This is a genomic window from Pseudomonas sp. 7-41 (assembly GCF_021233075.1).
GTDB classification, from domain to species: domain Bacteria; phylum Pseudomonadota; class Gammaproteobacteria; order Pseudomonadales; family Pseudomonadaceae; genus Aquipseudomonas; species Aquipseudomonas veronii.
This window is the reverse complement of the sequence record NZ_CP089551.1, coordinates 517,646-632,988: the sequence shown is the minus strand read 5'-3', so window position 1 is coordinate 632,988 and position 115,343 is coordinate 517,646. Positions and strand designations below refer to the sequence as shown.

Annotated in this window: 86 protein-coding genes, 2 tRNA genes and 1 pseudogene (2 of these 89 running past the window's edge); 46 read left to right on the top strand and 43 right to left on the bottom strand. The window is 60.5% G+C overall.

Annotation, left to right across the window (positions count from 1 at the left end; genetic code table 11):
- The 7 genes from LQ249_RS02715 to hutC all read right to left on the bottom strand — a co-directional run.
- On the bottom strand, positions 1-250 hold the 5' end (the start) of the coding sequence (locus tag LQ249_RS02715; protein WP_046385362.1) for a quaternary amine ABC transporter ATP-binding protein. 575 nt of this gene lie to the left of the window's left edge; only the first 250 of its 825 coding nucleotides appear in the window; it begins with the start codon at positions 248-250; its stop codon lies off the left edge, out of view.
- The gene (locus LQ249_RS02710) at positions 247-1,098 is read right to left on the bottom strand and encodes an ABC transporter permease (protein WP_046384990.1); all 852 of its coding nucleotides are present in this window, start codon (positions 1,096-1,098) and stop codon (positions 247-249) included. Before LQ249_RS02710 ends, LQ249_RS02715 begins: the two co-directional genes overlap by 4 nt.
- A gap of 71 nt (positions 1,099-1,169) precedes the next feature.
- On the bottom strand, positions 1,170-2,135 hold the full coding sequence (locus LQ249_RS02705; RefSeq protein ID WP_046384991.1) for an ABC transporter substrate-binding protein: 966 nt from the start codon (positions 2,133-2,135) through the stop codon (positions 1,170-1,172).
- A gap of 68 nt (positions 2,136-2,203) precedes the next feature.
- Complete coding sequence (locus LQ249_RS02700) at positions 2,204-3,676, bottom strand: purine-cytosine permease family protein (protein WP_108526624.1); 1,473 nt, start codon at positions 3,674-3,676, stop codon at positions 2,204-2,206.
- Between the two features lie 149 nt (positions 3,677-3,825).
- The gene (hutU, locus tag LQ249_RS02695) at positions 3,826-5,511 is read right to left on the bottom strand and encodes a urocanate hydratase (protein ID WP_057003614.1); all 1,686 of its coding nucleotides are present in this window, start codon (positions 5,509-5,511) and stop codon (positions 3,826-3,828) included.
- A 422-nt stretch (positions 5,512-5,933) separates the two neighbouring features.
- Positions 5,934-6,494 (bottom strand): HutD/Ves family protein, encoded by a 561-nt coding sequence (locus LQ249_RS02690; RefSeq protein WP_232566174.1) that lies wholly within the window; start codon positions 6,492-6,494, stop codon positions 5,934-5,936.
- Positions 6,491-7,270: a histidine utilization repressor gene (gene hutC / locus LQ249_RS02685; protein ID WP_169850562.1), complete on the bottom strand. Its 780-nt coding sequence runs from the start codon at positions 7,268-7,270 to the stop codon at positions 6,491-6,493. The genes LQ249_RS02690 and hutC overlap by 4 nt, the downstream gene beginning before the upstream one ends.
- Before the next feature lie 78 nt (positions 7,271-7,348).
- Here hutC and LQ249_RS02680 point away from each other — a divergent pair, with 78 nt between their 5' ends.
- Positions 7,349-8,713, top strand: a complete 1,365-nt coding sequence (locus LQ249_RS02680) for a formimidoylglutamate deiminase (protein WP_017849912.1) — start codon at positions 7,349-7,351, stop codon at positions 8,711-8,713.
- Positions 8,714-8,797: 84 nt separating this feature from the next.
- On the opposite strand, the gene LQ249_RS02675 is transcribed toward LQ249_RS02680, so the two are convergent.
- The 6 genes from LQ249_RS02675 to LQ249_RS02650 form a co-directional block, all read right to left on the bottom strand.
- Complete coding sequence (locus LQ249_RS02675) at positions 8,798-9,367, bottom strand: lipocalin family protein (protein ID WP_017849913.1); 570 nt, start codon at positions 9,365-9,367, stop codon at positions 8,798-8,800.
- Positions 9,368-9,397: 30 nt separating this feature from the next.
- A complete protein-coding gene (locus LQ249_RS02670) occupies positions 9,398-9,652 on the bottom strand; it encodes a hypothetical protein (protein WP_017849914.1) in 255 nt (84 codons plus the stop codon).
- Positions 9,653-9,837: 185 nt separating this feature from the next.
- Positions 9,838-10,848 carry a class 1 fructose-bisphosphatase gene (locus LQ249_RS02665; protein ID WP_079442666.1) on the bottom strand — a complete coding sequence of 337 codons (1,011 nt, stop codon included), beginning with the start codon at positions 10,846-10,848 and terminating at the stop codon, positions 9,838-9,840.
- Between the two features lie 109 nt (positions 10,849-10,957).
- The gene (locus LQ249_RS02660) at positions 10,958-12,310 is read right to left on the bottom strand and encodes a DUF3999 domain-containing protein (protein WP_057003779.1); all 1,353 of its coding nucleotides are present in this window, start codon (positions 12,308-12,310) and stop codon (positions 10,958-10,960) included.
- Positions 12,310-15,849: a DUF2339 domain-containing protein gene (locus LQ249_RS02655; RefSeq protein ID WP_232566173.1), complete on the bottom strand. Its 3,540-nt coding sequence runs from the start codon at positions 15,847-15,849 to the stop codon at positions 12,310-12,312. The genes LQ249_RS02660 and LQ249_RS02655 overlap by 1 nt, the downstream gene beginning before the upstream one ends.
- A gap of 159 nt (positions 15,850-16,008) precedes the next feature.
- Positions 16,009-18,459 carry a glycogen/starch/alpha-glucan phosphorylase gene (locus LQ249_RS02650; RefSeq protein WP_079442664.1) on the bottom strand — a complete coding sequence of 817 codons (2,451 nt, stop codon included), beginning with the start codon at positions 18,457-18,459 and terminating at the stop codon, positions 16,009-16,011.
- 236 nt (positions 18,460-18,695) lie between these two features.
- Here LQ249_RS02650 and LQ249_RS02645 point away from each other — a divergent pair, with 236 nt between their 5' ends.
- Positions 18,696-19,130 carry a YkgJ family cysteine cluster protein gene (locus LQ249_RS02645; protein ID WP_017849920.1) on the top strand — a complete coding sequence of 145 codons (435 nt, stop codon included), beginning with the start codon at positions 18,696-18,698 and terminating at the stop codon, positions 19,128-19,130.
- A 142-nt stretch (positions 19,131-19,272) separates the two neighbouring features.
- Here the strand turns inward: LQ249_RS02645 and typA are convergent, their stop codons facing one another.
- Both typA and thiI read right to left on the bottom strand, forming a co-directional pair.
- The gene (gene typA, locus LQ249_RS02640) at positions 19,273-21,093 is read right to left on the bottom strand and encodes a translational GTPase TypA (RefSeq protein WP_017849921.1); all 1,821 of its coding nucleotides are present in this window, start codon (positions 21,091-21,093) and stop codon (positions 19,273-19,275) included.
- Between the two features lie 139 nt (positions 21,094-21,232).
- The gene (gene thiI / locus LQ249_RS02635; RefSeq protein ID WP_046384997.1) at positions 21,233-22,687 is read right to left on the bottom strand and encodes a tRNA uracil 4-sulfurtransferase ThiI; all 1,455 of its coding nucleotides are present in this window, start codon (positions 22,685-22,687) and stop codon (positions 21,233-21,235) included.
- A gap of 334 nt (positions 22,688-23,021) precedes the next feature.
- On the opposite strand from thiI, the gene glnA reads away from it, so the two are divergent.
- From glnA to ntrC, 4 genes are all read left to right on the top strand, one after another.
- Positions 23,022-24,428 carry a glutamate--ammonia ligase gene (gene glnA / locus LQ249_RS02630; RefSeq protein WP_017849923.1) on the top strand — a complete coding sequence of 469 codons (1,407 nt, stop codon included), beginning with the start codon at positions 23,022-23,024 and terminating at the stop codon, positions 24,426-24,428.
- A 145-nt stretch (positions 24,429-24,573) separates the two neighbouring features.
- Positions 24,574-25,110 (top strand): chorismate mutase, encoded by a 537-nt coding sequence (locus tag LQ249_RS02625; RefSeq protein ID WP_057003611.1) that lies wholly within the window; start codon positions 24,574-24,576, stop codon positions 25,108-25,110.
- Positions 25,111-25,421: 311 nt separating this feature from the next.
- Positions 25,422-26,507, top strand: coding sequence for a nitrogen regulation protein NR(II) (glnL, locus tag LQ249_RS02620; protein WP_017849925.1), 1,086 nt, complete (start codon positions 25,422-25,424; stop codon positions 26,505-26,507).
- Positions 26,504-27,940, top strand: a complete 1,437-nt coding sequence (gene ntrC / locus LQ249_RS02615) for a nitrogen regulation protein NR(I) (protein WP_017849926.1) — start codon at positions 26,504-26,506, stop codon at positions 27,938-27,940. Before glnL ends, ntrC begins: the two co-directional genes overlap by 4 nt.
- A gap of 531 nt (positions 27,941-28,471) precedes the next feature.
- Here ntrC and LQ249_RS02610 read toward each other — a convergent pair.
- Positions 28,472-28,912: a hypothetical protein gene (locus LQ249_RS02610; protein ID WP_079442662.1), complete on the bottom strand. Its 441-nt coding sequence runs from the start codon at positions 28,910-28,912 to the stop codon at positions 28,472-28,474.
- Here LQ249_RS02610 and LQ249_RS02605 point away from each other — a divergent pair.
- Complete coding sequence (locus LQ249_RS02605; protein ID WP_017849928.1) at positions 28,911-29,366, top strand: tRNA (cytidine(34)-2'-O)-methyltransferase; 456 nt, start codon at positions 28,911-28,913, stop codon at positions 29,364-29,366. The genes LQ249_RS02610 and LQ249_RS02605 overlap by 2 nt on opposite strands.
- Before the next feature lie 118 nt (positions 29,367-29,484).
- Here LQ249_RS02605 and secB read toward each other — a convergent pair whose 3' ends face one another.
- Genes secB through LQ249_RS02590 form a run of 3 tightly spaced genes read right to left on the bottom strand, consistent with a single transcriptional unit; the run spans position 29,485 to position 30,675 of the window.
- Positions 29,485-29,964 (bottom strand): protein-export chaperone SecB, encoded by a 480-nt coding sequence (secB, locus tag LQ249_RS02600; RefSeq protein ID WP_017849929.1) that lies wholly within the window; start codon positions 29,962-29,964, stop codon positions 29,485-29,487.
- Positions 29,965-30,005: 41 nt separating this feature from the next.
- Entirely contained in the window at positions 30,006-30,260 is a 255-nt protein-coding gene (grxC, locus tag LQ249_RS02595; RefSeq protein ID WP_046384999.1) for a glutaredoxin 3, read from the bottom strand.
- Position 30,261: 1 nt separating this feature from the next.
- Positions 30,262-30,675, bottom strand: coding sequence for a rhodanese-like domain-containing protein (locus LQ249_RS02590; protein WP_017849931.1), 414 nt, complete (start codon positions 30,673-30,675; stop codon positions 30,262-30,264).
- A 151-nt stretch (positions 30,676-30,826) separates the two neighbouring features.
- On the opposite strand from LQ249_RS02590, the gene gpmI reads away from it, so the two are divergent.
- The 4 genes from gpmI to LQ249_RS02570 all read left to right on the top strand — a co-directional run bounded on the left by gpmI (position 30,827) and on the right by LQ249_RS02570 (position 36,035).
- Positions 30,827-32,353, top strand: a complete 1,527-nt coding sequence (gpmI, locus tag LQ249_RS02585) for a 2,3-bisphosphoglycerate-independent phosphoglycerate mutase (RefSeq protein ID WP_079442661.1) — start codon at positions 30,827-30,829, stop codon at positions 32,351-32,353.
- Between the two features lie 258 nt (positions 32,354-32,611).
- The gene (locus tag LQ249_RS02580; protein WP_046385001.1) at positions 32,612-33,907 is read left to right on the top strand and encodes a murein hydrolase activator EnvC family protein; all 1,296 of its coding nucleotides are present in this window, start codon (positions 32,612-32,614) and stop codon (positions 33,905-33,907) included.
- A gap of 30 nt (positions 33,908-33,937) precedes the next feature.
- Complete coding sequence (locus LQ249_RS02575; RefSeq protein ID WP_046385002.1) at positions 33,938-35,254, top strand: S41 family peptidase; 1,317 nt, start codon at positions 33,938-33,940, stop codon at positions 35,252-35,254.
- A 1-nt stretch (position 35,255) separates the two neighbouring features.
- Positions 35,256-36,035 carry a divergent polysaccharide deacetylase family protein gene (locus LQ249_RS02570; protein ID WP_017849935.1) on the top strand — a complete coding sequence of 260 codons (780 nt, stop codon included), beginning with the start codon at positions 35,256-35,258 and terminating at the stop codon, positions 36,033-36,035.
- Here the strand turns inward: LQ249_RS02570 and LQ249_RS02565 are convergent.
- The 7 genes from LQ249_RS02565 to LQ249_RS02535 all read right to left on the bottom strand — a co-directional run bounded on the left by LQ249_RS02565 (position 36,026) and on the right by LQ249_RS02535 (position 41,725).
- Positions 36,026-36,781, bottom strand: coding sequence for a substrate-binding periplasmic protein (locus LQ249_RS02565; RefSeq protein WP_057003610.1), 756 nt, complete (start codon positions 36,779-36,781; stop codon positions 36,026-36,028). The two genes, LQ249_RS02570 and LQ249_RS02565, sit on opposite strands and share 10 nt — an antisense overlap.
- A 66-nt stretch (positions 36,782-36,847) precedes the next feature.
- Positions 36,848-37,618: an imidazole glycerol phosphate synthase subunit HisF gene (hisF, locus tag LQ249_RS02560; protein ID WP_010563131.1), complete on the bottom strand. Its 771-nt coding sequence runs from the start codon at positions 37,616-37,618 to the stop codon at positions 36,848-36,850.
- Positions 37,619-37,627: 9 nt separating this feature from the next.
- Positions 37,628-38,365 carry a 1-(5-phosphoribosyl)-5-[(5-phosphoribosylamino)methylideneamino]imidazole-4-carboxamide isomerase gene (hisA, locus tag LQ249_RS02555; RefSeq protein ID WP_017849937.1) on the bottom strand — a complete coding sequence of 246 codons (738 nt, stop codon included), beginning with the start codon at positions 38,363-38,365 and terminating at the stop codon, positions 37,628-37,630.
- Between the two features lie 39 nt (positions 38,366-38,404).
- The gene (locus LQ249_RS02550; protein WP_017849938.1) at positions 38,405-38,662 is read right to left on the bottom strand and encodes a DUF2164 domain-containing protein; all 258 of its coding nucleotides are present in this window, start codon (positions 38,660-38,662) and stop codon (positions 38,405-38,407) included.
- Complete coding sequence (gene hisH / locus LQ249_RS02545) at positions 38,663-39,301, bottom strand: imidazole glycerol phosphate synthase subunit HisH (protein ID WP_017849939.1); 639 nt, start codon at positions 39,299-39,301, stop codon at positions 38,663-38,665.
- On the bottom strand, positions 39,301-39,894 hold the full coding sequence (gene hisB / locus LQ249_RS02540; RefSeq protein WP_017849940.1) for an imidazoleglycerol-phosphate dehydratase HisB: 594 nt from the start codon (positions 39,892-39,894) through the stop codon (positions 39,301-39,303). Before hisB ends, hisH begins: the two co-directional genes overlap by 1 nt.
- Before the next feature lie 169 nt (positions 39,895-40,063).
- Positions 40,064-41,725, bottom strand: a complete 1,662-nt coding sequence (locus tag LQ249_RS02535) for an OFA family MFS transporter (protein WP_046385006.1) — start codon at positions 41,723-41,725, stop codon at positions 40,064-40,066.
- 323 nt (positions 41,726-42,048) lie between these two features.
- Between LQ249_RS02535 and LQ249_RS02530 the strand changes: the two genes are divergently transcribed.
- From LQ249_RS02530 to LQ249_RS02515, 4 genes are all read left to right on the top strand, one after another.
- Entirely contained in the window at positions 42,049-44,268 is a 2,220-nt protein-coding gene (locus LQ249_RS02530) for an AsmA family protein (protein WP_046385007.1), read from the top strand.
- The gene (gene mutY / locus LQ249_RS02525) at positions 44,265-45,332 is read left to right on the top strand and encodes an A/G-specific adenine glycosylase (protein WP_232566172.1); all 1,068 of its coding nucleotides are present in this window, start codon (positions 44,265-44,267) and stop codon (positions 45,330-45,332) included. The genes LQ249_RS02530 and mutY overlap by 4 nt, the downstream gene beginning before the upstream one ends.
- The gene (locus LQ249_RS02520) at positions 45,329-45,601 is read left to right on the top strand and encodes an oxidative damage protection protein (RefSeq protein ID WP_017849944.1); all 273 of its coding nucleotides are present in this window, start codon (positions 45,329-45,331) and stop codon (positions 45,599-45,601) included. Before mutY ends, LQ249_RS02520 begins: the two co-directional genes overlap by 4 nt.
- Positions 45,602-45,704: 103 nt before the next feature.
- A tRNA-Phe gene (locus tag LQ249_RS02515) sits at positions 45,705-45,780 on the top strand.
- 143 nt (positions 45,781-45,923) lie between these two features.
- Here the strand turns inward: LQ249_RS02515 and LQ249_RS02510 are convergent.
- The 4 genes from LQ249_RS02510 to relB form a co-directional block, all read right to left on the bottom strand.
- Positions 45,924-47,531, bottom strand: a complete 1,608-nt coding sequence (locus tag LQ249_RS02510; RefSeq protein WP_057003607.1) for an ArnT family glycosyltransferase — start codon at positions 47,529-47,531, stop codon at positions 45,924-45,926.
- Between the two features lie 78 nt (positions 47,532-47,609).
- Entirely contained in the window at positions 47,610-48,584 is a 975-nt protein-coding gene (locus tag LQ249_RS02505) for an arsenic resistance protein (RefSeq protein ID WP_128192059.1), read from the bottom strand.
- 89 nt (positions 48,585-48,673) lie between these two features.
- A complete protein-coding gene (locus LQ249_RS02500) occupies positions 48,674-48,937 on the bottom strand; it encodes a type II toxin-antitoxin system RelE/ParE family toxin (RefSeq protein ID WP_232566171.1) in 264 nt (87 codons plus the stop codon).
- Entirely contained in the window at positions 48,924-49,115 is a 192-nt protein-coding gene (gene relB / locus LQ249_RS02495; RefSeq protein ID WP_081610227.1) for a type II toxin-antitoxin system RelB family antitoxin, read from the bottom strand. Before relB ends, LQ249_RS02500 begins: the two co-directional genes overlap by 14 nt.
- Before the next feature lie 213 nt (positions 49,116-49,328).
- On the opposite strand from relB, the gene LQ249_RS02490 reads away from it, so the two are divergent.
- A complete protein-coding gene (locus LQ249_RS02490) occupies positions 49,329-50,276 on the top strand; it encodes an alpha/beta hydrolase family protein (protein ID WP_057003605.1) in 948 nt (315 codons plus the stop codon).
- A gap of 69 nt (positions 50,277-50,345) precedes the next feature.
- On the top strand, positions 50,346-50,759 hold the full coding sequence (locus LQ249_RS02485; RefSeq protein ID WP_046385011.1) for a hypothetical protein: 414 nt from the start codon (positions 50,346-50,348) through the stop codon (positions 50,757-50,759).
- A gap of 140 nt (positions 50,760-50,899) precedes the next feature.
- Here the strand turns inward: LQ249_RS02485 and gabP are convergent, their stop codons facing one another.
- Positions 50,900-52,291 (bottom strand): GABA permease, encoded by a 1,392-nt coding sequence (gabP, locus tag LQ249_RS02480; RefSeq protein ID WP_017849950.1) that lies wholly within the window; start codon positions 52,289-52,291, stop codon positions 50,900-50,902.
- A 555-nt stretch (positions 52,292-52,846) separates the two neighbouring features.
- Here gabP and LQ249_RS02475 point away from each other — a divergent pair.
- From LQ249_RS02475 to LQ249_RS02455, 5 genes are all read left to right on the top strand, one after another.
- A complete protein-coding gene (locus LQ249_RS02475) occupies positions 52,847-53,620 on the top strand; it encodes an ABC transporter ATP-binding protein (protein ID WP_017849951.1) in 774 nt (257 codons plus the stop codon).
- Positions 53,621-53,633: 13 nt separating this feature from the next.
- Positions 53,634-54,386 carry an ABC transporter substrate-binding protein gene (locus LQ249_RS02470; RefSeq protein ID WP_046385012.1) on the top strand — a complete coding sequence of 251 codons (753 nt, stop codon included), beginning with the start codon at positions 53,634-53,636 and terminating at the stop codon, positions 54,384-54,386.
- 74 nt (positions 54,387-54,460) lie between these two features.
- On the top strand, positions 54,461-55,156 hold the full coding sequence (locus LQ249_RS02465) for an ABC transporter permease (protein ID WP_046385013.1): 696 nt from the start codon (positions 54,461-54,463) through the stop codon (positions 55,154-55,156).
- A gap of 38 nt (positions 55,157-55,194) precedes the next feature.
- Positions 55,195-55,884, top strand: a complete 690-nt coding sequence (locus tag LQ249_RS02460; RefSeq protein ID WP_046385364.1) for an ABC transporter permease — start codon at positions 55,195-55,197, stop codon at positions 55,882-55,884.
- Positions 55,865-57,052, top strand: coding sequence for a methyltransferase (locus LQ249_RS02455; RefSeq protein ID WP_126587821.1), 1,188 nt, complete (start codon positions 55,865-55,867; stop codon positions 57,050-57,052). Before LQ249_RS02460 ends, LQ249_RS02455 begins: the two co-directional genes overlap by 20 nt.
- A gap of 241 nt (positions 57,053-57,293) precedes the next feature.
- Here LQ249_RS02455 and bcsQ read toward each other — a convergent pair whose 3' ends face one another.
- A complete protein-coding gene (bcsQ, locus tag LQ249_RS02450; RefSeq protein ID WP_201021731.1) occupies positions 57,294-58,253 on the bottom strand; it encodes a cellulose biosynthesis protein BcsQ in 960 nt (319 codons plus the stop codon).
- Positions 58,254-58,518: 265 nt separating this feature from the next.
- Here bcsQ and lapG point away from each other — a divergent pair, with 265 nt between their 5' ends.
- Both lapG and lapD read left to right on the top strand, forming a co-directional pair.
- Complete coding sequence (gene lapG, locus LQ249_RS02445; protein ID WP_017849958.1) at positions 58,519-59,235, top strand: cysteine protease LapG; 717 nt, start codon at positions 58,519-58,521, stop codon at positions 59,233-59,235.
- Between the two features lie 11 nt (positions 59,236-59,246).
- The gene (gene lapD, locus LQ249_RS02440) at positions 59,247-61,205 is read left to right on the top strand and encodes a cyclic di-GMP receptor LapD (protein ID WP_169881404.1); all 1,959 of its coding nucleotides are present in this window, start codon (positions 59,247-59,249) and stop codon (positions 61,203-61,205) included.
- A 44-nt stretch (positions 61,206-61,249) separates the two neighbouring features.
- Here the strand turns inward: lapD and LQ249_RS02435 are convergent, their stop codons facing one another.
- Together LQ249_RS02435 and LQ249_RS02430 are read right to left on the bottom strand one after the other, a co-directional pair.
- Positions 61,250-61,588: a hypothetical protein gene (locus tag LQ249_RS02435; RefSeq protein WP_057003600.1), complete on the bottom strand. Its 339-nt coding sequence runs from the start codon at positions 61,586-61,588 to the stop codon at positions 61,250-61,252.
- Positions 61,589-61,711: 123 nt separating this feature from the next.
- Positions 61,712-79,411 carry a tandem-95 repeat protein gene (locus LQ249_RS02430; RefSeq protein ID WP_232566170.1) on the bottom strand — a complete coding sequence of 5,900 codons (17,700 nt, stop codon included), beginning with the start codon at positions 79,409-79,411 and terminating at the stop codon, positions 61,712-61,714.
- A gap of 347 nt (positions 79,412-79,758) precedes the next feature.
- Here LQ249_RS02430 and LQ249_RS02425 point away from each other — a divergent pair, with 347 nt between their 5' ends.
- The 7 genes and pseudogenes from LQ249_RS02425 to LQ249_RS02395 all read left to right on the top strand — a co-directional run bounded on the left by LQ249_RS02425 (position 79,759) and on the right by LQ249_RS02395 (position 86,491).
- Entirely contained in the window at positions 79,759-81,111 is a 1,353-nt protein-coding gene (locus tag LQ249_RS02425; protein WP_046385019.1) for a TolC family outer membrane protein, read from the top strand.
- A gap of 46 nt (positions 81,112-81,157) precedes the next feature.
- Entirely contained in the window at positions 81,158-83,311 is a 2,154-nt protein-coding gene (locus tag LQ249_RS02420; RefSeq protein ID WP_046385020.1) for a type I secretion system permease/ATPase, read from the top strand.
- Positions 83,301-84,677: an HlyD family type I secretion periplasmic adaptor subunit gene (locus LQ249_RS02415; protein WP_046385021.1), complete on the top strand. Its 1,377-nt coding sequence runs from the start codon at positions 83,301-83,303 to the stop codon at positions 84,675-84,677. Before LQ249_RS02420 ends, LQ249_RS02415 begins: the two co-directional genes overlap by 11 nt.
- 130 nt (positions 84,678-84,807) lie before the next feature.
- A tRNA-Thr gene (locus LQ249_RS02410) sits at positions 84,808-84,883 on the top strand.
- A gap of 168 nt (positions 84,884-85,051) precedes the next feature.
- Entirely contained in the window at positions 85,052-85,219 is a 168-nt protein-coding gene (locus tag LQ249_RS02405; protein ID WP_090234743.1) for a YhfG family protein, read from the top strand.
- Positions 85,216-85,840: pseudogene (locus LQ249_RS02400) on the top strand (Fic/DOC family protein). The gene LQ249_RS02405 and the pseudogene LQ249_RS02400 overlap by 4 nt, the downstream one beginning before the upstream one ends.
- A gap of 375 nt (positions 85,841-86,215) precedes the next feature.
- The gene (locus LQ249_RS02395; RefSeq protein ID WP_232566169.1) at positions 86,216-86,491 is read left to right on the top strand and encodes a hypothetical protein; all 276 of its coding nucleotides are present in this window, start codon (positions 86,216-86,218) and stop codon (positions 86,489-86,491) included.
- A gap of 180 nt (positions 86,492-86,671) precedes the next feature.
- On the opposite strand, the gene LQ249_RS02390 is transcribed toward LQ249_RS02395, so the two are convergent.
- The 5 genes from LQ249_RS02390 to LQ249_RS02370 form a co-directional block, all read right to left on the bottom strand.
- A complete protein-coding gene (locus tag LQ249_RS02390) occupies positions 86,672-87,670 on the bottom strand; it encodes a HEPN domain-containing protein (RefSeq protein WP_232566168.1) in 999 nt (332 codons plus the stop codon).
- A 707-nt stretch (positions 87,671-88,377) separates the two neighbouring features.
- Entirely contained in the window at positions 88,378-89,286 is a 909-nt protein-coding gene (locus LQ249_RS02385; protein WP_232566167.1) for a hypothetical protein, read from the bottom strand.
- A 37-nt stretch (positions 89,287-89,323) separates the two neighbouring features.
- On the bottom strand, positions 89,324-90,676 hold the full coding sequence (locus LQ249_RS02380) for a hypothetical protein (RefSeq protein WP_232566166.1): 1,353 nt from the start codon (positions 90,674-90,676) through the stop codon (positions 89,324-89,326).
- A 405-nt stretch (positions 90,677-91,081) separates the two neighbouring features.
- On the bottom strand, positions 91,082-91,855 hold the full coding sequence (locus tag LQ249_RS02375; RefSeq protein ID WP_232566165.1) for a HEPN domain-containing protein: 774 nt from the start codon (positions 91,853-91,855) through the stop codon (positions 91,082-91,084).
- 395 nt (positions 91,856-92,250) lie between these two features.
- Positions 92,251-92,820, bottom strand: a complete 570-nt coding sequence (locus LQ249_RS02370) for a TetR/AcrR family transcriptional regulator (protein ID WP_046488718.1) — start codon at positions 92,818-92,820, stop codon at positions 92,251-92,253.
- Between the two features lie 146 nt (positions 92,821-92,966).
- On the opposite strand from LQ249_RS02370, the gene LQ249_RS02365 reads away from it, so the two are divergent.
- From LQ249_RS02365 to LQ249_RS02320, 10 genes are all read left to right on the top strand, one after another.
- The gene (locus LQ249_RS02365; protein ID WP_232566597.1) at positions 92,967-94,067 is read left to right on the top strand and encodes an alkene reductase; all 1,101 of its coding nucleotides are present in this window, start codon (positions 92,967-92,969) and stop codon (positions 94,065-94,067) included.
- Between the two features lie 66 nt (positions 94,068-94,133).
- Positions 94,134-94,922, top strand: coding sequence for an SDR family NAD(P)-dependent oxidoreductase (locus LQ249_RS02360; protein WP_046488723.1), 789 nt, complete (start codon positions 94,134-94,136; stop codon positions 94,920-94,922).
- 47 nt (positions 94,923-94,969) lie between these two features.
- On the top strand, positions 94,970-95,839 hold the full coding sequence (locus LQ249_RS02355; protein ID WP_128192232.1) for an alpha/beta fold hydrolase: 870 nt from the start codon (positions 94,970-94,972) through the stop codon (positions 95,837-95,839).
- A gap of 68 nt (positions 95,840-95,907) precedes the next feature.
- Positions 95,908-96,906, top strand: coding sequence for an NADP-dependent oxidoreductase (locus tag LQ249_RS02350; RefSeq protein ID WP_128192233.1), 999 nt, complete (start codon positions 95,908-95,910; stop codon positions 96,904-96,906).
- 331 nt (positions 96,907-97,237) lie between these two features.
- Entirely contained in the window at positions 97,238-98,224 is a 987-nt protein-coding gene (locus LQ249_RS02345) for an AraC family transcriptional regulator (protein ID WP_057005783.1), read from the top strand.
- Between the two features lie 161 nt (positions 98,225-98,385).
- Entirely contained in the window at positions 98,386-99,420 is a 1,035-nt protein-coding gene (locus tag LQ249_RS02340; RefSeq protein WP_232566164.1) for a DUF1254 domain-containing protein, read from the top strand.
- A 72-nt stretch (positions 99,421-99,492) separates the two neighbouring features.
- A complete protein-coding gene (locus tag LQ249_RS02335; protein ID WP_057005781.1) occupies positions 99,493-100,335 on the top strand; it encodes a MipA/OmpV family protein in 843 nt (280 codons plus the stop codon).
- Positions 100,336-100,372: 37 nt separating this feature from the next.
- Complete coding sequence (locus LQ249_RS02330; protein ID WP_057005780.1) at positions 100,373-101,188, top strand: acid phosphatase; 816 nt, start codon at positions 100,373-100,375, stop codon at positions 101,186-101,188.
- A 13-nt stretch (positions 101,189-101,201) separates the two neighbouring features.
- Positions 101,202-101,996, top strand: coding sequence for a hypothetical protein (locus LQ249_RS02325; RefSeq protein ID WP_057005779.1), 795 nt, complete (start codon positions 101,202-101,204; stop codon positions 101,994-101,996).
- 216 nt (positions 101,997-102,212) lie between these two features.
- On the top strand, positions 102,213-104,342 hold the full coding sequence (locus tag LQ249_RS02320; RefSeq protein ID WP_232566163.1) for a M48 family metallopeptidase: 2,130 nt from the start codon (positions 102,213-102,215) through the stop codon (positions 104,340-104,342).
- Between the two features lie 73 nt (positions 104,343-104,415).
- On the opposite strand, the gene LQ249_RS02315 is transcribed toward LQ249_RS02320, so the two are convergent.
- The 4 genes from LQ249_RS02315 to LQ249_RS02300 form a co-directional block, all read right to left on the bottom strand.
- Positions 104,416-105,702: an OprD family porin gene (locus LQ249_RS02315; RefSeq protein WP_046385033.1), complete on the bottom strand. Its 1,287-nt coding sequence runs from the start codon at positions 105,700-105,702 to the stop codon at positions 104,416-104,418.
- A 587-nt stretch (positions 105,703-106,289) separates the two neighbouring features.
- Entirely contained in the window at positions 106,290-106,505 is a 216-nt protein-coding gene (locus LQ249_RS02310) for a hypothetical protein (protein WP_017848546.1), read from the bottom strand.
- Between the two features lie 234 nt (positions 106,506-106,739).
- Positions 106,740-107,846 (bottom strand): agmatine deiminase, encoded by a 1,107-nt coding sequence (gene aguA, locus LQ249_RS02305; RefSeq protein WP_057005777.1) that lies wholly within the window; start codon positions 107,844-107,846, stop codon positions 106,740-106,742.
- A gap of 120 nt (positions 107,847-107,966) precedes the next feature.
- Positions 107,967-110,876 (bottom strand): aminotransferase, encoded by a 2,910-nt coding sequence (locus tag LQ249_RS02300; RefSeq protein WP_232566162.1) that lies wholly within the window; start codon positions 110,874-110,876, stop codon positions 107,967-107,969.
- A gap of 154 nt (positions 110,877-111,030) precedes the next feature.
- Here LQ249_RS02300 and rfbB point away from each other — a divergent pair, with 154 nt between their 5' ends.
- The 5 genes in view from rfbB to LQ249_RS02275 are tightly spaced (at most 36 nt apart) and all read left to right on the top strand, a layout consistent with a single transcriptional unit that may run on beyond the window.
- On the top strand, positions 111,031-112,113 hold the full coding sequence (gene rfbB, locus LQ249_RS02295; RefSeq protein WP_046488737.1) for a dTDP-glucose 4,6-dehydratase: 1,083 nt from the start codon (positions 111,031-111,033) through the stop codon (positions 112,111-112,113).
- On the top strand, positions 112,110-112,985 hold the full coding sequence (rfbA, locus tag LQ249_RS02290) for a glucose-1-phosphate thymidylyltransferase RfbA (protein ID WP_232566161.1): 876 nt from the start codon (positions 112,110-112,112) through the stop codon (positions 112,983-112,985). Before rfbB ends, rfbA begins: the two co-directional genes overlap by 4 nt.
- Entirely contained in the window at positions 112,982-113,527 is a 546-nt protein-coding gene (rfbC, locus tag LQ249_RS02285) for a dTDP-4-dehydrorhamnose 3,5-epimerase (RefSeq protein ID WP_046385038.1), read from the top strand. The genes rfbA and rfbC overlap by 4 nt, the downstream gene beginning before the upstream one ends.
- The gene (gene rfbD / locus LQ249_RS02280) at positions 113,524-114,393 is read left to right on the top strand and encodes a dTDP-4-dehydrorhamnose reductase (protein WP_046385039.1); all 870 of its coding nucleotides are present in this window, start codon (positions 113,524-113,526) and stop codon (positions 114,391-114,393) included. Before rfbC ends, rfbD begins: the two co-directional genes overlap by 4 nt.
- Before the next feature lie 36 nt (positions 114,394-114,429).
- Positions 114,430-115,343 carry the 5' portion of a sensor histidine kinase gene (locus LQ249_RS02275; protein ID WP_046385040.1) on the top strand. 895 nt of this gene lie beyond the right edge of the window, so the window shows 914 of its 1,809 coding nt (coding positions 1-914); the start codon lies at positions 114,430-114,432; its stop codon lies beyond the right edge, outside the window.

The following is a 115,343-nucleotide window of genomic DNA, read 5'->3' as shown; positions in this document are numbered from 1 at the left end:
TGGTGGGGTCGATCAGGCGATTGAAGTGGCGCACCAGGGTCGATTTCCCCGAACCTGACAGGCCCATGATCACAAAGATCTCGCCGGTGCCAATGCTCAAGGACAGGTCGTTGACGCCGACCACGCAACCGGTCTCGGCCAGCACCTGATCCTTGGTCTTGCCCTGGCCGATCAGCGCCAGCGCGTCCTTGGCGCGGTTGCCGAAGATCTTGAAGACGTTTTTCACTTCGATTTTGCTGACAGTAGTCATTTGCTCGCCTCATGCCGTGGACGACCATAGGCCTGGGTGATGCGGTCGATGACCACGGCGAGAATCACGATGGCCAGCCCGGCTTCAAGGCCGCGGCCGACGTTGAGGGTCTGGATGCCGACAAGGACATCTTCGCCCAGGCCGCGGGCGCCGATCATCGAGGCGATCACCACCATCGACAACGCCATCATGGTGGTCTGGTTGATGCCGGCCATGATGCTCGGCAGCGCCAGCGGCAGTTGCACGCCGAACAGCTGTTGCCAGCGATTGGCGCCGAAGGCGTTGATGGCTTCCATGACTTCGCCGTCGACCTGGCGAATCCCCAGGTCGGTCAGGCGGATCAGCGGCGGCGCGGCGTAGATCACCGTGGCGAAAATCGCCGGCACCTTGCCCAGGCCGAACAGCATCAGCACCGGGATCAGGTACACGAAGCTGGGCATGGTTTGCATGATGTCGAGCAGCGGCATCAACACCGAACGCAGGCGATTGCTGCGCGCCGACAGGATGCCCAGCGGAATGCCGATCAGCACCGAGATCAGCGTAGCAACCAGCATCAGGGCCAGGGTCTGCATCAGTTTGTCCCACAGGCCGACCGCGCCCACCAGGAACAACAGGCCGACGATCACCGCGGTAGTCACCACCTTGCGCGTGGCGTGCCAGGCCACGGCGCCGACGATGGCCAGCATCAGCCACCAGGGCGCGGCGCGCAGCAGGCCCTCGAGGTTGACGATGGCCCATAGCAGGGTGTCGGAGATGTGCCGGAACACATCGCCGTAGTTGGTCACCAGCGAATCCACCCAACCGTTGACCCAGTCGGCGATGGAAAACGTAAAACTCTCAGGAAACATAGCGTGCTCTCGATCCAGTGGGTTGTGGCCAGGCGCCCGGCTGCCCCTCAGGGTAGTCGGGCGCGCATGACCTACAAGGCCGCGTCGATTTTCTTGGCGGCGTCTTCGCTCACCCAGGCGTGCCAGATTTCAGGGTGTTCCTTGAGGAATAGTTTCGCCAGTTTCGGCGACTCGATTCGCTCCTTGGCCATGCGCCCCAGGTTCTGGTTCAGCAGGTCGATCGGCAGGTTGACCTTTTCCAGCACGGCCACCAGTTCCGGTGCCTGTTCGTGGAAGGTCTTGGACAGGCCGACCTTGATGCTCACGCTCTTATCCACGCCGGGTTTTTCTTCCAGCTTGACCAGGTCGACCTGGCCCATCAGCGGCGTTGGCGACCAGTAGTAGAACAGGATCGGCTCGCCGCGCTTGTAGCTCGACAGCACCGCCGCATCCAGCGCCGGGCCGGTGCCAGGACGGAAGTTGGTGTAGCTGCTCTCCAGGCCGTAGCTCTTGAGCATCGCGCTGTTGTCCAGCTCGCAGGTCCAGCCGGCCGGGCAATTATAGAAGCGGCCTTTGGACGGCTCTTCCTGGTCCTTGAACACCGCGGCGTACTTGGCCAGGTCGGCGATGTTTTTCAGGCCCGGCGCCTTGGCTTCCAGCTTGCGCTTGGCATCGCCTTCGATCACGTAACGCGGCACATACCAGCCTTCGATCGCACCGACAATCGGCGCGCCGACACCGACGACCTTGCCGGCCTTCTCGGCCTTGTTCCACACCTCGCTGCGGCCGACCCACTCTTCGGCAAACACTTGAATGTCATTGCTGCTCAGGGCGTTTTCCATGGTGATCGAATTACCCGGCAGGCTGTCGGTCTTGCAGTCGTAGCCCTTTTCCATAACGGTTTGCAGGATGTCAGTGAGCAACATGCCGCTTTCCCAGTTCAGGCCGGCGAATTTCACCGGTTTACCGGACTCGCACCAACCGGCCGCCTGGGCACCGGCGCTTGCCAGCAAGCCCATGGACAGCAATGTGGTCAGCAGGGTCTTGTTCGATTTCATTGTGTGACGCTCCTAATCATGAGTTGGCTTACGGCAGTCAAGAGGCATCCTGCCCGGTCCACGTCCAATCAGGCCCGCGCCGCAGAGCGACTGGCGCCGCTGGCTGGGGCAGGTACAACGCTGTCCTGCTCGACCGGCAGAATCAGTTGATCGGGCACGGCGCTGTGCCATTTTTTCGCACACACGTAATACAGAACTGCGGGAATTATCAGACCGATGATCCAGGAAATATCCACATCACCCAGGGCGGCCACCAGCGGACCGGTGTAGAACTTGGTGGAGATGAACGGCAATTGCACCAGCACACCGAACACATAGACGCTGATACCGAGCAGGTTCCAACGCCCATAGCGCCCGTCCGGATCGGCCAGCGCCGTCACGTCATAACGCTCGCGGGTGATGCAGTAGTAGTCCACCAGGTTGATCGCGCTCCAGGGCGTAAAGAACGCCAGCAGGAACAGGATGAAAGACTTGAACGCACCGAGGAACGAGTGCTGGCCGAGCAACGCGATCAGAGTCGCCGTACCGACGATGGCCAGCACAAAAACCAGACGCTGCAAGCGCGTGACCTGCAGGCGCCCCCGGAAGCCGCTGATGATGGTGGCAATGCACATGAAGCTGCCGTAGGAGTTCAGCGTGGAGATGGTGACCTTGCCGAACGCGATGCTGAAATACAGCAGCGCGGCGGTGGCCCCCGTACCGCCCAAACCGACGATGTAGGCCACTTCATGACCGGCGAATTGCCCGTTGGACAGGGCGGCGGCAAACACACCGAGGACCATCGCCACCTGTGCGCCGATCACCGACCCCGCGCCGGCGGCCAGGAAGGTTTTCAGCGAGGACGTCTGGCTCGGCAGGTAGCGCGAATAGTCCGCTACGTAAGGGCCGAAGGCGATTTGCCAGGAGGCTGCGAGCGACACCGCGAGCAGGAAGCTGCTCCAACTGAAGTGACGGATTTGCAGCAGCGCGCCAATGTCGGCCTGGCTCATCAGACGGCTGAACAGGTAGACAAAGGCAATCACACCAATGACGCTGGCGACCCGGCCGATGAAGTGGATCACGCGGTAGCCGAGCACCGTGACCAGCACGATGACACTGGCAAAGACAAGGATACCGACGCTGTCGCTGACGCCGAACAACTGGCCCAGCGCCTGACCGGAAAGCACGGTGCCGGTGGCGGTGAACCCCAGATACATCAAACACACCAGCACGATCGGGATGGCCGCGCCATAAACCCCGAACTGCACCCGGCTGGAGATCATCTGCGGCAGACCAAGCTTGGGCCCTTGCGCCGCGTGCAACGCCATGACGCTGCCGCCGAGCAGTTGGCCGATCAACAGGCCGATCAACGACCAGAACACATCACCGCCCAGCACCACGGCCAGGGCCCCGGTGACGATCGCAGTGATTTGCAGGTTGGCGCCCATCCATAGAGTGAACTGGCTAAACAGACGTCCGTGTCTTTCCGCTTCCGGGATGTAGTCGATCGAACGCCTTTCGATCAACGGGGTGGTGCTTGCACGCGCGTCATTTGCAGCCATGTGTGTTCAACCTCTGATGGATTGTTTTGGGTACTGATTGCTCTTCTGTGGGAGCTGGCTTGCCTGCGATGCGGGCGACGCGGTCTTTCGGGTAGACCGCGGTGATGCAATCGCAGGCAAGCCAGCTCCCACAGAAACCGAGCCAGTCGTTACTTGATCATCGGCAGGTTCAAGCCCTGCTCTTTGGCGCAATCGATCGCGATCTGGTAACCCGCATCGGCATGACGCATCACCCCGGTGGCCGGGTCGTTGTGCAGCACGCGGGCAATCCGCTCGGCCGCTTCGTCGGTGCCGTCGCAGACGATCACCATCCCCGAGTGCTGCGAGAAGCCCATGCCCACACCGCCGCCGTGGTGCAGCGAGACCCAGGTCGCGCCGCTGGCGGTGTTGAGCAAGGCGTTGAGCAGCGGCCAGTCGGACACGGCGTCGGAGCCGTCCTGCATGGATTCGGTTTCGCGGTTGGGGCTGGCCACCGAGCCGGAGTCGAGGTGGTCGCGGCCGATCACCACCGGCGCGGACAGCTCACCGCTGCGCACCATTTCGTTGAACGCCAGGCCCAGCTTGGCGCGTTGGCCCAGGCCGACCCAGCAGATACGCGCCGGCAGGCCCTGGAAGCTGATGCGTTCGCGGGCCATGTCCAGCCAGTTGTGCAGGTGCGCGTCGTCGGGGATCAGCTCTTTGACTTTGGCGTCGGTCTTGTAGATGTCTTGCGGGTCGCCCGACAGCGCGGCCCAGCGGAACGGGCCGATGCCACGGCAGAACAGCGGGCGGATGTAGGCCGGTACGAAGCCTGGGAAGTCGAACGCGTTTTCCACGCCCTCTTCTTGCGCCATCTGACGGATGTTGTTGCCGTAGTCGAAGGTCGGGATGCCTTGTTTCTGAAAGTCCAACATCGCTTTGACGTGAACGGCCATCGACTGCTTGGCGGCCTTGATCACGGCCGCCGGTTCGGTCTTGGCGCGGGCGCGGTATTCGTCCCAGGTCCAGCCGGCCGGCAGGTAGCCGTTGAGAGGGTCGTGGGCGCTGGTCTGGTCGGTGACCATGTCCGGGCGCACGCCGCGCTTGACCAGTTCCGGCAGGATTTCGGCGGCGTTGCCCAGCAGGGCGATGGAGATCGCTTTGCCTTCCTGGGTGTACTTGGCGATGCGCGCCAGGGCGTCGTCGAGGTCGCTGGCCTGTTCGTCGACATAACGGCTGTTCAGGCGGAAATCGATGCTGACCTGCTGGCATTCAATGTTCAGCGAGCATGCGCCGGCCAGGGTCGCGGCCAGCGGCTGCGCGCCGCCCATGCCGCCGAGGCCGGCGGTCAGTACCCAACGGCCTTTGAGGTTGCTGTCGTAATGCTGGCGACCGGCCTCGACGAAGGTTTCGTAGGTGCCCTGGACGATGCCCTGGCTGCCGATGTAGATCCAGCTGCCGGCGGTCATCTGGCCGTACATGGCCAGGCCCTTGGCATCCAGTTCGTTGAAGTGTTCCCAGCTGGCCCAGTGCGGCACCAGGTTGGAGTTGGCGATCAGCACACGCGGGGCATTGCGGTGGGTCTTGAACACACCGACCGGTTTGCCCGACTGCACCAGCAGGGTTTCGTCATCGTTCAGGTTGGTGAGGCTCTCGACAATCTGGTCATAGCACTCCCAGTTACGCGCCGCACGGCCGATGCCGCCGTACACCACCAGCTCTTTCGGGTTTTCGGCCACTTGCGGGTCAAGGTTGTTCATCAGCATGCGCAGCGGCGCTTCGGTCAGCCAGCTTTTGGCGGTGAGCGTGTTACCGCGCGCGGCGCGGATTTCGACGTCTCGGTATTTTGTAGGCTTAGCGTTAGAAAAATCGGTCACAACCAGAACTCCTCAGCGATCGATGCGCGAACTGGATGCGTGCGAAGTCGACTCTTACGCACACACCTTTACTTGTACATACAAGCATATGCAATCGAACGGCCAACTTTCCTGGGGTGCAGACGCGATTGTTTGCACAGGCGTGCGCGAGCCTTGGAAATTAAGGCTTCGAGGCGTGATGAAATTTCTCGGGGGGCGGTTTTACAGCGAGGCCGGTTTGCCACGTCAGGGTGGTATTGCGCCACGCTGGGGCGTTCGGTAACAAAGTGGTGCGGAAGGCTGGAAACAGATCGCAAGAACAGTGGAGAAACAAATGTGGGAGGGGGCTTGCCCCCGATAGCGGTGGACCAGTCAGCTTATCTATAGCTGACCCACCGCAATCGGGGGCAAGTCGAATCGTCGCACCGCCCCTCCCACATTTTTTAACCGCGTGCAGTCAGTTCGATGATGCAGCAACGGCCAGTGATGGAGATATCCAGCAAACCAGCATTACCGTCCACCTGCAGGCAATCATGATGACCCAACACCTGGCCGAGCACCTTCACCTCATCGGCCACGCTGAACACCAGCACCGTCTGCGCGGTGCTGAAAAAGCGCTGCCCCCCATCGACCCACTGCAACCGCGCATGGTACCGCTGGGGTGAATAGATCAGGTTGAAATCGCGGATCGGCCCACTGATCAGGCGACACGACACCTGGCTGTCGCCCTTGAACGCGAACGCTTGCAGCGGTAACAACCCCCGCTGCTCCTCGCCGTCCACGGTCAGGACCATGCCCGCACCGTTGATCACCGTGATCACGCGTTGATAGCCGGCGAAGGAGGAAAACCCGCCCGACTCGCCGATATCGGCAATCGACAGGCGCCAGCCAAAGCCCTCCAGGCCATGGCCGCCATCGCGGCTGATTTCTTCGGTGCTGCCGCCGCCGTTTTTCCACGGCATACGCACGTAATTGGCGGCGCGCCAGACGGTCACTGCACTCATTTACTGAAGCGTCCTTCCAGGCTGTGACGGGAACCGGGGTGGATCAAGCGCGCGGCGGTCACCGGCTGGCGACCGGACCAGGTGCGTCGACGAATCAACAGGCACGGCTCGCTCGGTTCGATCTGCAGCAACTTGCACTCGGCGGCATCGGCGAGGATCGCTTCGACCACATGCTCGCCCTCGGTCAACGGTGCGACCTGGTTCAAATAGGCGTAGGGGGTTTGCTGGGTGAAATCCTGCTGCAGGTATTCCGGCGCGACCAGGGCGTTGACGAAGCGGTCTTCGATTTGCACTGGAATATCGTTTTCAAAGTGAACGATCAGCGAGTGGAATACCCGCCCGCCTTCACGCATTTCCAGGGCGACGGCGCGCTCGGAACCGGCCGCCTCTTCGCCCAGGGTGATGACCTGGCAGGTATGCCGATGGCCGCGGGCGGCGATCTCATCGGCAATGTTATGCACTTCAAACAGCGCCGACTGGCTCTTGGGCTCGGCGACGAACGTGCCGACGCCTTGCATGCGTACCAGCAGCCCTTCGGCGGTGAGTTCACGCAGGGCGCGGTTGATGGTCATGCGGCTGAAACCCAGCTGGCTGACCAGTTCACTCTCCGACGGCACGCGGTAATGGGGCGGCCAGTTGCCGCTGAGGATCTGCTGGCTGATCATTTGTTTGACGCGGGCATACAAGGGCGCCGGACTTTCGTCCAGGTGGGCAGCCAGTGAAGACTTGGCGGGCGGAGTCGGCACGGGGAATCCTTGCAGGGGAAAAAGATGCATAGATTGCCGGAGTTTACCGAGCAGGCAAACGTCTGTATATGTATATACAAATAAACACACGACCGGGGTGCCCTGAACATGTCCGTTTTCTTTGCCGAACGCGCACTGCTGCCTGATGGATGGGCCAACGATGTACGCCTTGAAGTCGGCGTTGATGGCCTGCTGACCCACGTCGCGGCCAATGCCAGCGCAGACGGTGCCGAACGGCTCAGGGGGCCGGTGTTGGCGGGCATGCCGAACCTGCACTCCCATGCATTCCAGCGCGCCATGGCGGGCCTGGCCGAAGTGGCCGGCAACCCGAACGACAGCTTCTGGACCTGGCGCGAGCTGATGTACCGCATGGTCGGCAAGATCAATCCGGAGCAACTGCAGATCATCGCGCGCCAGTTGTATATCGAGATGCTCAAGGCCGGTTACACCTCGGTCGCGGAATTTCATTACGTCCACCACGACGTCAGCGGCCAGCCATATGCCGACCGCGCGGAACTGTCGCGGCAGATCAGCCAGGCGGCCGCCAGCAGCGGGATTGGCCTGACATTGCTGCCGGTGCTCTACAGCCACTCCGGGTTTGGCGGCCAGGCACCCAATGAAGGCCAGCGGCGGTTTATCAACAGCGGCGAACATTATCTGGAGCTGCAGGCGCGCCTGAAACCGATCCTCGCCGCACAGCCGGCGCAGCAACTGGGCTTGTGCTTTCACTCCCTGCGCGCCGTCACGCCGCAACAGATCACAGACGTGCTGGCTGCCAGCGACAAGGCCTGCCCGGTGCATATCCACATCGCCGAGCAACAGAAAGAAGTCGACGACTGCCTGGCCTGGAGCGGCAAACGCCCGCTGCAATGGCTGTATGACAACGTCGACGTCGATGAGCGCTGGTGCCTGGTACACGCCACCCATGCCGACCCCGAGGAAGTGACGCGCATGGCCAACAGCCGCGCGATTGCCGGTTTGTGCCTGACCACCGAAGCCAACCTGGGCGACGGGATTTTTCCGGCAGTGGATTTCCTCGCTCAAGGCGGGCGCCTGGGTATTGGTTCCGACAGCCATGTGTCGCTGAGCGTGGTGGAAGAACTGCGCTGGCTGGAATACGGCCAACGCCTGCGCGATCAGCGGCGCAATCGCTTGTATCGCCACGACCAACCGATGGTCGGCCGCACGCTGTTCGATGCCGCACTGGACGGCGGCGCCCAGGCGCTGGGGCAACCGATCGGGCGGCTGGAAGTGGGCAAGCGCGCCGATTGGCTGGTGCTGGACGGAAACGATCCGTACCTGGCGACGGCGACCGAAGACGGGATTCTCAATCGCTGGCTGTTCGCTGGTGGCGATCGCCAGGTGCGTGATGTGCTGGTCAACGGCAAGTGGGTGGTGCGCGACGGGCGGCATGCCGCTGAAGAAGAGAGCAGCCGGGCGTTTACCCAGGTTTTGAGAGAGTTACTCGGTTAACAGGCAACCGATAACAAATGTGGGAGGGGCGGTGCGACGATTCGACTTGCCCCCTCCCACAATTGGATTTGTGCTGATCCAGAGTTATTGCGAGGTCTTCGCCATCTGCTTGTCCGACGTGCGCCAGATCAGGCGCGTGGTGTCATAGCCCTGCTGCCGTGCCCTGCTCAGCAGGTCTTCGCGGGTGTCGGCGCTGACCGTCGGCGTGCGCGACAAGATCCACATATAGCGCCGGCTCGGGCTGCCGACGAGGGCAGTCTTGTAATCATCGCTGACATACAACACCCAGTAGTCGCCCTTGGCGACGCCCGGCAACAGCGCGGTAAACCAGTTATTGAATTCCACCCTGAGCTTGTCGGTCTTGCCCGGCACTTGCGGCGTAGCGGTGCCCTTGGCTTCTTCCCACTTCCAGTCGCTGGTCAGACAGCGGTTGAACACCGACATATCGCCATCCGGCAACAAGGTGTAGCGGGCCTCGGACTGCGCGCAGTTGCGCTGGAAGTACATCGGCAATCGCGCCAATTCGTACCAGGTGCCCTGGTAACGCTTGAGGTTGACGTTACCCGCGGTCTTGGGTTGCAGATCATCGCCAGAATGGCTGGCGCAGCCCGCCAAAAACAGGCTGGCGCAAAGGAACACAACAAAACGCATCATTCTTCTTCTCCCGCAGGCTTTCGCCCCGGTTTACTTCAGGCCTTGCCCGGAAAACATCAGAACTTTGTCACCGGCATATTGAACGCTGATAAAGCTGTTTTTATCGCCCCAGGTGCAGCTGGACATACCCAGCGCGCCGGAACAATCGGTCGGCTTACCCAGCAACGACTCCACCTCGGCCTTGGCCATGCCAGCCGACAGCTTCGCGTAATTTTCCTGATTGACCTTGCTGCAAGCGGCCAACAGCACGCAAAAGGCCAGCAAAGCGAGACGGCGTAACGACATGGAATAACTCCTGGAGGGACGAGGCAGGTTGGGGGTCTGCCAGAAGCTTAGAAGGGAAAACAGGTGTCTGGTTCCCGACAAACGAAAACAAAAAAGCCCCGAAAACGCTGAAACGTTTCGGGGCTTCTCATCGTTCAAGACTTCACGTCTTGAACGTGCCGAGGGAGCTTGCTCCCTCGCCGCACTTACTTCTTGTGATAGCCGGTCACGCGCTCGACTTCTTCCTTCGAACCCAGGAACACCGCCACGCGCTGGTGCAGGCCTTCGGGCTGGATGTCGAGGATGCGCTGGTGGCCGTCGGTGGACACACCGCCCGCCTGTTCAACCAGGAACGACATCGGGTTGGCTTCGTACATCAGGCGCAGCTTGCCCGGCTTGGACGGCTCGCGGCTGTCACGCGGGTACATGAACACGCCACCACGGGTCAGGATACGGTGTACATCAGCCACCATCGCCGCGACCCAGCGCATGTTGAAGTTTTTCTTCAACGGGCCTTCTTCGCCTTCCATCAACTCGTTGACGTAGCGCTTGACCGGTTCTTCCCAGTGGCGCTGGTTGGACATGTTGATCGCAAATTCCTGGGTAGAAGCAGGAATCGAGATGTCTTCGTGGGTCAGCACGAAGCTGCCCATTTCGCGGTCCAGGGTGAAGCCTTTGACGCCGTCGCCCAAGGTCAGCACCAGCATGGTCTGCGGGCCGTAGATCGCATAACCGGCGGCAACCTGCTGGGTGCCCGGCTGCAGGAAGGCCTTTTCGTTCAGGGCTTCGTTCTGGCTCAGGTGTTCGTTCGGGCAACGCAGCACCGAGAAGATGGTGCCGACCGGGGCGTTGATGTCGATGTTGGACGAGCCGTCCAGTGGGTCGAACACCAGCAGGTAGGCGCCTTTCGGGTATTTGCCCGGGATCTGATAGGCATTGTCCATTTCTTCGGACGCCATGCCGGCCAGGTGACCGCCCCATTCGTTGGCTTCGAGCAGGATCTCGTTGGAGATCACGTCGAGTTTCTTCTGCACTTCGCCTTGGACGTTTTCAGTGCCCATGCTGCCGAGGACGCCACCCAGCGCGCCTTTGGACACGGCGTGGCTGATTTCCTTGCAAGCACGCGCCACCACTTCGATAAGGAAGCGCAGATCGGCAGGCGTGTTGTTACTGCGGGTCTGCTCGATCAAATAGCGACTCAGGGTAACGCGGGACATGGAAGGCTCCGATGTATGGGGGGGCTAAAAACCCGCGCAGTTTAACGCGAGTCGGGGCGTATTTCCTCCTATCAGAGGATTTAAACCCAATAGAGTTCATGGACGTTATTTAACGTGCTGCTGCAGGCTTGCGCAGCAAACTGTAAGCCATGGCCCCCAGCGCCGCCACACCGAGCAGCAATACGGCCCAGAGTCCGAGTTTTTTCCAGTTCGGTTCGGTGTCGACAGCGGCCACGAGCGCTGGCGACGTGACCCTGACGTCCCCCGCCACCGTGGCCTGCCCCAAGGTGTTGAGGCGCTCGGCGCTGTAGTCGGGGATCAGGGTCGACAGCGGCAGGTTCGCCGCCTTGGCCGAGGCATTCCCCAGCGCCAGGGTGAACGGCGGCTCGCCCCGCGCCAGGAACACCAACTGAGTGGCGCGCACGGCAACCCGCAGGGTCGGCGCGGCGGTGCCCAGGCCGCCGCCGCGCTCATCCACCTGCAACTTGAGTTCGGCGACCGCCTGGCCCGGCAACTGCAATTGATCCTGCACCACGTCCTGGCCGTTCTGGGTCAGGCGGTACAGCAAACCATTGCTCAACGGCTGCCAGGCTTGCTTGCTGTCGCGTCGCCCCGACAAGGTCACGGGCGCCAGCGTATTGGGTTGTGTCAATTCCACGCGCAGGCGCTCGACGTTCAGCCCCGCCGGCAACTGCCAGGTGTATTCCCCCGCCTGCAGCCGCGTGCCGGAGAGCGGCTGCGACCACACCCATGGCGTCGGCAGGCTGCTGCGGGTGGCGCTGACCAATTTGGCCGAGGTCAACAGCGGCGCCGCCTGGCCCTGCCACAACAGGCGCAGGTAACGCGCCGTTTGCCCCGGCAGGTTGACGTCGTGCTGCTCGACGCGCTCGTCGGCAAACGACAAGCGCGCCACTTGCCCGTCGCCCCAGGGCGTCCAGTGCTGCAAGTCATCGCTGGCTTCGATGCTGAATCGCTGGAAACCTTCTTGCTCGTGGCTCCAGTCGAGGCTCAGTTGCTGCAACGGCGCCTTGATCGCACTGGCGTCGAGCACCCAGCCGCGCAGCACCTGCTGGCCGGTCGTGGTTGCCGTGGAGGGACGCACCTCCAGCAAGGTGCCTTCGGCGCTGGACTTCATCACCACCGCTGGCAAGGTTTCGCGGGTGTCGGCGGCGTACAGCGGGAACCACTTCACATCGGCAACGTTACGGTTCTCGGTGTGTTGCGCAGATTGGCGCGACAGCGCGTAGGCCTGGGGCTCACCGGCGGCGTTGAATACGCGCAGGTCGCTGAGGTCGGCCTGGCGCGCACTCAGTTGCACGGCCAGCGGCAATTCGAGGCGATACCATGGGCCGTTGCCGCTGACACTCAGCGGCACCTGGGCGGAGAAGTCGGCGGGCGTTTCCTGGGCCCATACCGACAATGTCGCACACACGCCCACTACCGCCACGCTCAACTTACCGATCAAGAGGATGCTCCTTCAGTTTCCAACACAGGTTCGGCGCGCTTGGGCGGCAGCGGTGCGAAGTAACCCACCACCAGCAACAACCCGCCCACGCCAATGAACGACACGATCCGCGCCAGGCCGCCACGGTTGCTCAGCTCGACAAAAAACAACTTGGCCACCACCACGGCAATCAACGCCGCGCCGATCAGCCAAACCTCGCGACGATGGCGCAGGTGACCGCCGATCATCAGGCCGAGGGCGATCAGGGTCCAGACGATCGACAAACCGGCTTGCACCAGCATCGACTCCAGCAACGCGTCCAGGTGAAACGGCACGCCGCCCCAATGGTGGGCGGTACGCATCACCAGCGCCGTGAAGAACGCAAACAGCGAAGCCCCCGCCACCCCTTGGGCGATCCATTCGGCACGCGGCCCGCGCTGCGGCGCCACACTGCGCGACCACAGATACACGCCAAGCAGGGCAAACAGCAGGCCCAGGTCCAGCGGGTTGATCAGCGGCACATAGGGCAACGGCTTGGCCGTACCGTCACTGAACGTATTGGCCAGCCAGAACCAGCCGAGCATCAGCACCGCCAACGGCAGCGCCGCCAGCACGCGGTACTCCTTGCCATAGGCCGACACCGGCCATGGCCAACTGCGCGGCGCAGCCGCCAGCACCAGGTAGAGGCTCGGCAGGATCGCCCAGCCCAGCCAGCGCCAGGCGTTGTATTCGCTCGACAGCAACAACAGGCCGTAGCGCAGCTCCAGCGCCAGGACGCCGATCAACATCCAGCTACCCAACACATGGGCAACGCTCAGTACTTTGGCCGGAGCCACCGCCGCCAAGCGCCGCAACGAGATGAAATGCACCGCGAACACCACCAGCCAGGCCAGCCAGCCGAACTGCGCCGCCGGGTGATAGTAGCTATGGGCAGACACCAGCAACACCGCTGCCGCCGCCGGCATCAGCAAGGTGCAGAGCATCGCCAGCGAGGCCCAGCGCAGGCGCGCCGCGAACAGCGTCCAGAGCGCCACGCTCGCCGCGGCGATACCCAGCAGGAACGCGCCCTGCAACTCTTGCGGGATAAACCGCAGCACTTCGCCGATCAGCGCCAACGCCCACCAGGCCGCGCCCCATACCAGCAACAGGTCGGACAGGCGTTGCAGTTTCAGCACAGCAAACACCGGCGCATGAGGTTCGCGCTGCAAGCGCCAGGCGCCGACCAGAGCGGCCAGGCCCAACACCATCGGCGTCCAGAAGCCGCTGTGCGCCAACGGACGCAAACCTTCATTGGTCAACGGCCCGAGCAGTTCCGGCACTGCCAGCAGGAACGACGCGCCGCCGATCAGTTGCAGCAGCAAACCGAACACAAAACTGACGCGCTGTTGCAGGTACAGGCTCAACCAGATGATCAGCAGACCACTCGCCGCCCACACCCCGCTGGCGCTTTCCCAAGGCAGCACAAACAGCACGGCCAGGTTGATCAACACCAGGCCGGCCAGCAGCACCACCGACAACCCGCGCAACAGACGCGCGTCGCTGCGCACCATGTCGTCACGGGCCGCCAGCAGCATGCCGCCGATCAACGCCAGCCCGATCAGCGAGGCCGTCAGCAAACCGCCCCAACCCGCGCTGAATACCGCCGCGCCATCACCGCCTTGCAGGCGCAACAGGAACAACGCGCCACCCAGCAGTTGCACGGCGAACGCGGTGAACAGAAAGGTCCGTGAACCGATGCGCAGGCCCACGTACAGCGTCGCCAGGCCGGCGAGCGCCCAACTGATGGCGGTGCCTTGGATCAGCAACAGCAGCGGTGCGAGCAGGTACACAAAGGTCAGCCCAAGACTGGCCAACACCGGCAAGCCCTTGCGCTCCCAAGCCGCGGCCTGTTCGGTGGAGGCGTTGCGCAACTGCGCGAAGCTGAACAACAACGCGGCACCCAGCAACAGCGCGCCCAATGGCGCACCGTCCAGCATTGTGTGTGCGCCGACGCGCAGTTCACTGAGGAACGCCAGCGCCGAGCCCAGTTGCAACAACAGGCCGAACGCCCGCGCCAACGGCCGTTGCTGGCGCAGGCCGAGCCAGAAGATCCCGGCGCCTTCCACGGCCCAGGCCGCTGCGGTCCAGCGCGCGTCGAGGCCCAGGGGAATCGCCAGGCTGGCGAAGATCACGCCCAGGGCCAGACAGGTTTCCGCCAGCAGCAAGGCACGCCCGCCACTGAGCAGTCGGGCCAGGCCCATGTAGATGATGCCCAGGCCCAGGGCGCTGAACGCAGCAGCAAACTCCAGGTGTTGTACCAGTGCGAACTGCAAGCCAAAGCCCACCAGCGGCGGACCGAACAGCAGGCTGCCGTCGACATAATCGCCCTTGGCCGCCGACCAGCGCAGCAGCGCGCCCCGGCTGTCGTCCTCGGGCGCATCGTTCATCTCCAGCAATTTGCGCCGGGTGAACAGCAGGCCGATGGCCAGGTACATCAGGAAAAACACGATCAGGAACGGCTCGGTGCTCCACAGCAGCTGCGGCGCATACGAACGCAGGCCCCAGGCGAAGCCGATGCCGAAGGTGCCGACAAAGCCGATCAGGTTGAGCAGGCGCCAGGCCTTGAACCAGGCGATGGCGAGGATGCCGGCATTGAGCAGGGCGAAGTAGCTGAACAGCGCCACATGACTGCCGGCGCCGGTGGAGGTCAGGATCGGCGCGGCAAACCCGCCCAGCGCCGCTGCGCAGGCCAGGCCCAACGCATCCTGGGTGATCGCCAGAATCGCCGAAAACAGCGTGACCGCCACCAGCAGGCCCAGCGCCGCGCCCGGGTCGATCAACGGGTGCAGGCGCATTGCGGCAAACACCGTCAGGTACAGCACCGCAATCCCGGTGCCTTGCAGCATCAAGCCGTAATTGCTGTTGCGCAGCCGCAACCACCAGCCCAGGCCCAGCAGGCCCAAGGCGGCGGCGGCAACCCCGGCATAACGCAGTTCGATCGGCACCACCATGCCTTCGGTGGCATAACGCAGCAAAAAGGCCAGGCCGAGGAACAGCAGCACCACACCGACGCGTAACACGGTATTGCCGCCGAACAGCCAATTGCGCGCGCCGCGGATGGCGCGCTCGATCAGGTTCGGGCCTCGGGGGATAACCGGTTCAGGTGCAGGCGGTTTCTCGGCAGGCGTCCACACATCCGCCGGTAACGCCTGGCTTGGTTCGGCGGCAATGGCGACGGGGGTCGGCGCCAGTTCGGCGGGCAACTCCCAGACAAGTTCGGGTGCCTCGGCTGGCGGAGCAGATTCGGCAACGGGGGATTCGACCAACACACTGTGTGCGAGCGGCGCGGGTTCAGGCGCAGGTTTTTCCAGTTGCGCCAGGCGTTGTTCCAGCGCGGTGAGCGCTTTCTGCGCGGTCTCCAACTGACGGCCTTGTTCATCCGTGCGCGAAGCCAGCATCGACAGGCGAATCGCCTGGCCAATGCCCAACCCCAGCAGCGCGCCGATGCCCGCGTCGCCGAACGACTCATCGAGCGTCCAGCCGAGCGCCAGCCCAATCAGCATGAAAATCCATTGCATGGTCGATATTCCCTAAGCAAACCGGGACCTAGTATATCGACGCGAGACCAATGTGGGAGGGGGGCTTGCCCCCGATAGCGGTGTGCCAGTCGCCATATCTGCAAATTGACAGTCCGCTATCGGGGGCAAGCCCCCTCCCACATTTTGGTTTTGGGGTGTTTAGTCGAGCGCTTTCCAGATCTCGGTGGCGTATTCGCGGATGGTGCGGTCCGAAGAGAACCAGCCCATCCGCGCGGTATTGAGCACCGCCGAACGCCACCATTCCTTGGAATCATGCCAATGCGCGTCGACCCGGGTCTGCGCCTCCCAGTAGGCATCGAAGTCGGCACACACCAGGAAGCGGTCGTACTCGATCAGCCCATCGATCAAGCCCACATAACGGCCCGGATCGTCCGGCGAGAACACCCCGCCGCGAATCGCTTGCAACACATCGCTCAAACGATGGGACGCGGCGATGTCCGGCCCGGCGTGGAATTCACCGGCGTGCTTGCGGGCCTCCACCTGCTGGGCGCTGAGGCCGAAGATAAACATGTGCTCGCCGCCCACGCGCTCGTGCATCTCGACGTTGGCGCCGTCCATGGTGCCGATGGACAGCGCGCCGTTAAGGCCGAATTTCATGTTGCTGGTGCCCGATGCTTCAAAGCCGGCGGTGGAAATCTGCTCCGACAAGTCCGCCGCCGGGATGATGCTTTCCGCCAGGCTGACGTTGTAGTTGGGCAGGAACACCACCTTGAGCAAGCCGCGCACGGTGGGGTCGTTGTTGACGGTACGGGCGATGTCGTTGGTCAGCTTGATGATCAGCTTGGCCTGGTGATAGCTCGCCGCCGCCTTGCCGGCGAAGATCTTCACTCGCGGCACCCAGTCGGTCTCGGGCTCGGCACGGATCGCCTGGTACAGCGCCACGGTGTGCAGCAGGTTGAGTAACTGGCGCTTGTACTCGTGGATGCGCTTGACCTGCACGTCGAACATCGCCGCCGGGTTGACCGCAATACCCAGACGCTCATGGATGATCTCGGCCAGCGCGCGCTTGCTGTGCAGGCGTTGTTCGGCGAAGGCCTTGCGGAAGGCCTGCTTCTCGGCGAACGGTTCGAGTTCGATCAGGCGCTGTTCGGGCTTGTCGAGGATGTCCGCGCCCAGCGCGTCGACGAGCATGCCGGTGAGTTGGGGGTTGGCCTGGTACAGCCAGCGGCGGAAGGTGATGCCGTTGGTTTTGTTGTTGATGCGCTCCGGGTACAGCTTGTGCAGTTCGGAGAACACCGTGCTGCGCATCAGTTGGGTGTGCAGGCCGGATACGCCGTTGACGCTATGGGAGCCGAGGAACGCCAGGTTACCCATCCGCACGCGGCGGCCGTTGTCTTCTTCGATCAGCGACACGGCGCGCAGCACGTCGAAATCGTGGATGCCCTTGGCGCGCAGCGAGTCGATGTGCTGCGCGTTGATCAGGTAGATGATCTGCATGTGCCGGGGCAGCATGCGCTCCATCAGGCCGACCGGCCAGGTTTCCAGGGCTTCGGGCAGCAGTGTGTGGTTGGTGTAAGACAGGGTTTCGACGGTGACGTCCCACGCCGCTTCCCAGGGAATATCGTGCAGGTCCACCAGTTGCCGCATCAACTCGGCGACCGCGATGGACGGGTGCGTGTCGTTGAGCTGAATGGCGGCATGTTCGCCCAGGCTCAGCACCGAGCCGTGCATGTTCTTGTGGCGGCGCAGCAGGTCTTGCAGCGAGGCCGAGACGAAGAAGTATTCCTGGCGCAGGCGCAGTTCCTGCCCCGCTTCGGTGCTGTCGGCCGGGTAAAGCACTCGGGAGATGCTTTCGGCGCGGGCCACTTCGGCGACGGCGCCCAAGTGGTCACCGGCGTTGAAGCGCTCCAGGTGCAGGTCTTCCACGGCACGCGCACGCCACAGCCGCAGGGTGTTGACGCTGGCGCCGCGCCAGCCGACCACCGGAGTGTCGTAGGCCACGGCCCGCACGGTTTCGCTGGGCGACCACACCTGAATCAGCTTGCCGCCGGCATCGGCGAGGGTTTCGACGCTGCCGCCGAAGCCGATCGAGTAGATCACTTCAGCCCGTTCGAACTCCCACGGGTTGCCGAAATCCAGCCAGCGCTCGGTCTGCTCCTGCTGCCAGCCATCGACAATCGCCTGGCGGAACAGCCCGTGCTCATAGCGGATGCCATAACCATGGCCGGCAATGCCCAGGGTCGACATGCTTTCCATAAAGCACGCCGCCAGGCGTCCCAGACCGCCGTTGCCGAGCGCTGCATCGGGCTCCAGCAGGCGGATGCGTTCCAGGTCGACACCCAACTCGGTGAGCGCTTCGCGAGCGATCTCCAGCAGGCCGAGGTTGCTCAGGCTGTCGAAGAGCAGGCGGCCGATGAGGAATTCCAGCGAGAGGTAATACACCCGCTTCTGGCCTTTGCGGTAGATTTGCCGCGTATGGTTCATCCAGTGATCGACCATCTGGTCGCGGGCGGCCAGGGCAATGGCTTCGAACCAGTCATGGTCGAAGGCGTGATCCGGGTCTTTGCCCACCGCGTAGGTGAGTTTGGTCAAGACAGCATCGCGAAATGCGGCTACCTCTGCTTCTCGTGCAAGCGGTTCCTGAGACATCGGTGTGACCTCGGGCGAGATTGAAGGAGTTGCTAGAGCCTAGTCGGTCTGACCGGCGGTCGACGCGCTGGTTCGGCAGTTTTTTAACTCATTCACCTTTGCATGAATTTAATGCAGGGGTCGTGCCCGATCACCGTTCGAGCCGCCTTCGAGCTGAAAACCCGAAAATATTGTTCAAAAAACCATCAATCCCGGTATGATCGCGCGCCCGGATACCGCCCCACCTTGGAACCCTGATGAAGCCTCAACTGATCGCCGCCGCGGAACTCGACCGTCTCGAGACCTGGCAGAAATATTCCGCCCACATGTGCGGAGGCTGCGTGTCCAGCTGCTGCACGCTGCCGGTCGAAGTGAAGATCAAAGACTTGATCCGCATTGGCATCGTCGATGAATTCGAGCGCGGCGACCCGCCGAAGAACATCGCCAAGCGTTTGCAGAAGGAAGGCATCGTCGAGCGCTACAACAGCAAATCCGAGATCTTCACCCTGCAGCGCATGAGCAACAACGACTGCCTGTACCTGGATCGTAAGACGCGCTTCTGCACTATTTATGACAAGCGCCCGGATACCTGCCGCAACCACCCGAAAATCGGCCCGCGGCCGGGGTATTGCGCGTACAAGCCCAAGGAAGTGGTGCGCGAGACCAATTTCAAGACGCTCGATAAGTTCTGATCCATGTTTTGCATGGGTTCTCAAGGGCCCTATCGGGGGCAAGCCCCCGATAGGGCCGGCACCTTCAGCACAAAACCTGCAGACATAAAAAAACGCCCCCGGCCTTTCGACCGGGGGCGTTTTTCATTCAGCCTGAGTTAACTCAGTTCTTGGCTTTCTTGGCAGCGCGGGTACGCTCGCCTTCGTCCAGGATCTTCTTACGCAGGCGGATCGACTTAGGCGTGACTTCGCACAGCTCGTCGTCCTGGATGAATTCCAGGGCCTGTTCCAGGGTGAAGCGAACAGGTGGAACCAGAGCGATGGTTTCGTCTTTACCCGAAGCACGCATGTTGTCGAGCTTCTTGCCTTTGGTTGGGTTGACGCCCATGTCGTTGTCACGGCTGTTCAGACCAACGATCTGACCGTTGTAGATCTCTTGACCGTGTTCAACGAACAGCTTGCCACGCGCCTGGAGGGTTTCCAGGGAGTAGGTCAGCGCCTTGCCGGTTTCAACCGAAACCAGAACACCGTTCTGACGGCCGGACATGTCGCCGGACTTCATGGTGTCGTAGCGATCGAAGATCGAGGTCAGGATGCCAGCACCGTTGGTCAGGGTCAGGAACTGGTTACGGAAACCGATCAGACCACGCGCAGGGATGTTGTATTCCAGACGCACACGGCCTTTGCCATCCGGCACCATGTTGGTCAGGTCGCCCTTACGCAGGCCCATCTCTTCCATGACCTTGCCCTGGGATTCTTCAGGGGTGTCGATGGTGACGTTTTCGAACGGTTCCTGCTTCACGCCGTCAACAGTACGGATGATCACTTCAGGACGACCAACGCCCATTTCGAAGCCTTCGCGACGCATGGTTTCGATCAGTACCGAGAGGTGCAGCTCACCACGGCCGGAAACCTTGAACTTGTCAGCCGAGTCGCCTTCTTCAACGCGCAGTGCCACGTTGTAGAGCAGCTCTTTGTCCAGACGCTCCTTGATGTTACGGGAGGTCACGAACTTGCCTTCTTTACCGCAGAAAGGCGAGTCGTTTACCTGGAAGGTCATGGAAACGGTTGGCTCGTCGACGGTCAGAGGCTTCATCGCCTCGACAGTGTCCGGCTGGCACAGGGTGTCGGAGATGAACAGCGAGTCCATACCGCTGACGCACACGATGTCGCCGGCGAACGCTTCTTCAACGTCGATGCGGTGCAGGCCGTGGTGACCCATCAGCTTCAGGATACGACCGTTGCGCTTCTTGCCGTCGGCGCCGATAGCGACAACCGGAGTGTTCGGCTTGACGCTACCACGAGCGATACGGCCAACACCGATAACACCCAGGAAGCTGTTGTAGTCCAGTGCCGAGATTTGCATCTGGAACGGACCGTCACGGTCAACCTTCGGTGGTGGAACGTGGTCAACGATGGCCTGGTACAGCGGGGTCATGTCTTCCGCCATGGCGGTGTGATCCAGACCGGCGATACCGTTCAGGGCCGAAGCGTAGATAACCTGGAAGTCCAGTTGTTCTTCGGTAGCACCCAGGTTGTCGAACAGATCGAAGATCTGGTCCAGAACCCAATCCGGACGCGCGCCTGGACGGTCAACCTTGTTGATGCACACGATCGGACGCAGGCCGGCTTCGAACGCCTTCTTGGTCACGAAACGGGTTTGCGGCATAGGGCCGTCTTGAGCGTCAACCAGCAGCAGAACGGAGTCGACCATCGACATTACGCGTTCTACTTCTCCGCCGAAGTCGGCGTGGCCCGGGGTATCCACGATGTTGATGTGGTAGCCGTTCCAGTTGATAGCGGTGTTTTTAGCCAGGATGGTAATACCGCGCTCTTTTTCCTGGTCGTTGGAGTCCATCACGCGCTCGTCGTTGAGCTCGTTGCGCTCCAGGGTGCCGGATTGACGCAAGAGTTTGTCTACCAGGGTGGTTTTACCATGGTCAACGTGAGCAATGATGGCGATGTTACGTAGATTTTCGATCACTTGTGTATCTCGATCAGAGGATTCGGTGTGCTGACAGGTCGTGGCAGCGATTAACAGTAGAGTCAGGCCTTGCCGTTACAGCTTGACGGCAGAGTCGGGGGGCCGGTGACGCAGGCCACAGGCAAACAGCCCCGGGCTCTTAGCTCGGTCGATAAACGCGCACATTGGCATGCCCCTCACTGAGCAAATGGTGGGCATGCAGGCGACTCATCACGCCTTTGTCGCAATACAGCAGGTACTGACGGCTGTTATCCAGTTCCTTGAAACGCGCGTTCAATGCATAGAACGGCAGCGTTTGTACGTCGATGCCAGCGATTTCCAGCGGCTCGTCTTCAGCGGCATCCGGGTGACGGATGTCGATGATGATCTGACCGGCCAGGGCTTCGCTGACTTCTTCGATCTGCACATCCTGGCCCAACTCGTCGATGACACGATCGATCGGGACCAGTTTGGCGTTCTCGAGCGCACGCTCCAGAACCGCCATATCAAACTGTTGTTCTTCATACTCCACGCGGTTGCGCTTGGCGTGGGTCTTGGGGTTCACCGAAATGACCCCGCAATATTCGGGCATGTGCTTGGCGAAGTCGGCAGTGCCGATCTGTTCCGCCAGGTCGATGATGTCCTGCTTATGGCTGGCGATCAGCGGGCGCAGCACCAGCTTCTCGGTCACGCAATCGATGAGCGACAGGTTCGGCAGCGTCTGGCTGGATACCTGGGAAATCGCTTCGCCGGTCACCAGCGCGTCGATCTGCAGCTGATCGGCAATTCGGGACGCTGCGCGCAACATCATACGCTTCAATACTACGCCCATATGACTGTTATCGACTTTGCCGAGAATTTCGCCCAGTACTTCCTCGAACGGCACGCTGACAAACAGCACGCGTTGGGAGCTGCCGTACTTCTTCCAGATATAGTGCGCGACTTCCATCACGCCCAATTCGTGGGCACGCCCGCCCAGGTTGAAGAAGCAGAAGTGGCTCATCAGGCCGCGGCGCATGATCTGGTAGGCCGCCACCGTGGAATCGAAACCGCCGGACATCAAGACCAGGGTCTGTTCCAGGGCGCCGAGCGGGTAGCCACCAATGCTATTGTGCTGGCTGTGGATCACAAACAACCGTTGGTCGCGAATTTCCATCCGCACTTCAATTTGCGGCGCCTTGAGGGAAATTCCGGCTGCGCCGCACTCGCGACGCAGCTTGCTGCCGACGTATTTTTCCACATCCATGGAGCTGAACGGGTGCTTGCCGGCACGCTTGCAGCGCACCGAAAAAATCTTGCCTTCAAGCTCGCTGCCGAAGTGCTGTTTGCACTTTTCGGTGATGTCGTCGAAGTCGCCCAGCGGGTACTCGTCGACCTGCAGGAAATGCGCGATGCCCGGCATGCAGCTCAGGCGCTCGGTCATATCCTTCAAGGCCTTGGCGTCGGTGACACGGGTTTCCAGCTCGAGATTGTCCCACACACCGTTCACCACCACAGCCGGGTCCAGATCGCGGAGCACGGCACGGATGTTCTTGGCCAACTGACGGATGAAACGCATCCGTACCGGTCGGCTTTTGATGGTGATCTCGGGGAAGACTTTAACGATTAATTTCATGGAAACAGCGCGCGCAGGGCCTGCCGAAAAAGGGGGGCGCGGATTATAGCGGAAATCGCTCAAGGTTTAACCAGTTAATATGCATCAACGGCGCAACGCACCAAAACAGGTCATTTATGCAAATGTGCGCCACATTGCAGTGCGTTATTTATTCCATTTCGGCGGTTTGCACTGTTATAGGGGCCATTTTGACGCAAAAAGGCCATGTTGGCGCACTGGCATGCAATTTGCTCTCTTGTGAGGCAGGTTGCCATGGCGGACTATCCGCGCCGGCATCACCCACATTCTAAGGGCTAACTCCACTACCCAGCCCGAAGCCACCCCGGAGGACACCATGTCGAAGTCGGTTCAACTCATCAAAGATCATGACGTTAAGTGGATTGATCTGCGCTTCACGGACACAAAAGGCACTCAGCACCACGTGACCATGCCGGCTCGCGACGCGCTGGATGACGCGTTCTTCGAAGAAGGCAAAATGTTCGACGGTTCCTCCATTGCCGGTTGGAAAGGCATCGAAGCTTCCGACATGATCCTGATGCCGGACGACAGCACTGCCGTGCTGGACCCGTTCACCGAAGACCCAACCCTGATCATCGTCTGCGACGTGATCGAGCCTTCGACCATGCAAGGCTACGACCGCGACCCACGTGCGATCGCCAAGCGTGCCGAGGAATACCTGAAGTCGACCGGTATCGGCGACACCGTATTCGTAGGCCCAGAGCCAGAATTCTTCATCTTTGATTCGGTCAAGTTCAAGTCCGACATCTCCGGTTCCATGTTCAAGATTTTCTCCGAACAAGGTTCGTGGATGTCCGACCAGGACGTAGAAGGCGGCAACAAAGGCCACCGTCCAGGTATCAAAGGTGGCTACTTCCCAGTTCCGCCATTCGACCACGACCACGAAATCCGTACCTCCATGTGCAACGCCATGGAAGAAATGGGCCTGGTCATCGAAGTACACCACCACGAAGTGGCGACTGCCGGCCAGAACGAAATCGGTGTGAAGTTCAACACCCTGGTTGCCAAGGCTGACGAAGTCCAGACCCTGAAGTACTGCGTACACAACGTGGCTGATGCCTACGGCCGTACCGCAACCTTCATGCCTAAGCCTCTGTACGGCGATAACGGTTCGGGTATGCACGTTCACCTGTCCATCGCTAAAGATGGCAAGAACACCTTCGCTGGCGAAGGTTATGCCGGCCTGTCCGACACCGCCCTGTACTTCATCGGCGGTATCATCAAGCACGGTAAGGCCCTGAACGGCTTCACCAACCCGTCGACCAACTCCTACAAGCGTCTGGTCCCAGGTTTCGAAGCACCGGTAATGCTGGCCTACTCGGCTCGTAACCGCTCCGCATCGATCCGTATTCCTTACGTGTCCAGCCCGCGCGCTCGCCGTATCGAAGCCCGCTTCCCGGACCCGGCAGCCAACCCGTACCTGGGCTTCGCTGCACTGCTGATGGCTGGCCTGGACGGCATCCAGAACAAGATCCACCCAGGCGACGCCGCCGACAAAAACTTGTACGACCTGCCGCCTGAAGAGGCCAAAGAGATCCCACAAGTGTGCGGCAGCCTGAAAGAAGCCCTGGAAGAGCTGGACAAGGGCCGTGCGTTCCTGACCAAAGGCGGCGTATTCAGCGACGACTTCATCGATGCCTACATCGAGCTGAAAAGCGAAGAAGAAATCAAAGTCCGCACCTTCGTACACCCACTGGAATACGAGCTGTACTACAGCTGCTGATCCGGTAGCGTCGCTTAACGTGGCGTGATCGAAAAAGACCTCCTTCGGGAGGTCTTTTTTTGCCCGGGGATTACACAGCTCCGCACCTGCAAACCCAATCAAAAAGGTGGGAGGGAGCTTGCTCCCTCCCACAAGGAGATCAGCATTGAACCGTCGACTTGTGTTCGCTCTGTTATTCGTCAGTGCCAGTGCGAGCGCTGCGCCGCCCAGCCTCGAACCTTTACTCAACAGCATCGCCGAGCGCCTGGCGATCGCCGATCAGGTCGCCCTGAGCAAGTGGGACAGCCACAAGCCCGTAGAAGACAAGAAGCGCGAGCAAGAGGTGATCGCCAGCGTCGTCGCCCAGGCCCCGAGCTACAAGCTGGAGCCTGCCGCCGCCGGGCAGTTCTTCTCGGCACAGATCGAAGCGAACAAACTGGTGCAGTACGCCCATCTTTCCGACTGGCAGTTCCAGGGCAAGGCCCCCGACGATCCGCGCCCGGACCTGGTCAAGCAGATTCGCCCGCAACTGGACCAACTGCAAAAACGCCTGCTGCAGCAATTGGCCGACTTCAGCCCGCAGCGCACCGACCCACAGTGCCCGCAATGGCTGGCCGAAGCCGTGCATGAGCCGCTCAATGAGCCGATGCAGCAGTTGGCGATGATCCGCGCGACCGCCGAGCTGTGTATCTACAAAAACTAAAACGGTAAACCCGATCCAAAAATGTGGGAGGAGGCAATCCCCCTCCCACATTTGATTTGTGTGAATTCGCGCTTCCTGAACAATCGTCACAAAATCGCACTATATTGGTGCGACAGCTTGCACCCTTCCCACCGACCCAGCCCATTTTGGTTCGAAACTTCCCGATGAAGCTGGCAGAACGCCACAGTTTCGAGCCTTAAACCCTTATTTCAGGGCTTAAACGCTTCTTTTCGGAGCCTTGGTTTGGTTTTTGCATTTTCCTTGTATCAGCGTGTGCCTCAAGCCCGCGCCTTGCTCCAAAAGAGGTCCTGATGACCATCAGCGATGCACTGCACCGTTTGTTACTCGACAACCTGACCACCGCGACCATCCTGCTCAATGACGACCTGCGCCTTGAGTACATGAACCCGGCGGCGGAGATGCTCCTGGCCATCAGCGGGCAGCGCAGCCATGGGCAGTTCATCAGCGAGTTGTTCACCGAGTCGGCCGAAGCCTTGAGCTCGTTGCGCCAGGCAGTGGAGCAGGCACATCCGTTCACCAAGCGCGAAGCGATGCTCACCGCCCTGACCGGCCAGACCCTGACCGTCGACTACGCCGTGACCCCGATCCTGAGCAACGGCAGCACCCTGCTGCTGCTCGAAGTCCACCCGCGTGACCGCCTGCTGCGCATCACCAAGGAAGAAGCGCAGTTGTCCAAGCAGGAAACCAGCAAGATGCTGGTGCGCGGCCTGGCCCACGAGATCAAGAACCCGTTGGGCGGGATTCGCGGCGCGGCGCAGTTGCTGGCTCGTGAGCTGCCGGACGAGCACCTCAAGGACTACACCAACGTCATCATCGAAGAGGCCGACCGCCTGCGTAATCTGGTGGACCGCATGCTCGGCTCCAACAAGCTGCCGTCGCTGGCGATGACCAACGTGCATGAGGTGCTGGAGCGTGTCTGCCAGTTGGTCGAGGCCGAAAGCCAAGGCTGCATTACCTTGGTGCGCGACTATGACCCGAGCATTCCCGACGTGTTGATCGACCGCGAGCAGATGATCCAGGCGGTGCTCAACATCGTGCGCAACGCCATGCAGGCCATCAGCAGCCAGAACGAGCTGCGCCTGGGCCGCATCAGCCTGCGCACCCGCGCCTTGCGCCAGTTCACCATCGGCCACGTGCGCCATCGTCTGGTGACCAAAGTCGAAATCACCGACAACGGCCCGGGCATTCCAGCAGAACTGCAGGAAACCATTTTCTTCCCCATGGTCAGCGGCCGCCCGGACGGTACCGGGCTGGGCCTGGCCATTACCCAGAACATCATCAGCCAGCACCAGGGTCTGATCGAATGTGAGAGCCATCCTGGCCACACCACGTTCTCGATCTTTCTGCCTCTGGAACAAGGAGCCCCATCGACATGAGCCGTAGTGAAACTGTCTGGATCGTCGATGACGACCGTTCTATCCGCTGGGTCCTCGAGAAAGCCCTGCAACAGGAAGGCATGACCACCCAGAGCTTCGACAGCGCTGACGGGGTGATGAGCCGCCTGGCGCGCCAGCAGCCCGACGTGATCATCTCCGACATCCGCATGCCCGGTGCCAGCGGCCTGGACCTGCTGGCGCGGATTCGCGAGCAGCACCCGCGCCTGCCGGTGATCATCATGACCGCGCACTCGGACCTGGACAGCGCTGTCGCGTCCTACCAGGGTGGTGCCTTTGAGTACCTGCCCAAGCCGTTCGACGTGGACGAAGCGGTGGCGCTGGTCAAGCGCGCCAACCAGCACGCCCAGGAACAGCAGAACCAGGAAGCCCCGCCCGCCCTGACCCGCACCCCGGAAATCATCGGTGAAGCGCCGGCGATGCAGGAAGTGTTTCGCGCCATCGGGCGCTTGAGCCACTCCAACATCACCGTGCTGATCAACGGCGAGTCGGGCACCGGTAAAGAACTGGTGGCCCACGCCCTGCACCGCCACAGCCCGCGGGCGGCGTCGCCGTTCATCGCGCTGAACATGGCGGCGATTCCGAAGGACTTGATGGAGTCCGAGCTGTTCGGCCACGAGAAAGGCGCCTTCACCGGCGCGGCCAACCTGCGGCGCGGGCGGTTTGAACAGGCGGACGGCGGCACGCTGTTCCTCGATGAAATCGGCGACATGCCGGCCGATACCCAGACCCGCTTGCTGCGCGTGCTGGCGGACGGCGAGTTCTACCGTGTGGGCGGGCATACGCCGGTCAAGGTTGACGTGCGTATCATCGCCGCGACTCACCAGAACCTGGAAACCCTGGTGCATGCGGGCAAGTTCCGTGAGGACTTGTTCCACCGCCTCAACGTGATCCGCATCCACATCCCGCGCATGTCGGACCGTCGCGAAGACATCCCGACCCTCGCGCGCCACTTCCTCAGCCGCGCCGCCCAGGAGCTGGCCGTCGAGCCGAAGCTGCTGAAAAGCGAGACCGAGGAATACCTGAAGAACCTGCCGTGGCCCGGCAACGTGCGCCAACTGGAGAACACCTGCCGCTGGATCACGGTCATGGCGTCCGGGCGCGAAGTGCATATCAGCGACCTGCCGCCGGAGCTGCTCAGCCTGCCGCAGGATTCGGCCCCCGTGACCAACTGGGAACAGGCGCTGCGTCAATGGGCCGACCAGGCCCTGGCACGCGGCCAGTCGAACCTGCTGGACAGCGCCGTGCCGGCCTTCGAACGGATCATGATCGAAACCGCCCTCAAGCACACCGCCGGCCGCCGTCGCGATGCCGCCGTGCTGCTGGGTTGGGGCCGCAATACCCTGACGCGCAAGATCAAGGAACTGGGGATGAAGGTCGATGGCGCGGATGATGACGACGGTGACGAGGGCTGAATCTCAGCCCCACTGAAGATCGAATGTGGGAGGGGGCTTGCCCCCGATAGCGGCATGTCAGTCGGCATCTACATGACTGATCCACCGCAATCGGGGGCAAGCCCCCTCCCACATTTGGATCTGCACAAGGTTTGGCGACCATGCACCGCTTCAATGCACCATGAACCGGCATCGGGCACGGCGCCAACACCTCAAACCTTCGCACCGCCGCCTGAAATCAGACAACCGAAAACGCCAAAGCCCCGTATTCCGGGGCTTTTCGCTGTCTGGAGCGTTTTTTTCGAGCAACTTGGCCAGTGTGGCACGCGCCCTGCAATAACCCTGATACAACCCAGTTTCGGGGACCTTGGTACAGGCAGGCCGAGAATCCCCTCTTTACACCCGGGGTGCTTGATGCGAACCGCGTCGCGCTCCACACCGCTTTCGGGAACCTCGGTACAGGCAGGCCGGGGATTCCCTCTTTAACACGAAGCCGGATGGCTTCATCCCGTTTTGGGAGCCCTGGTACAGGCAGGCCGGGAACTCCCTCTTTTATTGCTCTTGGAGATGGATCTCCAGCCGCCAGCGGCCTTCAGCTTCCTCTCCCGACCATTCCCCACGCAACGGCCGCGCCGCCACCAGGTTGAGCAACAGGCCGCCATCGGTCTTGCGCACGCGCCAGTTCACATCCTTGTCATTGACCTTGAGCTGCCCGCTGGCGGCCTTGCCCTGCGCGTCGAACAACAGCGCCACGGTGCCGTCGATATGCTCGCCATGCAGCTTGGGTTCGCTGTTGAACCACACCACCACACCGTTGGCCGCCGGCGTCACCTGCAGCAATTCGACCGGGTCCGGGGCGGTCAGGCGCCCGATCATCAGGCCCACCATCAGGCCGACAATCGCCAAAGAGCCCAAAACCCTTGGCAATAGCTTCGGCCTGGGGTCTTCTTCGAGGGTAGAATGCAGCGCATCTTTGCCTTCGGAGCCGTGCATGTTTCACGTCATCCTTTTTCAACCAGAAATTCCGCCGAATACCGGCAACGTTATCAGGCTGTGCGCCAACAGTGGCTGCCACCTGCATTTGATCGAGCCGCTGGGCTTCGACATGGACGACAAGCGCCTGCGCCGCGCCGGGCTGGACTACCACGAGTATGCCACCCTGCAACGCCACGCTGACCTCGCCAGCTGCCTGGAAAGCCTCGGCCACCCTCGGTTGTTCGCGTTCACCACCAAGGGCTCGCGGCCGTTCCATGACGCCAGCTTCGCCGACGGCGACGCCTTCCTGTTCGGCCCGGAAAGCCGTGGCCTGCCGGCCGAGGTGCTCGACGCCCTGCCCGACGGCCATCGCCTGCGTTTGCCGATGCGCGAAGGTTGCCGCAGCCTGAACTTATCGAACACCGTCGCCGTCGCCGTCTACGAAGGCTGGCGCCAACTCGGCTTCAAGTAACACACATAACAAATGTGGGAGGGGGCTTGCCCCCGATTGCGGTGTGTCAGCTGAATAGGTGTTGGCTGACTCACTGCTATCGGGGGCAAGCCCCCTCCCACATTTTTAGCGCATCGACTTATTGAACCGTCGACGAACCTTCCTGTTGCATGCGCTGCAGCTCTTGCGCGTACAGGGCATCGAAGTTCACCGGAGCCAGCATCAGCGCCGGGAACGAGCCACGGGTGACCAGGCTGTCCAGGGTCTCGCGGGCATACGGGAACAGGATGTTCGGGCAGAACGCGCCCAGGGTGTGGCTCATGGACGCTTCGTCCAGGCCCTGGATCAGGAAGATACCGGCCTGTTGCACTTCAGCGATGAAGGCCACTTCTTCGCCGTTCTTGACGGTGACCGAGAGGGTCAGCACGACTTCGTGGAAGTCACCTTCCAGGGCTTTTTGACGGGTGTTCAGGTCCAGCCCGACGCTTGGGGTCCACTCCTGACGGAAGATGGCCGGGCTTTTCGGCGCTTCGAACGACAGGTCACGCACATAGATGCGCTGCAGCGAAAACTGTGGGCCTTGGGCTTCTGCTGCTTCGGTGTTCTGTTGGTCAGTCATCGCAGATCCTTCTTGATCTTGGGTCTTTTAGGGTTTAGGAGTCAGACGTGAAGCAGCGCGTCCAGCTTGCCGGCGCGCTCAAGGGCAAACAGGTCATCGCATCCACCGACGTGCTTGGCGCCGATCCAGATCTGCGGCACGGACGTGCGTCCCGCCTTCTGGGCCATTTCGGCGCGCACCTGGGGTTTGCCGTCGACCTTGATCTCTTCGAAGGCAACACCCTTTTTCTCCAGCAAGGCCTTGGCCCGCATGCAGTAAGGGCACCAATCGCTGGAATACACGACAACCTGGCTCATATCACTTCACCAGCGGCAGGTTGTCGGCGCGCCAGCTGCTGATACCACCAGACAGTTTGGCGGCGGTAAAGCCGGTCTTGAGCATTTCGCGGGCATGGGTGCCGGAGTGCTGGCCTTGGGCGTCGACCAGGATGATGGTCTTGGCCTTGTGCTTTTCCAGCTCGGCCAGGCGCGCGATCAGCTTGTCCTGGGGAATGTTCAGGGCGCCAACGATATGACCGGCGGCAAAATCCTTGGCCGGACGGATATCCACGACAACGGCCTCATCCTTGTTGACCAGCGCGGTCAGCTCCGACGTGCTCAGGCTGCGGCCACCGCGGCTCATTTCATGAGCGATCAGCAGCGCCAGCAGGATGACGAAGGCACCCGCGAGCAGGTAGTGGGCAGTGGCAAATGCAATCAGGTGATCAACCATCAAGGAGGTTCCAGGGCGTTAAAATGGCGGTAAGTATACACAGCCGTCAGGGGGGGCCAACCCCCGTAAAGCGGTGACGTGGTCGGAACTTCGCTTTAAACTGCCACTCCCTTTTCAATCCCCTTCATCAATTACCGCCGCGAGAGGATCTATGACTACGACGCCTAAACCTTTGGTCCTGATAATTCTCGATGGCTTCGGACACAGTGAAAGCCACCACGACAACGCCGTGTACTCGGCCAACAAGCCGGTGCTGGACCGTCTGACCGCCACTTTGCCCAACGGGCTGATCTCCGGTTCGGGCATGGATGTGGGCCTGCCGGACGGCCAAATGGGCAACTCGGAAGTCGGCCACATGAACCTCGGCGCCGGACGAGTGGTCTATCAGGACTTCACCCGCGTGACCAAAGCGATCCGCGACGGCGAGTTCTTCGAGAACCCGACCATCTGCGCAGCCGTCGATAAAGCCGTCGCTGCCGGCAAGGCCGTGCACTTCATGGGCCTGCTGTCCGATGGCGGCGTACACAGCCACCAGGACCACCTCGTGGCCATGGCCGAACTGGCCTTCAAGCGCGGCGCCGACAAGATCTACCTGCACGCCTTCCTCGACGGCCGCGACACGCCGCCGAAAAGCGCGCAATCGTCGATCGAACTGCTGGACGCCACCTTCGCCGCCCTCGGCAAGGGCCGCATCGCCAGCCTGGTCGGTCGCTATTTCGCGATGGACCGCGACAACCGCTGGGACCGCGTGTCCCAGGCCTACAACCTGATCGTCGACGGCCAGGCCGAATTCAACGCCGCCACCGCCCAGGAAGGCCTGGAAGCCGCCTACGCGCGTGGCGAGAGCGATGAGTTCGTCAAGGCCACCACCATCGGCGAGCCGGTGAAAGTGGAAGACGGCGACGCCGTGGTGTTCATGAACTTCCGCGCCGACCGTGCCCGCGAGCTGAGCCATGTGTTCGTCGACCCGGGTTTCAAGGACTTCGAACGCGCGCGCCAGCCGAAAATCGAGTTCGTGATGCTCACCCAATACGCCGCCAACATCCCGGCCCCGTCGGCTTTTGCCCCCGGCAGCCTGGAAAACGTGCTGGGCGACTACCTGGCGAAAAACGGCAAGACCCAACTGCGCATCGCCGAAACCGAGAAGTACGCCCACGTGACCTTCTTCTTCTCCGGCGGCCGCGAAGAACCGTTCCCGGGCGAAGAGCGCATCCTGATCCCGTCGCCGAAAGTCGCGACCTACGACCTGCAACCGGAAATGAGCGCACCGCAAGTCACCGACAAGATCGTCGACGCCATCGATAACCAGCGCTATGACGTGATCGTGGTCAACTACGCCAACGGCGACATGGTCGGCCACAGCGGCAACCTGGCCGCCGCGATCAAGGCCGTGGAATGCCTGGACCTGTGCGTAGGCCGCATCGTCGACGCCCTGGAAAAAGTCGGCGGCGAAGCGCTGATCACCGCCGACCATGGCAACTGCGAGCAAATGTCCGACGAGTCCACCGGGCAAGCCCACACCGCCCACACCACCGAGCCGGTGCCGTTCATCTACGTCGGCAAGCGTGACCTGAAAGTGCGCAAAGGCGGCGTGCTGGCCGATGTGGCGCCGACCATGCTGATGTTGATGGGGTTGGAGAAGCCCAAAGAGATGACCGGCACCTCGATTCTGGTCTGATCTAAACCACACCGCAGAACCAATGTGGGAGGGGGCTTGCCCCCGATAGCAGTGGATCAGCCAACACCTATTCAGCTGACACACCGCAATCGGGGGCAAGCCCCCTCCCACACTAGGCTCTCTGTGTTGGGTAGATGTCTTTTCGCCATACCACTGCCGCTCGGCACCTATCTTGCCCAGAAGCCCGAATTGGGCGTTTTTTTTGCAGCGCTTGCCGGGCATACTAGGCCGTCCCTTTCCCTGGTGTCGCCCGCCTCTATGCTTCGCGCCTTGATTACCCTCGCTCTCGTCTGCCTGCTCCAACCGGCATTTGCCGATGAGCGCGCGCAAACCCAACAACAGTTGGACGCTACGCGTCAGGACATCACCGAGCTGAAAAAACTGCTCGGCAAGCTCCAGGAAGAGAAATCCGGGGTGCAGAAAGACCTGCGCGGCACGGAAACCGAGATGGGCAAGCTGGAGAAGCAGGTCCAGGAGCTACAAAAAGAATTAAAGAAGAGCGAGTCGGAACTGGAGCGACTCGACGCTGAGAAAAAAAAACTCCAGAGCGCCCGCGTTGAACAGCAACGCCTGATCGCGATCCAGGCCCGCGCCGCCTACCAGAGTGGCCGCCAGGAGTACCTCAAGCTGCTGCTCAACCAGCAGAACCCGGAAAAATTCGCACGCACCCTGACCTACTACGATTACCTGAGCAAGGCACGCCTTGCCCAACTGAAGGGCTTCAACGAGACCCTGCGCCAACTGGCCAACGTCGAACAGGAAATCGCCGACCAGCAATCGCAACTGCTCGACCAGAAAAGCAGCCTCGACAGCCAGCGCGACCAGCTCGACAAGGTGCGCAAGGAACGCCAGTTGGCCCTGGCCAAGCTCAATGACGACGTAAAGGCCCGCGACGCCAAGCTGCAAGCCCGCGAGCAGGACCAGGCCGACCTCGGCAAAGTGTTGAAAACCATCGAAGAAACCCTGGCTCGCCAGGCACGCGAGGCCGAAGAAGCGCGACAGAAAGCGCTGATCGCCCAGCAGGAAGCGGAAAAAAAGCGCCAGCGTGAGGCCGAACTGGCAGCCACGAGCGACGCCCCGGCACCGCGCAAACCGGCGCACGCAGCGCCCGGGCCGCTGGTTTCCAGCGCGGGCGAATCCTTCGGCGGGCCTTTTGCTTCCGCGCGCGGCAAACTTCCGTGGCCGGTTGATGGTCGACTGCTGGCACGCTTTGGGGAAACCCGCGGCGATGACACCCGCGCCAAGTGGGACGGGGTGATGATCAGCGCGGCCGCCGGCAGCCAGGTCCACGCCGTCCACGGCGGTCGTGTGGTGTTTGCCGATTGGCTGCGGGGCGCCGGTTTATTGGTGATTCTCGACCACGGTAATGGCTATTTGAGTCTTTATGGCCACAATCAGACTTTACTCAAGTCGGCAGGTGATGTGGTAAAAGCCGGGGAATCCATCTCCACTGTCGGTAACAGTGGCGGCCAGGACACCCCGGCGCTGTACTTCGCTATTCGTCAGCAGGGCCGCCCGAGCGATCCTGCACAATGGTGCCGCACCCAAGGATAGGGTCGCATCTACATTAGGAGTTCGTTCGACATGCTGCATTTGTCCCGCCTCACTTCGCTGGCCCTGACGATCGCCCTGGTGATCGGCGCGCCTCTGGCTTTCGCCGACCAGGCCGCACCGGCTGCACCCGCCGGCATGGCCGCGACCACCAAGGCGCCGTTGCCGCTGGACGAGTTGCGCACCTTTGCCGAGGTCATGGACCGGATCAAGGCAGCCTATGTCGAACCCGTGGACGACAAGACCCTGCTGGAAAATGCCATCAAGGGCATGCTCAGCAACCTCGACCCGCACTCCGCCTACCTCGGCCCGGAAGATTTCGCCGAGCTGCAGGAAAGCACCAGCGGTGAGTTCGGTGGCCTGGGCATTGAAGTCGGCGCCGAAGACGGCCAGATCAAAGTGGTATCGCCGATCGACGATACCCCGGCGTCCAAGGCCGGCATCCAGGCTGGCGACCTGATCGTCAAGATCAACGGCCAGCCGACCCGTGGCCAGACCATGACCGAAGCCGTCGACAAGATGCGCGGCAAGATCGGCCAGAAAATCACCCTGACCCTGGTGCGCGACGGCGGCGCGCCGTTCGACGTGACCCTGGCCCGCGCGACCATCACGGTCAAGAGCGTGAAGAGCCAGTTGCTGGAGTCGGGCTACGGCTACATCCGCATCACCCAGTTCCAGGTCAAGACCGGCGACGAAGTGGCCAAGGCCCTGGCCAAGCTGCGTAAAGACAACGGCAAGAAGCTCAACGGCATCGTGCTCGACCTGCGCAACAACCCCGGTGGCGTGCTGCAGTCGGCGGTGGAAGTGGTCGACCACTTCATCACCAAAGGCCTGATCGTCTACACCAAGGGCCGTATCGCCAACTCCGAACTGCGCTTCTCGGCCACCGGCAACGACCTCAGCGAAAACGTGCCGCTGGCCGTGCTGATCAACGGCGGCAGCGCCTCGGCCTCGGAGATCGTCGCCGGCGCCCTGCAAGACCAGAAGCGCGGTGTGCTGATGGGCACCACCAGTTTCGGCAAAGGCTCGGTGCAAACCGTGTTGCCGCTGAACAACGAGCGCGCCCTGAAAATCACCACCGCGCTGTACTACACGCCGAACGGCCGCTCGATCCAGGCCCAGGGCATCGTGCCGGACATCGAAGTGCGCAAGGCCAAGATCACCAACGAGGTCGACAGCGAGTACTACAAGGAAGCCGACCTGCAAGGCCACCTCGGCAATGGCAACGGCGGCGCCGACCAGCCGACCGGCAGCAGTGCCAAGGCCAAGCCGATGCCGCAGGACGATGACTACCAACTGGCCCAGGCGTTGAGCCTGCTCAAGGGCTTGAGCATCACGCGCAGCCGTTGATATGCGCGTTGCCCTGATCATCGCTGCACTGTGCAGCCTGGCCGGGGTCGCCCACGCGACCCCGGCCAGCGAACCGCACAAAGCCTACCTGACTCTGATCATCGACGACCTGGGGCAAAACCTGCCCCGGGATCGCCGTGTGCTGGCCCTGCCCGGCCCGGTGACCACGGCGATCATGCCCGACACGCCCCACGCCGCCGAATTCGCCCGCGAAGCGCACAAGGCCGGCAAGATCGTGATCCTGCACATGCCCATGGACCCGGCCACCGGCCCGTTCGCCTGGCACCCCGAGTTGCCTATCGAAGAGCTCGGCAAGCGCCTGGACGCTGCGTTCAAGGCCGTGCCCTACACCGCCGGCATCAACAACCACATGGGCAGCCGCATGACTGCCCAGCCCGAAGCGATGGCCTGGCTGATGGGCGAGTTGCAACGGCGCCACAAGTTCTTTGTCGACAGCCGCACCAGCGCGCAGACCGTCGGCGCCGCCGAAGCGCAGAAGATCGGCCTGGCCAGCGTCTCGCGGGATGTGTTCCTCGACGACGAACGCACCGAAGCCGCGATCACCACGCAATTGCAGAGCGCCATCAAACTGGCCCATAAACAGGGCTCAGCGGTGATGATCGGCCATCCGTATCCACAAACCCTGGCGGTGCTCGAACGCGAGCTGCCCAAGCTCAAGGCCCAGGGCGTGGACTGGATTGATATCAAACTGATGATCAGCGTGCGCAGCAATCAGGCGATGGCTGGGCACGGCAAGAACGGCACCTATCGCTACAAATAGCGCGCCATCATCTGGTCGAGCAGGCCTTCCTCGCGCAACTGATCCAACGCTGCCTGCAGCTTGGCCACCGTTTCGTCCGGCACATCCTTGTTCAGCGCCAGGTACAACTGGGCACTGTTGAAGCGAAGCACAGTCTTGAGCCCGGTCACACCGACCTGGCGCGCCAGGTAGCGGCCGGCCGGGTCGCCGGTGGCCCACAGGTCGATCTGGTCATCTAGCAGCTTTTGCGCGTTGTCCTGGTCACGCAGCACCAGCACTGGCTTGAGGCCCTGCTTCTCCAGGGTCTCGGCAATCGCGTCGCCCTTGTACGCGCCAATCTTGTAGCGCCGCGCCTGCGCCAGCTCGTCGAGCTGGATTTTGCTGTCGGCCTTGGCCAGCATCACCCAGTCATCCGGGCCGATAGGGCCGACCCATTTGAACAGCGCTTCGCGCTCCGGCAGGCGGGCCATCACGAACACGCCGTAGCCGGGGTTTTCCAGGGCGAGTTTGTAGATCCGCTCCCAAGGAAAACGCAGAGTGAGGCTGTAGGAAATGCCAGCACGCTTGAAGGTTTCGCGCATGATGTCCACGGCGATGCCTTCGACATTCTCGTCCTTGGCGAAGTTCTTGCCGTTTTTCGCCATGTTGTAGGGCGGGAAGTTTTCCGTCAGCAACACCAGGGAGGCGTCAGACGATTCTTCGGCTTGGGCCACTCCGATCATGAGCACGGAGGTACTGGCGAGCGCGAGCAACAGGTCTTTGAGCATGAAAGTTACCGGAATCCATGGCAAGCGCAGAGAGTGCCGCGCACTTGCCATGGTGTCCAGCAGCGTTTAGCGCACCACGATACCGCGCGCGGCCATGTACGCCTTGGCCTCGGGGACGGTGTATTCGCCGAAGTGGAAAATACTCGCCGCCAACACGGCGCTGGCGTGGCCTTCGATCACGCCGTCGGCCAGGTGCTGCAGGTTGCCGACGCCGCCGGACGCGATCACCGGAATGCCCAGCGCATCGCTGATGGCACGGGTCACGCCGAGGTCGAAGCCGTTTTTCATGCCATCCTGGTCCATGCTGGTCAGCAGGATTTCACCGGCGCCCAGGCCTTCCATCTTCATCGCCCACTCCACCGCGTCCAGGCCGGTCGGCTTGCGCCCGCCGTGGGTGAAGATCTCCCAGCGCGGCGGTTCGCCGGGGCCGGAGACTTTCTTGGCGTCGATGGCCACCACGATGCACTGCGAGCCGAAGTGCTGTGCGGCTTCGCCGACGAACTCCGGGTTGAACACTGCGGCGGTGTTGATCGAGACCTTGTCCGCGCCGGCATTGAGCAGGTTGCGGATGTCTTGCACGGTGCGAACGCCACCGCCCACGGTCAGCGGGATGAACACCTGGCTGGCCATGCGCTCGACGGTATGCAGCGTGGTGTCGCGGCCGTCGACGCTGGCGGTGATGTCGAGAAAGGTAATCTCGTCGGCACCTTGCTCATCGTAGCGACGGGCGATTTCCACCGGGTCGCCGGCGTCACGGATGTTCTCGAACTTGACGCCCTTGACCACGCGACCGTTGTCGACGTCCAGGCAAGGGATGATGCGTTTGGCCAGCGCCATGGTCAGTCCTCAGCCGTTGTAGGCATCGCAGTAAGCCTGGGCTTCGGCGACGTCCAGGGTGCCTTCGTAGATTGCGCGGCCGGTGATCGCGCCGATGATTCCAGGGGCCCGGGCATCCAGCAGCGACTTGATGTCACCCAGGTTGTGGATGCCACCGGACGCGATCACCGGGATCCTGGTCGCCGCCGCCAGCGCAGCGGTGAACGGTACGTTGCAGCCCTGCATCATGCCGTCTTTGGCGATGTCGGTGTAAACGATGGCGGACACGCCGTCGGCTTCGAACTGCTTGGCCAGGTCGATCACCTGCACCGTGCTGATTTCCGCCCAGCCGTCGGTGGCGACGAAACCGTCCTTGGCGTCCAGGCCGACGATCACCTTGCCCGGGAACGCGCGGCAGGCTTCGGCGACGAAGGCCGGGTCTTTCACGGCCTTGGTGCCGATGATCACGTAGCTTACGCCGGCCTTGACGTAGTGTTCGATGGTTTCCAGGGAGCGGATACCGCCGCCGATCTGGATCGGCAGGTTCGGGTAGCGCTTAGCGATCGCAGTCACCACTTCGCCATTGACCGGCTGGCCTTCGAAGGCGCCGTTCAGGTCCACCAGATGCAGGCGACGGCAACCACCGTCCACCCATTTGGCAGCCATGCTCACCGGGTCGTCGGAAAACACCGTGGAATCTTCCATGCGGCCCTGGCGCAGACGCACGCAAGCGCCGTCCTTGAGATCGATAGCGGGGATAATCAGCATCTGGCAAACCTTATTCGATATTCAGCAATGCTTGGGAAATCAGGGTTTCTCAAGCGACCACAGGTCGCTTTCGATGCTTTCGAACCGTTCCCTAAGGAGCGTCTGCGTATCGAAAATCGCCCTGTTGTAATAGTGCGGCGCAACTTCAATGGTGAACAACTCAAGGATCTCGGCAACCTCGAACGAGCCCAGCTTGAGCTCGAAACGGTCCTCCATGAAGCGCTTGATCTTGTTGGTAGCCTCACGTTCCTGTTCGGGCGTGAGGTTCAGGATCGGCAGCTTCGGTTTCTTGGCCATCTACCAGCGACCGTCCCACGCAGCGAAGTTCTGCAGCAATTGCAGGCCATGGGTATGGCTCTTCTCCGGGTGGAACTGCACCGCAAAACGCGAACCTTCGGCCAGCGCAGCGGCGAAGTCGACGCCGTAGTGCCCGCCACCCACCACCTGGCGCGGGTTACCGGCGGCGATGTAGTAGCTGTGGACGAAGTAAAAGCGCGCCATGTCCGGGATCTCATGCCACAGCGGGTGATCCACGGTGCGCCGCACTTCGTTCCAGCCCATGTGCGGGACTTTCAGGTGCTCGCCGTCTTCATGCAGGTCCTTGCCGAAGAACTTCACTTCGCCTGGAAACAGGCCGATGCAGTCGACGCCGTCGTTCTCTTCACTGCGCTCGAGCAAGGCTTGCATGCCCACGCAAATGCCGAGGAACGGCCGGTCCTGGCTGACCTCGCGCACCAGGCTGTCAAAGCCCAGGCGACGGATTTCGGCCATGCAATCGCGAATCGCGCCAACGCCCGGGAACACCACGCGGTCAGCCTCGCGAATCACCGTGGCATCGCTGGTGATCAGCACCTTGCCAGCCCCTACGTGCTCGAGGGCCTTGGCCACCGAGTGCAGGTTGCCCATGCCGTAATCGATAACCGCGACCGTCTGCATTACAGGACGCCCTTGGTCGATGGCATTTGCCCGGCCATGCGCTCATCCAGCTCCACCGCCATGCGCAGCGCGCGACCGAAGGCCTTGAACACGGTTTCGATCTGGTGGTGGGTGTTGGTGCCGCGCAGGTTGTCGATGTGCAGGCTGACGAGGGCGTGGTTGACGAAACCCTGGAAGAATTCCTGGAACAGGTCGACGTCGAAGCCGCCCACGGTGGCGCGGGTGTAGGGCACGTGCATCTGCAGGCCGGGGCGGCCGGAGAAGTCGATGACCACACGCGACAGTGCTTCATCCAGCGGGACATAGGCGTGGCCGTAGCGACGGATGCCTTTTTTGTCGCCGATGGCCTTGGCGAAAGCCTGGCCGAGGGTGATACCGACATCCTCCACCGTGTGGTGGTCGTCGATATGCAGGTCGCCCTTGCTGACGATATCCAGGTCGATCAGCCCATGACGGGCGATCTGGTCCAGCATGTGCTCAAGAAAAGGTACACCGATATCAAATCGGGCCTTTCCGGTGCCATCCAGGTTGATCGAGGCTTTGATCTGGGTTTCCAGAGTGTCGCGCTCGACGGACGCCTTACGTTCGGCCATCACCAGCTCCGCAAAATCATTGGGCGAAAAAGGCAGCCATTATAGGGGCGCGGGCGCTAAACAGAAACATCGAAGGGGATAAGACTGACGAGTTGAAGCGAGGAAGGTCGACGCTAGACATGTGCATACAAGCGGGCGCTCCAGGATGGTGCGCCCGCCTGCAGTCAACTTAGTGGAACAGTACCGCCGTCTTTTGCAGGGTCACCCACACACCCCACGCCAACGGAATACCCACCACCAACCAGGCCGCGACAGCCAGCGGCTTGCTGCCGGCGGAGGCTTTCCACTCCAGCACGGTGCTCGAATCGGCACCCTTGTCATGGCCCAGCGCCTGTTCGGCGGCCAGTTCGGCGTCGCTCATGAAGTACTTGTCGGCCACCGGGCGCACCAGCAGGTTGCAGATGAAACCCAGCACCAGCAGGCCGGCGAGGATGTACAAGGTGATGTCGTAGGCGGCGGCGCGTTCGACGCCGATGCTCAACTGATATTCACGCAGGTAGTTCACCAACACCGGGCCCAGCACGCCCGCCGCAGCCCAGGCGGTCAGCAGGCGACCATGGATCGCGCCGACCATCTGGGTGCCGAACAGGTCGGCCAGGTAAGCCGGAACCGTCGCAAAACCGCCGCCGTACATCGACAGGATGATGCAGAACGCCGCCACGAACAGCGCCACGTTGCCCAGGTGCCCGAGGTTCGGGATCAGCGCATACAGGGCAAAGCCCAGGGCGAAGAACACGAAGTAGGTGTTTTTACGGCCCAGGTAGTCGGAGAACGACGCCCAGAAGAACCGGCCACCAATGTTGAACAGGCTCAACAGCCCGGTAAAGCCCGCCGCGATCGCCGCGATCGAGGCCAGTTGCCCGGCATTCAGTTGGCCGAACGGCACATCCACACCCAGCAACTTGCCGCCGAACACTTCCTGCAGCAGCGGCGAAGCCATGCCGAGGATGCCGATACCGGCCGATACGTTCAGGCACAGCACCAGCCAGACCAGACGGAATTGCGGGGTTTTCCAGGCGACGTTCACGTGAACGTGACGATGGGTGATCATCGCATTGCTGGCTTTTTTCACCGGCGCGGTCCAGCCCTCAGGCTTCCAGCCGGTCGGCGGAACACGGTAGGACAGCGCGCCACCGATCATGAACACGAAGTAAATCGCCGCCATCACCAGAAAGCTCTGCCACACGCCGACGCTGGTCGGCGAAGCGAAGTGCCCCATCAGCGCTGCCGCCAGGGGAGCCCCCACCATCGCGCCGCCGCCGAAGCCCATGATCGCCATGCCGGTGGCCATGCCGCGCTTGTCCGGGAACCACTTGATCAGGGTCGACACGGGCGAGATATAACCCAGGCCCAGGCCGATACCGCCAATGACCCCGGAGCCGATCCACATCAGCCAGATCTGGTGGGTATAAATCCCCAGCGCCGAAATCAGCAGGCCGCCACACCAGCACAGCGCCGAGACGACGCCCGCCTTGCGTGGCCCGGCATGTTCCAGCCAGCCGCCCCAGATCGCCGCCGAGCAGCCCAGGAAGATGAAGAACAGGGTGTAGATCCAGCCCAGCATGGAGATCGGCCAGTCGCACTGAGACGAGAAGACCTGAGCGATAAAGCTCATATCCGGCGCACAGGCCACCGGCGCGCTGATCCCCAGCGCCTTGGACAGCGGCAGCCAGAACACCGAGAAGCCGTAGGCCATGCCGATACACAGGTGGATGGCCAGAGCGGCCGGTGGAACCAGCCAGCGGTTGAACCCGGGCTTGGCGATGATGCGCTCCTTGGACAGGAACGCAGGCTGCGCGGCAGCAATACCCGCCGCAGTGCTAGTGTTCATTAGTGTTTCCCCCAGTTATTAGTATGTGTTCGTCAGGCGCTCTCTCCTTCGGCCTTGCACGCAGGGCGTGACCGTTTTGTTGAATAAAGCTCCATTTAAAGCGCGACGTTACGTCGCAGAAGGCGGACGAACGCGCAGAGATTAGCATCAGTGGATGACAGAAAAACCAAAATGCCACTACCTTTCGCGGATTTTTTGTGTTTTTTGACGCCAAAATACCGCCCCCTGCGCTAGATACAATGTAACGATCCGTGAACTGACGCAGGCCATCGGGCGCTATACTCTGCGGCTAAATTTTGAAATCGACATACAAGGACTCGCCCATGAAAGCGTTCGGCAAAATCCTGGGTCTGGTACTTCTCGGGCTGTTGCTGATCATTGTGGCTCTCGGCTTTGCCCTGACCCATCTCTTCGATCCCAACGACTACAAAGACGAGATTCGCCAGATTGCCCGCGACAAGGCCCACATCGAGCTGACGCTCAATGGCGACATCGGCTGGAGCCTGTTCCCCTGGCTGGGCCTGGAACTGCACGAAGCCGGCGTCGCGACCCTGACCAACCCGACCCAGCCGTTCGCCGACCTGCAGATGCTCGGCCTGTCGGTACGCGTGCTACCGCTGCTGCGCCGCGAAGTGCAGATGAGCGATGTGCGCGTCGAAGGCCTGAACCTGCGCCTCAACCGCGACAAGCAAGGCCACGGCAACTGGGAAGACATCGGCAAGAACGCCCCCGAGGCGGCCACCGATACGCCAACCCCCGTGCCAGCGACGGCACCGGTGACCGAGGTGAAGGCAGAGAAACCGCCGCAGCCCATCCGCCTGGACATCGACAGCCTGACCATCAACAACGCCCGCATCGAATACAACGATGAACAGACCGGCAAGCAGTTCAGCGCCGAGAGCATCCAGCTGAGTGCGGGTGCCATCCACGAAGGGGCGAGCATTCCGCTGAAGCTCACCGCGTTCCTCGGCAGCAACCAGCCGGTCATGCGCGTCAAGACCGAACTCAACGGCAACCTGCGCATTCAGCGGGCGCTCAAGCGTTATCAGTTCGAAGACATGCGGTTCAGCGGCGAAGCCACCGGCGAACCGCTGCAAGGCAAAACCGTGACCTTCTCCACCCAGGGCCAACTGCTGGTGGACCTGGCGGCCAACATTGCCGAGTGGACCAACCTGAAACTCTCGGCCAACCAGTTGCGCGCCCTCGGCGAACTGAAGGTCAATGACCTGGACAAGACCCCGCAGCTCAGCGGCGCCCTGTCGATCGCCCAGTTCGACCTGGCCAAGTTCCTCGACAGCGTCGGCAACCCGCTGCCACCGATGGCCGAGGGCAGCCTGAGCAAAGTCGAGCTGGTCAGCCGCCTCCAAGGCACGCCGACCCGCCTGGCCCTGGAAGACCTCAACCTGAAACTCGACGGCAGCACCTTCACCGGCCGCGTTGCCGTGGACGATTTCGCCAAGCAATCGCTGCGCGTGCAACTCAAGGGCGACACCTTCAACGCCGACAATTACCTGCCGGCCAAGTCCGAATCCGCCAAGGGGGCAACCGCCGCACGCCAGGCCGAAGTGCAGAACAGCGAAGCCGGCGCCATGGCCGCCGGTGGCACCACACCGCTGCCGGACGCCCCGACCAAAGGCGCCTGGAGCACCGACAAGCTGCTGCCGCTGACCCGCCTGCGCACGCTGGACGTGGAGGCCGACCTGGCCTTCGGCCAACTGACCCTGAGCAAGCTGCCGATCCAGAACGCCATGCTCAAGGCCAGCGGCCTCGACGGCCAGCTCAAGCTCGACAGCCTGAGCGGCGGCCTCTACAACGGCAGCTTCCAGGCCAATGGCAGCCTCGATGTGCGCCAGGACATTCCAGTGCTGGCCCTGCAAAGCCACATCAAGCAAGTGCCGGTCGAGCGCATCCTGCAAGCCCAGGGGCAGACGCCGCCGGTCAAGGGCCAGATCACCCTCGACAGCAACCTCAGCGGCCGCGGCAACAGCCAAAAGGCACTGATCGACAGCCTCAACGGCAACGCCAGCTTCGTGATCAACAACGGCGTGCTGCTCAACGCCAACCTTGAACAGCAACTGTGTACCGGCATCGCCCTGCTCAACCGCAAGACCTTGAGCAGCGAGCCACGGGCCAAGGACACACCGTTCCAGGAACTCAGGGGCAACCTGACGTTGCGCAACGGCGTGGCCAACAACCCCGACCTGAAGGTGCGTATCCCCGGCCTTACGGTCAACGGCAACGGCGACATCGACCTGCGCGTGCTGGGCATGGATTATCGCGTCGGCATCATCGTCGAGGGCGATCAACGCGAAGTGCCGGACCCCGCCTGCGAGGTAGGCGCCAACTTCCAGGGCATCGAAGTGCCGCTGCGCTGCCGTGGCCCGCTGGAGCTGGGCGCCAAGGCGTGCCGCCTGGACAAGGACGGCCTCGGCCAGGTCGCCATCAAGGCCGCCGGCAACCGCCTCAACGAGAAGCTGGAAGAGAAGCTCGACAAAGTTAACCCGCAGTTGAAAGACGCGTTGAAAGGCCTGTTCAAACGATGAGAAACGAGCAGTTTTCCGAGGCGGTACTGAACTGGTACGACCGCCACGGTCGCCATGACCTGCCCTGGCAACAGGGCATCACGCCCTACCGGGTGTGGGTTTCGGAGATCATGCTGCAACAGACCCAGGTCAGCACCGTGCTCAATTACTTCGACCGTTTCATGGCCTCCCTGCCAACGGTCGAAGCCCTGGCCGCCGCGCCGGAAGACGAGGTGCTGCACCTGTGGACCGGCCTCGGCTATTACACCCGGGCGCGCAACCTGCAGAAGACCGCGAAGATTGTCGTGGCCGAGTACGGCGGCGAGTTTCCCCGCGACGTGGAAAAACTCACCGAACTGCCCGGCATCGGTCTGTCCACCGCCGGCGCGATCGCCAGCCTGAGCATGGGCCTGCGCGCACCGATCCTCGATGGCAACGTCAAACGCGTGCTGGCACGCTTTACCGCGCAGGAGGGCTACCCCGGCGAACCCAAAGTGGCCAAACAGCTCTGGGCCACCGCAGAGCGCTTCACGCCCCATGATCGCGTCAACGCCTACACCCAGGCGATGATGGACATGGGCGCCACCCTGTGTACCCGCAGCAAGCCCAGTTGCCTGTTATGCCCGCTGGAAAAAGGCTGCGAAGCCCACATGCTCGGCCTGGAGACGCGCTACCCGATCCCCAAGCCGCGCAAGAGCATCCCCCAGAAGCGCACGCTGATGCCCATGCTGGCCAATGGCGACGGCGCGATCCTGCTTTACCGTCGCCCGTCCACGGGCCTGTGGGGCGGTTTGTGGAGCCTGCCGGAGCTGGACGACCTGCAAGACCTCGAACCTCTCGCCCACCAGCACGCGCTGGAGCTGGGTAAACAACAGGAACTGCCGGGGCTGATCCACACCTTCAGCCACTTCCAGTTGGCCATCGAACCCTGGCTGGTCCAGGTCGAGGAATCCGCCCATCACGTGGCCGAGGCCGACTGGCTCTGGTATAACCTCGCCACCCCGCCGCGCCTGGGCCTTGCCGCCCCGGTGAAAAAACTGCTGAAGCGCGCGGCCGACGTATTGAACGCAGGAGTTTCGTCATGACCCGCACCATCATCTGCCGCAAGTACCACGAAGAACTGCCCGCCCTGGAGCGCGCCCCGTTCCCGGGTGCCAAGGGCCAGGACATTTTCGATCACGTCTCCGCCAAGGCCTGGGCCGACTGGCAGAAACACCAGACCCTGCTGATCAACGAAAAACGCCTGAACATGATGAACGCCGAAGACCGCAAATACCTGCAAGGCGAGATGGACAAGTTCTTTTCCGGCGAGGATTACGCCAAGGCCGAAGGCTACGTGCCGCCTGCTCAATAATTGATCAAAAACCGGGGTCGGCACGTAAGCGACGGTAATAATTAAATATTTTTTGAAAACTTGCTTGACGACCCCCTGAAAAACCCGTTTAATGCGCCCCGTTGCCCAGATAGCTCAGTCGGTAGAGCAGGGGATTGAAAATCCCCGTGTCGGCGGTTCGATTCCGTCTCTGGGCACCACTATTAAGTTTCAGGTGGTGCAACGATCATCTGAAACACCCAAAAAACCCGCCTAGTGCGGGTTTTTTGTTGCCTTCGATTTACCCATCCCGAACCGGGGTGGCTCACCGCCACCCCAGTACGCAATACCCGCCTTGCGCCGCCTACTTGAGCAAGAACACCAACAGCGGATTGTCGTTCAGTCGCCCGTTGAACATCGGCGCCAAGTGTTCCACCGGTGTGCCCTTCAACTGCTCGGTTTCCTTGCGCGCCACGATCACCCAGGACGGCCGTGGCAGCGAGTCCAACTGATCGAGCTGGTTACGCCCGATGAACAGCGGTTGCTCGTCGTGATCCAGGTTCATCATGTAGCGCACTGCCCAGGTGTCCCGCGCAAGGCCGACAAACACCAACGGTCCAGGCTCTTGTGCGCGAAGCGCTTCCACCTGACTGACAAATTGCCGGGTGTCGAACTGCAGGTCCTTGGCCGGCTCTACCACGGTCACCAGCAACAACCACTGCGCCGCCAGTGCGATCGCGCTGAGCCACACCAAACGCCCGGCGCGACGCCAGGCGATCAATGCCGCCCCCTGCAGGATCACCAGCACGCCGATCAGCAACGGCAACGAAACGTCCGGCCAGTAACCGTGCTTCTGCCACCCATGTCGACACACGAAGACTACAACCACGCACAACGCCGGCAGCGCCGCGACGAGCCATGTGTAACAGCGACGCACCCCGACGAACCAGTTCTGTGCGTGGAGCAGCCCATAGGCGGCGACAGCGGCAAACATCGGCACCATGGGCAGGATGTAATAAGCGCGCTTGAAGTGCGGCACCGACAGCCCGAGCAGAATCATCAAGCCGCAGGCGCCGAGCCGCACGACCAGTTGCACGTCGTCATTGCCCCAGCGTTCCGGCCAGCGATGACGCAGCGCAACCATGCTCGCCAACGCCATGGGGACCACCGGGAAGTAACGGTACAGACTCAGCTGGAAGTAGAAATAGAACGGCTCGCCGATTTCATCGAGGCGCCCGCCAACCTGCATCTTGAACACTTCATCGGCAAAGGCCTGGCCCCCACTGATCCGCGCCAACTGCATCAGCAGCCACCAGCAACACGCCAACAGCAGCAACCCGATAACGCCGTGGATCAGCACTTGCCTGACCCGCTCCCCCGGACGACCCAACGCCCAATACACGCAGGCCACCCCACAGACTTCGATCAAGCCCAACGGCCCGCGAATCGCAAAGCCCAGGATAAACAGCGGGAACACCGCCAGCTGCCGCAGCCGCGAGCCAAGGCGTTCGCCACTGTGCAGCAGGTAGAAGCTGCCTACGCACAACAGCGCCACCATCTGATCCAGGCACACCGAGCGCGACTTTTCGAGCAACTGGGTGGTGAGCAAGGTCAGCAGCACCGTCAACAGCGCCCAGGCGCGACTGGAAGGCGCCAGCAAGCGATAGATCAGCGCCACCACTCCGGCAGAGGCCAGCGCGGTGGGCAGGACATTCGCCAGGTGGTTGGGCGCACCGAACAACCGGGCGAATACAAAACTGAAGAACGTCGCCGTACCGGGATAATCCGCGTAGGGCTGGCCGTAGGTGGTGGGGAAAAGACTCGCCCCATGGCGAAACATTTCCTGCATGAACAACGCCCAGCGCCCGTCAAACCCCTGAGGCTGCTGGTCCCAGATCCCCAACGTAAATAACAACAAAGCAATCAGAAAAATGCCCAGAGACTCCAGGCGAAAAGAGTTGCGGTGATCCATCGGTTGTCCTGCCAGGTAGTGAGCGGCGGCTTATGGTGCCCAACACATCCCAAATAGCGCCTGAACAACCCTGAACATTCATGTGCCCGGCCGATCTGCGCGCCACACCAGCGTCGGGATCAGGCGAACGTAGATCAGCTCGCCAATCAACTCGACCAGGGTTTGCAGGATCACCGCCGTCGCCGCCAACCCGCGCACGCCTTCGGGCAACGCCAGCGCCAGGGGCAACACCACCAGCGAGTTACGCGTCGCCGCGCTGAACGTCACCGCGCGCGCCGTCACCGCCGGCAGCACGAACAGGCGCGCGGCGAACATCCCCATCAATGGCGCCAACAGCACAAAGCCAACGTAGACCGGAATCACCGGCAGCAACAGGCTGATATCGCGCACCACCGCGGTGATTTGCGAACCGATCACCACAAACAGCACCGCTGCCATCGCCGGCACCGGCAACCAGGCCCAGGCATCGTTCCAGGCGTTGACGACCGAGGATCGCCGCGCCAGCGAGGTGGTGATCACCGCCAGCACCATCGGCACCACGATCAATAACAGGAACGCCTCGACAAACGGCCGCACCTCCACCACCACCGCGGACTGCGCGCCCAACATCAACCCCAGGTACACCGGCAACAACACCAACTGCAGCAACAGCAGCAGCGGCGTCGCGGCCAGCATCAAGCGCGAATCGCCCTTGCCGATATGGGTAAACACCACCACGTAGTCGATACACGGCGTCAGCAACACCAGCAACGCCCCCACCAGCAACGCCGGGCGCTCCACCAGGCCACGCGTCAGTAGCCACACCAGCACGGGCACGAGAACGAAATTGGCCAGCAGCAACGCCGCCAGGAACCGCTGGTTCCCCACGCCTTGGCGCAGCTGCAGAAACGGGATTTGCAGGAACATCGCATACATCAGCACCGCGATGGCCGGCGTGACCAGCACGCCGAGGCCATGCGCTAATGACGGCGCGAGCAGACCGAAAGCGGCGGCCAGGAGGACGGTGGCGAAGTAGAGGGGAATCTGGTGGTGTTCGAGGGTGTCGCGGGTCATCAGGACGCTCTCGCTGATTGCAAAGGCGCAAGCCTAAGCATCTACTGGCGTGAGGTCGAGTGGTGTGGCCCGATCACATCCCTGGGATATTACTGGCGAGTGTGTAACACCATCACTATCTCAACGTGCTCCGTCACCCGATAGACCACCAGGTAGTTTGGATGAACAACCATTTCCCGAGTACCAGACAAGCGACCGTGCTTGAATCCGTATGGCATCAGGGACAACCCCTCGGCGGCAACCACAATAGTTTGGTGCAGCGAGACGGCGGCAACCGGGTTGTACTGCTCGATGTAATCAATGATCTCGATCAGGGCGACAATAGCCTCAGGTCGCCATTTAACGAGAAGCACGAGCCTTGCGCCTCTCTTCCAGCACCTTCTCGACTTCAGCCATCGCCTGATCGTGCGGAATACTAGGACGAGGATCGTCAATTGAAGCCTGCACCTTGGCACGAAACCAACGGTCGTAGCTGGCAGCTTGCTCTTCTGTTTCAAACTCCGAAACGATGGGAGAACGTGGAATGCTCATAGAGACCTCCGTAATGGATGCCTGCCAGTCTAATCTGTCCATGGTTGGCTGTCGTTTCTCTCAGATGTGTGGTTTTTTCGGAACAAGCCACTGTGCACGGGCGTTGTAGGCGTTGTGAGCGCCAGAGATTAGTGAGTCAGCGGAACGAAGTACAAGTGCTGGCAAACTGGCCAACCGTTACCAAAAATAAAAAATCGGCACAGGCCCAAAACGATGAATTTGAATGATGCCTCTTCGCCAACGCCTGCAACTCAACCCTGCCAAAACACTTCCTTCAGGGCACCCGCCGCAGACGGCTACCCGCTTGGCGGCTTCACCTGGCGCCACATCCGAAGCGACCCTACACGCCCGGTCGTCATCATCAACGCCGCCACTTCCGTGCGCTGTCGCCACTATTCACGCTTCGCCGACTACCTGTTCGCCAACGGCTTCGATGTCATCACCTACGACTATCGCGGCATCGGCGAGTCCCGCCGTGGCTCGCTGCGAGGCTTCAAGGCCTCATGGTCGGATTGGGGCCGCCTGGATTTCGAGGCGATATTGCAGCGGGCGCAGCGCGAGTTCCCGGGGCAGCCGATCGACGTGGTCGGTCACAGCTTTGGCGGCTGCGCAGCGGGGCTCGGGGCGTCCGGCGCAGTGATCCGGCGCCTGGTGACGGTGGGCGCGCAATTCGCCTACTGGCGCGATTACGCAGCGAGCGGGCGCTGGCGCATGGTTGGCAAGTGGCATGTGGTGATGCCACTGGTGACGGCGCTGTTCGGCTACTTCCCGGGCAAGCGTCTGGGCTGGCTGGAGGATACGCCGGCCGGCGTGGTACGGGACTGGAGCACGCCGACGCCGAGCTATGAAACACGGCCCAGCGGGCGCGCCTTGGGTGAACTGCCGTTTGCCCGGGTAACGGCGCAGGTGCTGGCGATCAGCATCACCGACGATCCCTTCGGCACCGTGCCGGCCATCGAGCGCTTGCTGAGCTACTTCGCCAGCAGCGAACGCACTCACCTGCGCATCGCCCCTGACGATATCGGAGAAACACAGGTCGGACATTTCGCGTTCTTTCGCAGCGAGTATGAGGATCGGCTGTGGCCGATTGCGCTGGCATGGCTGAAGCACGGCGCGCTAACACCCGGCACACCGGGCCGTCGCATAACGGCGCGCGTCTAGAACCCCTTGGGATTTCCCTCAACCTGCGCTTCAATACCCACCCAGATCCTGAACCAAGGACGTGAGCCCATGGCCTCGCCGAACAAGCAGCAAAAACGTGCCCACCGGGCAAAGGCCAAGGCCAAGCAAAACCGTACCCAACGCGCCGTCGCGAGCAAGCCGGATGCATTTGCCGGCGATGACAGCCGCATCGATCTTGAGTCGGTGGATTTGACTGAATTGTTTGTCGAGATGCGTACTGCCGGCGAAATCAGCCAGCAAGCGCTGTGCGCGGCATTCCTGGCGCACCCGCTGTTGGCATTGGTGCTGGAGCAGGAAGGCGAAGAAGAGGCCACCGACTTTATCCTGGCGGCACTGATCGAATATCGGCAGTGGGCTACCGACACCGAGGATGAAGCGGCAGCCCTGGCGTGGGTCGAGTCGCCGCAGTTCCAGGCGGATTACGTCGCCGCATCCCAGGCGCTGGTGATTTCCCAAGACTGACGCAAAACGCAATGTGGGAGGGGGCTTGCCCCCGATAGCGGTGTATCAGTCAATTAGATGTCGACTGGCACACCGCAATCGGGGGCAAGCCCCCTCCCACATTTGAACTGCGGCGCAATCAAGCACCGCACTCCATCACATCAATTCAGTACTGCAGCGCCTACGCTCTGGGCCTTGCGACGGCTCGAAACGAGCAGCCCCGCCGCCACCACCAGCAAGCTCAAGACCCCGGTCGCGATGATCTCGACCCGATGGGCTTCCTGGAACAGCATGATCCCCAGCGTACCGACGATGAACACCATCACCGCGTAGGTCAGGCCTGGGAACAACCACATTTTGAACGCGAGCGTCTCGCCCGCCGCAGTACGCTTCTGACGCATGCGCAGTTGCGACACCGCAATCACCAGGTACACCAGCAACGCAATGGCGCCGGAACTGGCGAGCAGGAATTCGAACACCGCCGCCGGTGCCACGTAGTTGGCGAAGACCGCCAGGAACGCTGCGCCGGTGGACAGCATCACCGCCCAGTAAGGCGTGCCGCTTTTGTTGGTGCGCTTGGACACGGCGGGTGCATCACCACGACGGCCCAGGGAAAACAGCATGCGCGAGGCGGTGTACAGCGCCGAGTTGAGGCAGCTGGTCACGGCAACCAAGACCACCAGGTCAACGATCAGCTTGGCATTCGGGATGCCCATGCTTTCCAGCACTGTCTGGTAGGAACCTACGGCAGCCAGGGTCGGATCGTTCCAAGGCACCAGGGACACCACGATGAAGATCGACAGCAGGTAGAACAAACCAATCCGCCAGATCACCGAGTTGGTGGCCTTGGTGATCTGCTGGCCCGGGTCCTTCGACTCGGCGGCCGCGATGGTGACAATCTCGGTGCCCATGAACGAGAACATGGTGGTCAGGATGGCCGCCAGCACAGCGCCCATGCCGTTCGGCATGAAGCCCTGGGTGTCGAACAGGTGCGAGACACCGCTGACCTGGCTGGTCGGCAAGAAGCCGAAGATCGCCAGCAGGCCGAGGATCACAAAGCCCACGATCGCGACGACTTTGATCAGCGCGAACCAGAACTCGAACTCACCGTAGTGTTTCACGCTGAACAGGTTGGTCGCCGTCAGCAGCAAGGTGATGATCAGGGTAAACGCCCAGATGGCCACGCCGGGGAACCAGGCATGGAGGATGGTCGCGGCGGCGTTGGCTTCCAATGGAATCACCAGCACCCAGAACCACCAGTACAGCCAGCCGATGGTGAAACCGGCCCAGTGACCGATCGCCCGATCGGCGTAGGTCGAGAACGAACCGGTGTCCGGCGACGCCACGGCCATTTCGGCCAACATCCGCATCACCAAGACCACCAGCGCACCGGCGGCGGCATATGCCAGCAGTACCGCAGGGCCGGCGGCGGCGATCGCGTGGCCGGAGCCGACAAACAAACCGGCACCGATGACGCCGGCAATCGACAACATGGTGACGTGACGCGGTTTGAGCCCCTGTTCGAGGTCATTGGAGCTATGCGTACTACTCATTGACACACCTTTAAACGAGGAATTGCGAAAACGGTCCGCCCGGCGCGTGCCTTTCACGTGAAAAGAAACAAACAGGGCGTTCTTTATTTTTTACGCAATATTTGCGCCAAAATGTTACAAAACCCCGATTGACGCGGGCTGTAGGACGATCCAGCAGCCCTCGCAAGTCATTGAGAATGCTGGCATTCCGCTACAGCGTTACCGAGCGACTCACTTTTACCCGAACGCGCGCACCACAAATACACACAAAAAGTACGTGACGCCCCATAAAAGGGCCGATGGTCACCGTTTGCCCGGTTAACCCTTCCAACACCCGCCCAAAGCTGGCACCATCGCGCCCTTTTTCACGCGAAGCCTGCGGGTTTTCCAGGTTCAAACGGCTGTTCGGTTGTTGATGGCGCGACACGCCGCTGTGCCGATGCGACACCTTGCCGCAGACCACCTGTTAAGCATCCGCCGCGCTGTTGGCTGCCATCCGGACGCTATGCTAGGTTGGCGCCTCGCCAGGAAGGCGACCCAACAGCAGGAACGCAACGAACACAATGAGGACCGCACATGGCTCTGGCCGCGCCCGCGCTTGAAATCCGCAACTTGCATAAACGCTATGGTGAGCTGGAGGTACTCAAAGGTATCTCGCTGACCGCTCGCGACGGCGATGTGATCTCGATCCTGGGTTCCTCCGGTTCCGGCAAGTCCACATTCCTGCGCTGCATCAACCTGCTGGAAAACCCGCACCAGGGCCAGATCCTGGTGGCCGGCGAAGAGCTCAAGCTCAAGGCCGCGAAGAACGGCGAGCTGATAGCCGCCGACGGCAAGCAGATCAACCGCCTGCGCAGCGAAATCGGGTTTGTGTTTCAAAACTTTAACCTGTGGCCGCACATGAGCATCCTCGACAACATCATCGAGGCCCCACGCCGTGTGCTCGGCCAGAGCAAGGCCGAAGCCATCGAAGTGGCCGAAGCCTTGCTGGCCAAGGTCGGCATCGGCGACAAGCGCCACGCCTACCCCGCGCAATTGTCCGGCGGCCAGCAGCAGCGGGCTGCCATCGCGCGTACCCTGGCGATGCAGCCGAAAGTCATCCTGTTCGACGAACCCACCTCGGCCCTTGACCCGGAAATGGTCCAGGAAGTACTTAATGTGATCCGCGCGCTGGCCGAAGAAGGCCGCACCATGCTGCTGGTCACCCATGAAATGGGCTTCGCCCGCCAGGTGTCCAGTGAAGTGGTGTTCTTGCACCAAGGCCTGGTCGAAGAGCAAGGATCGCCACAGCAGGTGTTTGAAAACCCGCTTTCGGCGCGCTGCAAACAATTCATGTCCAGCAACCGCTAACGGAGCAACATGCATGCAGAACTATAAAAAATTCCTTCTGGCCGCGGCCGTTTCGATGGCGTTCAGCGCCTCGGCCATGGCAGAAACCCTGAAAATGGGGATCGAAGCGGCCTACCCGCCGTTCAACAATAAAGATGCCAGCGGCAACGTCGTCGGCTTCGACAAAGACATCGGCGACGCCCTGTGCGCCAAGATGAAAGTCGAGAAGTGCGAAGTGTATGTATCGGACTGGGACGGCATCATCCCGGCGCTGAACGCGAAGAAATTCGACTTCCTGGTGTCCTCGCTGTCGATCACCGACGAGCGCAAGCAGGCCGTCGACTTCACCGACCCGTACTACTCCAACAAGCTGCAGTTCATCGCACCTAAAGCCACGGCAGACTTCAAGACCGACGCGGCCTACCTGAAAGGCAAGATCATCGGCGCACAACGCGCGACGTTGGCCGGCACCTACCTGGAAGACAAGCTGCCAGACACCACCAGCAAGCTCTACGACACCCAGGAAAACGCCTACCTCGACCTGACGTCCGGCCGCCTGGACGGCATCCTCGCCGACAAGTACGTGCAGTACGAATGGCTCAAGAGCAAAGACGGTTCCGCCTACGAATTCAAGGGCAACCCGGTGGTCGAGAGCGACAAGATCGGTATCGCCGTGCGCAAAGGCGACCCGCTGCGCGAACGCCTGAACAAAGCCCTGGCAGAGATCAAGGCCGACGGCACCTACAAGAAGATCAACGACAAGTACTTCCCTTTCAGCATCGAATGATCTGAACGGTATGCCCGACGCGCTCCCAGGGGCGCGTCGGCTTTCAGCTTTGCCTGCCGCGATATGAAAACACCATGAATTTCGATCTCTACGGATTCGGCCCGGCGCTCGCCGCCGGCGCGCTGATGACCGTCAAGCTGGCGCTCACGGCCCTGTGCCTGGGGCTGGTACTCGGCCTGGCCGGCGCTTTGGCCAAGACCTCCCCATACAAGCCGCTGCAGTGGCTGGGCGGGGCTTACTCGACCCTCGTTCGCGGTATTCCCGAACTGTTGTGGGTGTTGCTGATTTATTTCGGCACGGTCAACCTGATGCGTGCCCTCGGGGAGTTTTTCGGTAACCCCGACCTTTCCCTCAGCGCCTTCGCCGCCGGGGTCATCGCCCTGGGCCTGTGCTTTGGCGCCTACGCCACGGAAGTGTTCCGTGGCGCGATCCTCGCCATTCCCAAGGGCCACCGTGAAGCCGGTGTGGCATTGGGCCTGTCGAAGTTTCGCATCTTCACCCGCTTGATCATGCCGCAGATGTGGCGCATCGCCCTGCCGGGCCTGGGCAACCTGTTCATGATCCTGATGAAAGACACCGCGCTGGTATCAGTGATCGGCCTCGAAGAAATCATGCGCCATGCGCAGATCGGCGTGACCGTGACCAAGCAGCCGTTCACCTTCTTCATGGTGGCGGCGTTCATGTACCTGGGCCTCACCGTGCTGGCCATGACTGGCATGCACTTCCTGGAAGAACGCGCCAGTCGCGGCTTTGCAAGGAGCACCCAATGAACGGCGACTACAGCTGGCTGTCCCATTTCGACCTGGGCCTGAACTGGGCCGTGATCATCAAGTGGCTGCCCAAACTGGCCCAGGGCGCGACTCTCACCCTCGAGCTGGTGGCCATTGCGGTGATTGCCGGCCTGCTGCTGGCGATCCCGCTGGGCATCGCCCGCTCCTCGCGCCGCTGGTACGTGCGGACCCTGCCCTATTGCTACATTTTCTTCTTTCGCGGCACGCCGTTGCTGGTGCAACTGTTCCTGGTCTACTACGGCCTGGCGCAGTTCGACGCGGTGCGTAACAGCTTCATGTGGCCGTACCTGCGCGATCCGTTCTGGTGCGCCACCGCCACCATGACCCTGCACACCGCCGCCTATATCGCCGAAATCCTGCGCGGTGCGATCCAGGCCATCCCGCCGGGTGAAATCGAAGCGGCGCGGGCCCTGGGCATGTCCAAGCCGAAGACGCTGTTCTATATCATCCTGCCGCGCGCCTCGCGCATCGGCCTGCCGGCGTACAGCAACGAAGTGATCCTGATGCTCAAGGCCAGCGCCCTGGCCAGCACCGTGACGCTGCTCGAACTGACCGGCATGGCGCGCACCATCATTGCGCGCACGTACCTGCCAGTGGAGATCTTCTTCGCCGCCGGCCTGTTCTACCTGCTGATGGCCTATGTGCTGGTGCGCGGTTTCAAACTGCTGGAACGCTGGCTGCGAGTCGATGCCTGCCAGGGACGTTGAAGCGCACTTCCAGGCGCTGGATGCGTTCCTCAGCGAACACCAGGGGCTGTGGCGACCACGGCCCTTCACGCATCGCCAGTTACCCTGGGAATCCCAACATCCCGCGCTCGCCCAGTGGCTGCGCCGGCGCTCGCTGGCCGACGCGGAAAGCAGCCACAACCGGCCCCATGAGCTGCCCGCCCCGGCGCCTTTTCCACAGTTGGCCGCGCAGGCGCTGCGCCTCAGTGCTGTGGATAAGTTACCGACGCAGCCCCTGGCACCCGCCCGCCAGCGCCTGAACGTCGATGTGCCCGGCCGCAAGTGGCAACAGATCGAAGCATTCGGTGCTGCCCTGGGGTTCGCGCAACCACCGCGGCACTGGCTGGACTGGTGCGCCGGCAAAGGCCACCTCGGCCGCCGCCTGCTGCACAGCGGGCAGCAACTGACCTGCCTGGAATACGATCCGGCCCTGATCGCCGCCGGGCAGGCCTTGAGCGACCACCACCAACTGCCCGTCACCCATCACCTGCAAGACGTACTGGCCGACGTGACGGTCAGCGCCGAACACACACCCGTCGCCCTGCACGCCTGCGGCGACCTGCACGTGCGTCTGCTGCAACTGGCCAGCACTGCCGGCTGCAAGCAACTGGCGCTGGCACCCTGCTGCTACAACCGCATCCGCACCGATCGCTATCAGCCACTGTCGAGCGTCGGCCGCGCTTCGGCGTTGCGCTTATCGGTGGATGACCTGGGGCTGCCCCTCAGTGAAACCGTCACCGCCGGCAAGCGGGTGCGCCGGCAACGGGATACGTCCATGGCCAGGCGCCTGGGTTTCGATCACTTGCAGCGCCAATTGCGCCATTGCGACACGTACCTGCCCACGCCGTCCCTGCCCGCCAGTTGGCTGGATAAACCCTTCGCCGACTATTGCCGCGAGTTGGCCGGCCTCAAAGGTTTATCCACAGGCGAGCAGGATTGGACAGCGCTGGAGGCACACGGCTGGCGGCGCTTGGCCGAGGTCAGAAACCTGGAACTGCTGCGAGGGTTGTTCCGCCGCCCGCTGGAGCTGTGGCTGGTGCTGGATCGGGCTCTGTTTCTGCGGGAACAGGGCTACACCGTGACGGTAGGCAGCTTCTGCGAAACCACCCTGACCCCACGCAACCTTATGGTGCTGGCTGAGCGCGATTAAAGCGCATTTTTTCCTACGCGCGCCCTGTGGATAACTCTGTTGATGAAATCCTTACAGAAGTTGTAGCCATCTGCGCTACAGGCCAAATGCCATACTGATCATTTTTTGTGCAACGAATAAAACGCACGCAAAACAGGCGGTTGCGCCGTGTTGAGAATGGTTCCGCCCAAAACCCATTCGACGCCATCGGCGACCAGCCGATTGTGCATAAGCATTTCGCGTTCAGCGCATAAAGCGTGATTTAGCGGGCTTTTTTCCGTGCGATCAACAACCGGCACAGCCTCTTGAGATCGTCGCAGGCGGCGCTCGCCGCCAAGTTATCCAGCGGGTCCGTGGAAAAGGCCAGGGCTTCGCTGATCGATGGATCGCGATGCACCACGTCCAACGGATTGTCGCCCAGGCGCAGTTTGAAGGCATTGACCATGTCCCGGCTGAACGCCGAGTTTTCTTCCAGTTGATTGATCACATAGTGGCAATGTGGCGGGCGTTCACGCTCAAGATAAGGCGCCAGCACCGCGTCCAACTGGTCAAGCGTGCCGAGGCACGCGGCATTCGGCTGGACGACGACCAATACGCTATCGGCCACGCTCAACGCTTGATGCAGATAGACGTTATTACCGGCGGGGGTGTCGATGAGCATGATCGGGCGCTCGCTCAACCCCAGGGTCGACAGGTGCTGCGCCAACCACTCCGGTTCACGCGTGAGCCAACGTTGCAGGTTGTCCTTCTGCTTGATATCGGTGTGCCCGAAGGGGATCACGCGGCAGCCGGCAAACCCTGTTTGCAGGAGCGTCTCCCAGCGCGTATTGAGCAGGCTGGCGCGGCCGACGCCCAGGAGCTCCGGGGCCACGCCGAAATGCTGGCGCAATGCGTTTTGAGGGTCCAGATCCAGCGCCACCACCGACTCCCCCAAGCGCTGCAAGCCGCTGCTCAACGCCGTGGCCAGGGTGCTGCGGCCGACGCCGCCGTTGACCGAGACCAGCGCCACCACGGTTGGGCGCGGTGTGCTCAAGTCATAATGATGAGGTTGTTCATACGCCGCTGGCGCATTGGCGCAAAAGCGCGAGCCGTCTTTCTGGTTAGCGCGGGTGCCATCATCGAATGGAAGGGTGCCGAAAAAGTGCAGCCGAGCGTTCCGTGCCTTGGGCTCCCGGGTCAGGCTCTTGCCGGACGGGGCAAACAGATCATCGGTACGGCTCATGGCCATAACTCCTTCACAGTGCCATTAAAGACGTGAAAGGTCGGCAAGATAAGGCTGACCGCAAGTCTTTTTGTCGGCGCTTTGGTTGCGACATTCTGTGACAGGCGTTATGAGGTGTCATTATTTTGATGGAATTGCCGCCACCCTTTCAGACGAGCGGAAAATAGCCAATTTACCGGCACTTATTCAGGATAAATTGCTACAAAGTGATTTCATCGTGCCATTGTTTTTTACCCGGTATCACCGCACCATTGCCGCACCTTCAATGCTGCAAGCTCGGGTATTCGCAGTGGCGATACGCTTTAACTTCCCTCGGTTCCTGTACGGTCTGGCCATCACGCTGTTGCTGGGTGGCGGCCTGCTGGGCAATCTGCTCGCCGATTGGGATTTCAGCCAGATCAGCCGCCGCGCCGAGGCGCTGTACGGGCCCCTGGGCGCCGGGCGCCAGCGTATCGATGCCTGGCAACACCTGCTCACGGCGCAAAAGCAGGTCAGCGAAACCGAACAACTCAACGTGGTCAACTTGTTCTTTAACCGCCAGTTGCACTACGAAGAAGATATCGACCTGTGGCACGAGATCGATTATTGGGCGACGCCCATTCAATCCCTGTGGAAAGGTGCCGGTGATTGTGAAGACTATGCCATCGCCAAATACTTCAGCCTGCGTCACTTGGGCGTCCCGGCCGAGAAGCTGCGCATAACCTACGTCAAGGCCTTGCGCCAGAATCGCGCGCATATGGTACTGACCTACTATGCAAGCCCGGAAGCCATGCCGTTGGTACTGGACAGCCTGATGGACCCCATTCTGCCGGCCAGCCAACGTCCGGACCTGCTGCCCGTCTATGCTTTCAACGGCGAAGGGTTGTGGCTGACCGGCGCGGCGGGCAACAAAAAAGTCGGTGATAGCAAGCGCCTGTCACGCTGGCAGGATGTCTTGAAAAAAATGACCGCCGAAGGGTTTCCGGCCAGTTCGGATAATTAACAGGAGCTACGATGTCACTGTTCAAACAATTGCTGATCGCTATCTGTGTGTTTCTAGTGGTTGCCTTCAGCGGTAGCTTCATCGTCAGCCTGGAAAGCTCGCGTGCGCAGTACGTCAACCAGTTGCGTTCCCACGCCCAGGATGCGGCCACCGCACTGGCGCTGTCGCTGACGCCGAACATCGATGACCCGGCGATGACCGAGCTGATGGTCAGTTCGATTTTTGACAGTGGCTACTACGCGAGCATCCGCGTGGTGGACCTGAGCAATAATCAGGTGCTGGTGGAGCGTGCCGCCGAGCCTGATGCCAGCGGCGTGCCGGCCTGGTTCGTGAAAATGATCGGCCTCGCGCCGGCCGGCGGCGATGCCATCGTCAGCCGAGGCTGGCAGCAGGCGGCACGGGTCGAGGTGATCAGCCACCCGATGTTCGCCCTGGCCAAACTGTGGCAGAGCGCATTGGGCAGCCTGGGCTGGTTGCTGCTCTGCGGCGCCGCGAGTGCGGTGCTCGGCGCGCTGTTGCTGCGCCGTCAGTTGAAGCCGCTGGACTATATGGTCGAACAGTCCCACGCCATCGCGCGGCGCGAATTCATCAGTTTGCCCGACCTGCCCCGCACTCCCGAACTGCGACGCGTGGTGCAGGCCATGAACCAGATGGTCGAGAAGCTCAAGGCGTTGTTCAATGAACAGACCGAGCGCAGCGAGAAGCTGCGCGTGGAGTCCTACCAGGACAGCCTGACCGGGCTGGCCAACCGGCGCTATTTCGAGATGCAGCTCAACTCGCGGGTCAGCAACCTGGAAGAAGCCAGTTCAGGCTACCTGCTGATCTTGCGGGTCAACGACCTCGCCGGTCTCAACCAGCGCCTGGGCGGGCAACGCACCGACCAACTGCTGCAAGCCGTCAGCCAGCAACTGGTGCGGACCTGCGCCAAGTACCCGGAAACCCACAACCTGATCACCCGCAGCCGCGGCGGCGAGTTCGCGGTGCTTGCCCCGGGCCTGGTGCGTCACGAAGCGGTGCAATTGGCCCAGGCGCTGGAAACCACCCTGCAGAGCCTGTACGAAACGGGCGCCACAGACATGCAGAGCGTGGCCTACATCGGCCTCGCGCCCTACAACCCCGGCGATGCCTCGGCCGACCTGTTGAAGCTGGCCGACCAGGCCCTGGCCCAGGCTGAAGCCAGTAGCGGCCAAACCTGGGTATGCCTGGAGCGCCAGACCCGGGGCACCGTCAGCGACGATCCGCATAGCTGGCACACCCTGCTCGACGAGGCCCTGAATCAGGGGCGCTTCCGCTTGTTTTTCCAGCCGGTGGTCAGTAGCAGCGATACCCGTCAGGTGCTGCACTACAAGGTACTGTCGCGCCTGCTCGACAACCAGGACCAGACCATTGCGGCGGGGCACTTCCTGCCCTGGCTGGAGCGCTTCGGCTGGACCGCACGCCTTGACCAATTGATGCTCGACCTGGTGATCAAACACCTGGCACAACACAACCAATCGGTGGCGTTGAACCTCTCGGCGGCGACCTTGAATGACCCACAAGCCCTGGAGCGGATGTTCGAGCGATTGGCGCAACACCCGACACTCGGTACGCGCCTGACGCTGGAGATCGGCGAAGAGCAAGTGCCCGAGCAAGCCCAGCTGGAGCGTCTCACCCGGCGCCTGCGCAGCCTCGGATACAGCCTCGGCCTGCAACGTTTCGGCGGGCGTTTCAGCATGATCGGCAACCTGGCGAACCTGGGCCTGGCGTACCTCAAAATCGACGGCAGCTACATCCGGACCATTGATCAGGAAAGCCACAAGCGCTTTTTTATCGAGGCGATCCAGCGTGCCGCCCACAGCATCGATTTGCCGTTGATTGCAGAACGCGTGGAAACCGAAGGTGAGTTGCGCGTGATTCGCGAGATGGGCATCGAAGGGGTGCAAGGCCAACTGGTCGGTGAACCCGCGCCGTGGACGTGGAGCGCCGAGTAATCAGGCCGGCTTGACGCTCATGCTGTGAAAGAGGTGCGTGCGCCTCAGATCAAACCGCTTTCATCGTCATTGATCAGCTCACTCAAACCGCCCAGCGCCGTCCGTGCCTGGGTACGCTCCATCACCTTGACCTGCGCGGCGGGCGGCAGGTCAGTGATGCGGATCACGCCCTTGGCGGTCAGCACCTGGATCAAGTCATCGAGCACCCGAATCATCTCGGAGTCGCTCTGTTGGAGCTGCTTGAGGCTGTTGTCGATCACATCCGTGGCAAACCACGCCTGAATGTCCTGATGATCCGCCGGTAGAGTCCCGGTGGATTCGGCGAAGGCCTGCGTCTCGACGCGAACCAAAGCGTTGTATTGATCGCGTTGCACGTAGAACATCAGCGTTCTCCCAATAAAAAATCCCTGCAGGCGCCGCACCTGGCTCCTACAGAGATTACACACATTTTCCCGAAGCTGGTGCCCACGGAGCACCAATCCCGAAAGATTGGCGCTCCAGGGTGATCAGTCGTGATGCTTGACGGTCAGATCACCACCGGCGATCAGGCTGTTGATCGCGGCACTGCCACTGCCCCAGCTGGCGCCATCGACCTTGATCGTAACATCGGCCGTACCGCCACCCTGCGCCGTGAACGAACCGCTGCTGCTGACACTCAGCGTCGAGTTGCCCGCCGAATCGGTGCTCAACTTCAGGTAGCTGGTCAGGTTGGTGTCGTTACTGCCTTGCAGCAAATCGGACAGGTCCAACTTATCGCCTTCGCTGTGCTTGAAGTCGGTGATGGTATCGACGCCAGTCCCGGTGTTGGTATCCCCTTTGAGCCACACGAAGGTATCCGCCCCCGCGCCGCCGGTGAGGGTGTCATTGCCCTTGCCGCCCACCAGGATGTCGTTACCCGCCCCGCCGTTGAGCACGTCGTTACCGCCTTGGCCGAACAGAATGTCGTCGCCGGCGTTGCCGATCAGCTTGTCAGCGCCGTCGTTGGTGCCGTAGATGTTCGACGCGCTGGCCAATGCACCCACGTCAGCGACGTGCTCGGTGATGAACTGGTGCAAGGTACGGTCATCGATGTGATCGACGGTCGTGGCCAGTTTGTCGGCCGCGAACGCCTTGAGTGCAGCACTGCCTTCAAGGTTGTTGTAGCTGATCAGGTCGCCGAACAGAATGTCGTTGCCCGAACCACCGGTGAGGGTGTCGGCGCCGGTATCAGCCGCGTGGCCGGTGATGGCATCCGCCAGCTTCGCGGTGTCGATCGTGGAGACGTTATGATCGGTATCGAACTGCTTGAGCACAGCGGTATCAATGTTCGAGCCCAGACCGATGGCCTCGACGACAACCTTGCCTGGAACCGCGTTGACCAGATCGGAGTAGGCCGACTGGGCGTTGCTCATGGCGGTGCTGGAGTCGTTGTAGACCGACGCCACGTCAAAGCCGCCGCTGCTGTTGGCCACCACGGTGCCTTCGAGGTTTTTATTACCCCAACCATCGTAGGAATAGACCTTGCCGTCACCATCGACAATCACCTGCGTCCTGCCGTTGATTGTCGTTGTGACCGAGTTGGTCTGACCCAAGACGTAATTGCCGCTATTGACGATGCTATCAAAGTAAACATTCGAGCCGAACCAACTGGTCGAGCCCAGGAGAGGGTTACCCTGAATGGCGGTGTACATGTTCGGCTCACCGTCGGTAATGAAGTACGTCAGGTTTTTTGCACCCACATTGCTCGTGGCTTCGTCGCCTTTGAACCAGTTGGTGGCGGCGTTGAACGCATCCTGATAGTTGGTCATGTCGCTCGATTTTGACGTCATCTGAGTCAACACAGCCTGCAAGGCCGCTTTAGCGGCGTCCTTGTCGGCGAGGTTGACCGAGACCTGCGCTTCGACCCGCGTATCGAAGTCGACCAGCAGTACTTTCACAACACCCGAGTCGCTTTTACCGGCATTGCTGATCAAGGTATCGAACACGCTCGCAAGCTGCGCCTTGATCGACTTCATCGCACTGCTGCCGATACTGCCCGAGGTATCGACGATGAAGGCAATGTTGTAGTTGCTGCCCGCATTGACGATACCGCCTTTGTCACCGACCACCATGTTGTTGGCCGAGGAGCTGCTCAGGTCGATGACATCGGCAGCGCCGCCGCCTTCAGTCACCACATAAGCCTGTGGCGCAACGGTAATGGTGCTGGTGGCCACCGACGAACTCAGGCTGTCAGCACCTGCGTTGTCCTTCACAGAGATCTCGACGGTGCGATCACCCGTGGTCGGATACTTGCTGGTGCTGGAGTACTGGAACGACTCGAGCAACGACTTGTAGGTGGCCGTGTCAGCCGCGCCCGACAGGGTCAGGACGATTTTGCCACTGACGTCGGTGCCAACGCTGGTCAGGGTGACGCCGTTGTAAGTACCGCCCACGGTCACCAGGCTCGAGCTGAGCTGGTCGCCCGCGCTGGCGTTTTTCAAGGTGATGGTCGCGCTTTGCATCTGGCTGCTGTCGACGTCACCGATGGCTACGTTGCCGGTGATCGCTATCCCACCCGTACTGCGCTCCGAGTAGGCCGTGCTGTAGCTGGTGAGGACGGAACCGTCTGTGGTGCTCAGGTCCAGGGTCGGTGCGTCGTTGACCGAGGTCACGGTGATAGTGCCGTTGGCCGGGGCCGAGGTCAGCGGATTGCTGCCGTTAGCGTTGCCGCTGTCGGTGGCGGTGTAGGTGAAGTTCGCCGTGCCGTTGAAGTTCGCGTTCGGCTTGAAGTACACGGTGGCTTCGCCGTTGACCGCGGTAATCGCGCCGGTCACGGGTTTGGTCATCGCTGCGTCGGTGTAGAAGGTGCCGTTGGTTGGCGTGCCGACGGTGAACGATTTCACGTTCGCCAGGCCGTCTACGTCGGTCGCGCTCAGCTTGACCGCGATACCTACGCTTGGATCTTCAGCACCGGTCGCGGTGGTTGCCGCAGCCACCGGCGCATCGTTGACCGGAGTCACGGTGATGCTGCCGTTGGCGGCTGGCGAGGTCAGTACGTTGCTGCCGTCAGCGTTGCCGCCGTCGGTCGCGGTGTAGGTGAAGTTCGCCGTGCCGTTGAAGTTCGCGTTCGGCTTGAAGTACACGGTGGCTTCGCCGTTGACCGCGGTAATCGCGCCGGTCACCGCTTTGGTCATCGCCGCGTCGGTGTAGAAGGTGCCATTGGTTGGCGTGCCGACGGTGAACGACTTGACGTTGGTCAGGCCATCGACGTCGGTCGCGCTCAGCTTGACCGCGATGCCTACGCTTGGATCTTCAGAACCGGTCGCGGTGGTTGCTGCAGCCACTGGCGCATCGTTGACCGGAGTCACGGTGATGCTGCCGTTGGCGGCTGGCGAGGTCAGTACGTTGCTGCCGTCAGCGTTGCCGCCGTCGGTCGCGGTGTAGGTGAAGTTCGCCGTGCCGTTGAAGTTCGCGTTCGGCTTGAAGTACACGGTGGCTTCGCCGTTGACCGCGGTAATCGCGCCGGTCACCGCTTTGGTCATCGCCGCGTCGGTGTAGAAGGTGCCATTGGTTGGCGTGCCGACGGTGAACGACTTGACGTTGGTCAGGCCATCGACGTCGGTCGCGCTCAGCTTGACCGCGATGCCTACGCTTGGATCTTCAGAACCGGTCGCGGTGGTTGCTGCAGCCACTGGCGCATCGTTGACCGGAGTCACGGTGATGCTGCCGTTGGCGGCTGGCGAGGTCAGTACGTTGCTGCCGTCAGCGTTGCCGCCGTCGGTCGCGGTGTAGGTGAAGTTCGCCGTGCCGTTGAAGTTCGCGTTCGGCTTGAAGTACACGGTGGCTTCGCCGTTGACCGCGGTAATCGCGCCGGTCACCGCTTTGGTCATCGCCGCGTCGGTGTAGAAGGTGCCATTGGTTGGCGTGCCGACGGTGAACGACTTGACGTTGGTCAGGCCATCGACGTCGGTCGCGCTCAGCTTGACCGCGATGCCTACGCTTGGGTCTTCAGCACCGGTCGCGGTGGTTGCCGCAGCCACTGGCGCATCGTTGACCGGAGTCACGGTGATGCTGCCGTTGGCTGCTGGCGAGGTCAGTACGTTGCTGCCGTCAGCGTTGCCGCCGTCGGTCGCGGTGTAGGTGAAGTTCGCCGTGCCGTTGAAGTTCGCGTTCGGCTTGAAGTACACGGTGGCTTCGCCGTTGACCGCGGTAATCGCGCCGGTCACAGGTTTGGTCATGGCCGCGTCGGTGTAGAAGGTGCCGTTGGTCGACGTGCCGACGGTGAACGATTTCACGTTCGCCAGGCCGTCTACGTCGGTCGCGCTCAGTTTGACCGCGATACCTACGCTTGGGTCTTCAGCACCCGTCGCAGTGGTGGCCACAGCCACCGGCGCGTCGTTGACCGCAGTGATCACCACGCTCACCTTGCCAGTCGTGACTTCTTCAACCTGCGTGCTCAACTCTTTGGCCGTTGCCGTCACAGTCAGATCGAAATTGGCAGTCGCATCCTTGGCCGGAGTGACGGTCAGGGTAGCCAGGTTCCAATTGCTGACATCGTACTGGGTGGTCGCACCCGTCGAGGTATAGCTGTGGCCCGTGGCGCCGTCGGTGATGACAGCGCCTTCAGGCAGGCCGCTGATTTCTACCTTGTGCGATTCCGACTGGTCATTGTCGACAAACGTGGTCGTGATCGGGCTGATCTTGATCGCAGTGTCTTCCAGGCCGTGGTTATAAACGTAGCCGGTGTAATAACCTTCTCCGTTGACCACATGAGCATCGTCAAACACCGCCCCGGCGGCTTTCAATGCTTCCAGGCTGGTATAGGTCTGCACGCCGCTGCTGCCCAACGCCATCGACGGGCCGTTGTTGATCGAGACATTGACGTCGTAGTTGCCCGGGCCGGCCTGGTTGTAGTGATAGATGTCGAGGGTGTAATAACCCGACTCTGTCGGCGTGAAGGGGGTTGCGTTGATCCCGGTGCCCTGGCTCCAGGTCTCGGTCGACACCAACTTGCCGCCGACGGTAACCGCCAGGCTGTCATCGGCGCTGCCGGTGAAGCTGTAGCTCTTGCCGGCTTCCAGGTAAATCAGGCCGGAGACTTTGGTCGCGGTGAGTTCCACCACATTAGCGTTGCTCACGTTGGCGGTCACACCCGTGGAGGCTGCGCTGTCAGGCGTTTGAGCGTTGATGACCCGGATCAAATCGCTGGACTGAACAACCCCATTGCCGTTCGTACCCAATGCACCCGGCAGGTTGCCGCCGGTCCAGGTTTGAATGGTCAAGCCGGTTGGCACGTCACCGAATGCGCCGACGGTCACGACAGGAACGTCCGTCACTGGGTGGATATCCACGGTGATGGTTTTCGTATCGCTGTTGAGCTGGCCGTCGGTCGCCTGGAACTTCAGCTCGGTGTAATCACCCTGCTTGTTACCGACGCCGGCGTTGCCGAAGCTGTTATCGCCCGACTCGTTGGCCGCTGGGCTGTAACGCACATTGTGATTGTCGAAGTCGGCCTGGCTGAAGGCCTTGCCCGGCGACGTATCGGTTTTCAGATCAGCCGCGCTGAGCTTGACCCAGACACCGTCGACTTTGTACTCGATGGCACCGTTGGGCAGGCTGGTGAAGACGACTTTCAGGTCCGTGGAATCCACATCGTTGACCCCGAACGTCGACCATTTCAGCTCGACTGGGGTGTCTTCGTTGCTTTCTACATAGCCATTGCTCGCAGTCGGCGCGTCGTTGACCGGAGTTACGGTGATGGTGCCGTTGGCAGGCGCTGAGGTCAGCGGGCTGCCGCCGTCAGCGATACCGCCGTCGGTAGCGGTGTAAGTGAAGTTGGCGGTGCCGTTGAAGTTTTCGTTTGGTTTGAAGTAAACGGTCGCTTCGCCGTTGACTGCGTCGATCGAGCCGGTTACCGGCTTGGTCATGGCGGCGTCGGTGTAGAAGGTGCCGTTGGTTGGCGTGCCGACGGTGAAGGATTTCACGTCTGCCACGCCATCCACGTCGGTGGCGGACAGCTTGACCGCGATACCTACGCTTGGATCTTCAGCACCGCTCGCGGTAGTGGTCACAGCCACAGGCGCATCGTTGACCGGAGTTACGGTGATGGTGCCGTTGGCAGGTGCTGAGGTCAGCGGGCTGCCGCCGTCGGCAATGCCACCGTCGGTCGCGGTGTAAGTGAAGTTCGCGGTGCCGTTGAAGTTCGCGTTCGGCTTGAAGTAAACGGTCGCTTCGCCGTTGACCGCGTCAATCGAGCCAGTCACTGGCTTGGTCATGGCCGCATCGGTGTAGAACGTGCCATTGGTTGGCGTGCCGACGGTGAAGGATTTCACGTCCGCCACGCCATCTACATCGGTCGCGCTCAGTTTGACCGCGATACCTACGCTTGGGTCTTCAGCACCGGTCGCGGTAGTGGTCACAGCCACAGGCGCGTCGTTGACCGGGGTCACGGTGATGGTGCCGTTAGCCGGAGCTGAGGTCAGCGGGCTACCGCCGTCAGCGATACCGCCGTCGGTCGCGGTGTAAGTGAAGTTCGCGGTGCCGTTGAAGTTCGCGTTCGGCTTGAAGTAAACGGTCGCTTCGCCGTTGACCGCGTCAATGGAACCGGTCACCGGTTTGGTCATGGCCGCATCGGTGTAGAACGTGCCATTGGTTGGCGTGCCGACGGTGAACGATTTCACGTCCGCCACGCCATCTACATCGGTCGCGCTCAGTTTGACCGCGATACCTACGCTTGGATCTTCAGCACCCGTTGCGGTAGTGGTCACAGCCACTGGCGCATCGTTGACCGGGGTCACAGTGATGGTGCCATTGGCAGGCGCAGAGGTCAGCGGGCTGCCGCCGTCAGCAATGCCGCCGTCGGTAGCGGTGTAGGTGAAGTTCGCGGTGCCGTTGAAGTTCGCGTTTGGTTTGAAGTAAACGGTCGCTTCGCCGTTGACCGCGTCAATCGAGCCAGTCACTGGCTTGGTCATGGCGGCGTCGGTGTAGAACGTGCCGTTGGTAGGCGTGCCAACGGTGAAGGACTTCACGTCTGCCACGCCGTCTACGTCAGTGGCGCTCAGTTTGACCGCGATACCTACGCTTGGATCTTCAGCACCGGTCGCGGTAGTGGTCACAGCCACAGGCGCGTCGTTGACCGGAGTCACGGTGATGGTGCCGTTGGCAGGCGCAGAGGTCAGCGGGCTGCCGCCGTCAGCAATGCCGCCGTCGGTAGCGGTGTAGGTGAAGTTCGCGGTGCCGTTGAAGTTCGCGTTCGGCTTGAAGTAAACGGTCGCTTCGCCGTTGACCGCATCAATAGCGCCGGTCACTGGCTTGGTCATCGCCGCATCGGTGTAGAACGTGCCATTGGTTGGCGTGCCGACGGTGAAGGATTTCACGTCTGCCACGCCATCTACGTCGGTGGCGGACAGTTTGACCGCGATACCTACGCTTGGGTCTTCAGCACCGGTCGCGGTAGTGGTCACAGCCACAGGCGCGTCGTTGACCGGGGTCACGGTGATGGTGCCGTTGGCAGGTGCCGAGGTCAGCGGGCTACCGCCGTCAGCGATACCGCCGTCGGTCGCGGTGTAAGTGAAGTTCGCGGTGCCGTTGAAGTTCGCGTTCGGCTTGAAGTAAACGGTCGCTTCGCCGTTGACCGCGTCAATCGAGCCAGTCACTGGCTTGGTCATGGCCGCATCGGTGTAGAACGTGCCATTGGTTGGCGTGCCGACGGTGAAGGATTTCACGTCTGCCACACCGTCTACGTCGGTCGCGCTCAGTTTGACCGCGATACCTACGCTTGGGTCTTCAGCACCGGTTGCGGTAGTGGTCACAGCCACAGGCGCATCGTTGACCGGGGTCACGGTGATAGTGCCGTTAGCAGGCGCGGAGGTCAGCGGGCTGCCGCCGTCAGCGATACCGCCGTCGGTGGCGGTGTAGGTGAAGTTCGCAGTGCCGTTGAAGTTTTCGTTTGGTTTGAAGTAAACGGTCGCTTCGCCGTTGACGGCGTCAATCGAGCCAGTCACTGGCTTGGTCATGGCCGCATCGGTGTAGAACGTGCCGTTGGTTGGGGTGCCGACGGTGAAGGATTTCACGTCTGCCACGCCGTCTACGTCGGTGGCGCTCAGTTTGACCGCGATACCTACGCTTGGATCTTCAGCACCCGTTGCGGTAGTGGTCACAGCCACTGGCGCATCGTTGACCGGGGTCACAGTGATGGTGCCATTGGCAGGCGCAGAGGTCAGCGGGCTGCCGCCGTCAGCAATGCCGCCGTCGGTAGCGGTGTAGGTGAAGTTCGCGGTGCCGTTGAAGTTCGCGTTTGGTTTGAAGTAAACGGTCGCTTCGCCGTTGACCGCGTCAATCGAGCCAGTCACTGGCTTGGTCATGGCGGCGTCGGTGTAGAACGTGCCGTTGGTAGGCGTGCCAACGGTGAAGGACTTCACGTCTGCCACGCCGTCTACGTCAGTGGCGCTCAGTTTGACCGCGATACCTACGCTTGGATCTTCAGCACCGGTCGCGGTAGTGGTCACAGCCACAGGCGCGTCGTTGACCGGAGTCACGGTGATGGTGCCGTTGGCAGGCGCAGAGGTCAGCGGGCTGCCGCCGTCAGCAATGCCGCCGTCGGTAGCGGTGTAGGTGAAGTTCGCGGTGCCGTTGAAGTTCGCGTTCGGCTTGAAGTAAACGGTCGCTTCGCCGTTGACCGCATCAATAGCGCCGGTCACTGGCTTGGTCATCGCCGCATCGGTGTAGAACGTGCCATTGGTTGGCGTGCCGACGGTGAAGGATTTCACGTCTGCCACGCCATCTACGTCGGTGGCGGACAGTTTGACCGCGATACCTACGCTTGGGTCTTCAGCACCGGTCGCGGTAGTGGTCACAGCCACAGGCGCGTCGTTGACCGGGGTCACGGTGATGGTGCCGTTGGCAGGTGCCGAGGTCAGCGGGCTACCGCCGTCAGCGATACCGCCGTCGGTCGCGGTGTAAGTGAAGTTCGCGGTGCCGTTGAAGTTCGCGTTCGGCTTGAAGTAAACGGTCGCTTCGCCGTTGACCGCGTCAATCGAGCCAGTCACTGGCTTGGTCATGGCCGCATCGGTGTAGAACGTGCCATTGGTTGGCGTGCCGACGGTGAAGGATTTCACGTCTGCCACACCGTCTACGTCGGTCGCGCTCAGTTTGACCGCGATACCTACGCTTGGGTCTTCAGCACCGGTTGCGGTAGTGGTCACAGCCACAGGCGCATCGTTGACCGGGGTCACGGTGATAGTGCCGTTAGCAGGCGCGGAGGTCAGCGGGCTGCCGCCGTCAGCGATACCGCCGTCGGTGGCGGTGTAGGTGAAGTTCGCAGTGCCGTTGAAGTTTTCGTTTGGTTTGAAGTAAACGGTCGCTTCGCCGTTGACGGCGTCAATCGAGCCAGTCACTGGCTTGGTCATGGCCGCATCGGTGTAGAACGTGCCGTTGGTTGGGGTGCCGACGGTGAAGGATTTCACGTCTGCCACGCCGTCTACGTCGGTGGCGCTCAGTTTGACCGCGATACCTACGCTTGGATCTTCAGCACCCGTTGCGGTAGTGGTCACAGCCACTGGCGCATCGTTGACCGGGGTCACAGTGATGGTGCCATTGGCAGGCGCAGAGGTCAGCGGGCTGCCGCCGTCAGCAATGCCGCCGTCGGTAGCGGTGTAGGTGAAGTTCGCGGTGCCGTTGAAGTTCGCGTTTGGTTTGAAGTAAACGGTCGCTTCGCCGTTGACCGCGTCAATCGAGCCAGTCACTGGCTTGGTCATGGCGGCGTCGGTGTAGAACGTGCCGTTGGTAGGCGTGCCAACGGTGAAGGACTTCACGTCTGCCACGCCGTCTACGTCAGTGGCGCTCAGTTTGACCGCGATACCTACGCTTGGATCTTCAGCACCGGTCGCGGTAGTGGTCACAGCCACAGGCGCGTCGTTGACCGGAGTCACGGTGATGGTGCCGTTGGCAGGCGCAGAGGTCAGCGGGCTGCCGCCGTCAGCAATGCCGCCGTCGGTAGCGGTGTAGGTGAAGTTCGCGGTGCCGTTGAAGTTCGCGTTCGGCTTGAAGTAAACGGTCGCTTCGCCGTTGACCGCATCAATAGCGCCGGTCACTGGCTTGGTCATCGCCGCATCGGTGTAGAACGTGCCATTGGTTGGCGTGCCGACGGTGAAGGATTTCACGTCTGCCACGCCATCTACGTCGGTGGCGGACAGTTTGACCGCGATACCTACGCTTGGGTCTTCAGCACCGGTCGCGGTAGTGGTCACAGCCACAGGCGCGTCGTTGACCGGGGTCACGGTGATGGTGCCGTTGGCAGGTGCCGAGGTCAGCGGGCTACCGCCGTCAGCGATACCGCCGTCGGTCGCGGTGTAAGTGAAGTTCGCGGTGCCGTTGAAGTTCGCGTTCGGCTTGAAGTAAACGGTCGCTTCGCCGTTGACCGCGTCAATCGAGCCAGTCACTGGCTTGGTCATGGCCGCATCGGTGTAGAACGTGCCATTGGTTGGCGTGCCGACGGTGAAGGATTTCACGTCTGCCACACCGTCTACGTCGGTCGCGCTCAGTTTGACCGCGATACCTACGCTTGGGTCTTCAGCACCGGTTGCGGTAGTGGTCACAGCCACAGGCGCATCGTTGACCGGGGTCACGGTGATAGTGCCGTTAGCAGGCGCGGAGGTCAGCGGGCTGCCGCCGTCAGCGATACCGCCGTCGGTGGCGGTGTAGGTGAAGTTCGCAGTGCCGTTGAAGTTTTCGTTTGGTTTGAAGTAAACGGTCGCTTCGCCGTTGACGGCGTCAATCGAGCCAGTCACTGGCTTGGTCATGGCCGCATCGGTGTAGAACGTGCCGTTGGTTGGGGTGCCGACGGTGAAGGATTTCACGTCTGCCACTCCATCTACGTCGGTGGCGGACAGTTTGACCGCGATACCTACGCTTGGATCTTCAGCACCGGTTGCGGTAGTGGTCACAGCCACAGGCGCATCGTTGACCGGGGTCACGGTGATAGTGCCGTTAGCAGGCGCGGAGGTCAGCGGGCTACCGCCGTCAGCGATACCGCCGTCGGTCGCGGTGTAAGTGAAGTTCGCGGTGCCGTTGAAGTTCGCGTTCGGCTTGAAGTAAACGGTCGCTTCGCCGTTGACCGCGTCAATGGAACCGGTCACCGGTTTGGTCATGGCCGCATCGGTGTAGAACGTGCCATTGGTTGGCGTGCCGACGGTGAAGGATTTCACGTCTGCCACGCCGTCTACGTCGGTGGCGCTCAGCTTAACTTCGATACCCTGGACCGGATCTTCAGAACCCGTTGCAGTGGTCGGTGCGGCAACCGGCGCATCGTTCACCGCAGTCACAGTGATGGTGCCATTGGCAGGCGCCGAGGTCAGCGGGTTGCTGCCGTCAGCATTGCCACTGTCGGTGGCGGTATAGGTGAAGTTCGCCGTGCCGTTGAAGTTCGCATTTGGCTTGAAGTAAACCGTGGCTTCGCCGTTGACCGCATCAATCGAGCCGGTCACCGGTTTGGTCATCGCCGCATCGGTATAGAACGTACCGCTGGTCGACGTACCAACCGCGAACGATTTCACGTTCTCCACGCCATCGATATCAGTAGCCGAAAGTTTGACTTCGATACCTTGAACCGGATCTTCGGAACCGGTCGCGGTAGTCGCGATAGCTTCTGGTGCATCGTTAACGGCAATCACGTTGATCGGCAGGGTAATCGACTCGGACTTCGGATCAGCCGTGCCGTCCTGCGCGGTGGCGGTGACGGTGAGGTTCACCAGGCCGTTGGCGTTTTCCGCCGGGGTGAAGACCAGGGTGGCCTTGTTCCAATTGCTGATGTCGACGCTTTGATTGCCAGCCGTCGCGGTGAAGGTGTGGCCCGGCGTGCCATCGGAGATGGTCGCGTTGAGCGGTATGCCACCGACTTCCAGCTTGAGCGTCTCGGAGCCATCCTTGTCGGTGGCGTATGCGTCGATGGTCGACAGCTTGATCGCATGGTCTTCCAGGCCGGTGTTCAGCACCTGGGTGACGTTGATGTTGTCCAGCACGCCGCCCAACGAGTTGTTTGCATCCCCGGCCGGGGCTTTGAACTCGAGTTTGGCATCGCCGTCAGCGGTGACCGGCACGACGAAGGTGTAAGTCTTCATGCCGACGGTGGTGGTATCCAGGGTGCCGACTTTGACGCCGCCCCAGAATACGTCGATCACCGAATTGTTCTCGGCACCCGCACGCGGCGAGTAGTCGACCGAGATGGTGTACGCCGTGCCGGCTTCTGCCTTGATGATGGTGTACAGGCTGGAGTCGTCGCCGGCGTTTTTCTCAAGCTCGATGACCTGGCTGTTGCCTGGGGTCTCTACGCCGTAGTTGCTGCTTTGGCCGATTTCGACTTGGCCGCCGGCATTCCCCGTGAGCCACGGAGTGCTCGGGGTGCCACTGACAGGCGCGTTGTTGGCGTCATTTACCCCGACGATGCCCCACGAACCATTGAGGTTGGCGCTGTCGAAGTTGATCGAGGTCACAGGGCCGCCGCCGAGCAGGCCCAGGTGCGGAGTGTCGGTAACCGGCGCGATCGTGATGTCGGCCGTCGTTACGGCGCTCGATTTACCGCCGTTGTCGACCGCAGTGAACGTCACCTCGGTTTTGCCGCTCCAGTCGCCGGTCGGGGCGAAGTAAACCGCGGCTTTGCCGTCGGCACCCGCTGGCACCGAGTCGCCGACTTTGAGTTCGGTTTGCAGCGTGGCATCGCTGTACAGCTTGCCATTTTCCGGCAAGGTGGTGATGACAAAGCTGGAGACGGTACCGTCCACATCCTTGCCGTCCAGCACGATCTTGGCGGTATGGTCTTCATCGGCGGTGGTGTTGTCGGCCGATGCAGTCGGGGCGTCGTTGAACAGGTCGATAGTGACCTTGCCAGTGGCGCTGCCGGTTTCCGGCGGTTCGCGATCCAGGTTGCCGCCACCGTTGTCAGTCACATCGATGGTGACGGTACGATCGGTACCGACAGGGTTATTGCCCGGGCTCTGGAAGGTGATGGCTTCAACCAGTTTGACGAAGTCGGCGGCGCTGCTGCCGGCCTTCGAGTCGCTGGTGAGGGTGTAGACGATTTTCCCGTCGGCGGCGCTGCCGCTCTGGGTGATGGTGATCCCGGCAACGGCCAGGGCCTTGAGCACATCGGTATTGCTGAGCAAATCACCTGCAGCCAGGTGGTCGACGGTGACCACGACTTTGCTGAAGGTGGTGTTGTCGACGTCTTTGATGGTCAGGTTTTCGACCAGCGCGACTGCGTCTTTTTGCTCAGTGAATGTGGTGCTGTCGAACTTGACCTCAGGCGGATCGTTCACCGGAACCACGTACACCACGGAGGTGACAGGCGCCGAATCCAGCTGGCCGTCGTTGACGGTGATGGTCAGGGTGCGATTGGCCGGGTCCGGGTTCTCGCTTTCGCTGGCGAAGTGTACCGAACGCAGGACTTCCTGGTACTCAGCCGTGGAGGCCTCACCGGACAAGGTCAAGATGCCCGTGGCCTTGTCGTAGCTGACTGCAATTTTGGTGTTGCTGACATCTGCGATCAGTACATCGTCTGCCAGGTGGTTGACGAGTGTGACTTTGGCGCTTTGCAGGGTGTTGTTGTCGACGTCGCTGACGGTCAGGTTCGCCGCCACGTAGCCGCCAGGCTTGCCTTCAATATAGGTGTCGCCGAACGCGTTGGTCGAGGCGTTGCCCAGTACCGGAGCGTCGTTCACCGCAGTCACGGTGATGGTGCCGTTGGCCGGAGCCGAGGTCAGCGGGCTGCCGCCGCCAGCAATGCCGCCGTCGGTAGCGGTGTAAGTGAAGTTCGCGGTGCCGTTGAAGTTTTCGTTTGGCTTGAAGTAAACGGTGGCTTCGCCGTTGACTGCGTCAATCGAGCCAGTTACTGGCTTGGTCATGGCGGCGTCGGTGTAGAACGTGCCGTTGGTTGGGGTGCCGACGGTGAAGGATTTCACGTCTGCCACGCCGTCTACGTCGGTGGCGCTCAGTTTGACTTCGATGCCTTGAACCGGATCTTCGGAACCCGTTGCGGTGGTCGGTGCGGCGACCGGCGCATCGTTGACCGGAGTCACGGTGATGGTGCCGTTGGCAGGCGCTGAGGTCAGCGGACTGCCGCCGTCAGCGATACCGCCGTCGGTGGCGGTGTAGGTGAAGTTCGCGGTGCCGTTGAAGTTTTCGTTTGGCTTGAAGTAAACGGTGGCTTCGCCGTTGACGGCGTCAATCGAGCCAGTCACTGGCTTGGTCATGGCGGCGTCGGTGTAGAACGTGCCGTTGGTTGGGGTGCCGACGGTGAAGGATTTCACGTCTGTCACGCCGTCTACGTCGGTGGCGCTCAGTTTGACTTCGATGCCTTGAACCGGATCTTCAGAACCCGTTGCGGTGGTAGGTGCGGCGACCGGTGCATCGTTGACCGGAGTTACGGTGATGGTGCCGTTGGCAGGCGCAGAGGTCAGCGGGCTGCCGCCGTCAGCGATACCGCCGTCGGTCGCGGTGTAGGTGAAGTTCGCGGTGCCGTTGAAGTTTTCATTTGGCTTGAAGTAAACGGTCGCTTCGCCGTTGACCGCGTCGATCGAGCCAGTTACTGGCTTGGTCATGGCGGCATCGGTGTAGAACGTGCCGTTGGTTGGCGTGCCGACGGTGAAGGATTTCACGTCCGCCACGCCATCTACGTCGGTGGCGCTCAGTTTGACCGCGATACCTACGCTTGGATCTTCAGCACCGGTCGCGGTAGTGGTCACAGCCACTGGCGCGTCGTTGACCGGAGTCACGGTGATGGTGCCATTGGCAGGCGCCGAAGTCAGCGGGCTGCCGCCGTCAGCAATACCGCCGTCGGTGGCGGTGTAGGTGAAGTTCGCGGTGCCGTTGAAGTTTTCATTTGGCTTGAAGTAAACCGTGGCTTCGCCATTGACCGCATCAATAGCGCCGGTCACCGGTTTGGTCATCGCCGCATCGGTGTAGAACGTGCCATTGGTAGGCGTGCCGACGGTGAACGATTTCACGTCTGTCACGCCATCTACGTCGGTCGCGCTCAGTTTGACTTCGATGCCTTGAACCGGATCTTCGGAACCCGTTGCGGTGGTCGGTGCGGCAACCGGCGCGTCGTTGACCGCAGTCACGGTGATGGTGCCGTTGGCCGGAGTAGACGTCAGCGGGTTGGTGCCGTCAGCATTGCCGCTGTCGGTCGCGGTGTAGGTGAAGTTTGCGGTGCCGTTGAAGTTTTCGTTCGGTTTGAAGTAAACCGTGGCTTCGCCGTTGACCGCGTCGATCGAGCCGGTTACCGGCTTGGTCATGGCAGCATCGGTGTAGAACGTGCCATTGGTTGGCGTGCCGACGGTGAACGATTTCACGTTCTCCACGCCATCGATATCAGTGGCCGAAAGCTTGACTTCGATGCCCTGGGCCGGATCTTCAGAACCGGTCGCGGTAGTGGCGACAGCTTCTGGCGCATCGTTGACCGCAGTCACGGTGATAGTGCCGTTGGCCGGAGTAGAAGTCAGCGGGTTGGTGCCATCAGCATTGCCGCTGTCGGTCGCGGTGTAGGTGAAGTTCGCCGTGCCGTTGAAGTTTTCGTTCGGTTTGAAGTAAACCGTGGCTTCGCCGTTGACCGCGTCGATCGAGCCGGTTACCGGCTTGGTCATGGCCGCATCGGTGTAGAACGTGCCGTTGGTAGGCGTGCCGACGGTGAACGATTTCACGTTCTCCACGCCATCGATATCAGTGGCCGAAAGCTTGACCTCGATGCCCTGGGCCGGATCTTCAGAACCGGTCGCAGTGGTCGCCACAGCCACCGGCGCATCGTTCACCGCAGTGACAGTGATGGTGCCGTTGGCTGGGGTCGAAGTCAGCGGGTTGCTGCCGTCAGCGTTGCCGCTGTCGGTCGCGGTATAAGTGAAATTCGCGGTGCCGTTGAAGTTTTCGTTTGGCTTGAAGTAAACAGTCGCTTCGCCGTTGACCGCATCAATCGAGCCAGTCACCGGTTTGGTCATGGCAGCATCGGTGTAGAACGTGCCATTGGTTGGCGTGCCGACAGTGAACGATTTCACGTTGTCCACGCCGTCTACGTCGGTGGCCGAAAGCTTGACTTCAATACCCTGGGCCGAATCTTCAGAGCCCGTCGCAGTGGTCGCCACAGCCTCAGGCGCATCGTTGACCGCCGTCACAGTGACAGTGCCGTTAGCCGGCGCAGAGGTCAGCGGGTTGCTGCCGTCAGCGTTGCCACTGTCGGTCGCGGTGTAGGTGAAGTTCGCGGTGCCGTTGAAGTTTTCGTTCGGCTTGAAGTACACGGTGGCTTCGCCATTGACCGCGTCAATCGCGCCAGTCACCGGCTTGGTCATGGCAGCGTCGGTGTAGAACGTGCCGTTGGCCGACTCGCCGACGGTGAACGATTTCACGTTCGCCAGGCCATCCACATCGGTCGCGCTCAGCTTGACCGCAATGCCTACGCTTGGATCTTCAGTCCCGGTTGCAGTGGTCGCGATCGCTTCCGGTGCATCGTTGACCGCCGTCACAGTGACAGTGCCGTTAGCCGGAGCAGAGGTCAGCGGGTTGCTGCCGTCAGCGTTGCCGCTGTCGGTGGCGGTATAGGTGAAATTCGCGGTGCCGTTGAAGTTTTCGTTCGGCTTGAAGTAAATCGTCGCTTCGCCGTTGACCGCGTCGATCGAGCCAGTCACCGGTTTGGTCATGGCCGCGTCAGTGTAGAACGTGCCATTGGTTGGCGTGCCGACAGTGAACGATTTCACGTTCGCCAAGCCATCCCCATCGGTCGCACTCAGTTTGACCGCAATGCCCTGGGCCGGATCTTCAGCTCCGTTCGCTGCAACCACCACTGCCACCGGCGCGTCGTTAACCGGCGTCACCGTCACGTCCAGCGTGCTGCTCGAACCGGTATTGGTGGTGTAGCCGATTTGCGGCACTTCACCGTTGTAATCCTTGACCGGGGTAAACGCATACGCACCATCCGCACCGATGGTGACGGTACCGACACCTTCGACAATGGCGGTTTGGCCTGCGTTATACGTGGTGCCGCCAACGGTGAATGTCGCGACGGTCAGCACGTTGTCGATGTCGCTGTCATTGCTCAGCACGTTGCCAGTGGCAACCTGCTCCTCGGCAACCGTGTTGGTGTCTGCGACCAGCACGCTCGGGTTGTCGACAGCGATCACGGTGGTAGTGGCGGCTTCCGGGTTGATCGCCAGGTTTTCGTAGTTACCGCCGCTTGCACCGGTGATGGTGGCGCTGACGGTCAGGTCTTTGCCATCGGCCAGGTTTGCCGGCGTATCGACGCTGACGGTGCCCGTGGTTTTACCGGCTTCGATGGTGATGGTGGTGTTGTTGGACAGCGTGATGGTGACATCGGTCTGCGCGGCGTTGTTCACGGTCGCGGTATAGACGATCTTGCCGCCCTCATCGACCGACGCGTTCGCGCTCAGCGTGACGGTGGTGGTGTCGATGGTGTCATTGATCTGCGTAACGGCCGGCGCCGGGTCGGTGGTGATGATCAGGTTGCCGCCGCCGGACGTGCCGGTGATGGTGGCGGAGATCGACGAGGCATCCAGGTAAGGCGTGTCATTGCCCGCGAACGTGACGTTCAGCGCGCCCGCGGTCTGGCCGGCGAGGACCACGACAGACAAGCCGTTGGACAAGGTGACGGTCAGGTCACTGGTCGGCGCCTGGGTGACAAACACGGTGTAAACCACGACGCCGCCGGCTTCGGTGATGCTCGGCGTAGCGGTCAAGGTGATGGTGACGCTGCGCGGATCGAGGCTGTTATTGGTAGCGGCGGTAAACAGGCTGGTCGCGGCATCGGCGGCATTCAAGCCGTTCGTCGGATAACCGATGGTAGGGTCAACCGTGCCTGCGGTGGCGTCCAGCACGACAAAGCTGTGGCCGCCACCCACGGCGCCGTCCGCGCCAGCGGCAGTCGGGCCGGCAGCAGTGGCTTCAAGGTCTTGGGTCGGGTCGGCACCGGCAGCGATGGCTTGCTGCAGTTCGGCAACGGAGGGTGCTTCCTGGGCAGTGGCGGCACTCAGGTCGGTCACTGAGTCAGGCGTGTTCGCGCTCCATTGCGTGTCGCGCCCCAGGTCAAGGGTGCGGCCATCGGCAAGCTCCAGCGACACGGAGCCGGCAGGACCGGTTTCCACCTGCTCCCCTGCAAACAAACGATCCCCTTCTACCAGCAGGCGACGAATCCCTTCCGGGGATACCGCAAACACTTGACCGACAATGCTTTTGACGACCGCAACGCTGCTCATAAAAGACTCTCCGTGTATTACCGTTCAGGGGGCATCCATCATGGAGACCGGCCTTTCTCTCTAGTGCCGATTCAATAGCTGGAGTACGTTAAACCCATGTAAAAAATTTGGCGTCAATATTTTGGTGTTTTGCTCGACGAATTACTTTTCCGTCAAGGTATTGACCTATTTGGCGCCATCCTAAACAATCCGCCCGGTAATGTCACATTGATATTTACACGGCATCGCGACTTTCTGTTTGCACCGTCCAGCACTCATGACAAGCAGTGATTTCGGTTGCCAATCCAATGCACTATTTCAAGTTTGTTGCGGTTTTCCAGGCAACCAATCCCCAGGGAAGAATCACAATGCGTTTGCACTTATTCAAAGCTTTGCCTTTTGCTCTAGCCGCCAGTTTCGTACAGGCTCAAACGCTGACGGAAGCGATGCAGAAAGCGGTGGAAGTCCATCCGGAGATCCAAGCGGGTGTCAATGCGCGCATTGCTGCTGACTACCAAGTCGACGCAGCCAAAGGCGGCTACTTGCCTAAAGTCGACTTGCTGGGCGGTTATGGCCGTGAAAGCTCGGACAACACCACCACCCGCGCGGCCAGCAACAGCCACGATTGGAAAACCATGAACCGCGGCGAATCGACCATTCGTCTGCAGCAAAACCTGTTCCAGGGTTTTGGCACCCAAAATGAAGTAGGTCGCCAACAAGCCACCGCCAATTCCCGCGGTTATGCGCTGCTCAACACGACCGAGCGCACCGCCCTGACGGTCGCCCAGGTTTATCTGGATGTCTTGACCCGTCGCGAGATGGTGCAACTGGCAGAAGAGAACCTGAAAAGCCACGAACGCATTTTTGACCAGATCAAATTGCGCACCAGCCGTGGCGTCGGAAGAATGGCGGACATGGACCAGGCCGAAGCCCGTCTGGCTCAGGCTCGAAACAACCTGATCACCGAACAGACCAACCTGGCTGACGCCAATACCAACTACATGAGCGTTGTCGGCCAAGAGCCTGACCAACTGGAAAAGCCAGCGGGCATCGTGACCTTGCTGCCAGCCAGCCTGGATGACGCACGCCGCCAGATGATTGCCGACAGCCCGGTATTGCGCTCTGCCGAATCGGATATCACCGCCGCTGAAAAGCAGTACGAATCCGCCAAGTCGACCTTCTACCCGCGCTTCGATGCGGTACTGCAACGTTCAGCCAACGACAACATCGCCGGCGACCCAGGCCATGACAACAGCTATTCCGCCATGCTGAACATGCAGTTCAACCTGTTCAACGGCGGCACCGACAAGGCCAACCTGCAGTCCAAGGCTTCCCAGGCCTCCCAGGCGCTGGACATCCGCAACAACGCCCTGCGTCAGCTGAACGAAGAGCTGGGCCTGGCGTGGAACGCCTACAACAACGCCACCCAGCAGGTGCCGATCGCGCAGGAATACGTGGACCGCAGCACGCGAGTACGTACCTCGTATCAACAGCAGTTCAGCCTCGGTGAGCGTACACTGCTCGACTTGCTCGACAGCGAGAATGAACTGTTCACCGCTCAGCAGCGTCTGGCGCAGATCAAAAACCTGCAGATCTATACGCAGTATCGAATCAAGGCCGACATGGGCCAACTGCTGAGAAGTCAGGGCGTGGTAGCGCCGATGGCATCGGTTGTGCAGAACGATATTAAACCGTCGGTAAACCTGCCAGGGATGAACTGATTCTTGACGGCGTTGGACCACTCAACTGCAGTAAGAGAGAGTCAGCTTGGATTCTGAAATAGGTGTGGCGCAACTCAACCATGACCCGCGCAGTCAGCATGACGACCCCTTGCTGGACGGGTTGTTGACACTCTGCTCACTGCATTACAAACCCGCCAGCCGCGCAATGCTGACCACTGGGCTGCCACTCGCGGCCCAGCGTCTGAGCGCCGAGCTGCTGCCGCGTGCAGCCGCTCGGGCGGGTTTGCAGGGGCGGTTGCTGCAGCGCAAGCTGGAACAGATTCCATCCATCGCACTGCCCGCCATGCTGCTGCTCAAGGAAGGGCGCAGCGCGGTGCTGTTGGGCTGGGAAGGCGACACGGCGCGACTGCTGCTCAGCGAAAGCGACGGCGGCGAAGTACAGGTCAGCCGTGAAACCTTGAGTCAGGATTACAGCGGTCGGGTATTTTTCGCCCAACCGCAGCATAAATTTGACATCACCAGCGGCACGCTGATCCCGCGCGCACGCTCGTGGTTCCGAGACACCCTCAAGCGCTCGCGCTGGCTCTACGCCGACGCAATCGCCGCGAGCCTGGTGATCAACCTGATCGCCCTGGCCGCACCACTGTTTGTGATGAACGTGTACGACCGCGTGGTCCCCAACCAGGCCACCGCCACCTTGTGGATGCTGGCCATCGGTATCTGCGGCGCGTACTTGTTCGATCTGCTGCTCAAGAGCCTGCGCAGTTTATGCCTGGACCTGGCGGGCAAAAAAACCGACCTGATCATCTCCGCGACGCTGTTCGAGCGCATCGTGGGCATGGCCATGAAAGTGCGCCCGGCGCGGGTCGGCAGCTTTGCGCAGAACATCCATGAATTCCAGGGGATGCGCGACTTCCTCACCTCGCTGACCCTCGCGAGCCTGATCGACCTGCCCTTCACCCTGATCATCCTGGTGGTGATCGCCATGCTCGGCGGCCACCTGGTGTGGATTCCGATCATCGCCTTCCCGCTGGCCCTGGGTATCGGCCACATGCTCCAGAAACCGCTGACTGCGACACTGGAACGCACCATGGCCCTGGGCGCCGAGCGTCAGTCGAGCCTGATCGAAACCCTCGCCGGGCTCGATGCGGTCAAGGTCAATAACGCAGAAAGCGAGCGCCAGTATCAATGGGAACAGACCATTGGCACCCTCAGCCGCCTGGAACTGCGGGTCAAGGTGTTGTCCGGCCTGGCCATGAACATCACCTTGCTGATCCAGCAAGTGGCCGGCGTGGCGATGATCATTTTCGGTGTGTACCAGATCATTGATGGCGCCCTCAGCATGGGCGGCCTCGTTGCCTGCTACATGCTCAGCGGCCGCGCACTGGGCCCGTTGGCGCAACTGTCGGGGCTGCTGACGCGTTACCAGCAAGCCAAGGTGACGATGGTCTCGGTCGACCAGATGATGGAGTTGCCGCAAGAACGCAACTACGACGAACGCCCGCTCAGCCGCAAGGCGCTGCAAGGCGCGATGACGTTCCGCGAAGTCGACTTCACCTACCCGAACCAACAAAACCTGGCGCTGCGCGGCATCAACCTGAATGTGCGGGCGGGCGAGAAGATCGGCATCATCGGGCGCAGCGGCTCGGGCAAAAGCTCGCTGGCCAAACTGCTGGTCGGTCTTTACCAGCCGGATTCGGGCTCGTTGCTGGTCGATGGCGTGGACATTCGCCAGATCGATGTCAGCGAATTGCGCCACAACATCGGCTACGTGGCCCAGGACATCCAACTGCTGGCCGGCACCTTGCGCGACAACCTCGTCTCGGGTGCGCGCTACGTGGACGACGAAATGGTGCTGCAAGCCGCAGAACTGGCCGGCGTGCATGAATTTGCCAGGCTGCATCCACAGGGTTACGAACTGCAAGTGGGCGAACGCGGGCAAAACCTCTCCGGCGGCCAGCGACAAAACGTCGCCCTCGCCCGTGCATTGCTATTGAACCCACCGATCCTGCTGCTGGACGAACCGACCAGCGCCATGGACAACACCGGCGAAGAGCGCCTGAAACAGCGCTTGCAGTCGGTGATCGAAAACAAGACGGTGATTCTGGTCACCCACCGCGCCTCGCTGTTGAGCCTGGTGGATCGCCTGCTGGTGATCGACCGTGGCCAGATACTCGCGGACGGTCCAAAAGCGGCCGTCATGGAAGCGCTGAAAAAGGGGCAGATCAGTGTTGCTTAAATCCGGCCCACGCCGTTTGAAAGACGTCATCTTCGGCTATTTCAGAGGCACCGACTCGCTCGAAGACCAGCCCTTGCCCGAAGTCGAAAAAGCCCTGGTCGACGACGCCCCGCGCATCGTGCGCCTGACCATTTGGGGCGTGATCGGCTTCTTCGTGTTCCTGATACTGTGGGCGCACTTTGCGATCATCGATGAAGTGACCAAAGGCGAAGGCAAGGCGATCCCCTCCTCGCGCATCCAGAAAATCCAGAACCTGGAAGGCGGCATCGTCGCCCAGATCTACGTGCATGAAGGCCAAATCGTCGACGCCGGTGCGCCGCTGGTACGCCTGGACGACACACGCTTTGCCTCCAACGTCGGCGAAACCGAAGCCGACCGCGTGGCCATGGAACTGCGCGTGGAGCGCCTCAGCGCCGAAGTCGAAAATCGCCCGCTGAACATTACCGAAGACGCGCGCAAAGCCGTGCCCAACCAGGCTTCGAACGAAGAGTCGCTGTACCTGAGCCGACGCCAGCAACTGTCGGACGAAATCGGCGGGCTGCAACAACAACTGCTGCAACGCCAGCAGGAACTGCGTGAATTCGCCTCCAAGCAGGACCAATACCGCAACAGCCTGAACCTGCTGCGCCAGGAGATCGGCATGTCCGAACCGCTGGTACAACAGGGCGCGGTCTCGCCGGTAGAAGTGCTGCGCCTCAAACGCTCCGAAGTGGAAACCCGCGGCATGCTCGATGGCACCACCCTGGCCATCCCCCGCGCCCAGGCCGCCATCAACGAAGTGCAACGCAAAATCGACGAGACCCGCGGCAAATTCCGCAGCGAAGCCCTGGCTCAACTGAACGAAGCGCGCACCAACCTGAGCAAGGCCCAAGCCACCTCCAAAGGCCTGGAAGACCGCGTCAGCCGCACCATGGTCACCTCCCCCGTGCGCGGTATCGTCAAGCAAATGCTGGTCAACACCGTGGGCGGCGTGATCCAGCCCGGCAGCGACATCGCCGAAGTCGTACCGCTGGACGACACCTTGCTGGTAGAAGCCAAGATCCGCCCGCAAGACATCGCCTTCCTCCACCCCGGCCAGGAAGCAATGATCAAATTCACCGCCTACGACTACACCATCTACGGCGGCCTCAAAGGCAAACTCGAACAGATCGGCGCCGACACCGTGATGGATGAAGAGAAGAAAAACACCTTCTACGTCATCAAACTGCGCACCGACCGCAGCCACCTCGGCACCGACGACAAACCTCTGCTGATCATCCCCGGCATGGTGGCCTCTGTGGACATCATCACCGGCAAGAAGAGCATCTTGAGCTACCTGCTCAAGCCAATCATCAAATCCCGCGCAGAGGCCATGCACGAGCGCTGATCGGGGCATTTGGCTGCGGGAGAAGCGGGTAAATGCAGGGCGAAGGGCGAAAACTTGGGTTTTCGCAAAAATAGTCAGATTTCAGGGGTTTACAGAACTTTTTCAATCGCTATAATCGTCGCCCTAACACGCCGGTATAGCTCAGTTGGTAGAGCAACTGACTTGTAATCAGTAGGTCCCGGGTTCGACTCCTGGTGCCGGCACCATATTAAAAAGCCTCGCAGCGATGCGAGGCTTTTTTTTGCCTGACGAAATGTCCTTCCAGCCCGGCCTTCGGTGGGAGCATCTCCCAAGGCGACGAGTAGCGCTGATGCAGAGCCAAACAGCTAGTTGAATAAGCTATACTCTCGGGCACACATCCGTGGAGAGCAGACGTGGAAAAGCTGAGTTTTCAAGCCAAAAAAGCCTACTTCGCCAAACACCGTAAATCCAACTTCGCGGCCAGCTTGCGCCTCGAGGGTTTTACGACCTCTCCAAATGACGATCACAAGCTTCCCACTCGCGAAGCTGCGCTCATGGCCGTTCGGCAAATCAAAGCTTGAGTAGTAATGACAAATACGGGGTCGATCAGGATCCCTACTGTTACCGGGGAACAGGTACCCTCAAAAACCTACTTGATTTGCATGATGAGGACGACCTCAACGAGGCCGAACGCTATCTCACCGAGGCTGCCGCAGAGCGCGCTTGAGTTCATAGAGCCGCCATACAGCCTGGATACTCTGAAACAAATTCATCGTACCCTATTCTCGGCTATCTATAGTTGGGCCGGCGAGCTCCGGACGGTAAAGATCAGCAAAGGTGGAAATCAGTTCTGCGTCCCTGACCGCATAGAGCCGGAAGCCGCCAGAGAATTCCGAAAAGTCGAGTCCAACGGCTGGTTTGAAGGCTATTCACGCGACTTACTGCTCAAAGCCGTCGCCGAGTCCTACAGTACGTTGAACGTCGCACATCCCTTCCGAGAAGGTAACGGACGAGCCCAGCGGATGCTGTTCGAATGGATCATCATCAACGCGGGTTACGAGATCAATTGGTGGGAAGTCGACAAACAAGAATGGATTAAAGCGAATCATCAGTCATTTCATGGCGACGATGGCCCGCTGATCCAGATATTTGATCGTTGCATTGGTCTGCCGATCATGGAAGACAATGCAGACGACGCCTGATGGGGAGTGAACAAGCCCCATGAAAAAAGACAGGACAGCGTTTCCCCCGGCGACCAGCTATACAAGCGCTACACACTTTTGTGACAGGTAAAGAAAAGGGCCACCATTGCCGGCAGCCCTTGAAAGTACGCTTGATATTCATATACACACCCTCAAGCAGGGGTGTGGGGGTCTCACCCTACGCTGATGATCCAACCATCGACGGGGTTCCTACGCCAGTTATAGCCGCTGGATGGCAACTGGTTTCGCGCTCACGGCTAAATTAGGAAAATAGGGGTCAGAGCATGTTTTCAATAATGGTGGTCTGACCCCTGTTTCCTATGAGCTGGGGCACGGCCGTACCGACGTAGTGTCGGCTTACATTGGGGGTCGAGCATGAGCATGGCATTCGATATGGAGCTGTTCCTGTCAGGCGTCCTGACCGGGTCGCATACCACACGCCACCGCCACCTTCGTCAGGCGAAGGCTATCCAAACAGCAATCGCTGAGCGCTGGCAACGCGACAATCCATGGACTTGGCAGAGAAAGCATCTTGAGTGGTTTTTTAATTGCCACCTAAACCAGCACGCTGAATCAACGCGCTATTACTATCTGCTGACCATGCAATTACTCTCCCATCGCTTAGGAAAACCCTGGCACTTCAACCGCTAAACGAAGGTCAGAAAACAGCCAAATGCTGCCTTCCGCTACCGGCTGCAACCGACCCAGCGGACTGTCGCAAAAAAAAGTATAGCGGCCAATATGGAGGGGCAGCTATCGACCCGTATCGACCTTTACATCATCAACTTCAACGCACCTAGCTCCCTGAACCCCGCCTGGCGAAACGAACGATCATTCATCGTGATCATCTATCTCCAGAAAAAACTGCATCTCACGCGGAACAATAGCCTTGGTAACACCCAGCTTCCGATCACGTAAGTGATCGAAAAATTTGTCCTCTAGTTTCCCAGGTCCCTCATTCAAGTTTTCACACAAAAACATGCTGCAATAGAGAGCACGAGCAGCTAGTGATCTCGCGACCTCAACGTGTTTACCAGTAACAGAGGAAACACCAGAGTGGACTATTGAAGACCTCAAATCGTATGCTTCGCGGAGCATACGGTGAGCGTTTAGGCGTTGCTCGGCAGGGAAGCAAAGTAAAGATGAGAAGTCAGCAAGCGTTGCTTTAATTGGGGAGCTTTTGTCTCGCGAAAATATAGATTCAATGGATATAACGTAAAATAGAAAGCTTGCCACCTTGTCGTCAGCGTTGAACGCCATTGAGAAAAATTTAAATGCGTTCCGCATGCGGGAATACATGCTCTCCTTGGATGAGTTCAAATGCTCAAAGAAAAAAACGAAATCGGGCTTTCTAAGAAATTTCAGTAGTTCTTCACTCAATTCAAAGTTGAATGACAGCGACTTTGTGGTTGGGAATCTTCTGAATTCACCTGTTGTTTTGCTAAGAAGGAAAAAATGATTAACCGCCCCTGTATGACCGAAGCCGGCGTCGGTGCCTGTGAATAGGTTGGCGAAAACCTCTATCAGTCTACTTAGGGTTCTAAATTTTGACTCCACGCTAAAACGAAGACGATCCTCATCTCCATGAGCATCCACAGTTACCAAGATTTCGCGGGCGAGTGCTTCGTGTGAGGTCCGTGCTGCATGCATAAAGTCCGTCACGCTTACAGGGGGGAAATTGTGCTTTACGATTATCTTGTTGAGGAGCTTGGCAGAGGTTGCTGGCGGAGAAAAGGTGAACTCCCCCAACTTAAATTGTCGCAAAAGAGGAGGCTTAATTAGATGAGGGAATCCAAATGGTTTTCTGAAGCCCAATGGGATGATCGCCAAATAGTCCCGCTGTCCGGTAGTTCCAATTATTGCATCCTCAAGCTTTTGAGCGAATTGCTCGGCGCTCAGCGGGGAGTGGTGATCAATTACAGCATAAACTATTTCGAGAACATAGAGCCAGTCTAAGTGGCGAGAAACATAACTTGATTTGAATATCGCCTTGAACAGTTCCTCATCTTCTTCCCAGTTGCCTGGGCGCTCGACACTCCCATCATAGCCATTTTGGCCTAACGCCTTATAATACGCCTCAAGGGGCTTCCGGATGGCGCGCTACTGCTTTTTTGTCAATAGTGATTTTGTCACGACCGTCCATGATTTGCTTCCTTCATAGCTCAAAGATTTTGATATTTATCCGGAATGCCAGCCGTAGTTATCGATTTAAATGACATACTCGGTGAGCATTAAAAATGTACTAATTATTTGCTTAGGCTGGGAAAACCTCAGAACTCCGAGCCGATACGAGCTTGGGTGCGCCGAACATTTTCATAGTAATCGCTCGCGTGATGGCCAGCGAATGACACCACTTAATTGTCAAGCTTATCTGTCATCTCTACTAGGTGCCTATGACGGTCAGTAAGCATGTCTGAACCTCCGCTCTTGTTCGTTTGCTGCCTGTTCGGAATGGCAGCAAACGATCAATGCTGGAAACTAATATTCAAATTCAGTGGCTGCGACGCAGTTCGCTGAGTTGACTGGCTAGACTGTTACTAAAGGCCAATTGCTGTTTGAATTGCCTTGGCTGCGACGGTGGCTCCAATCTTCGTTGCCACATCAAGCGCCCACTTCCCAGCGGATTTCAAATGCTCCAATGCCCCTGCGCCATCCTGTCTCTTCGCCGCGTTCTCCGCAGCACCAATGCTAGCAACTGCCTGGTCGTGTTCGACTTCGGTAGCTTGATTACGCATTGAATTGCGAAGTGTCGTAAGCTCCGCAGTAAGCGCAGGTAGATCGAGATTGGATGCTGCTTGTTGCATTACTTGGTTAAATGTATTGTTTTCCGCTTTGGCGTTGGGCCCGATAGCACCAACCTGCCCTGTTACGTTGTACTGGTCACCCATAGAAATCTCCTGAGAAATGAACTGCTGAACAAAAACCTGATTATGTTTTGGAAACAAACGCTTATTGGCATCAATTTCTTTTGAATTGAAATCATGGACTTGATTGTACACACTACAATCTAAAAAGTGGCAGGGAGATATAAAGCCCCACTCATATCGCCAATCGTTGGGGGTTTTTTCCCTTTCAGCAATCCTACGCCCGCAGTCGCTATCAATTTCATCTACGTATTTCGCCAAGTAGCTTGCGTAGTAATGAAGATAAGCGAAAGTAACCTCAGGGCAAAAATTTGAAAAAGCGCTCCAGTTTCCTTGAATACCATGTATGCAAGTTTCCTCTTCAGCAATAACTGGTAGCAGTTCGGAGCTAGCCCAAAAAGCATCCAAAGACGCTTTTTTATCATCGTTTATAGAGGTGATGATTCTTGCTTCGCCAAGCATATATATGCTCGCATAGTATCTTGGGCATTTATGTACATTTGCGTAGGGGCACGAGGCGGGAGCATTTTTCTCTGAGCTTTTGCTTCTGTACCATGAAGAATCAGGGATGGTGATAGGCATTGCTAATGTCCTGGAAAAATCTAACTATAGATATTTGCTACAGATCAATTGCTATTTGAATTGCCTTAGCCGCGACATTGGTTCCAATATTCGTTGCCACATCGAATGCCCACTTTCCAGCAGATTTCAAATGTTCCAATGCCCCTGCGCCATCTTGTTTTTTAGCCGAGCTCTCCGCAGCGCCAATGCTAGCAACTGCCTGGTCGTGTTCGATTTCGGTAGCTTGATTACGCATTGAGTTGCGAAGTATCGCAAGCTCCGTAGCAAGCGCAGGTAGGTCGAGACCGCATGCCGCTTGTTGTAAGACTTGGGTGAACGTATTGTTTACAGCTTGAGCGTTAGGGCCGATTGCTCCGACTTGTCCTGTTACGTTGTATTGATCATTGGAAATGAACTGAAAAACAACTTGTTTAGGCTGCGGAGACGAGGATTCATGAGCGCTGATGTTTTCTGAGATTGGAGTTAAGTTTAATTCGTTCCCCTGCTCTAGCTCATGTCGGATACTAAATTCGCTCGTCAATAGCCCCCACATTCGCTGAGCAGAAATGCTATCAGGTAAAAAATATTTCGCATCATTAATGATTGGTTCAATGATCTTGCCAGAGATAAAATCAGACTTTAAATCTCGTTTAATTGCGCATGCAAATTCCATTAATGAGGACGCGTTTTTAAAACGTTGAATATTCCCTTCAATTTGATTGGTGCTACAGTGAGGTGGCAAGTAGGAAAGAACTCCTTGCCTATCTATTAGCACCAATGTTTTATCGATTCGATGGATCTTGTTTTTTTGGATAACCGAATCAACTATGTCTGATTCTTCGATAGTGTGACGCGTTAGGATTTCGACTAGACGATGTAACGTATCTTCCGCCTCGCTACCTAAATTCATAATTTGAATGGCTGGAAAGATTTTAGGAGGCGCGGAAAGTTTTTTTATACTAGCGGTGCCGGTAGTAGTGATCGCAAGAATTTCAGAAACAAACTTAAACAACCCATGATGGGATTTAATATCTTGCAAGCCGGCAATGGTAGCAAGGCATTCGACATCAAAAGCCTGTACTTTTACTGAAGCGCAAATGCAAGATAAATATCTTCGCAAGCTTACTGTTACTTGAAGGCGTTGTTGTACCTGCTCAAAAAAAACCGTGAAGGTAAATTGTTTTCCTTCAACACCTAGCTCGCTCTTCGACGACCGCAACGCGTGATGAAAGTTCTTTGTTGGCTCAAGTGTTGTGGGCGCGTAAGGGACGCGTGGATTGCCTCCAAGCGTACGCAAAAAAGAGCTAGCCCCTTTGATATTGAAAAGCGGGTTAGCCAGCCTAGTTTTTTCAATCCCTTGTGGGGAAAGACTGGAGAAGATTTTCCAACCTAATTCGACATGGTATGACACATTTCAAACCTTCATTGGGTTGGCGAGGGAGGAGTCGAACCTCCTTGTTCTAGCAACCTAGAATCTGTCGGCTCAATGTCTCCAAAGCGCCGTCCACACAGCCCGCCGCCGACGAGAATATCACGCCAGTATTTGTAAACAATATGAATTGTCCTCAAATTTGTTGACACATCCGGATGACAGCACTTGGCCGTCTGCTGCGTGTTACCACGGGCAGCTTTTGGCGGATTCAGCCTATTCTCTACGGTCGAATGCGCTTATGAAGGCACGGAAGAACGCAATTTCCCCGCGTGCGCCTTTCGAATTTTTTCGAAAGGCAATCTGAAGCTTGGCACCAATCATTGAAAACTAAAGCTCCATTTCAGCTATCCATTCCAGTGCATCAACACCAATATTGTTGACACATCAATCTTCGCCTGCTTCGGCCAATATGGGCCCTTCTAGGTCATCATCCGCGACTGGCAGAGCGGCAGGTGCCGCTGCGTCATTCGCTACCGCAGGCACCCGTCGTGCCTCAGGAGTCGGGATGCGGTTGCAAATTATCTCGTCCATAGCGGTTACCATGTCTTCCAACGCTTTAATCCATCGCTTGACCTTAACCTCGTCAATATCTTGGATGCGGTTTGCCTGATTGTAATCTCCGGCATGAACGATCTCATGGCGTCGAATGATGAGGTCCCCCACCCGGCTCTTGATGTGAGCCTGACGAGCCTTCCTGAAAGCGGCGTCAGTTAGCTTATTTAATCGATACACAAGAAATACGGAGTCGATAACGTCAAATCGCTGGGTGGTATATTGAGCGTAATATGATCGTACTAAATTGCGTATACGACGGTAGGGGCGCTCCATAGTCAGAAGGCTTAATGCTTCACGCGTATCTAGGCCTGCTTTCAAAAGCAGTTCAACCAGCGAGTCATCGGGGCGCTGCCTTTTAAGGTACGTGGCTAGCTTTTCGACGAACACGTCGGTCACATAGGCGTCCAGAGCCGCCACTGCAAGCACGACCGCTGCGCGGATTATATCCTTGGGAGCTGACGGGACGTTTTCATCCGCCGCGTTCATCGTGTGGATCGTCGTATAGGCGTCTACTAATGTTTCGCAACGCCTGGCGGTCTTATGGAATTTTGCAAAAGCTTTCGATGCCATCCTTGCCTCAGTTACTGCTTTGAAAGGCGTCATATTGACATCATTCAAAATGCAGCCGCTAGCACAGACGTCACTCTTGTCAGTGCCACTTCCGGCGACAACGTCGCTGATGCCTCGAAAGGCCCGGGTTCGATTCCACAGAAAGCCATAACTAGCTGATTTATTTATAGTTACTAGTTGGGGTACGCTAAATTTTCCACCGCATTCCAGATCTGCAGAAATCCTAGCCTCGTCCAAAGATACCGTTCGTCTGGTGCCGCCATACAAAACAAAGCCCCCGCAGAAATGCGAGGGCTTTGTTGTTTCGGGGGTGAACGAGCGGTTACTGAAGGAAGAGTCAGCAAGCAAATCCTGCCCCCCCCAAGGGCTACCCCCAACACAGAAAAATCATGCTCCTCCCCCGCCCCCCACAACCATCAAACCCCCAACTACTCCGACAACGACTCGATCATCTGCCCATGACACACCGCCAAAATCTCATCCGCCAGCGCCGAGTCGTCAGGGCAGGCGCGCGATAGCGTGATCGCGCCGACCGCGCGTGCCAGCAGGTCGATCATTTTCTGCCTTGCCTCACCCGGCGCCGCATCCGGGCCGGTCGGGTATTTTTCGCCGAGCGTTTGCAGCATGTGCTCGATGCCTTCAGCGAATGCCGATTTCAAGTCGCCCGATTGACGCGCTGCGTCACCGCACAGCGCTGCCATGGTGCAACCCGTGGCGCGTCTGTCGCGATGCTCCCTGGAGACGTACAGATCGATGAAGTCCTTCACGCTCAATGCTTCGGCGTTGGCCAGTGAGTGCGCAAGGCTGTTGGCTGAGGCTTCGGCCATCAGGTCGGCCTTTGAAGCGAAATGTTTGTAGAAACCGCCATGGGTGAAACCGGCGGCGGCCATCAGGTCGGCCACGCCGACTCCGTCAAAGCCGCGCTCGCGAAACACGACTGACGCCGTTTCGACGATGTGCTCCCGATTTGCCTGGGCCTGAGCCTTGGACACTCGCATGTTCGATACCTCTCTACCGCTGAAATTCATCGGCTGATGATACATAGATGTCGACCATAATCAAAACCGTTGACAGTTTAGATTTCGATCATCATCCTAATCGCAAGCGAGATAACCATTTACCAACGGGCACGGAACACACACCCATGAGCGACTCAAACCTGTTTACCCCCTACACACTGGGGGCTCTGACGCTGTCGAACCGCGTGGTTCTCGCGCCACTGACGCGCAATCGCGCCGGAAAGGGTTTTGTACCGAGTGAGTTTGCTGCGGCCTATTACAGCCAGCGGGCCAGTGCGGGGTTGCTGATTTCCGAAGCCTCGCAGATCTCCCAGCAGGGGCAGGGCTATCAGGACACGCCAGGTATTTACACAGCGGCTCAGATAGAGGGATGGCGCAAGGTGACCGATGCCGTACACGCCAAGGGCGGGAAGATTTTCCTGCAGCTGTGGCATGTGGGCCGAGTTTCCCACGTGGATCTGCAACCGCACGGCGCGGCGCCGGTAGGCCCTTCCGCGCTGCGTGCGGCGACCAAGGTGTTCGTCAACAATCGCTTCGAGGACGTTTCCGAGCCGCGCGCGCTGGAAATTGACGAGCTCCCAGGCATCGTCAACGATTTCCGCCAAGTGGCGGCAAACGCCATTGCGGCAGGCTTCGACGGTGTGGAAATCCACGGTGCAAACGGCTATTTGCTGGATCAGTTCATCAAGGACAGTGCCAACCTGCGCACTGATGCCTACGGCGGCTCGATCGCAAACCGTGCGCGCCTGCTGCTGGAAGTGACAGCCGCGGTGGCCGCCGAGATCGGTGCTGATCGCACGGGGATTCGCCTTTCGCCGGTCTCGCCGGCCAATGGGGTATCGAGCAGTGATCCGCAGGCTCAGTTCGATTACATCGTCGATCAACTCAATGCCCTGGACGTCGTTTATCTGCACGTCGTCGAAGGCGCAACCGGCGGGCCACGCGATGTGGCGCCCTTTGATTTCGACGCCTTGCGCCAGCGCTTCAAGAATACTTACATCGCCAACAACGGCTATGACCTGGACCTGGCCACCGCACGCCTTGCGCACGATAGGGCCGACCTGATCGCCTTTGGCCGCCCGTTTATCGCCAACCCCGATCTGGTGGAGCGGCTCAAGACCGCTGCGCCGCTGTCCGCCTTCGACCCCTCCACGCTCTATGGCGGCGGCGCGGCGGGATACATCGACTACCCAACGCTTGCCGAATCCAGCACCCGCGCGAACTGAGCACTGGCTGATCGAGCCCGGTTTTATTCGTGCATCAATCCATGTTCCCGATAAAGAGCTGACATCATGACGACTTACCCTACCGTTCTCATCACTGGCGCTTCCACTGGCATCGGCGCGGTTTACGCCGAGCGTTTTGCCCAACGCGGGCATGATCTGGTGTTGGTTGCCCGCGACCACGCGCGCCTGGAAACGCTCGCCGCAAAGTTGCGTGGCGAACACAACGTCGCCGTTGAAGTGCTTGCGGCCGACCTGACTCAACTCGGCGACCTGCACACCGTCGAAGCGCGCCTGCGGGATGACGCTCGCATCGGCATCCTCGTCAACAATGCCGGTGCCGCGCAGTCCGGCAGCTTCATCGAGCAAAGCACCGACAGCGTGGCGCAACTGGTGGCCCTCAACACCACGGCGCTGGTGCGACTCGCCAGCGCCATCGCGCCACGCCTGGCCAAAGCCGGTGCAGGCGCGATCATCAACATCGGTTCGGTGGTGGGCCTGGCGCCTGAGTTTGGTATGTCGGTCTACGGGGCGACCAAGGCGTTTGTGCTGTTCCTTTCCCAAGGCCTGAGCCTGGAGCTTTCGCCTCAGGGTGTTTATGTGCAGGCCGTATTGCCCGCGGCCACCCGCACGGAGATCTGGGATCGCGCCGGTATCGACATCAACACCTTGAGCGAAGTCATGGAAGTGGCTGACCTGGTCGATGCCGCACTGGTCGGCTTCGATCGCCGCGAACCGGTGACCATTCCGCCGCTGCAAGAAGGCGAGCGCTGGGATGCCCTGCAAACCGCACGTCAGGGTCTTTTGTCGCAGATCAGACAGTCCGTCGTGGCGCCGCGTTATTTGACTGAAGTCTGAACCCTGTCGAGCAGGTCGGCCTCGCTCAGCAATCGCACGGAATAAACATGACTCTTTTGGCTAGCAGCAATCATCCCGGTTCACCGTCGTCATTTATCCACGCGGCGAACCAGTCGGTTCTGGTGGGCGGGATACCTTTTGCCTACCGCGATCTGGGCCCCAGAACGCAGGTTCCGCTGGTCATGTTCAACCATTGGGGGGCAGTGCTGGATAACTTTGACCCCAGGATCATTGACGGTCTGGCGAAAAACCGGCGTGTCATCACCACCGATTACCGTGGTATCGGTGGCTCGGGGGGCGTCGCGCCGTTGACCGTCGGTGAAATGGCTGACGATGGCATCGGTTTTATCCGTGCGTTGGGTTTGGACAAGGTGGACCTGCTCGGCTTTTCACTCGGCGGCTTCGTCGCTCAAGACATCGCCCTGAAAGCCCCCGAACGCGTGCGCCGGCTGATCCTCACCGGAACCGGACCGGCCGGCGGCACAGGCATCGACAACGTCGGTTCGGTGACCTGGCCGTTGATGCTCAAGGGGCTGCTGACGCTACGCGATCCCAAGTTCTACCTATTCTTTACCGGCACGGCCAACGGACAACGCGCCGCGTCCGAGTATTTGCGACGGCTGAAAGAACGCCAGCAAGACCGGGACAAAGGCCCGACACCCCGTGCGTTTTTTCGGCAATTAAAAGCCATTACTGCGTGGGGCAAGCAGGCGCCGCAAGACCTCGGGCGCTTGCAGATGCCGACGCTGATCGCCAACGGCGACAACGACATCATGGTGCCCACGGTCAACTCGCTTGAGCTGGCAAAGCGAATCCCCGACGCGCAACTGGTCATTTACCCGGACGCCGGGCATGGCAGCATTTTCCAGCACCCTGGCGATTTCGTGAGCAAGACCTTGGCGTTCCTCGACGCCTGAACGTCTCATCGCATCAACGTTGCCGGGGCCGCGCCCCGTTCTCATTCCACCGACAAGAGCGTTGCAACATGAAGGCATTTCTTATCGACCGCTACGGCAAGCAGAACGGCATGCTTGGCGAAGTGCCCGACCCTGCGGTCGGTGTGCATGACGTTCTGATCCAGGTGCACGCAACAAGCGTGAACCCGTTGGACTCGAAGATCAGAACCGGCGAATTCAAACTGATCCTGCCTTATACATTTCCATTGGTCTTGGGCAACGACCTGGCGGGGGTGGTCGTTCGCACAGGCTCGGCGGTGACGCGGTTCAACCCGGGAGACGAAGTCTATGCACGCCCTCCCGAGGATCGCATCGGCACGTTTGCCGAACTGATCGCCGTGAACGAAAACGCGCTCGCGCTGAAACCCTCGAACCTGGACATGGCCGAAGCGGCGTCCGTCCCCTTGGCCGCCTTGACGGCCTGGCAGGCGCTGGTTGAGACCGCCCAGCTGAAAAAAGGCCAGAAGGTGTTGATTCATGCCGGCTCCGGCGGTGTCGGCACGTTTGCCATCCAGCTCGCCAAACACCTCGGCGCTTTCGTTGCAACCACCACCAGCACGGCGAATGTCGAATGGGTGAAGGCGCTTGGGGCGGATGTGGTCATCGACTACAAGAAGCACGACTTTGCGAGCGAATTACACGATTTCGACGTGGTATTAAACAGCCAGGGCAAGGATGTGCTGATGAAATCGGTCGAGGTTCTCAAGCCCGGCGGACAGCTCATTTCCCTCTCCGGGCCACCGACGGCAGCCTTTGCCCAAGCGCAAGGCTTGTCCTGGATGCTGCGACAAGTCATGCGCCTGCTGAGCAGCGGTATTCGTAGAAAAGCCCGCAAGCACGGGGTGAACTATGCATTTCTGTTTATGCGGGCCAGCGGCGCACAACTGCAAAAAATCACCTCGCTTATCGAAGCTGGTGTCATCAAACCGGTCATTGATCGTTCCTTCCCTTTTGAATCGACGGCAGAGGCGTTGCGCTACGTCGAGCAGGGCAGATCAAAAGGCAAAGTCATCATCACTCTCCAATAAGCGCACTCCAACAATATGTCAGTCGATAACGTGCACGCCGCCAAGTACCAGCCCCCAGCGCCTGAACCAGAGGAACCGCCACCGCACACACAGGCGCCGTTGCAACCGCAAGTTGCACCTGTGGAAGCGCCGATAATCATTTGGCGTAGCTTGATGCTTGAGCAGTAACGGGAAAGGGGACGAATGTCGAAAAGCGATGATCTTGTCGCCGAATCGACCATCATGTTTACTGTGCTTTCAACAGCGCGACTTCAGCAGAAGTTCCACACGTATTTCCCCGCGCACCCAGACGGTTTCAAGTGGATTGCCTCTAAAAACAGGTGCGCCCCCCATGACGAATGCTGCGCCAGCCATCAAACTCAGCACTCTTCGACAAATAGCCCCCTATCTGAGCATGCGCAGCGTGTTGCCGCTGGAGTTCTTTCGGCGTTTTGGTATCTCTCCTCACGTGTTTCAAAACCCGGATGCCTGGGTACCACGAGCGGCCTGCTTTCATATCGCCAACGAAATGGCAGCTATCGCACAGGACCCCTTCGCCGGTGCGTCTGTGGGGCATTTGACCGACGTGCGCTCACTCGGTGCATGGGGCGAATTGATATTGGGTTCCACCAGCCTCGCTCAGGCGTGTGCAATGGCGGCAGTCCATACGCAATTACTGCATCAAGGAGGAGAAGTAAACATTGTCACCGAAGGGCGCACGACGAAACTCATCCACCACTTTAACGGGCAGCACGGGGCTGATCCGAAGCAAGTCATTACCGCCAGCCTGGTGGTGCTCAGAAAAGTGCCGCTCATGTCCGGCGAGCCCGGCGCCATACGCGTACATCTAAAGAACCCAAGAGAAAGAGGCGACGAGGCGCTTGAAGAATACCTGGGCCCGAATCTCCACATGAACGCTGAGTACAACATGATCGAGTTCGATCGTGAGTTGCTTGAAATTCCCCTGCACTACACTCGGGATATTGCCTGGAAAACCACTCAAGCCTTGAAGTCGACCACTGAAACAGCTGACGTGCTCGCCAAGCAGATAGCGGATCAGGAACTGTCCAAACTTGCGACTATTTCACGAACGATCGGGCTGTCGCCCCGAACGTTGCAGCGTCGCCTCGAACATTGCGGCATCGACTTTGACGCATTACGTGACGAGACACGTCGTAGCGAAGCATTTCAGTTACTGGCCAGCGGTAAATACAGCGCAACCGAGATTGCCTATATGGTCGGCTACAGCGATCCCGCGCACTTCACGCGTGCCTTCAAGCGCTGGACCGGGAGCCCGCCGTCGCGCTATCGCTCCATCTTGTTGAAACAAGATCGTTAACCTCCCCTCCTGACGCCTGCTTGCCCAACTCTTTAGCCCCGTTCAGGGATGGCCTTCGCGTGCGCGCTCGCTTTGCTTTTGGCACCAAATGGCAAGTTTGTGCCAAGGCGTTCTTATACAGTCAAAAAGTTAACGCCAACTTATAAAACCAAGAGGTTTACATGTCCCCTTCATCCACGGCCTGCATCTTCGCCATGGCGTTGGCAGCTTTTGGAAGCGCGAACGCCCAGTCATCCTCGGACGCGGCAATACCGGTGGGTGTAGATAACTTCGTGCGTGCCGAGTCCGATCTCTACTTGGGAAAAATGGTGGCGACTGGCAGTTTGGGCCGCTTTGTTCACAGCCGCGAAGCCGTGCCAATCGATGCCCAGAATGTGGTGCGGATGAATCGGGACACGCTCTATTCATCGGCGGTGTTCGATCTCGATGCAGGCCCCGTCACGATCACCTTGCCCGAGGCCGGGGGAAGGTTCATGTCGATGGCGGTGATCAATGAAGATCACTACGTACCCATCGTCACTTACGGCGCCGGTCGCCGGACGCTGACGAAAGAGGCTGTCGGCACACGTTATGTGTTTGTGGCGGTGCGGACGTTCTTCGACCCCTCCGATCGCAAAGATCTTGAAACAGTGCATGCACTGCAGGACGCAATCACGGTCAGCCAAGCCAAGGTTGGGGAGTTCGTCGTACCGAAGTGGGACCAGGCCAGCCAGGCCAAGGTACGTGATGCCTTGGCCGTCCTGGGCTCGACCATTCCCGACTACAACCAGTCCTTTGGGCCCAAGGGCGCGGTCAACCCGATCCATCACTTGATCGGCACTGCGACGGGGTGGGGCGGAAACCCGGCCAAGGACGCTATCTACCTGGGCGGGGTGATGCCAAAGAACAACGGCAACACTGTGTACCGGCTCAAAGTCGGGGATGTTCCGGTGAATAGTTTCTGGTCCGTGAGTGTTTATAACGAAGACGGTTACTTTGAGAAAAACCCTCAGGACGCTTACTCGTTGAACAACCTCACCGCCAAGAAAAGTGAGGATGGTTCGATTGTCATTCAGTTCGGTGGCTGCGACGCAAAGATCGCGAATTGCCTGCCGACTCCACCCGGCTGGAACTACACAGTCAGGCTTTATCAGCCAAGCGAACAAATACTGAATGGCCAATGGAGCTTTCCGAAGCCGCAGCCAGTCACGCGCTGATTAAAAATCTACAAACTTTATAACTAAATAAAAACGCCAATAAGTTTGGCTTTACCGCATAGGAGAGACGCAATGACAACCATCGGTGGTTCAAACTTTCTCAAGCATCCGGTAACGCTCATTACCGGTGCGACACTCGCACTTGCGATGGTATTGCCTGCACACGCGGAGGATTCAAACGAACCCTCCGTGACCGTCGGCGGCGGGCTGGCCGTCGGCCCGTTGTACGAAGGCGCTTCACACTATGCCGCATTCCCTTCACTGAAATTCAAAGCGGTCTTGCCTACCGAAAACTGGGGCAAATTCACCGCCGCTTTCCCGGACGGACTGCGCTGGGATTTGCCGGGGCTTTCTCCTTTTGGCGTGGCTCTGCTGATGGGTTACGACCCGGGGCGCAAGGAAAGAATCCACACCCTCGACGGTCGGGATAACTACCTGAGGGGAATGGGCAACCTGGACAGCACGGCCTTGGTCGGGGCGGAAGCGTATTGGGTGCTTCCGGCCGGTCGCCTGTTCGTTCGAGGCCTGCAATCAACCCAGAACCGTGATTACGGTGGGCAAAGCCTGGGGCGTACCGCGTATCTGGAGGCCGGGGTGGCCACTGCCTACGCACTGTCTTCGACATTGACCCTGGACTCGACCCTGTACGGCACCTGGAGCAACGAGAACGACATGATGGCGCGCTTCGGTGTCACCGCCCAACAGGCTGCACGCACCCGGTTCGACGAATACCACCCCGGTGGCGGGATGCGCGACGTGACCTTGAAACTGGGCCTCACCTGGCAATGGCAACCACAACTGGCACTGGAAGGCGGCGTCAAAACCTACGCCCTGGTCTCCGATGCCCGCAACAGCCCGCTGACAGGCGAAAAAGTGGGCGCAGGCGCCTATCTGAATGCCCTCTACCGGTTTTGATCAGCCGGCAATTCCGGGATAGATAAGGGAACCCTCGATGAAAACAATACAAAAGCAACTGGGGCTGGCCGGCCTGCTCTGCTCCGGGCTGGTGCTGGCCGACGATGCTGTCACCAAGGTCACGGACCCTCACTTCAAACTCGCCCCGGGCTATCTTGACTCGGCCGACTTGCCACTGCGCCTGGCATTGCTTGGCGCCCCGCCAAAGCCCGACTCTGCAGCGCTCGCGCGGGATGAGGAAGCACGCCGAGCGGCGCTGTCGCTGCGAGGTACGGCCCGGGAGAAACTCGCGGCAGCGGATGCCGAGCTGTCATTTCCGGGCCCAGCGAAAGCATTTTCCTGCGCGATGGGCACACCGATCACCGAAGAAAACACACCGCATCTTTATACCTTGATGCAGCGCACCCTGACGGATGCGGGCGGTTCCACCTATGCCGGGAAAAACGCCTACAACCGCACCCGCCCATTCGTGGCGCACAACGAAGGAACCTGTCGTAAAGACATGGAACCGTTGCTGCGCACGGATGGCTCCTGGCCGTCCGGCCACTCCGCTGCCGGTTGGGCCTGGGGGCTGTTGCTGGCCGAGATTCAACCCGCACGCGCCACTGAATTGATGACTCGCGGGCTGTCATTCGGCCAGAGCCGGGTCATCTGCGATGCTCATTGGCAGAGCGATGTGGACGCAGGCCGCATCATGGGGGCTGCGACCGTGGCGAGTTTGCATAGTAATCCGATGTTCCTGGCGGACCTGGCGGCCGCGAAGGAAGAGGTCAAGGCCGCTCAAAAAGCGGGGCTCAAGCCTACAGAGGACTGTGCGGCCGAGGGTGTGGCGCTCTCGCTGACTCAGCATTGACCGGAGAAACACCATGATGCACAGCGACAACCCACGCTCGGCGTTGCGGCGCAAACATGCACGCCTGGCATTGGTGGCTGGCGCCTTGGCGGTAGCCGCGTCCGGTTTGCCAACAAGGGCCATGGCGGCCGACGGCGATGGCTGGACCTTCAACGGTGGGCCTTACGTGTGGGGCGCCGGCATTCGCGGACATGTGGGCCATAGCAGCACCGGAACCCAGTTTATAAAGTCCGATTTCGCGGATATCGCACGCACTGTGGATATGTCGGCGATGCTGATGGGCGAGGCGCGACGCGGCCCATACAGCGTACTCGCCGACCTGATGTACATCGACACCGACACCCGCAACCGTCTGCCGGCGGACGCCCCCGCGTCCAAACTTGAGGTGGAAAGCAAGACCGCCTCCGGGTTCCTGGGAGGCGGGTACACGGTGTTGGGTGATGAAAGCCGTCGGTTGGATGTCGCGGGTGGCGTGCGCGTCTGGTACAGCGGCACCACCATCCGCCTGCATGGTGGGCCGGCTGGCGGTTCCTCTGGCTCTGACAATGCGACGTGGGCAGACGCCATGGCGGGCCTGCGAGGGCACTATGCAGTGAATGATCGATTCTGGCTGTCATCCTGGGGGATGGTGGGCACCGGGCAGTCCCGGGAAGACTGGGACCTGGCAGCGCTGGCAGGCTGGGAGTTTTCACCCGGGTTTTCAGCGGTGCTCGGCTACCGGGCCATGGGGGTTGATTATCGTCACGATGGCTTTGTCTACGACATTGTCCAGAAGGGGCCGCTGTTGGGTATCAGTGGGCGATTCTGAGGACAAATCATCGCCCATGGTTAACAGTCAGCAAGCCCCACGCCAAACGCCTCGACCGCTGACAGGTCAAAGCGTTTCAGAATTGACGATCTAGCCTACAGAGCCCTCCTCCTTCCCACGGCGCTTTTTCCTAACGCCCGGGAAGACCGCTCCTCTCGCCCACCCCACCTGTTCTTCGGTATAAACGTTCGCTTTCTGCGTTGCGAACGGACTCCCATGAACGCCATAAAACTGATTTTCCTGCTGATCATTTTTCCCCTGCTGCTGGCCGGCGTTGGAACATGGCAATTGCAGCGCGCCACCGAGGGCGCGCTGGTTCCCGACCAAGCCCAAGCCTATGTCAACGTGATGAAGCCCGTGCTGAAGAGGTGGGTGGAAGAAAATCCGACGGTGCCCATTACGGTGGGCAGTGACGCCCTCAGCCCGGAGCAGTTTCTCTCCCGACTGGCGCGAATCGAGGCCGAGCTGCCCACCGCGCGCCAACTCAATCGCGTCTTGCGCACGCTGGCACCCTGGGTGATGGGGCTCGGACTGCTCGCCGCGCTGATCGGCGTGGCCGCGCTGGCCGGTACGCAATGGGCGGGGCGGCGCGCGCAGCAGTCGCGAGAACAGTTGCTGCAGGTATTTTCCCTGGGCAGCCGGTTGTTGCCCTACGTACTGGTAAGCCAGGTGGTGGCGATGGCGGCGACGCTCGCCTTGGTGCTGAGTTATGAGGGCCTGGCGCTGTGGCATATCGGCCGGTTGGGCCGGGGCGAAGTCAAGCTGATGGGGTGGCTGGGGGTAATCTCGGTAATCTGCCTGTATTCGATCTGGCTGCTGCTCAAACAACTGCGGCATATGCTGGTGATGTTCGAGCCCACGCCGCTCGAGATGTTCGGCCGGGTGGTGACGGCTGAACAGGCGCCCGGGTTATGGCGCCAGGTGCGCGAGTTGGCCGACAGATTGGGCGCGTTGCCGCCGGATCATATTGTGGTCAGCCTCGCCCTGGGCTTTTACGTGACCTCCAGCCCCGCCACGGTGCGGCCCGCTGAAACGCCGCTGCACGGGCGCACCCTGCATGTGCCGCTGCTGTACCTGGGGTTGCTGAGCCGCGAGGAAGTCGACGCCGTGATCGGCCATGAGCTGGCACATTTTGTCGGCGAAGACACCGAGTACAGCCTGCGCTTTGTGCCGATCTACGATGGCGTCAGCCGCAGCCTGGAGACGCTGGCGCAGACCATGATGAACAGCGATCTGATCCAGGGTTGGTTGATGCGCCCGTCGTTCCTGTTCGGGGTGTTTTTCATGCAGCGCTTCGATCATGCGGTGAACCGCTGGAGCCGTGAGCGCGAGTTGCTGGCCGACGCCGCCGGTGGCCGCTTGGCAGGCAATGCGGCAGTAGCCTCGGCGCTGTTGCGCATATCGGTGTTGCAGACGCCTGTGGAAGACGTGCTACTGGCCCATTGCGACACCCCCGTTGAGGGCGATGTGCTGAACGCCGCCCTCGCCGCGTTGCAAGGCCAAGAATTGCAGGCACCCGACGAAGCGCTGGAAACGCATCAACCCCACCCGACCGATTCCCACCCCTCCAACGGCGAGCGCCTGCACGCATTGCGTGTGCCCTGGGCCGACGCCATGCACAGCGCCACCCGTGGCGTGGACGCAGAGGCTGCGAGCCGGCAAATCGATGCCCTTTTCAGCGCGGCGCACCCGCTGCGTGAGCAACTGTCCCACGACCTGATCGCCGCAGCGGCCTGCGAACACAGCGCTCACACTCATCTGCTGGAAACCCTGGCCGCCTCGGCGCAAGGCGAACATGCCCTGCACGAAGGCGGTCGCCGACGTGCCGTGTTAATGGCGGTGTTGGCGCTGCCGTTTATGTTGCTAGGGCTGGCGATGATGAGCGAGCCCTGGCTTGCCCCGGAACGCTTGAAAGGCACGGTGCTGTCCGCCGTGGGTGCCGGGGCGGGGATTGCCAGCATTGCGCTGATATTTCTATGGCTGGGCATCCGCCGGTTCAAACGCGCGCCGCAGACCGCGTTGCGCCTGACGCCGGAACATTTTGTGTTCGCCAATCTGGCGCAACCGCTGCCCATCGAACACATCGCCACTGTCACGCTGCAGTTTATCCAAGGCATCTGGGTGACCGTCGAACTGACGCCCGAGGCGCCGTTGCCCGAACTGCGCAAAACCGCATTCGGCGTACCCGGTGCGCGGGTCAACCGCAAGAAACGTCAGGTGCTGTTGCAGATGGCGCAGTTGTGCATCGACAACAAGAAGATCGAACCCTATGAAGGCCTGACGCTGATGACCGACTACGTCAACGCATCCCTCGCCCGCAAGATTCTGCAAAACCGGCAGGACTGAACCCGCGACATAAAAAAACCCCGAACCAGTCGGGGTTTTTTATCGCCTGCAATCAGGCGCGACGCCGGATCAATTAGAAAACGTTGATCGGGTAGTCGGCGAACAGGCGGAATTCGTTACCGCCTACGTTGTAGTTGCTGGCGTTGTTGGAAACGCGCAACCACGAGGCACGAGCACGCAGGCTCAGGTCTTTGACCGGGCCGCTCTGAACGACGTACTTGAACTGGTTCCAGATTTCACGCTCGGTGCCATCGCCACGACCGCTGCCGTCGTCGATATTGGTACCGCGCACGTAGGCCACGTTGTAGGTCAGGCCAGGCATGCCGAAGGTAGCGAAGTCGATGCCGTAGGCCGCTTGCCACGAACGCTCGTCCTTGCCGTTGAAGTCGGACCAGTAGGAGTTGGCCAGCAGGATGGTGTTGCCGCCGTCGCCGATGCCGCCATCGTTGCGGTAGCCGCCGTACAGGTAGCCGGTGTCGCCGGTGCTGCGCTGGTGAGCGACGGTGAAGCTGTGCGGACCAACAGCCCACGTGGCGCCCAGGCTCCAGATTTTGTTGTCGCGCGCGTCTGCATCACCTTGGTTTTCCAGGGCGAAGCTGCGATCCAGCTTGGTCTTGTAGCCGTTGAAGTCAAACGTCAGCGACTGCTTTTCCGGCAGGGCCAGTACGTAGTTGACGTTCACGTATTGCTTCTTCAGCACGTCCTGCATGTCGGAGGCGTACAGCGCTGCCGACAGGCTTTCGGTGAATTTGTAGCTACCACCGATGTAATCGATGCTTTTCAGACGGCCGCTGTCGGTACCTTCAGCGCTCTTACGCGCTTCTTTGGTGAAGTGGCCCCCATCCAGTTGCAGACCTTCGATCTCTTTGGAAACGATCGAGGTACCGGTGTAGGTTTCCGACAACAGACGAGAGTTGTCGTAAGCCAGCACGGGCACGTTCGGGAACTGGTCGCCGTACTTGAGCACAGTGTTGGACAGGCGGAACTTCACCGCCGCACCGCCTTTAGCCAGGTCGTTGGCGGCAGAGCCGCTGTCGCCTTGCTTGAAGAAGTCGATACCGCCCGCGCCGCTGCGGCCTTTACCGCCGTCCAGGCGAATGGCGTACTGGCCAATCACGTCCACACCCACACCGACGGTGCCTTGGGTGAAACCGGACTCGAACTTACCGATGAAGCCTTGGCCCCATTCGGCTTTGTCTTGCTTGCCGTTCTTGTAGTCACGGCTGATGTAAGCGTTACGTGCGGCGATGTTCAGGTGGCTGTCTTCAACGAAACCCTTGGATTGCTCCTGGTCGTTTGCCATGGCTGTCGATGCGCTCAAAATCCCCAGAGCGATCAGACTCATCCGTTGTTTCAACATTTCTTATATTCCTTATTACTGGTTGAGTACGCGCTATGACACCAGGCTCCGTATTGCTGTTTTGGTGTCGACTTTTTCCGAAAAAAACAAAGCCCGCGGACGACTGAACTGCCGCGGGCCTTTTCTTATTGGTTGAGTCATGGCTGTTAGCCACAGGCGTTGGACGCAATGCTAGTCTCGCGTTGAACTATGTGTCAATTTCGCTAATCGTCTGTATTTAGGCAAAAAAATTCTAAGCCACGGCCTACAGCGCTTCGGCCATCGCCTGGAAATCTTATCCATACAGAAAAAATACGGACTCACTAACATATTTTATAAGTCGAACGCGTGGGAACAGGCACGCGCACAAATGCAAATAATTGTCATTATTTTCAAGTAAGGTCTTATGCGCTTAAGCGAGCCATGTGACGCAGATTCAGCCCGAAGATCTGTCGTCACATCATGGTGAGGGGAACCTGCTGTTTCTAAGACTGAACCGACTTTAAACGGGGGCCTGCTCGCGACAGGTATAGCTCAATCACTTATTCAGTGAAGGGCACACCGCAATGGCGAACGTGCTCCCTCGCCGATGGTTGATCGGCGAGTTCTCAGTTATTCATCAATTCGCACAATGCGTGCATTTCTTCGTCGCTGAACAAGCCTGCCGGGTAGCGCTCACTCATCACACTGAATAAATCAGGCGGCTGCCTGACCTGCCGTGAGCCATGTGCCTTCAACCAGAGCGCCAGCGCATGGATTTCGTCACTGTTGACTCGCACGGGGTGGAACGTGCGCGTGTGCATCAAGTTGATATCGACATTCATTTCAGCGCTCTCTCCTACTGCGTGAGCCGCTAACTTACTCAAGGTTTATGACAGAACTGCGCAGTCATCACCGTGGGCCACTGTGACAATACCAATACAAAAGCTATGCCAATGTGCAGTATTTATAGGCAGTTGGACACAAAAAAGCCCACGGCCTTACGGGGCCGCGGGCTTGCTGTGAACGCTAGAACCGAGTGGCGCCCGGTCGTCGCTCCGACGTTGTTACAACCGCACTCAGTTTTTCTGCGGGGCAGGCTGTTGTTGGGTCAGGCAATGGATATTGCCCCCACCCAGTAACAGTTCGCGGCCCGGCACCATCACTACTTCGTGCTGCGGGAACAGGTTCTGCAGGATTTCGCGGGCCTGGTTGTCCAGCGGGTCGTCGAAGCTCGGCGCGATGATGCCGCCGTTGACGATCAGGAAGTTGACGTAGGAACCGGCCAGACGCACGGAAGGGTTGCGCTCCTGGCTGCCGTCCACCGGGTCCACACCCGCGCACTCTGCTTCGGTGGCATAAAGCGGCCCCGGAATCGGCATTTTATGCACTGTGAACGAGCGGCCCCGGGCATCGGTGCTGCTTTGCAGCACGTCCATGGCGGCATGGCAGCGTGAGTAGTTCGGGTCTTGCGGGTCGTCGGTCCAGGCCAGCAGCACTTCGCCCGGGCGTACATAGCAGCAGAAGTTATCCACATGGCCGTCGGTTTCGTCGTTGAACAGGCCGTCTGGCAACCAGATGATCTTATCCACAGCCAGGTTGGCGCTCAGCACAGCCTCGATGGCTGCACGGTCGAGATGCGGGTTGCGATTGCGGTTGAGCAGGCATTCTTCGGTGGTGATCAGGGTGCCTTCGCCGTCGACATGAATCGAGCCGCCTTCCAGCACAAACCCTTCGGTGCGGTAGCGCGGCGCACGCTCGATCTCGAGGATCTTGCCGCCGACCTGCGCGTCACGGTTCCACGGCGCATACAGGCCGCCGTCAAAACCGCCCCAGGCGTTGAAATCCCAGTTCACGCCGCGCACTTCACCACGGCTGTCGATCACGAAAGTCGGGCCGGTGTCGCGCACCCAGGCGTCGTCGCTGGACATTTCCACCACGCGGATATTGGGCACGTCGAGGCGGGCACGGGCGTTTTCGTACTGGCCGGCGGAAACCGCCACGGTGACCGGCTCGAAACGCGCGATAGCCTTGGCCACCGCCACGTGCGCGGCCTGCGCCGGCTTGCCACCCAGGCGCCAGTTGTCCGGGCGCTCGGGCCAGATCATCCAGGCCTGGGTCTGTGGCGCCCATTCGGCAGGCATATGAAAGCCATCGGCGCGAGGTGTGCTGTGCAGGGTGGTCATGGCGATCAGGGCTCCGAAAGGGTGAAGGCCGACTTTATAACCGATAAAAATCGGCCTTAAAAGCATCAAAACAACATAGTCGATAAATATGACAGCATTTAATCGATAACAATCGATTATTTACAACTGTTCGTCCAGCACCTTCGACAGCATGTCGACAAAGAAATCCACACTGCGTCTGGAGGTGACCATCGGCGGCTTGATCTTGAGAATGTTCAGGTAATCACCGGTCGGCTGCATGAAAATCCCCAGCTCACGCAAGCGGTCGCACAGCAGTGTGGTCTCTTCGGTGGCGGGTTCCAGGGTATGCCGGTCGCGCACCAGCTCCAGGCCCAGATAGAAGCCGGAACCATGAACCGCGCCGACCAACGGGTGACGGTCGATCAGGGCTTCCAGCCGCGCCTTGAAATGCGCGCCGACCACTTGGGCGTTTTCCCAGAGCTTTTCTTCCTCCATCACATCCAGCACCGCCATGCCGATCCGGCAACTGACCGGGCTGCCCCCCGATGACGAGAAGAAATACCCCTCGGCCTCCAGCGCCTCGGCAATCTCGCGACGGGTGATCACCGCCCCCAACGGCTGACCGTTGCCCATGCCCTTGGCCATGGTAATGATATCGGGCACCACGCCCTGCTCTTCAAAGCCCCAGAAGAAATGCCCCATGCGGCCATAACCCACCTGAACCTCATCGGCGATGCACACGCCACCTTGGGCGCGCACCAACGCATACACCTGCTGCAAATAGCCCGGCGGCAGGGAGATGCCCCCGGCATTGCCATACACCGGCTCACAGATGAAACCGGCCAGTTGGCGCTGGCTCGCGGCGATTTTCGCCAGGTTATGTTCCACACTTCGCACGTAATCCGGCGCGCTGTCCTGCCCGCGGAACTCACCGCGATAGGTATTGGGCGCGGTCACCGGGTGGACCCAGTCCGGACGACTGCTCAGGGCCTTGGGGTTATCGGCAATCGACGTGGACACCGCATCCGCCGCCACCGACCAACCGTGGTAGGCCTCCAGCACACTGAGCATGTCGCGCCCGCCGCTGTAGGCCCAGGCCAGGCGGATGGCCAGGTCATTGGCCTCGGTGCCGCTGTTGACCAGGAAGACCCGGTCCATGCCGTCCGGCGCCAGCGCCAGCAAGCGCTCGGAGAATTCGGCAATCGCCGCATAGTGAAAGCGCGAGTTGGTGTTGAGCAGCGACCACTGCCGCGCCGCCACCGCTGCCATGCGGGGGTGACCATGGCCGAGCACAGCGACGTTGTTGAGCATGTCCAGATAGGAGCGGCCCTGCATGTCGATCAGATGGTTGCGCCAGCCTCGTTCGATGCGCGGCGGATCGACGTAATAATGCTTCTGCGAGCGCGCGAAGCTGGCATCGCGTCGCGCCAGCAGGGCTTGGGGGTCGAGTTCGGGTTCGGCATCGCAGGCCAGCCCCAGCAGCGCCGAGGGTGACGGGCATAGCGCTTGCCACGCCGACGCCCGGCTCGGCGTGCAGAACAGCGGTGGCTCAACGTCGGCGCGGCACCATTGCACGGTCAGGGGAGCATGGACCTCGCCCAGTATTTGCCCCTCCACCACCGCCGCTCCCGCGCTCAATGAGGTGCTTACACCCCACAAGCGCAGGCTCAACGGACCATCCTGCACGCACAGCAAGCCATCGGCACCGACACGCAGCACCCCAGCGAAGGGCGCCTCCACCGCTGTACCGTGGGGCAGGTGCAACTCGACATGCAGCGGGAACGTCTGCGGTTCCGTGGCGCTGTCCGGGCAGGTGCGCGACAAACGGTATTGGCCGTAGCGACTGGCGGCCAACCCGTGAACCGCCGCAGCCTCGTCCAGTAAGCGCCGGTCAATCCCCGGCTGTTCCCAATTACCCGCTTCGAAGTGTGGGCTGAGCACTCCCAGGTCGATCAGCGCGAACTCGCGTCCCACCAGCCCCGGCAAGAGCGGCGCGAACCCCTCGCTGGCGATCGGTGGCAGCGTCTGCCCGACACAGAGCAGGATCGCCGCCTCCATCAATTCAAACGGCACCGACGTTGCAACCTGGAAAATTTCCCACTCATGCTCGGCGTTTTTCAACAGGTAGTCGTTATCGGGGTCCAGGCGTTGCTGCTGTTCGCTGCTGAGCACCAGCACCGCCGCACGGGCGACGATCAGTGGCCATAGCGCCTGCAGTTCTTCACGCTGCAACGGCGTAACGGCATGACAGGCCTGGATTGCCGGCAAAATGGCAAAGGGATCGCCCTGGGCATGGTGCAGCAAGGCGGCGCAGGTCACCGACAGGTCGGCGATGCGCCAGGTGTGCACCAGATCGCCGAAATCGATCACCCCCTGGATCTGCCAATGACGCAGGGCATCGCGCTGCCAGACCACATTGTCATCGGTAATGTCCATGTGTACCGCTTGCCACGGCAAGTGATCCGCCAGGGGCCGAATGCGCTCACCGACCTGCTCGGCGACTTGCTCCAATGCCGCGCGGTGGGGCAGGTCTGGCAGGGTCGCCAGCAGGTGGCTGATCAGTTCCTGCGCGTGGCGCGGGTCCCATTGCAGGGTCCGCGCCAGGCCCGGATGCGCAAAATCGGCCAGCGCCTGGCTCATCCGCCCGCACAAGTCACCGAAGCCTGCGATGACCTCGCGGCCCACGTGAGGCAGGTGGGTCAAGGGCTGGCCGTCGATGTAATCCAACAGCCGCAGGTGCAGGGTTTGCCCGTCGACGGTCACGGTCAGCAGGTCCTCACCGGTCAGGGCCTTGATGACTCGGGGGACGCGCAACCCGTCCTGCGTCTGCAAGGCGTGGAGCGCGGCATGCTGGGCGTGCAATTCGACGGCGGCGTAGTCGCCCAGGCAGATTTTCAGAACAAAGCGGCCATGGTTGGTGTCGATGCTGTAGTTGAGGTCTTGTTGGCTGCCCAGGGACCGTAAGGTGCCAGTGAGGCCGTAATGCTGCTCAAGTAACCGAATCGCCTGGTCGGGCCCCACTTGCGGGCAGGGTAGGCTGGCGCGATGGATCAACGTAGCGAGCAACATGGGGCGACCTCGGCTTTTTTGTCAGGCGCTTATATCGCCATTATTGAGGGGGGTTAGGCAACCCCTTCGCATACCGTGCTTGCGCGACCCTGCCGCACAACTCAAGCTATGCTCCATCCGCTTAACGTCCGTCCAAGGAAAAGGCCCTCCGAACATGCGCATTCTTGTCACTGGCGGCGCTGGTTTCATCGGCTCTGCCCTGATCCGCCACCTGATTCAACACACCGAGCACGAAGTGCTCAACCTGGACAAACTGACCTACGCCGGCAACCTGGAGTCGCTGACCAGCATCGCGTCCAACAGCCGCTATGAGTTCGTCCAGGCCGATATCGTCGACCAGGCCACCGTCAGCGCCGTGCTCGCGCGCTTCGAGCCCCAGGCGATCATGCACCTGGCGGCCGAGTCCCACGTGGACCGCTCCATCGACGGCCCGTCGGATTTTATCCAGACCAACATTGTCGGCACCTACAGCCTGCTGGAAGCCGCCCGCGCGTATTGGCAAACGCTCGCAGAACCGGCCAGGAGCGCGTTCCGCTTCCACCACATCTCCACCGACGAGGTGTACGGCGACCTGCACGGCGTGGACGATCTGTTCACTGAAACCACGCCCTACGCCCCCAGCTCGCCCTATTCGGCCAGCAAGGCCGCGTCCGACCACCTGGTTCGCGCCTGGCAGCGCACGTATGGCCTGCCGGTATTGCTGACCAACTGCTCGAACAACTACGGGCCGTTTCATTTCCCCGAGAAGCTGATCCCCCTGGTGATCCTCAACGCCCTCGCTGGCAAGCCGTTGCCAGTCTACGGCGACGGCTTGCAGGTCCGCGACTGGCTGTTCGTCGAAGACCACGCCCGTGCGTTGCTCAAGGTGGTGACCGAAGGCGTGGTCGGCGAGACCTACAACATCGGTGGCCACAACGAGCAGAAGAATATCGACGTGGTACGCAGCATCTGCGCCCTGCTGGAAGAGCTGGCACCGCAACACCCGGCCGGTGTCGCGCACTTTGCCGACCTGATCACCTTCGTCAAGGACCGCCCCGGCCACGACCAGCGCTACGCCATCGACGCCAGCAAGATCGAACGCGAGTTGGGCTGGGTCCCGCAAGAAACCTTTGAAACCGGGCTGCGCAAAACCGTGCAGTGGTACCTCGATAACCTGGAATGGTGCCGCAGAGTCCAGGACGGCAGTTATCAGGGCGAACGATTGGGCAATACCGACATGAAGGATCTGCTTGCATGATGAAGGGAATCGTATTGGCCGGCGGCTCCGGCACCCGTTTGCACCCCATCACCCTGGGCGTGTCCAAACAACTGTTGCCGGTGTATGACAAGCCGATGATCTACTACCCGATTTCGGTGCTGATGCTCGCGGGAATCAAGGACATCCTGGTGATCTCCACGCCGGTGGACTTGCCGCAATACCGCAATCTGCTGGGGGATGGCAGCCAGTTCGGCGTGCGTTTCAGCTATGCAGAGCAGCCGTCGCCGGACGGTTTGGCTCAAGCCTTCATCATTGGCGAAGCATTCATCGGCGACGATCCGGTGTGCCTGATCCTGGGCGACAATATTTTCCATGGCCAACACTTCGGTGATCAACTGCGCACCGCGGCCGAGCGCCCGTCCGGCGCCACCGTGTTCGGCTATTGGGTCAAAGATCCAGAGCGTTTCGGCGTAATCGACTTCGACAAAGAGGGCCGCGCCCTGTCGATCGAAGAGAAGCCGGCGAAGCCAAAATCCAGCTATGCCGTAACCGGTCTGTATTTCTACGATAACGACGTGATCAACATCGCCAAGGCGGTCAAGCCCTCGCCCCGTGGCGAACTGGAGATCACCGACGTGAACAACGCTTACCTCAAGCGCGGCGACTTGCATGTGGAGCGTTTTGGACGTGGCTTTGCCTGGCTCGACACCGGCACCCACGACAGCCTGCTCGAAGCCTCGACCTATGTGCAGACCATCGAGCACCGCCAAGGGCTGAAAGTCGCCTGCCTCGAAGAAATCGCCTACGAAAATGGCTGGATCGATCGTGACCATCTGCTGGAACGCGCCAAGTACTTCGGCAAGACCGGTTATGGCCAATACCTGTACTCGCTGGCCGGAGAACACCCGTGAATGTAGTGCAAACTTCACTGCCCGGCGTACTGATCCTCGAACCGAAAGTGTTTGGTGATGAGCGCGGTTTTTTCTACGAAAGCTTCAATGCCCGTGCCTTTGAAGCGGCCACCGGGCTGCAGCGCGACTTCGTGCAGGACAACCACTCACGCTCGCAAAAAGGCGTGCTGCGGGGTCTGCACTATCAGCTTGAACATACCCAGGGCAAACTGGTGCGTGTCATTGCCGGCGAAGTACTCGACGTAGCCGTCGACATTCGTCGCAGCTCGCCGAACTTCGGTCAATGGGTCGGCGTGCGCCTGTCGGCACAGAACAACCGCCAACTGTGGGTGCCGGAAGGCTTCGCCCATGGTTTCGTGGTGTTGAGCGACTACGCAGAATTCCTCTACAAGACCACCGATTACTACCAACCGAGCGCCGAGCGTAGCATCCTCTGGAATGACCCTACGCTGGCCATCGACTGGGAACTGACCGAACCGCCGCAACTGTCCTCCAAGGACCAGGCCGGCAAACTGCTGATGGAAGCCGACCTGTTCCCATGAAGATCCTGATCACCGGCCAACACGGCCAACTCTCCCAAGAGCTGCAACAACGACTCCTGGGCCTGGGCGAACTCATCGTGCTGGGCCGCGACAGGCTGGACCTGGCTCACGTCGACCAGATCCGCCAGCAAGTTCGCGCCCATCGCCCCGACCTGATCATCAACGCCGCGGCCCACACCGCGGTCGATCAGGCCGAAAGCGAGCCGGACGCGGCCTTCGCGATCAACGCCACCGCGCCCGGCGTTCTCGCCGAGGAAGCCAAGGCCTTGGGCGTGCCGCTGATCCATTACTCCACCGACTACGTGTTCGACGGCAGTAAACCTGCGCCCTACACCGAAGCCGACACACCCAACCCGCTGGGCGTCTACGGCCAGAGCAAGCTCGCCGGTGAGCAGGCGATCGTGGCAGTGGGGGGCGAATACCTGATCCTGCGCACCAGTTGGGTCTACTCCCTTCACGGCAAGAACTTCCTGTTGACCATGCAGCGTCTGCTGCAAGAAAAACCGCAGATGCGGATCGTCGCCGACCAGATCGGCGCGCCGACCTGGGCCGGCACCATCGCCAACAGCACCCGCGCGTTGATCGAGCGCTGGCAGGCCGGGCAAGCGGGCGACTGGGGTGTCTATCACCTGACCGCCCAAGGCGAAACGTCGTGGTTCGGCTTCGCCCAGGCGATTGGCGAGCACCTGCGCGCCACAGGCAAACCCTGCGCCGACCTGGAAGCGATCCCGTCCAGCGCCTACCCGACGCCGGCCAGGCGCCCACTGAACTCGCGCCTCGATTGCAGCCGCCTGCAACAGCAGTGGCAGGTCAGCCAGCCGCTGTGGCAAGACGCATTGCGCGAGTGTCTTGCACAGCAGCACTAGGCATAATGCGCCTGTACCCTCAGGCGCATGACTCCCATGACCCCACCCCTCCCGCGAAGACCCCGCTGGCGCAGCCTCGCCCTGTTGGCGCTGTGCCTGGCGCCGCTGCTGTGGCCGCTGGAGCACCTGGCCGAGCGCTACTACCGCAGCGAACTGGCCGGGCAGAACCGCCAGACCCTCGACCTGTACGTCGCCAACCTGCTGGGCACCCTGCACCGCTATGAAGTGCTGCCGCAGATCCTCGGCGACTTGCCAGCCCTGCGCACCGCGCTGGCGGCACCGCAGGTCAGTACCAACCTGGCCAACGCCAACCTGTTGCTCAAGGACGTCGCCGCCCAGGCCGGGGTCGAAGTGATGTACCTGATGGACACCACCGGCAAGACCCTCGCTGCGTCCAACTGGGACAAGCAAGACAGCTTCGTCGGGCGCAATTTCTCGTTCCGCCCGTATTTCAGCGAAGCCATGGCCGGGCGCCTGGGCCGATTCTTCGGCTTGGGCACTACCTCGGCCAAACGCGGCTACTTCTTCGCCGCCGCGGTGCGCGATGGCGAGAAAGTCATCGGTGTGCTGGTGGTCAAGGTCGACCTGGACCACACCGAAAGCCTGTGGGGCAACACCCCCGAGCAACTGCTGGTCACCGACCACAACGGCGTCGTGATCCTGACCTCGCGCCCGCAATGGCGGTTCCGCGCCACCCGGCCACTGACGGACGAAGAGCGCCAGGCGATCATCGCGATCCAGCCCTACCCGACCCGCGATCCGCAACCGCTGGCCTTGAGCCCGACGGCCTGGCTGCGCCAATCCACGGCCATCGCCGAAACCGGCTGGAACGTGGAGATCCTCGCGCCACAATCGTTGATCAACCGCCCGGTACGCACCGTGGTCGCGGTGGGCGGCGCCACGCTGTTGGTGCTGATGTTGCTGCTGGGCCTGATGATGCAGCGCCGTCG

Excerpts from the sequence above, each read along its gene's own strand:
- LQ249_RS02300 (WP_232566162.1), bottom strand. The coding sequence starts at position 110,876 with ATGTTGCTCGCTACGTTGATCCATCGCGCCAGCCTACCCTGCCCGCAA.
- LQ249_RS02320 (WP_232566163.1), top strand. The coding sequence starts at position 102,213 with ATGAACGCCATAAAACTGATTTTCCTGCTGATCATTTTTCCCCTGCTG.
- LQ249_RS02520 (WP_017849944.1), top strand. The coding sequence starts at position 45,329 with ATGACCCGCACCATCATCTGCCGCAAGTACCACGAAGAACTGCCCGCC.
- LQ249_RS02650 (WP_079442664.1), bottom strand. The coding sequence starts at position 18,459 with ATGTCTCAGGAACCGCTTGCACGAGAAGCAGAGGTAGCCGCATTTCGC.
- rfbA (WP_232566161.1), top strand. The coding sequence starts at position 112,110 with ATGATGAAGGGAATCGTATTGGCCGGCGGCTCCGGCACCCGTTTGCAC.
- hisA (WP_017849937.1), bottom strand. The coding sequence starts at position 38,365 with ATGCTGATTATCCCCGCTATCGATCTCAAGGACGGCGCTTGCGTGCGT.
- rfbD (WP_046385039.1), top strand. The coding sequence starts at position 113,524 with ATGAAGATCCTGATCACCGGCCAACACGGCCAACTCTCCCAAGAGCTG.
- LQ249_RS02570 (WP_017849935.1), top strand. The coding sequence starts at position 35,256 with ATGCGCGTTGCCCTGATCATCGCTGCACTGTGCAGCCTGGCCGGGGTC.
- mutY (WP_232566172.1), top strand. The coding sequence starts at position 44,265 with ATGAGAAACGAGCAGTTTTCCGAGGCGGTACTGAACTGGTACGACCGC.
- LQ249_RS02475 (WP_017849951.1), top strand. The coding sequence starts at position 52,847 with ATGGCTCTGGCCGCGCCCGCGCTTGAAATCCGCAACTTGCATAAACGC.
- thiI (WP_046384997.1), bottom strand. The coding sequence starts at position 22,687 with ATGAAATTAATCGTTAAAGTCTTCCCCGAGATCACCATCAAAAGCCGA.
- LQ249_RS02310 (WP_017848546.1), bottom strand. The coding sequence starts at position 106,505 with ATGAATGTCGATATCAACTTGATGCACACGCGCACGTTCCACCCCGTG.
- LQ249_RS02315 (WP_046385033.1), bottom strand. The coding sequence starts at position 105,702 with ATGTTGAAACAACGGATGAGTCTGATCGCTCTGGGGATTTTGAGCGCA.
- LQ249_RS02485 (WP_046385011.1), top strand. The coding sequence starts at position 50,346 with ATGGCCTCGCCGAACAAGCAGCAAAAACGTGCCCACCGGGCAAAGGCC.
- LQ249_RS02505 (WP_128192059.1), bottom strand. The coding sequence starts at position 48,584 with ATGACCCGCGACACCCTCGAACACCACCAGATTCCCCTCTACTTCGCC.
- hisH (WP_017849939.1), bottom strand. The coding sequence starts at position 39,301 with ATGCAGACGGTCGCGGTTATCGATTACGGCATGGGCAACCTGCACTCG.
- LQ249_RS02700 (WP_108526624.1), bottom strand. The coding sequence starts at position 3,676 with ATGGCTGCAAATGACGCGCGTGCAAGCACCACCCCGTTGATCGAAAGG.
- LQ249_RS02375 (WP_232566165.1), bottom strand. The coding sequence starts at position 91,855 with ATGACGCCTTTCAAAGCAGTAACTGAGGCAAGGATGGCATCGAAAGCT.
- LQ249_RS02610 (WP_079442662.1), bottom strand. The coding sequence starts at position 28,912 with ATGCACGGCTCCGAAGGCAAAGATGCGCTGCATTCTACCCTCGAAGAA.
- LQ249_RS02605 (WP_017849928.1), top strand. The coding sequence starts at position 28,911 with ATGTTTCACGTCATCCTTTTTCAACCAGAAATTCCGCCGAATACCGGC.
- rfbB (WP_046488737.1), top strand. The coding sequence starts at position 111,031 with ATGCGCATTCTTGTCACTGGCGGCGCTGGTTTCATCGGCTCTGCCCTG.
- LQ249_RS02550 (WP_017849938.1), bottom strand. The coding sequence starts at position 38,662 with ATGGCCAAGAAACCGAAGCTGCCGATCCTGAACCTCACGCCCGAACAG.
- LQ249_RS02335 (WP_057005781.1), top strand. The coding sequence starts at position 99,493 with ATGACAACCATCGGTGGTTCAAACTTTCTCAAGCATCCGGTAACGCTC.
- LQ249_RS02340 (WP_232566164.1), top strand. The coding sequence starts at position 98,386 with ATGTCCCCTTCATCCACGGCCTGCATCTTCGCCATGGCGTTGGCAGCT.
- LQ249_RS02535 (WP_046385006.1), bottom strand. The coding sequence starts at position 41,725 with ATGAACACTAGCACTGCGGCGGGTATTGCTGCCGCGCAGCCTGCGTTC.
- LQ249_RS02580 (WP_046385001.1), top strand. The coding sequence starts at position 32,612 with ATGCTTCGCGCCTTGATTACCCTCGCTCTCGTCTGCCTGCTCCAACCG.
- hisB (WP_017849940.1), bottom strand. The coding sequence starts at position 39,894 with ATGGCCGAACGTAAGGCGTCCGTCGAGCGCGACACTCTGGAAACCCAG.
- lapD (WP_169881404.1), top strand. The coding sequence starts at position 59,247 with ATGTCACTGTTCAAACAATTGCTGATCGCTATCTGTGTGTTTCTAGTG.
- LQ249_RS02330 (WP_057005780.1), top strand. The coding sequence starts at position 100,373 with ATGAAAACAATACAAAAGCAACTGGGGCTGGCCGGCCTGCTCTGCTCC.
- LQ249_RS02360 (WP_046488723.1), top strand. The coding sequence starts at position 94,134 with ATGACGACTTACCCTACCGTTCTCATCACTGGCGCTTCCACTGGCATC.
- LQ249_RS02565 (WP_057003610.1), bottom strand. The coding sequence starts at position 36,781 with ATGCTCAAAGACCTGTTGCTCGCGCTCGCCAGTACCTCCGTGCTCATG.
- LQ249_RS02385 (WP_232566167.1), bottom strand. The coding sequence starts at position 89,286 with ATGCCTATCACCATCCCTGATTCTTCATGGTACAGAAGCAAAAGCTCA.
- ntrC (WP_017849926.1), top strand. The coding sequence starts at position 26,504 with ATGAGCCGTAGTGAAACTGTCTGGATCGTCGATGACGACCGTTCTATC.
- gabP (WP_017849950.1), bottom strand. The coding sequence starts at position 52,291 with ATGAGTAGTACGCATAGCTCCAATGACCTCGAACAGGGGCTCAAACCG.
- LQ249_RS02710 (WP_046384990.1), bottom strand. The coding sequence starts at position 1,098 with ATGTTTCCTGAGAGTTTTACGTTTTCCATCGCCGACTGGGTCAACGGT.
- LQ249_RS02645 (WP_017849920.1), top strand. The coding sequence starts at position 18,696 with ATGAAGCCTCAACTGATCGCCGCCGCGGAACTCGACCGTCTCGAGACC.
- bcsQ (WP_201021731.1), bottom strand. The coding sequence starts at position 58,253 with ATGAGCCGTACCGATGATCTGTTTGCCCCGTCCGGCAAGAGCCTGACC.
- LQ249_RS02680 (WP_017849912.1), top strand. The coding sequence starts at position 7,349 with ATGTCCGTTTTCTTTGCCGAACGCGCACTGCTGCCTGATGGATGGGCC.
- LQ249_RS02345 (WP_057005783.1), top strand. The coding sequence starts at position 97,238 with ATGACGAATGCTGCGCCAGCCATCAAACTCAGCACTCTTCGACAAATA.
- lapG (WP_017849958.1), top strand. The coding sequence starts at position 58,519 with ATGCTGCAAGCTCGGGTATTCGCAGTGGCGATACGCTTTAACTTCCCT.
- LQ249_RS02395 (WP_232566169.1), top strand. The coding sequence starts at position 86,216 with ATGAGCATGGCATTCGATATGGAGCTGTTCCTGTCAGGCGTCCTGACC.
- LQ249_RS02675 (WP_017849913.1), bottom strand. The coding sequence starts at position 9,367 with ATGATGCGTTTTGTTGTGTTCCTTTGCGCCAGCCTGTTTTTGGCGGGC.
- LQ249_RS02350 (WP_128192233.1), top strand. The coding sequence starts at position 95,908 with ATGAAGGCATTTCTTATCGACCGCTACGGCAAGCAGAACGGCATGCTT.
- glnA (WP_017849923.1), top strand. The coding sequence starts at position 23,022 with ATGTCGAAGTCGGTTCAACTCATCAAAGATCATGACGTTAAGTGGATT.
- LQ249_RS02705 (WP_046384991.1), bottom strand. The coding sequence starts at position 2,135 with ATGAAATCGAACAAGACCCTGCTGACCACATTGCTGTCCATGGGCTTG.
- LQ249_RS02510 (WP_057003607.1), bottom strand. The coding sequence starts at position 47,531 with ATGGATCACCGCAACTCTTTTCGCCTGGAGTCTCTGGGCATTTTTCTG.
- LQ249_RS02435 (WP_057003600.1), bottom strand. The coding sequence starts at position 61,588 with ATGTTCTACGTGCAACGCGATCAATACAACGCTTTGGTTCGCGTCGAG.
- LQ249_RS02665 (WP_079442666.1), bottom strand. The coding sequence starts at position 10,848 with ATGTCCCGCGTTACCCTGAGTCGCTATTTGATCGAGCAGACCCGCAGT.
- gpmI (WP_079442661.1), top strand. The coding sequence starts at position 30,827 with ATGACTACGACGCCTAAACCTTTGGTCCTGATAATTCTCGATGGCTTC.
- hisF (WP_010563131.1), bottom strand. The coding sequence starts at position 37,618 with ATGGCGCTGGCCAAACGCATCATCCCTTGCCTGGACGTCGACAACGGT.
- relB (WP_081610227.1), bottom strand. The coding sequence starts at position 49,115 with ATGAGCATTCCACGTTCTCCCATCGTTTCGGAGTTTGAAACAGAAGAG.
- LQ249_RS02690 (WP_232566174.1), bottom strand. The coding sequence starts at position 6,494 with ATGAGTGCAGTGACCGTCTGGCGCGCCGCCAATTACGTGCGTATGCCG.
- LQ249_RS02530 (WP_046385007.1), top strand. The coding sequence starts at position 42,049 with ATGAAAGCGTTCGGCAAAATCCTGGGTCTGGTACTTCTCGGGCTGTTG.
- LQ249_RS02465 (WP_046385013.1), top strand. The coding sequence starts at position 54,461 with ATGAATTTCGATCTCTACGGATTCGGCCCGGCGCTCGCCGCCGGCGCG.
- LQ249_RS02365 (WP_232566597.1), top strand. The coding sequence starts at position 92,967 with ATGAGCGACTCAAACCTGTTTACCCCCTACACACTGGGGGCTCTGACG.
- aguA (WP_057005777.1), bottom strand. The coding sequence starts at position 107,846 with ATGACCACCCTGCACAGCACACCTCGCGCCGATGGCTTTCATATGCCT.
- secB (WP_017849929.1), bottom strand. The coding sequence starts at position 29,964 with ATGACTGACCAACAGAACACCGAAGCAGCAGAAGCCCAAGGCCCACAG.
- LQ249_RS02325 (WP_057005779.1), top strand. The coding sequence starts at position 101,202 with ATGATGCACAGCGACAACCCACGCTCGGCGTTGCGGCGCAAACATGCA.
- LQ249_RS02370 (WP_046488718.1), bottom strand. The coding sequence starts at position 92,820 with ATGCGAGTGTCCAAGGCTCAGGCCCAGGCAAATCGGGAGCACATCGTC.
- LQ249_RS02470 (WP_046385012.1), top strand. The coding sequence starts at position 53,634 with ATGCAGAACTATAAAAAATTCCTTCTGGCCGCGGCCGTTTCGATGGCG.
- LQ249_RS02455 (WP_126587821.1), top strand. The coding sequence starts at position 55,865 with ATGCCTGCCAGGGACGTTGAAGCGCACTTCCAGGCGCTGGATGCGTTC.
- LQ249_RS02355 (WP_128192232.1), top strand. The coding sequence starts at position 94,970 with ATGACTCTTTTGGCTAGCAGCAATCATCCCGGTTCACCGTCGTCATTT.
- LQ249_RS02670 (WP_017849914.1), bottom strand. The coding sequence starts at position 9,652 with ATGTCGTTACGCCGTCTCGCTTTGCTGGCCTTTTGCGTGCTGTTGGCC.
- hutC (WP_169850562.1), bottom strand. The coding sequence starts at position 7,270 with ATGCATCTTTTTCCCCTGCAAGGATTCCCCGTGCCGACTCCGCCCGCC.
- LQ249_RS02425 (WP_046385019.1), top strand. The coding sequence starts at position 79,759 with ATGCGTTTGCACTTATTCAAAGCTTTGCCTTTTGCTCTAGCCGCCAGT.
- LQ249_RS02575 (WP_046385002.1), top strand. The coding sequence starts at position 33,938 with ATGCTGCATTTGTCCCGCCTCACTTCGCTGGCCCTGACGATCGCCCTG.
- LQ249_RS02430 (WP_232566170.1), bottom strand. The coding sequence starts at position 79,411 with ATGAGCAGCGTTGCGGTCGTCAAAAGCATTGTCGGTCAAGTGTTTGCG.
- LQ249_RS02490 (WP_057003605.1), top strand. The coding sequence starts at position 49,329 with ATGAATTTGAATGATGCCTCTTCGCCAACGCCTGCAACTCAACCCTGC.
- glnL (WP_017849925.1), top strand. The coding sequence starts at position 25,422 with ATGACCATCAGCGATGCACTGCACCGTTTGTTACTCGACAACCTGACC.
- LQ249_RS02590 (WP_017849931.1), bottom strand. The coding sequence starts at position 30,675 with ATGGTTGATCACCTGATTGCATTTGCCACTGCCCACTACCTGCTCGCG.
- LQ249_RS02655 (WP_232566173.1), bottom strand. The coding sequence starts at position 15,849 with ATGCAATGGATTTTCATGCTGATTGGGCTGGCGCTCGGCTGGACGCTC.
- grxC (WP_046384999.1), bottom strand. The coding sequence starts at position 30,260 with ATGAGCCAGGTTGTCGTGTATTCCAGCGATTGGTGCCCTTACTGCATG.